At 50.2% G+C, this 115,343-nt stretch carries 96 protein-coding genes, 1 tRNA gene and 4 pseudogenes (2 of these 101 only partly in view); 73 read left to right on the top strand and 28 right to left on the bottom strand.

What is annotated here, in order from left to right; genetic code table 11:
* From nuoL to ACXX82_RS04335, 5 genes are all read left to right on the top strand, one after another.
* Positions 1-1,857 carry the 3' portion of an NADH-quinone oxidoreductase subunit L gene (gene nuoL, locus ACXX82_RS04355; protein ID WP_323518868.1) on the top strand. It extends 207 nt beyond the left edge of the window, so 1,857 of the gene's 2,064 nt are visible here — the last part of the coding sequence; its start codon lies off the left edge, out of view; it ends in the stop codon at positions 1,855-1,857.
* Positions 1,858-1,884: 27 nt separating this feature from the next.
* On the top strand, positions 1,885-3,375 hold the full coding sequence (locus tag ACXX82_RS04350) for an NADH-quinone oxidoreductase subunit M (protein WP_323506761.1): 1,491 nt from the start codon (positions 1,885-1,887) through the stop codon (positions 3,373-3,375).
* A gap of 79 nt (positions 3,376-3,454) precedes the next feature.
* Positions 3,455-4,966 (top strand): NADH-quinone oxidoreductase subunit NuoN, encoded by a 1,512-nt coding sequence (gene nuoN, locus ACXX82_RS04345; protein ID WP_323506760.1) that lies wholly within the window; start codon positions 3,455-3,457, stop codon positions 4,964-4,966.
* Positions 4,967-4,970: 4 nt separating this feature from the next.
* The gene (locus tag ACXX82_RS04340) at positions 4,971-5,279 is read left to right on the top strand and encodes a DUF2818 family protein (protein WP_322232364.1); all 309 of its coding nucleotides are present in this window, start codon (positions 4,971-4,973) and stop codon (positions 5,277-5,279) included.
* A gap of 340 nt (positions 5,280-5,619) precedes the next feature.
* A complete protein-coding gene (locus ACXX82_RS04335) occupies positions 5,620-6,174 on the top strand; it encodes an NUDIX domain-containing protein (protein WP_323506759.1) in 555 nt (184 codons plus the stop codon).
* A gap of 180 nt (positions 6,175-6,354) precedes the next feature.
* Here the strand turns inward: ACXX82_RS04335 and ACXX82_RS04330 are convergent.
* From ACXX82_RS04330 to ACXX82_RS04320, 3 genes and pseudogenes are all read right to left on the bottom strand, one after another.
* A pseudogene (locus ACXX82_RS04330) lies at positions 6,355-6,450 on the bottom strand (FxDxF family PEP-CTERM protein); the annotation flags it as partial.
* Between the two features lie 153 nt (positions 6,451-6,603).
* Positions 6,604-7,191 (bottom strand): annotated as a pseudogene (locus ACXX82_RS04325) (ice-binding family protein); the annotation flags it as partial.
* A 1,471-nt stretch (positions 7,192-8,662) separates the two neighbouring features.
* Complete coding sequence (locus ACXX82_RS04320; RefSeq protein ID WP_322232361.1) at positions 8,663-10,345, bottom strand: electron transfer flavoprotein-ubiquinone oxidoreductase; 1,683 nt, start codon at positions 10,343-10,345, stop codon at positions 8,663-8,665.
* 232 nt (positions 10,346-10,577) lie between these two features.
* Between ACXX82_RS04320 and ACXX82_RS04315 the strand changes: the two genes are divergently transcribed.
* Positions 10,578-10,946, top strand: a complete 369-nt coding sequence (locus tag ACXX82_RS04315) for an acyl-CoA thioesterase (RefSeq protein ID WP_458562498.1) — start codon at positions 10,578-10,580, stop codon at positions 10,944-10,946.
* 242 nt (positions 10,947-11,188) lie between these two features.
* Here ACXX82_RS04315 and ACXX82_RS04310 read toward each other — a convergent pair whose 3' ends face one another.
* Positions 11,189-11,755, bottom strand: coding sequence for a LuxR C-terminal-related transcriptional regulator (locus ACXX82_RS04310; protein WP_322232359.1), 567 nt, complete (start codon positions 11,753-11,755; stop codon positions 11,189-11,191).
* Between the two features lie 246 nt (positions 11,756-12,001).
* On the opposite strand from ACXX82_RS04310, the gene ACXX82_RS04305 reads away from it, so the two are divergent.
* The 6 genes from ACXX82_RS04305 to ACXX82_RS04280 all read left to right on the top strand — a co-directional run bounded on the left by ACXX82_RS04305 (position 12,002) and on the right by ACXX82_RS04280 (position 17,551).
* Positions 12,002-12,697, top strand: a complete 696-nt coding sequence (locus ACXX82_RS04305) for a CoA transferase subunit A (protein ID WP_322232358.1) — start codon at positions 12,002-12,004, stop codon at positions 12,695-12,697.
* An 84-nt stretch (positions 12,698-12,781) separates the two neighbouring features.
* Positions 12,782-13,435 carry a 3-oxoacid CoA-transferase subunit B gene (locus ACXX82_RS04300; RefSeq protein ID WP_322232357.1) on the top strand — a complete coding sequence of 218 codons (654 nt, stop codon included), beginning with the start codon at positions 12,782-12,784 and terminating at the stop codon, positions 13,433-13,435.
* 226 nt (positions 13,436-13,661) lie between these two features.
* Entirely contained in the window at positions 13,662-14,537 is an 876-nt protein-coding gene (locus ACXX82_RS04295; RefSeq protein WP_458562497.1) for an alpha/beta fold hydrolase, read from the top strand.
* A 194-nt stretch (positions 14,538-14,731) separates the two neighbouring features.
* Complete coding sequence (locus tag ACXX82_RS04290) at positions 14,732-15,082, top strand: RidA family protein (protein ID WP_322232355.1); 351 nt, start codon at positions 14,732-14,734, stop codon at positions 15,080-15,082.
* A gap of 7 nt (positions 15,083-15,089) precedes the next feature.
* Complete coding sequence (locus tag ACXX82_RS04285; protein WP_322232354.1) at positions 15,090-17,354, top strand: RelA/SpoT family protein; 2,265 nt, start codon at positions 15,090-15,092, stop codon at positions 17,352-17,354.
* 122 nt (positions 17,355-17,476) lie between these two features.
* Positions 17,477-17,551, top strand: a tRNA-Val gene (locus tag ACXX82_RS04280).
* A 441-nt stretch (positions 17,552-17,992) separates the two neighbouring features.
* Here ACXX82_RS04280 and ACXX82_RS04275 read toward each other — a convergent pair.
* The 3 genes from ACXX82_RS04275 to ACXX82_RS04265 form a co-directional block, all read right to left on the bottom strand.
* Positions 17,993-18,289 carry a transposase gene (locus tag ACXX82_RS04275; protein ID WP_458562496.1) on the bottom strand — a complete coding sequence of 99 codons (297 nt, stop codon included), beginning with the start codon at positions 18,287-18,289 and terminating at the stop codon, positions 17,993-17,995.
* Between the two features lie 277 nt (positions 18,290-18,566).
* Positions 18,567-19,076 carry a VOC family protein gene (locus ACXX82_RS04270; RefSeq protein WP_458562495.1) on the bottom strand — a complete coding sequence of 170 codons (510 nt, stop codon included), beginning with the start codon at positions 19,074-19,076 and terminating at the stop codon, positions 18,567-18,569.
* Between the two features lie 397 nt (positions 19,077-19,473).
* Entirely contained in the window at positions 19,474-20,379 is a 906-nt protein-coding gene (locus ACXX82_RS04265; protein WP_458562494.1) for a LysR family transcriptional regulator, read from the bottom strand.
* Between the two features lie 320 nt (positions 20,380-20,699).
* On the opposite strand from ACXX82_RS04265, the gene ACXX82_RS04260 reads away from it, so the two are divergent.
* The 26 genes from ACXX82_RS04260 (at position 20,700) to ACXX82_RS04135 (ending at position 50,708) form a co-directional block, all read left to right on the top strand.
* Positions 20,700-22,391, top strand: coding sequence for a sigma 54-interacting transcriptional regulator (locus ACXX82_RS04260; RefSeq protein ID WP_458562493.1), 1,692 nt, complete (start codon positions 20,700-20,702; stop codon positions 22,389-22,391).
* 472 nt (positions 22,392-22,863) lie between these two features.
* Entirely contained in the window at positions 22,864-23,244 is a 381-nt protein-coding gene (locus ACXX82_RS04255) for a 2Fe-2S iron-sulfur cluster binding domain-containing protein (protein WP_458562492.1), read from the top strand.
* Entirely contained in the window at positions 23,241-23,552 is a 312-nt protein-coding gene (locus ACXX82_RS04250; protein ID WP_458562491.1) for a phenol hydroxylase subunit, read from the top strand. The genes ACXX82_RS04255 and ACXX82_RS04250 overlap by 4 nt, the downstream gene beginning before the upstream one ends.
* A gap of 43 nt (positions 23,553-23,595) precedes the next feature.
* Positions 23,596-24,591 (top strand): aromatic/alkene monooxygenase hydroxylase subunit beta, encoded by a 996-nt coding sequence (locus tag ACXX82_RS04245; RefSeq protein ID WP_458562490.1) that lies wholly within the window; start codon positions 23,596-23,598, stop codon positions 24,589-24,591.
* Positions 24,592-24,600: 9 nt separating this feature from the next.
* Positions 24,601-24,867, top strand: a complete 267-nt coding sequence (locus ACXX82_RS04240) for an MmoB/DmpM family protein (RefSeq protein ID WP_458562489.1) — start codon at positions 24,601-24,603, stop codon at positions 24,865-24,867.
* 31 nt (positions 24,868-24,898) lie between these two features.
* Complete coding sequence (locus tag ACXX82_RS04235; protein WP_458562488.1) at positions 24,899-26,446, top strand: YHS domain-containing protein; 1,548 nt, start codon at positions 24,899-24,901, stop codon at positions 26,444-26,446.
* Between the two features lie 13 nt (positions 26,447-26,459).
* Positions 26,460-26,819 carry a phenol hydroxylase subunit P4 gene (locus ACXX82_RS04230; protein ID WP_458562487.1) on the top strand — a complete coding sequence of 120 codons (360 nt, stop codon included), beginning with the start codon at positions 26,460-26,462 and terminating at the stop codon, positions 26,817-26,819.
* A 12-nt stretch (positions 26,820-26,831) separates the two neighbouring features.
* Positions 26,832-27,893: an NADH:ubiquinone reductase (Na(+)-transporting) subunit F gene (locus ACXX82_RS04225; RefSeq protein WP_458562486.1), complete on the top strand. Its 1,062-nt coding sequence runs from the start codon at positions 26,832-26,834 to the stop codon at positions 27,891-27,893.
* A gap of 255 nt (positions 27,894-28,148) precedes the next feature.
* Positions 28,149-29,609, top strand: coding sequence for a 2-hydroxymuconic semialdehyde dehydrogenase (locus ACXX82_RS04220; protein ID WP_458562485.1), 1,461 nt, complete (start codon positions 28,149-28,151; stop codon positions 29,607-29,609).
* 16 nt (positions 29,610-29,625) lie between these two features.
* A complete protein-coding gene (dmpE, locus tag ACXX82_RS04215; RefSeq protein ID WP_458562484.1) occupies positions 29,626-30,423 on the top strand; it encodes a 2-oxopent-4-enoate hydratase in 798 nt (265 codons plus the stop codon).
* On the top strand, positions 30,420-31,226 hold the full coding sequence (gene dmpH, locus ACXX82_RS04210) for a 2-oxo-3-hexenedioate decarboxylase (protein ID WP_458562483.1): 807 nt from the start codon (positions 30,420-30,422) through the stop codon (positions 31,224-31,226). Before dmpE ends, dmpH begins: the two co-directional genes overlap by 4 nt.
* Positions 31,227-31,352: 126 nt before the next feature.
* Positions 31,353-31,601, top strand: coding sequence for a tautomerase family protein (locus ACXX82_RS04205; protein ID WP_458562482.1), 249 nt, complete (start codon positions 31,353-31,355; stop codon positions 31,599-31,601).
* The gene (locus ACXX82_RS04200) at positions 31,588-32,508 is read left to right on the top strand and encodes an acetaldehyde dehydrogenase (acetylating) (protein ID WP_458562481.1); all 921 of its coding nucleotides are present in this window, start codon (positions 31,588-31,590) and stop codon (positions 32,506-32,508) included. Before ACXX82_RS04205 ends, ACXX82_RS04200 begins: the two co-directional genes overlap by 14 nt.
* On the top strand, positions 32,505-33,548 hold the full coding sequence (gene dmpG / locus ACXX82_RS04195) for a 4-hydroxy-2-oxovalerate aldolase (RefSeq protein WP_458562480.1): 1,044 nt from the start codon (positions 32,505-32,507) through the stop codon (positions 33,546-33,548). The genes ACXX82_RS04200 and dmpG overlap by 4 nt, the downstream gene beginning before the upstream one ends.
* Positions 33,549-33,645: 97 nt before the next feature.
* Positions 33,646-34,578, top strand: coding sequence for a catechol 2,3-dioxygenase (locus ACXX82_RS04190; RefSeq protein ID WP_458562479.1), 933 nt, complete (start codon positions 33,646-33,648; stop codon positions 34,576-34,578).
* A gap of 518 nt (positions 34,579-35,096) precedes the next feature.
* Positions 35,097-36,062, top strand: a complete 966-nt coding sequence (locus ACXX82_RS04185) for a WD40/YVTN/BNR-like repeat-containing protein (protein ID WP_458562478.1) — start codon at positions 35,097-35,099, stop codon at positions 36,060-36,062.
* Positions 36,063-36,112: 50 nt separating this feature from the next.
* Complete coding sequence (locus ACXX82_RS04180; protein ID WP_458562477.1) at positions 36,113-38,512, top strand: efflux RND transporter permease subunit; 2,400 nt, start codon at positions 36,113-36,115, stop codon at positions 38,510-38,512.
* 100 nt (positions 38,513-38,612) lie between these two features.
* A complete protein-coding gene (locus ACXX82_RS04175) occupies positions 38,613-40,346 on the top strand; it encodes a DUF1302 family protein (protein ID WP_458562476.1) in 1,734 nt (577 codons plus the stop codon).
* Between the two features lie 20 nt (positions 40,347-40,366).
* Complete coding sequence (locus ACXX82_RS04170; RefSeq protein ID WP_458562475.1) at positions 40,367-41,680, top strand: DUF1329 domain-containing protein; 1,314 nt, start codon at positions 40,367-40,369, stop codon at positions 41,678-41,680.
* A 196-nt stretch (positions 41,681-41,876) separates the two neighbouring features.
* The gene (locus ACXX82_RS04165) at positions 41,877-43,499 is read left to right on the top strand and encodes a carboxyl transferase domain-containing protein (protein WP_458562474.1); all 1,623 of its coding nucleotides are present in this window, start codon (positions 41,877-41,879) and stop codon (positions 43,497-43,499) included.
* A gap of 64 nt (positions 43,500-43,563) precedes the next feature.
* Positions 43,564-45,573 carry an acetyl/propionyl/methylcrotonyl-CoA carboxylase subunit alpha gene (locus ACXX82_RS04160; RefSeq protein WP_458562473.1) on the top strand — a complete coding sequence of 670 codons (2,010 nt, stop codon included), beginning with the start codon at positions 43,564-43,566 and terminating at the stop codon, positions 45,571-45,573.
* A gap of 182 nt (positions 45,574-45,755) precedes the next feature.
* The gene (locus ACXX82_RS04155) at positions 45,756-46,064 is read left to right on the top strand and encodes an EthD family reductase (RefSeq protein WP_458562472.1); all 309 of its coding nucleotides are present in this window, start codon (positions 45,756-45,758) and stop codon (positions 46,062-46,064) included.
* 542 nt (positions 46,065-46,606) lie between these two features.
* Positions 46,607-48,271, top strand: coding sequence for an FAD-dependent oxidoreductase (locus ACXX82_RS04150; protein WP_458562471.1), 1,665 nt, complete (start codon positions 46,607-46,609; stop codon positions 48,269-48,271).
* Between the two features lie 514 nt (positions 48,272-48,785).
* Entirely contained in the window at positions 48,786-49,190 is a 405-nt protein-coding gene (locus ACXX82_RS04145) for a hypothetical protein (RefSeq protein ID WP_458562470.1), read from the top strand.
* Positions 49,187-50,461, top strand: a complete 1,275-nt coding sequence (locus tag ACXX82_RS04140) for an aromatic ring-hydroxylating oxygenase subunit alpha (protein ID WP_458562469.1) — start codon at positions 49,187-49,189, stop codon at positions 50,459-50,461. The genes ACXX82_RS04145 and ACXX82_RS04140 overlap by 4 nt, the downstream gene beginning before the upstream one ends.
* A 79-nt stretch (positions 50,462-50,540) precedes the next feature.
* Positions 50,541-50,708, top strand: a complete 168-nt coding sequence (locus ACXX82_RS04135) for a rubredoxin (RefSeq protein WP_458562468.1) — start codon at positions 50,541-50,543, stop codon at positions 50,706-50,708.
* Positions 50,709-51,169: 461 nt separating this feature from the next.
* Here ACXX82_RS04135 and ACXX82_RS04130 read toward each other — a convergent pair whose 3' ends face one another.
* Both ACXX82_RS04130 and ACXX82_RS04125 read right to left on the bottom strand, forming a co-directional pair.
* Positions 51,170-51,451, bottom strand: coding sequence for a hypothetical protein (locus ACXX82_RS04130; RefSeq protein ID WP_458562467.1), 282 nt, complete (start codon positions 51,449-51,451; stop codon positions 51,170-51,172).
* Between the two features lie 25 nt (positions 51,452-51,476).
* Complete coding sequence (locus tag ACXX82_RS04125; protein WP_458562466.1) at positions 51,477-52,733, bottom strand: AAA family ATPase; 1,257 nt, start codon at positions 52,731-52,733, stop codon at positions 51,477-51,479.
* Positions 52,734-52,947: 214 nt separating this feature from the next.
* On the opposite strand from ACXX82_RS04125, the gene ACXX82_RS04120 reads away from it, so the two are divergent.
* Positions 52,948-53,229 (top strand): hypothetical protein, encoded by a 282-nt coding sequence (locus ACXX82_RS04120; protein ID WP_458562465.1) that lies wholly within the window; start codon positions 52,948-52,950, stop codon positions 53,227-53,229.
* 62 nt (positions 53,230-53,291) lie between these two features.
* On the opposite strand, the gene ACXX82_RS04115 is transcribed toward ACXX82_RS04120, so the two are convergent.
* Together ACXX82_RS04115 and ACXX82_RS04110 are read right to left on the bottom strand one after the other, a co-directional pair.
* Complete coding sequence (locus ACXX82_RS04115) at positions 53,292-53,588, bottom strand: hypothetical protein (protein ID WP_458562464.1); 297 nt, start codon at positions 53,586-53,588, stop codon at positions 53,292-53,294.
* 1,416 nt (positions 53,589-55,004) lie between these two features.
* Positions 55,005-55,919, bottom strand: coding sequence for a LysR family transcriptional regulator (locus ACXX82_RS04110; protein WP_322232353.1), 915 nt, complete (start codon positions 55,917-55,919; stop codon positions 55,005-55,007).
* Positions 55,920-56,020: 101 nt separating this feature from the next.
* On the opposite strand from ACXX82_RS04110, the gene ACXX82_RS04105 reads away from it, so the two are divergent.
* The 10 genes from ACXX82_RS04105 to ACXX82_RS04060 all read left to right on the top strand — a co-directional run bounded on the left by ACXX82_RS04105 (position 56,021) and on the right by ACXX82_RS04060 (position 66,040).
* A complete protein-coding gene (locus tag ACXX82_RS04105; RefSeq protein WP_322232352.1) occupies positions 56,021-57,130 on the top strand; it encodes a muconate/chloromuconate family cycloisomerase in 1,110 nt (369 codons plus the stop codon).
* Between the two features lie 48 nt (positions 57,131-57,178).
* Complete coding sequence (gene catC, locus ACXX82_RS04100; protein ID WP_322232351.1) at positions 57,179-57,469, top strand: muconolactone Delta-isomerase; 291 nt, start codon at positions 57,179-57,181, stop codon at positions 57,467-57,469.
* A gap of 81 nt (positions 57,470-57,550) precedes the next feature.
* Positions 57,551-58,471: a catechol 1,2-dioxygenase gene (catA, locus tag ACXX82_RS04095; RefSeq protein ID WP_458562463.1), complete on the top strand. Its 921-nt coding sequence runs from the start codon at positions 57,551-57,553 to the stop codon at positions 58,469-58,471.
* 64 nt (positions 58,472-58,535) lie between these two features.
* Positions 58,536-59,906: a benzoate 1,2-dioxygenase large subunit gene (gene benA / locus ACXX82_RS04090; RefSeq protein ID WP_322232349.1), complete on the top strand. Its 1,371-nt coding sequence runs from the start codon at positions 58,536-58,538 to the stop codon at positions 59,904-59,906.
* Entirely contained in the window at positions 59,903-60,394 is a 492-nt protein-coding gene (gene benB, locus ACXX82_RS04085) for a benzoate 1,2-dioxygenase small subunit (RefSeq protein WP_322232348.1), read from the top strand. Before benA ends, benB begins: the two co-directional genes overlap by 4 nt.
* Before the next feature lie 25 nt (positions 60,395-60,419).
* Positions 60,420-61,439: a benzoate 1,2-dioxygenase electron transfer component BenC gene (gene benC, locus ACXX82_RS04080; protein WP_322232347.1), complete on the top strand. Its 1,020-nt coding sequence runs from the start codon at positions 60,420-60,422 to the stop codon at positions 61,437-61,439.
* A 2-nt stretch (positions 61,440-61,441) separates the two neighbouring features.
* Entirely contained in the window at positions 61,442-62,227 is a 786-nt protein-coding gene (locus tag ACXX82_RS04075) for a 1,6-dihydroxycyclohexa-2,4-diene-1-carboxylate dehydrogenase (RefSeq protein WP_322232346.1), read from the top strand.
* Positions 62,228-62,387: 160 nt separating this feature from the next.
* The gene (pcaD, locus tag ACXX82_RS04070) at positions 62,388-63,167 is read left to right on the top strand and encodes a 3-oxoadipate enol-lactonase (RefSeq protein ID WP_322232345.1); all 780 of its coding nucleotides are present in this window, start codon (positions 62,388-62,390) and stop codon (positions 63,165-63,167) included.
* 262 nt (positions 63,168-63,429) lie between these two features.
* The gene (locus ACXX82_RS04065; protein ID WP_323506757.1) at positions 63,430-64,788 is read left to right on the top strand and encodes an MFS transporter; all 1,359 of its coding nucleotides are present in this window, start codon (positions 63,430-63,432) and stop codon (positions 64,786-64,788) included.
* A 160-nt stretch (positions 64,789-64,948) separates the two neighbouring features.
* Positions 64,949-66,040, top strand: a complete 1,092-nt coding sequence (locus ACXX82_RS04060; RefSeq protein WP_416186769.1) for a porin — start codon at positions 64,949-64,951, stop codon at positions 66,038-66,040.
* 158 nt (positions 66,041-66,198) lie between these two features.
* Here the strand turns inward: ACXX82_RS04060 and ACXX82_RS04055 are convergent, their stop codons facing one another.
* The 3 genes from ACXX82_RS04055 to ACXX82_RS04045 form a co-directional block, all read right to left on the bottom strand.
* Positions 66,199-66,495, bottom strand: coding sequence for a DUF4148 domain-containing protein (locus tag ACXX82_RS04055; RefSeq protein WP_322232343.1), 297 nt, complete (start codon positions 66,493-66,495; stop codon positions 66,199-66,201).
* A gap of 198 nt (positions 66,496-66,693) precedes the next feature.
* Positions 66,694-67,026, bottom strand: a complete 333-nt coding sequence (locus tag ACXX82_RS04050; RefSeq protein ID WP_322240138.1) for a sensor histidine kinase — start codon at positions 67,024-67,026, stop codon at positions 66,694-66,696.
* A 1,080-nt stretch (positions 67,027-68,106) separates the two neighbouring features.
* Positions 68,107-69,084, bottom strand: coding sequence for a LysR family transcriptional regulator (locus ACXX82_RS04045; RefSeq protein ID WP_322240136.1), 978 nt, complete (start codon positions 69,082-69,084; stop codon positions 68,107-68,109).
* Positions 69,085-69,189: 105 nt separating this feature from the next.
* Between ACXX82_RS04045 and ACXX82_RS04040 the strand changes: the two genes are divergently transcribed.
* From ACXX82_RS04040 to ACXX82_RS04025, 4 genes are all read left to right on the top strand, one after another.
* Positions 69,190-70,710: a CoA-acylating methylmalonate-semialdehyde dehydrogenase gene (locus ACXX82_RS04040; protein ID WP_458562462.1), complete on the top strand. Its 1,521-nt coding sequence runs from the start codon at positions 69,190-69,192 to the stop codon at positions 70,708-70,710.
* Positions 70,711-71,251: 541 nt separating this feature from the next.
* Positions 71,252-71,602, top strand: coding sequence for an AraC family ligand binding domain-containing protein (locus ACXX82_RS04035; protein ID WP_323509598.1), 351 nt, complete (start codon positions 71,252-71,254; stop codon positions 71,600-71,602).
* Positions 71,527-72,090 carry a helix-turn-helix transcriptional regulator gene (locus ACXX82_RS04030; RefSeq protein WP_458563956.1) on the top strand — a complete coding sequence of 188 codons (564 nt, stop codon included), beginning with the start codon at positions 71,527-71,529 and terminating at the stop codon, positions 72,088-72,090. The genes ACXX82_RS04035 and ACXX82_RS04030 overlap by 76 nt, the downstream gene beginning before the upstream one ends.
* 765 nt (positions 72,091-72,855) lie before the next feature.
* Complete coding sequence (locus ACXX82_RS04025; protein WP_322232341.1) at positions 72,856-73,020, top strand: hypothetical protein; 165 nt, start codon at positions 72,856-72,858, stop codon at positions 73,018-73,020.
* A gap of 161 nt (positions 73,021-73,181) precedes the next feature.
* On the opposite strand, the gene ACXX82_RS04020 is transcribed toward ACXX82_RS04025, so the two are convergent.
* Both ACXX82_RS04020 and ACXX82_RS04015 read right to left on the bottom strand, forming a co-directional pair.
* Complete coding sequence (locus ACXX82_RS04020) at positions 73,182-73,838, bottom strand: NrsF family protein (protein WP_322232340.1); 657 nt, start codon at positions 73,836-73,838, stop codon at positions 73,182-73,184.
* Complete coding sequence (locus ACXX82_RS04015; protein ID WP_323506754.1) at positions 73,835-74,488, bottom strand: sigma-70 family RNA polymerase sigma factor; 654 nt, start codon at positions 74,486-74,488, stop codon at positions 73,835-73,837. Before ACXX82_RS04015 ends, ACXX82_RS04020 begins: the two co-directional genes overlap by 4 nt.
* Positions 74,489-74,621: 133 nt before the next feature.
* Between ACXX82_RS04015 and bufA1 the strand changes: the two genes are divergently transcribed.
* Genes bufA1 through ACXX82_RS03995 form a run of 4 tightly spaced genes read left to right on the top strand, consistent with a single transcriptional unit; the run spans position 74,622 to position 77,078 of the window.
* Positions 74,622-74,942, top strand: a complete 321-nt coding sequence (bufA1, locus tag ACXX82_RS04010; RefSeq protein ID WP_322232338.1) for a BufA1 family periplasmic bufferin-type metallophore — start codon at positions 74,622-74,624, stop codon at positions 74,940-74,942.
* 14 nt (positions 74,943-74,956) lie between these two features.
* Positions 74,957-75,832, top strand: a complete 876-nt coding sequence (bufB, locus tag ACXX82_RS04005; RefSeq protein WP_323506753.1) for an MNIO family bufferin maturase — start codon at positions 74,957-74,959, stop codon at positions 75,830-75,832.
* On the top strand, positions 75,819-76,607 hold the full coding sequence (locus ACXX82_RS04000) for an HvfC/BufC family peptide modification chaperone (protein WP_322232336.1): 789 nt from the start codon (positions 75,819-75,821) through the stop codon (positions 76,605-76,607). The genes bufB and ACXX82_RS04000 overlap by 14 nt, the downstream gene beginning before the upstream one ends.
* Positions 76,608-76,622: 15 nt before the next feature.
* Positions 76,623-77,078, top strand: coding sequence for a DoxX family protein (locus tag ACXX82_RS03995; protein WP_322232335.1), 456 nt, complete (start codon positions 76,623-76,625; stop codon positions 77,076-77,078).
* 347 nt (positions 77,079-77,425) lie between these two features.
* Here the strand turns inward: ACXX82_RS03995 and ACXX82_RS03990 are convergent.
* Positions 77,426-77,572 (bottom strand): annotated as a pseudogene (locus ACXX82_RS03990) (carboxyvinyl-carboxyphosphonate phosphorylmutase); the annotation flags it as partial.
* On the opposite strand from ACXX82_RS03990, the pseudogene ACXX82_RS03985 reads away from it, so the two are divergent.
* A pseudogene (locus tag ACXX82_RS03985) lies at positions 77,522-78,376 on the top strand (LysR family transcriptional regulator). The pseudogenes ACXX82_RS03990 and ACXX82_RS03985 overlap by 51 nt on opposite strands.
* 51 nt (positions 78,377-78,427) lie before the next feature.
* Here ACXX82_RS03985 and ACXX82_RS03980 read toward each other — a convergent pair.
* The 8 genes from ACXX82_RS03980 to ACXX82_RS03945 form a co-directional block, all read right to left on the bottom strand.
* Positions 78,428-79,804, bottom strand: coding sequence for a TldD/PmbA family protein (locus tag ACXX82_RS03980; RefSeq protein ID WP_458562461.1), 1,377 nt, complete (start codon positions 79,802-79,804; stop codon positions 78,428-78,430).
* The gene (locus ACXX82_RS03975; protein ID WP_322232333.1) at positions 79,801-81,264 is read right to left on the bottom strand and encodes a TldD/PmbA family protein; all 1,464 of its coding nucleotides are present in this window, start codon (positions 81,262-81,264) and stop codon (positions 79,801-79,803) included. Before ACXX82_RS03975 ends, ACXX82_RS03980 begins: the two co-directional genes overlap by 4 nt.
* Positions 81,265-81,366: 102 nt before the next feature.
* A complete protein-coding gene (locus ACXX82_RS03970; protein WP_458563955.1) occupies positions 81,367-83,115 on the bottom strand; it encodes an ABC transporter ATP-binding protein in 1,749 nt (582 codons plus the stop codon).
* Positions 83,116-83,129: 14 nt separating this feature from the next.
* Positions 83,130-84,374, bottom strand: coding sequence for an ABC transporter permease (locus ACXX82_RS03965; protein WP_458562460.1), 1,245 nt, complete (start codon positions 84,372-84,374; stop codon positions 83,130-83,132).
* Between the two features lie 15 nt (positions 84,375-84,389).
* A complete protein-coding gene (locus tag ACXX82_RS03960) occupies positions 84,390-85,328 on the bottom strand; it encodes an ABC transporter permease (protein ID WP_322232331.1) in 939 nt (312 codons plus the stop codon).
* Between the two features lie 8 nt (positions 85,329-85,336).
* The gene (locus tag ACXX82_RS03955) at positions 85,337-87,397 is read right to left on the bottom strand and encodes a M3 family metallopeptidase (RefSeq protein ID WP_458562459.1); all 2,061 of its coding nucleotides are present in this window, start codon (positions 87,395-87,397) and stop codon (positions 85,337-85,339) included.
* A 48-nt stretch (positions 87,398-87,445) separates the two neighbouring features.
* Positions 87,446-89,329 carry an ABC transporter substrate-binding protein gene (locus ACXX82_RS03950; RefSeq protein WP_458562458.1) on the bottom strand — a complete coding sequence of 628 codons (1,884 nt, stop codon included), beginning with the start codon at positions 89,327-89,329 and terminating at the stop codon, positions 87,446-87,448.
* Between the two features lie 256 nt (positions 89,330-89,585).
* The gene (locus ACXX82_RS03945; protein ID WP_323506749.1) at positions 89,586-91,376 is read right to left on the bottom strand and encodes an ABC transporter substrate-binding protein; all 1,791 of its coding nucleotides are present in this window, start codon (positions 91,374-91,376) and stop codon (positions 89,586-89,588) included.
* A 443-nt stretch (positions 91,377-91,819) separates the two neighbouring features.
* On the opposite strand from ACXX82_RS03945, the gene ACXX82_RS03940 reads away from it, so the two are divergent.
* From ACXX82_RS03940 to ACXX82_RS03920, 5 genes are all read left to right on the top strand, one after another.
* Entirely contained in the window at positions 91,820-94,555 is a 2,736-nt protein-coding gene (locus ACXX82_RS03940; RefSeq protein ID WP_458562457.1) for a TonB-dependent receptor, read from the top strand.
* 206 nt (positions 94,556-94,761) lie between these two features.
* Positions 94,762-95,418: an energy transducer TonB gene (locus ACXX82_RS03935; RefSeq protein WP_323506748.1), complete on the top strand. Its 657-nt coding sequence runs from the start codon at positions 94,762-94,764 to the stop codon at positions 95,416-95,418.
* Between the two features lie 68 nt (positions 95,419-95,486).
* A complete protein-coding gene (locus ACXX82_RS03930; RefSeq protein WP_323506747.1) occupies positions 95,487-96,422 on the top strand; it encodes a MotA/TolQ/ExbB proton channel family protein in 936 nt (311 codons plus the stop codon).
* Between the two features lie 2 nt (positions 96,423-96,424).
* Positions 96,425-96,853 (top strand): ExbD/TolR family protein, encoded by a 429-nt coding sequence (locus ACXX82_RS03925; protein WP_458562456.1) that lies wholly within the window; start codon positions 96,425-96,427, stop codon positions 96,851-96,853.
* A gap of 13 nt (positions 96,854-96,866) precedes the next feature.
* Positions 96,867-97,304, top strand: coding sequence for an ExbD/TolR family protein (locus tag ACXX82_RS03920; RefSeq protein WP_323506746.1), 438 nt, complete (start codon positions 96,867-96,869; stop codon positions 97,302-97,304).
* A 370-nt stretch (positions 97,305-97,674) separates the two neighbouring features.
* Here the strand turns inward: ACXX82_RS03920 and ACXX82_RS03915 are convergent, their stop codons facing one another.
* A complete protein-coding gene (locus tag ACXX82_RS03915) occupies positions 97,675-99,351 on the bottom strand; it encodes an MFS transporter (protein ID WP_322232322.1) in 1,677 nt (558 codons plus the stop codon).
* 1,044 nt (positions 99,352-100,395) lie between these two features.
* Between ACXX82_RS03915 and ACXX82_RS03910 the strand changes: the two genes are divergently transcribed.
* Positions 100,396-100,800: a hypothetical protein gene (locus ACXX82_RS03910; protein ID WP_322232321.1), complete on the top strand. Its 405-nt coding sequence runs from the start codon at positions 100,396-100,398 to the stop codon at positions 100,798-100,800.
* Between the two features lie 308 nt (positions 100,801-101,108).
* On the opposite strand, the gene ACXX82_RS03905 is transcribed toward ACXX82_RS03910, so the two are convergent.
* Entirely contained in the window at positions 101,109-101,525 is a 417-nt protein-coding gene (locus tag ACXX82_RS03905) for a helix-turn-helix domain-containing protein (protein ID WP_322232320.1), read from the bottom strand.
* Between the two features lie 287 nt (positions 101,526-101,812).
* The gene (locus ACXX82_RS03900; protein WP_323506745.1) at positions 101,813-102,553 is read right to left on the bottom strand and encodes a hypothetical protein; all 741 of its coding nucleotides are present in this window, start codon (positions 102,551-102,553) and stop codon (positions 101,813-101,815) included.
* 488 nt (positions 102,554-103,041) lie between these two features.
* On the opposite strand from ACXX82_RS03900, the gene prpB reads away from it, so the two are divergent.
* The 9 genes from prpB to ACXX82_RS03855 form a co-directional block, all read left to right on the top strand.
* Positions 103,042-103,926, top strand: a complete 885-nt coding sequence (prpB, locus tag ACXX82_RS03895; protein ID WP_322232318.1) for a methylisocitrate lyase — start codon at positions 103,042-103,044, stop codon at positions 103,924-103,926.
* 172 nt (positions 103,927-104,098) lie between these two features.
* The gene (gene prpC / locus ACXX82_RS03890; RefSeq protein WP_322232317.1) at positions 104,099-105,250 is read left to right on the top strand and encodes a bifunctional 2-methylcitrate synthase/citrate synthase; all 1,152 of its coding nucleotides are present in this window, start codon (positions 104,099-104,101) and stop codon (positions 105,248-105,250) included.
* A gap of 140 nt (positions 105,251-105,390) precedes the next feature.
* Positions 105,391-107,985 (top strand): Fe/S-dependent 2-methylisocitrate dehydratase AcnD, encoded by a 2,595-nt coding sequence (gene acnD / locus ACXX82_RS03885; RefSeq protein ID WP_458562455.1) that lies wholly within the window; start codon positions 105,391-105,393, stop codon positions 107,983-107,985.
* Between the two features lie 149 nt (positions 107,986-108,134).
* Entirely contained in the window at positions 108,135-109,325 is a 1,191-nt protein-coding gene (gene prpF, locus ACXX82_RS03880; RefSeq protein WP_323506778.1) for a 2-methylaconitate cis-trans isomerase PrpF, read from the top strand.
* A 188-nt stretch (positions 109,326-109,513) separates the two neighbouring features.
* Positions 109,514-110,809: an acetyl-CoA hydrolase/transferase family protein gene (locus tag ACXX82_RS03875; protein WP_323506742.1), complete on the top strand. Its 1,296-nt coding sequence runs from the start codon at positions 109,514-109,516 to the stop codon at positions 110,807-110,809.
* A gap of 203 nt (positions 110,810-111,012) precedes the next feature.
* The gene (locus ACXX82_RS03870) at positions 111,013-111,963 is read left to right on the top strand and encodes a LysR family transcriptional regulator (protein WP_322232313.1); all 951 of its coding nucleotides are present in this window, start codon (positions 111,013-111,015) and stop codon (positions 111,961-111,963) included.
* A 240-nt stretch (positions 111,964-112,203) separates the two neighbouring features.
* On the top strand, positions 112,204-113,490 hold the full coding sequence (locus ACXX82_RS03865) for an MFS transporter (RefSeq protein ID WP_322232312.1): 1,287 nt from the start codon (positions 112,204-112,206) through the stop codon (positions 113,488-113,490).
* Positions 113,491-113,550: 60 nt separating this feature from the next.
* The gene (locus ACXX82_RS03860; protein WP_323506741.1) at positions 113,551-114,237 is read left to right on the top strand and encodes a DUF2848 domain-containing protein; all 687 of its coding nucleotides are present in this window, start codon (positions 113,551-113,553) and stop codon (positions 114,235-114,237) included.
* A 38-nt stretch (positions 114,238-114,275) separates the two neighbouring features.
* On the top strand, positions 114,276-115,343 hold the 5' portion of the coding sequence (locus tag ACXX82_RS03855) for an amidase (protein WP_322232310.1). The gene runs 291 nt beyond the window's last position; 1,068 of the gene's 1,359 nt are visible here — the first part of the coding sequence; it begins with the start codon at positions 114,276-114,278; its stop codon lies off the right edge, out of view.

The following is a 115,343-nucleotide window of genomic DNA, read 5'->3' as shown; positions in this document are numbered from 1 at the left end:
AATGGCACACTCTACACATGGATGACCGTTGGCGGCGTCAAGCTGGAAGTCGGATTTTTGATCGATAGTCTGACGGCAATGATGATGTGCGTTGTGACTTTTGTGTCGCTAATGGTGCATATTTATACCGTCGGATACATGAAGGATGATGCGGGCTACAACCGCTTCTTCTCTTATATTTCGCTATTCACTTTCTCGATGCTGATGCTAGTCATGAGCAACAACTTCCTTCAGTTGTTTTTTGGATGGGAAGCTGTGGGACTGGTGTCGTATCTGCTGATTGGTTTCTGGTACACCAAGCCGACCGCTATCGTGGCGAATATGAAGGCATTTTTGGTCAATCGCGTTGGTGACTTTGGTTTTATTCTTGGTATTGGCTTGTTGCTGGCGTATTCGGGTTCGATGAACTACACCGAAGTATTCGCGCAAAAAGGCGCCTTGGCACAACTGACACTGCCGGGCAGCAACTGGATGTTACTGACTGTCGCCTGTATCTGTTTATTTATTGGTGCAATGGGTAAGTCTGCGCAGTTCCCACTACACGTCTGGCTGCCAGATTCGATGGAAGGTCCGACGCCAATCTCTGCATTGATTCATGCGGCGACGATGGTGACAGCGGGTATTTTTATGGTGACACGTATGTCACCGTTGTTTGAGTTGTCAGACACGGCATTGTCGTTCATTCTGATCATCGGCTCGATCACTGCGTTGTTTATGGGTTTCCTTGGGATGATCCAAACCGATATCAAGCGCGTGGTAGCGTATTCAACGCTTTCGCAGCTGGGTTATATGACGGTCGCATTAGGCGCATCGGCTTACTCCGTTGCAGTCTTTCATTTGATGACACACGCATTCTTCAAGGCCCTGTTGTTCCTTGGTGCCGGTTCCGTGATTATCGGTTTGCATCATGATCAGGACATGCGCAACATGGGTGGTTTGCGTAAATACATGCCAATTACCTGGATAACGTCGTTGATCGGCTCGCTGGCTTTAATCGGAACGCCGTTTTTCTCAGGTTTTTACTCGAAAGACAGCATAATTGAAGCTGTGGAAGCGACGCATTTGTATGGCGCCGGTTTCGCAAAATTCGCAGTGCTGGCGAGTGTTTTTGTGACTGCATTCTATTCTTTCCGTATGTATTTCATGGTGTTCCATGGTGAAGAGCGTTTCGGTAAGGCCCACCATCATGACGATCATCACGTTGATCATCACGATGAAAAAAACGCAGAAGTTGCGGACGATCATGCGCATCACGGCCTGGCACCGGGGCAAAAACCACATGAGTCTCCATGGGTAGTGACGGTCCCGCTGATTTTGCTGGCGATTCCTTCGGCGGTTATCGGTTTCTTCACGATCGAACCTATGTTGTACGGCAACTTCTTCAAAGGCGTAATCGTAGTCGATCAGGCGCATCACGCGATGGAAGAGCTACGTAACGATTTCCACGGCCCTGTTAGCATGGTCGTGCATAGCGTGACTTCAGCACCTCTATGGTTGGCGATTGCCGGCGTGTTGGTCGCCTACTATTTTTATATGATCAATCCGCGTGTGCCTGCGATGATCAAGCAGAAGCTGCATCCGATTTTCGTGTTATTGGACAATAAGTACTACCTGGATAAATTCAACGATGTTGTCTTTGCTGGCGGTGCACGTTTAATTGGCCGTGGTTTGTGGAACGTTGGCGACCGCAGCCTGATTGATGGCTTGGTTGTGAATGGTAGCGCCAAGGCCGTCAACTGGTTCTCGAAAATTACCCGCCTTTGGCAGTCCGGTTACATCTATCACTATGCGTTTGTGATGATTATTGGTGTGCTGGGCTTCCTGGTTTGGTTCATGCCTTCTCCGTTTGCCAAATAAGTTGGCGAAGTAAAGTAAATAATAACCATGATTCAGTCAACTTTCCCTCTTCTTAGCCTCGCGATCTGGTGCCCGATCGCGTTTGGTGTGCTCGTCCTGGCAATTGGTCGCGACGATAATCGGCAAATGGTTCGATGGCTATCGCTATTTGGCGCGCTGGTCAGTTTGGCCGTCACGGTGCCATTGATAACACATTTCGATAACAGCTTCCACGGCATGCAGTTTGTCGAGAAAGCTGCCTGGATTACACGGTTCAACATTAACTACTTTGTCGGAATTGATGGCCTGTCGCTGTGGTTTATACCTTTGACTGCCTTCATTAACGTAATGGTGATTATTTCTGCCTGGGAAGTGATTCAAAAGCGGGTCGCACAATATATGGGAGCGTTTCTCATATTGTCGGGTGTCATGATCGGCGTATTTTGTGCGCTTGACGGTATGTTGTTCTACGTATTCTTTGAAGCAACGTTAGTGCCGATGTTCATTATCATCGGTATATGGGGCGGTGCTAATCGCGTTTATGCGGCGATCAAGTTCTTCCTGTACACGTTCTTCGGATCGCTGTTGATGCTGATCGCTTTGCTTTATTTATACTTCGTCTCCGGTGGCAGTTTCGATATTTTGACGTGGCATCAAGTGCCGTTATCGATGTCCGCGCAGATCTATATTTTCCTGGCTTTCCTGATGGCGTTTGCAGTTAAAGTACCGATGTGGCCAGTGCACACGTGGTTGCCAGATGCACACGTCGAAGCGCCTACCGGTGGTTCTGTCGTGTTGGCCGCCATCATGCTGAAGCTGGGCGGTTACGGCTTCCTGCGTTTCTCGCTGCCAATCGCACCGGATGCAAGTCACTATCTTTCTGGCTTTATGATCACGCTGTCGCTAATTGCTGTGATCTACATCGGATTAGTGGCATTGGTTCAAAATGATATGAAGAAGTTAGTGGCATATTCGTCTATCGCTCACATGGGTTTCGTCACTCTTGGTTTCTTCTTGTTTAATGATATGGCAGTGCAGGGCGGTATCGTACAGATGATTTCCCATGGTTTCGTCTCTGGTGCAATGTTCCTTTGTATCGGTGTGATGTATGACCGTTTGCATACGCGTGAGATTTCTCAGTACGGCGGCTTGGTCAACGTGATGCCGCGTTTTGCCGCATTATTTGTCTTGTTCTCACTAGCCAATAGTGGCTTGCCAGGCACTTCCGGTTTTGTTGGTGAATTTATGGTGATCCTGGGTGCTGTAAAGGCCAATTTCTGGATTGGTCTTCTGGCGGCAACTGCATTAATTCTAGGTGCTGCGTATTCGTTGTGGTTGGTCAAGCGTGTGGTATTTGGTGTTATTACCAATCCACACGTCAATGAAATGAGCGACCTTAATAAACGTGAGTTCTTTATGCTTGGGTTATTGGCGATTGCTGTTATTGCGATGGGGTTATATCCAGCGCCGTTTGCTGATGCGATGCAAGTCTCGGTGGCTGACCTGTTAAAGCATGTTGCCATGACCAAACTGAACTGATGACATCATGTCCTTAAGCAGAAATAAAAACGCGATTCGTGCGCGATTAGTAACAGTGAAAAAAATAAGCGGCAAATAAATGAATAATATAAATCTGATCCCTGTTTATCCAGAAATATTTCTGCTGATTGCGACCTCCGCAATCTTGCTGATTGATATGTTTATCTCGGATGCCAAACGTCACATCACTTATTATTTGACCTTGCTGGTGTTAGTGGTCTGCTTTGGACTGACACTGGTTGATTTCAATGCGGGTGCGACGGCTTATACCTTTCACAATATGTTTGTGAGTGATCCTTTAGCGCATCTACTGAAGCTTTGTTCTTATATCGCCGTGTTCGTTACGCTAGTCTATTCGCGCCAATACATCGGCGACCGCGAGATGGTCAATAATCATCTTGGTGGCGAATTTTATCCATTAGCGTTATTCGCTTTATTGGGGCAGATGGTCATGATATCAGGGAATAATTTCCTGATTATTTACCTCGGTTTAGAACTGATGTCGTTGTCTTTGTATGCGTTGGTGGCATTACGCCGTGATAATGCCAGTGCGACTGAGGCAGCGATGAAATACTTTGTACTTGGCGCGATGGCCTCGGGATTTCTTTTGTACGGTATGTCGATGTTGTATGGCGCGACCGGTTCACTGGATCTGATTGAAGTTACTCGTGCCATCGCTGGTGGCGGTACTGAAACCCAACACAACACATTGGTGTTCGGCGTGGTGTTTCTGGTCGCTGGCCTTGCATTTAAGCTGGGTGCTGTGCCATTCCATATGTGGGTTCCGGATGTCTACCAAGGTGCACCGACTGCTGTGACGCTACTGTTAGGTGGCGCACCAAAATTGGCCGCATTTGCCATTTGTTTCCGTTTGCTGGTAGAAGGTTTGTTATTGTTGGCGGTTGACTGGCAACAAATGCTGATGGTCCTTGCGATATTGTCGATGGCGATTGGTAACATTACCGCAATTGCGCAAACCAATATTAAGCGGATGCTGGCGTACTCAACGATTTCGCACATGGGCTTTTTGTTACTCGGCTTATTGTCGGGTGTGGTTGACGGCAATATGTATTCTGCTACCAGTGCTTACAGCGCTGCATTGTTTTACGCAATCACCTACGTACTGACTACGCTCGGCACTTTTGGCGTCATCATGTTGATGGCACGCTCTGGATTTGAAGCTGAAAATATCGATGACTTCAAGGGTCTTAATCAACGGAGTCCGTGGTTTGCTGCGATCATGCTGTTGTTGATGTTGTCCCTCGCAGGCGTTCCACCTTTGTTAGGTTTCTTCGGTAAATTATCGATCTTGCGTGCGGTACTTGGTACTGGCCAAGTCTGGCTGTCAATCGTGGCTGTGTTGTTCTCATTGATCGGTGCTTATTATTATTTGCGTGTGATCAAAGTGATGTATTTCGATGATGCGCAGGATACGTCTAAAATCGAAGCTCACGGAGACGTGCGTGTGTTGTTGAGTCTGAATGGCCTTGCAGTATTAGTACTCGGAATTTGGCCCGGATTTTTGATGGATATCAGTCAAGCTGCAATCGTTCGCTCTCTGGCCAGTTTTGTTGGCCGCCTGACGTCGTAATAGCGTGAACGTATCTTCATCCAGCTGGATAGTCATTTTCTTGGCGTTGTTGGCAGCCAACCTTCCATTCGTCAACGAACGTTTGTTGGCGCTTATTCCGCTCAAGCCAGGTGTTATCAAACCTGCTTGGGCGCGATTGATTGAATTGTTTGTGTGGTACTTCATTGTTGGTGGAATTGCTTATTTGCTTGAGTCGCGCATTGGCAATCGGTTCACACAGGACTGGGAATTCTTTGCAGTCACGGGATGCTTGTTTTTGGTGTTCGCTTTTCCGGGTTATGTACACCGATATCTGCGTAAAAAACGCAGCTGACGAATTGATCACTTTAGGCGGTAACGTCAAGTCGCGGTCATAAGTCGACTTGATTTTGTTCCGCAAGGCATGTCTGGGTCCTGATCTGATTTCAATTTAAAATCAATCAGCAGGACGAAGTGCAATTGACCATGACGGGACGCGCCAGTAACGCATAATCGATCACACTGCAAATTAGATAAGCCTATCGAGGAGTTTCTTCTCAGGGTAAGTGTCAGTATGGCAATCATTCGCGTTGAGTAAATATGCTGTTATTGAATGGCAGCGAATGTCGGGCGCCAACCGTATCCTCCTTATTTCCTATCAGCGTTCTTTTCCCTTTTCCTACCGGAGCCTTTATATGGACCAACACCTGAAAGAAACCAGGATTGATAGCGCATTGGCTTACGATGGCAGTTTTCTTAAAGTACAACGCGATGTCGTTGCATTGCCGGATGGACAGAAAACCATACGTGAGTACATAAAGCATCCCGGTGCGGTTGTCGTGTTGCCTTTGTTTGAGGATGGAACTGTTTTGCTGGAGCGGCAATTTCGGTATCCGTTGGACCGCGTATTTATTGAATTTCCGGCCGGTAAAATTGATGCAAATGAAGACCATCTGGAATGTGCGAAGCGCGAGCTACAAGAGGAAACTGGTTATACAGCAACTGAGTGGCATTACGTTTGCACGATTCATAATGCGATTGCCTACGCTGATGAACATTTGGAAATTTTTCTTGCCCGCGGTCTGACCGCTGGTGAACGTCGTCTGGATGATGGCGAATTTCTGGATGTATTTAAAGCACCGCTAGATGAGGTGTTACTGTGGGTTCGCGAGGGGAAAATTACCGATGTTAAAACGGTTATTGGCGCATTTTGGCTAGAGAAAATCGTGGCGGGACAGTGGACTGTATAACGCCATGGGTCCTGTAGATTTCATCCTGTTCGATTTCTAATATTTGAAGCAGTTTGTCACGATGAAGATGCATCTCTGTACTGTCTGCACAACGAGAATCTGCTTCAACAGGATCAAAAAAATAAGAAAATGCAAATTCGAGCGTGCGCTGACCCAATATCAGACGCACGTGTTAAATACTTAAGCTTGATTCTTACGACGCGCCATAAAGCCTAACAAACCAAGGCCAGCTAAGATCATGCCGTACGTTTCTGGTTCCGGCACCGGTGACGTGACATTAATGTGCACTGCTGTGCCATTTGTCCCAATCCCAAAGCCGTTTCCTGTACCCAGGCAACCAGTACCGCCGATTTTGGCGGTGTCACCAGCCTGGACGTAAGAAGTTGCCGAAAATACGCCACCACAAGAGGAAGCATTTACGCCAGCGACGATCGCGTTGGCACCGACGCTGATGTAAGTCTTCGCCAGAATGGTGCCGATTACATGCGCGGTGTCGCCGAGGGAAGCATACCCGTTTGTGACGTTCCAGATCACGCTATCGCCGACACCAGGATTTGCCAATACAATGTTTGTCGTACCGCCGAAAGCCAGAATGTCAGCGATATTAAAGACCCAAAATTGATTGGCTTTACCTTGGCCATCCAGAGTTAGGGTAGTACCGGCAGTCGTTGACAGGCTAGGCGCGCTATACACGCCAGGGAGAAGTGTTCTACTAGTCACCATGGTGGCCGCCAGAACTGTCCCCGAGCCCATTTTATCCAAAGCGGTTTGTGCTGCCGTTACTTGATTAGCGGTCGATGTGACCGTATTTTGTATCGATTGTGTAAAAGCTGTCGGATTGATGGGAGACGAAGTTAAATTCGGCGTTGTTACATAACCCGCAGCAGTAATTACGCCGGTGGCTCCTATAGTCCCACCGACTGAACCTGATGCACTAACAGTGGCGGTGCCCCCCGACAGCAAGTTTCCGCTAAGAACAGCATTGGCGCCAACTGTGGTGACGCCACCCGATGTCATATTGCCCGCGACTTTTGCGCTGTCGCCCATTGTCCCTGCGCCGCTAGACTTAAGACTGCCGCCAGTAATGGAACTCTGACCAGTGGTTAACACATCACCTGACCAGATATTGCCGGTGACCTTTGAGGCCGCGCCGCCAGCAGTGTTTGCACCAACAGAAACCTCATTGCCGTAGACGGTTGCGGCAGCACCAATGGTCGATACATCACCAGATAGGACGTTGCCGTAGATAATGGAATTCGCGCCGCTAGTTGCGTAGGTATTTGCAAAGACGGTTAATTTATCTGCGTTTAAATCAAACAATGGACTTACACCAGCATGAGCGGGAGCGTAAACAAGTGTGATTAACAGCGGCAGTGCCAATTTCATCATGTTCATTTGGTTCCTTGGGTTATATGTTTTAAAAGATTGCGTAACGTTAGCTAAATCCGTAAACAAAACTAATGTCAGGCACCGTTGAATCACAACCAAAAACCTATTTTATTTGCTTGGGTCGATGCCCTAGCGAGTCGGTAGTAACGCATCCGCCAATGGCAGCGGTATTGGCTTCAAGATGAACAGTTTCTGCGACAATCGGTAAGCGGATATTTTTTACTAACGCCTTTAAATCGGGGGGGCATTTTATACACACCAAATTTACTTGAGCCTCAGAAGTCACTATCGCACTCGCAAGAGCAGATTGATCTTTAAAGCTACATAACAAAAATCAAAGAATGCGCAATCGACGAACAGTTTTCATATAAAAGCTCTTTGTGAATTTCTGGAAAGAGCTGTCAATGTGTACTAAAGGCTCCTCGATGATTTTTGTGGAATTGATTATCCCCACAAATTTTTGATACATTACTTCAATATTTATATTGTTTTATAAACACTATAATTTATTTATTGTCACAATAAAAACCCGTCAGTAAGTCGACGAATATCGATATTTGCTGACATTTTGTGGATAATGCGCATTTTTGCCGACTGCAGTGTCGGGCCTTCATGCAATGCATCGCAGTTTATGCGTGTTTTGGAGGATTAGGTGCGTTTAGCGGGTAATTTGAAGCTTGCTCGGGTGGGACCGGACGTTATTGCTCACCTAAGCTAGTGCCGCGATGGAAGCTGACATACAATTGTGGGCGTTGTCGATACCGCATTGTAAATCGCTGGGTATATTCCTCGCTTGTTGCGGTATGGCGAGGTGTTCTGCCGCGAGGCATATTGCGGATTGAAATGAAGTGTCTTGCGGAGGTGCAGAAGTTGAATTCTTTAAGATGCGCGCGATAAGATCGTATAGGGGGAAAATCAGACATTTTTCCATTAATCAACTTCAAGCTCACTCTTAAAAAGTCGAGTGAATGTGACTGGGACATGCGGTTAAGCGCCGCATACCGTCAAGAAACTGTGAACCGATTTTAATGCCAAGTGCCACGACATCCGCTCCTTTCGATTTTTTCAGGGGGAGCGAATGTCGCCTATAGAATACCACCTACATATTGGCGTAATTCGGCCCACCACCGCCTTCTGGTGTCACCCAAACGATATTTTGCGTAGGATCTTTGATGTCACAGGTTTTACAATGGACACAATTCTGCGCGTTGATTTGTAGCCGTTCAGTCTTATCCGGGTTGGTGACAAACTCGTACACACCAGCCGGGCAATAGCGCGCTTCCGGCCCCGCATATAGTGCTAGATTGACATTTACCGGCACCGATGCGTCTTTCAACGTCAGATGTGCCGGCTGTTCTTCGGCATGGTTTGTATTCGAAATAAATACCGACGACAGACGGTCAAATGTCAGCTTTCCATCCGGTTTGGGATATTTGATCGGCGCATAGTTTGCCGCCGGTTTCAGACATTCATGGTCGGCATGAGTGTGATGTAAAGTCCATGGCGCTTTGCCGCCGAATACGATTTGGTCGATCCCCACCATTACGCTGCCAAAGTACAGACCTTTACTCATCCAAGGCTTGAAATTACGTGCCTTATGCAATTCAGCATGGAGCCACGATTTTTCGAATGCACTGGCGTAATCGACTAGTTCATCATGTTGGCGCTCAGTGACAATCGCTTCGAAGGCTGCATCAGCTGCCAGCATGCCGGTTTTGATCGCTGCGTGGCTGCCTTTAATGCGGCTAGCGTTAAGGAATCCCGCTTCACAGCCAATTAATGCACCGCCGTTAAACGTCAGCTTCGGCAGGGATTGCAAACCACCAGCAGTGATTGCGCGAGCTCCGTACGACAGACGTTTACCACCGACGAAAAATTTGCTAATTTCAGGGTGTGTTTTGTAGCGCTGGAACTCTTCGTACGGCGACATGTACGGGTTTTCATAGGACAGGCCGACGACATAACCGACTGCGACCTGATTGTTTTCCAGGTGATAGAGGAAAGAACCGCCGTAAGTCTTGGTATCGAGCGGCCACCCGGCAGTATGGATCACCAAGCCTGGCTTGTGCAGCTTTGGATCGATTTCCCACAGTTCTTTAATCCCCAAACCATAAGTTTGCGGATCCTTACCTTTGTTTAAATCGTACTTGGCGATGATTTGTTTGCCAAGACTGCCGCGTGCACCTTCGGCGAACAGCGTGTATTTGGCGTGTAGTTCCATGCCCAGCTGAAACGCCTCGGTCGGTTTACCATCGCGGCCAATGCCCATATTGCCCGTCGCTACGCCTTTAACTGAGCCATCATCGTTATAAAGGACTTCAGCGGCTGGGAAACCAGGAAATATGTCTACGCCGAGTGTTTCTGCCTGCTGACCCATCCAACGCACGACGTTGGCGAGTGAAATGACGTAATTTCCGTGATTCTGAAAACAGGACGGTAACATCCAGTTAGGGGTCTTGAAAGCTTTCGTGGCCGTCAAAAAGAGGAATCTGTCTTCGCTGACTTCCGTGTTCAGTGGCGCACCGAGTTCTTTCCAGTTGGGGATTAACTCAGTTAGTGCTTGCGGGTCCATCACTGCACCAGACAAGATATGGGCGCCGATTTCGCTTCCTTTTTCAAGTACGCAGACCGAAACTTCTTTGCCTTTTTCATTCGCTAACTGCTTTAGCCGAATGGCAGCGGCTAACCCAGCAGGACCGCCTCCCACGACGACGACGTCATATTCCATTGCCTCTCTTGGGCCGTATTGTTCAAGTAAGCTCTGCGGTTGGTTCTCGGTCATTGTCTCTTCACCTATATTTAATTTTCTAACGTTTGTGCTAATTGTCACGGATATTGCGGCAGAATACTAGACTTTGCCATGTGCATGCTGCGTGCAGTATGGCTTGCACGTGCTAATGTTGCATTCCCGCATCAGTCGTAATGCCACGGTTCGCATTCGGTAGTGCCATCGTATGGATCTGTTTTTTTGAAAGAACGTAATGGATAGTGATAAATTAGTTCACCGTAGTCGAATGGCAATTCGCTGGGGCGATATGGATGCATTCGGACATGTGAATAATACGGTGTACTTCAGATACTTAGAGCAGGCTCGGATAGAGTGGTTGGAAACCTTGGGAAGGCCTATTGATCACTTTCAGGGACCGGTTCTGGTGAATGCGCAGTGCAGTTTTTTGCGTCAGCTCAGATATCCTGGCGACATTGAGGTCTATTGCCGCATGGGAACAGTTGGTCGTTCAAGCGTTGAGATGACGTACGAAATCCGCCGGGTTGATTCGCCTGACGTTATCGTTGCAGAGGGATCTTCTAAGTTAGTATGGATTGATTTCAAGCTTGAGAAATCTGTGCCGTTGCCTGACGCCGTGCGTGAAATGTTGACCTGAGAAGCTTATCTCGTTGTGGAGATTGTGCCTGTCGAATATTCGGTATATGCGATTTTCATAGCGGCTTAAGTTGTATGTTGTGCACTCTTACGGAAGGCATTTTCTTGTCTAACTCAGGCGATTGCAGATAAAAACCAAGTCACCATTTGGCATTTACAAGACGATATTTCTTTTAGAAGTACTTTACGATAAAGCACTACCTGTGGCACTGTTTAGCGCGCCAATGAAAGAAGCCGGCAGTGTCAGAGTTCCTGAGACATCCCCAGTAGTCGATGCACTAACTCACTTGAAGTCGCTGCGGCAAATTTTTTCATCAGATTTGCGCGATGCATTTCTACGGTACGCGGACTCAAACCGATTTGTTTGCCGATTAATTTACTAGTCTTTCCCTCCACCAACAATGCCGCAATTTCTCGCTCACGCGGTGAAAGCTCTGCTGACGCCTTGCGTTTACTGCTTAAATCTTCAAAAGTCCAGATTCCGGCTGCGTGTGTGTTAGTTGGCACCAAGGTGTGACCAATGACGTGGCACCAAAAAAGTTCGCCGTCTGCTCGACGCATGATGCGCTCATCAGAATATGCCCCTTTTGCATTCATTATTGGTACGATACGTGCTCCAGTGCGTTCAAATTCATCCGGTGAAGGATAAAGAATTTGGAAGGATTGGCCATTCAATTGACCACTTTCGTAGCCGAACATGCTGGTTAACGCGGCATTGCATACTTGCATGACACGATGCCTGGAAACGCACATGCCAATTGGAGCATGGTCAAAAATGACTTGATAATCAATTTCTGGGGAGTCATTCATTGGCAATTATATGAGTACAAGCGGCGCTATATTACACCTGTGTGATCGCGAACGAAGGGAGCGTTTTATGTGATAGTTTGTAGGCGTTGCTGTCATATTTATTCAATGATCCGAAAATTGCAAAGTGTCCGAAGGAAAGGCGCATTGCGTATTTTTACGGTATTGTCGGAACCGACAGATCATCATATGCTATCAGGCGAATTAAAAGCAAAAATAGTCTGAGTTAACTCATAAGGAGATAGCGGTATGAATAAAGTTTATCCTGACGCGATCAGCGCGTTGGCGGGTATTGTGAGTGACGGCCAAACGGTCGCGGTTGGTGGTTTTGGTTTGTGCGGTATTCCTGAGGCCCTCATTGCAGCATTGCGTGATTCTGGCGTTCAAAATCTGACTGCAATTTCGAATAACGCGGGTGTAGACGGTTTTGGCCTCGGTCAACTGTTGACAACCCGTCAAATTAAGAAAATGATTGCATCGTACGTGGGCGAGAATAAAGAGTTCGAGCGGCAGTATTTGGCTGGTGAACTTGAGTTGGAATTCACTCCACAAGGAACGTTAGCGGAGAAGTTGCGTGCCGGCGGCTCGGGTATCCCTGCATTCTTCACCAAAACCGGTGTGGGTACGCTGATCGCCGAAGGCAAGGAAGTACGCGAATTCGACGGTGAAAAATACATCATGGAACGTTCGTTAGTCGCTGACATCTCTCTCGTCAAGGCTTACAAGGCGGATCGTAGCGGTAATCTGGTTTATAACAAAACGGCGCGTAATTTTAATCCAAACGTCGCGATGGCTGGAAAAATCACTGTCGTAGAAGTTGAACATTTGGTCGAAGTTGGTGAAATTGATCCGGATGAAGTGCATACCCCAGGAATTTTTGTCCATCGGATCGTGGTCAATGCGTCCCCGGAAAAGCGGATAGAACAACGCACCGTAAGCAAATAAGTCTCGACGTCTCGTCTTAGGTGCCTGCAAAACGGCAGTCGTACTGAAGGCGAGTAAAAAACAATATAAGATCGGAGAATAAATATGGCATGGACTCGTGATGAAATGGCCGCGCGTGCGGGGCAGGAATTGCAGGATGGCTTTTACGTAAATCTGGGTATCGGCTTGCCGACTTTGGTCGCAAACCACGTACCGCAAAATATGGAAGTCTGGTTACAGTCAGAAAATGGTCTCTTGGGTATTGGCCCTTTTCCTACCGATGACAAGGTCGATGCGGATTTGATCAACGCGGGTAAGCAAACTGTAACTTCTTTACCGGGATCTTCTTTCTTTAGTTCAGCAGACTCGTTTGCCATGATTCGTGGCGGAAAAGTGAACCTTGCTGTTTTAGGGGCTATGCAAGTATCGAAAAGCGGCGATTTGGCGAACTGGATGATTCCAGGAAAAATGGTCAAAGGCATGGGCGGCGCTATGGACCTGGTCGCTGGTGTCAAGCGCGTCGTGGTCCTGATGGAGCACGTGGCTAAGGCTAAAGACGGTTCAACATCCCACAAAATCCTTGATGAATGTAATTTGCCGTTGACTGGTATCGCAGTGGTAAATCGTATCATTACCGATTTGGCCGTACTTGACGTGACGCCGCAGGGCTTAAAAGTGGTTGAATTAGCCACCGGTGTGACAAGAGAAGAGTTGATAGAAAAGACAGGCGCTCTGCTGGATTTCAGCAACTTGCATTAAATCGGTTTCAACGAAAAAAAGCGCCGACACATTGTGTCGGCGCTTTTTTTTGTTCTTTTGCCTGAAATATCATCGGTAGAGCGGCAAATAAACGGGTTTAGGTTGAAGTGCGCCGGGTGAGTTTATCGATAGCATCGGTCATGATTATCCATTAACGCAGCTTTTTTAGTGGAAGCGACGGTAGAATAGAGGGGCTTTCACTTGTCTGCTCAACCGGATGCCGTTTATGACTTCAGCTTTGCACAAGACTGTCCAATGTATTTCCCCTGCAGGTTTGCACGCAATGGCGTATCAGGAATGGGGCGATCCACATAACCCTAACGTATTGCTATGTTTGCATGGTGTGACACGGGTATCTGATGACTTTGATCAGTTGGCACGTAATATGTGCGACACCTATCGCGTCGTATGCCCGGACGTCGTAGGTCGCGGTCGCTCTGGTCGTTTGCGTAATCCCCAATATTATGTCGTGCCACAATATGTCAGCGATATGGTGACTTTATTAGCCAGACTAAATGCTGACACGGTCGATCTGGTCGGCACGTCAATGGGTGGCCTGATTGGTTTGGGTCTGGCATCTTTGCCAGATAATCCTATTCGCAAGCTAGTTCTTAACGATGTTGGTCCCCATCTGAATCCCGACGCGCTTACCCGGATCGCAGCGTATATCGGAGCCGATATGCGGTTTCCCACTTTTGACGCTGGAGCGGCTTATATTAAGTCGATTTCTCTCCCTTTTGGAGAACACACTGACGTCGAGTGGCACAAGTTGGCTGCCGATGTTTTACGTCAAAACGCTGCTGGAGAATGGGTCCGCCATTACGATTTGGGATTAGCCGTCCCGTTTGCGACCTCCACAGCTGATAACTACAAGGCCGCCGAAGTGATGTTGTGGTCTGCGTATGATGCCATTCAATGTCCAACATTATTAATACGTGGCGACCAGTCAGATTTGCTATCGCATGAAGTCGCATTGTCGATGACCCAGCGTGGCCCTAAGGCGAAACTAGTCGAATTTGCTGGTGTAGGACACGCGCCAACGTTGCTGCATGCAGATCAAATTGCGGTTATAAGCGACTTTCTGTTCGGACAAGAGGCATAGTACTCGCCAGCGGCGAGATATTAATGGGCTTGCCAAGATAGTGAGCAGCCAAAAAAATAACATCACGATCGGTTTTCGATTGTCGGTTATCACCGGTGCGTTGCTTCGCATTGCCGGGAAAATTGCTTTTGGATGGCTTTGATGGTCTTGATAAGTAGTTAAAATAGAATTATTTCTAGTATGAAGGAGACACTATGAGTATCACGCGTTTGCATGTAGGAAAAAGATTGTCAGAAGTTGCGATCCACAACGGCACCATTTATCTTGCTGGTCAGTTGGCCGAGGATGTAAGTCAGAATATCGAAGCACAAACACGGGAAACGTTAGGTCACATTGACCGTTTGCTCGCTGAGGCTGGCAGCGATAAAGAGCACATTCTTTCTTGCCAGATTTATCTCGCAGACATTAAAGATTTCGCTGGCATGAATTCGGCATGGGACGCATGGGTCGCAGCGGGAAATTCACCACCCCGTGCTACCGTTGAAGCCAAACTGGCACGACCAGAAATCCTGGTCGAAATCGTTATTGTTGCCGCACAAAAGTAGATAGCCGATGGTCGCCTTAACTTCAACCCAAGATGCCGATCAAGTGCAACTTTGCACTGGTTTAAGTGCGGACGATAGCGTACGCGTACTAGACGCGTTAGCGTTCGTCGAGCCATGGTATAAGGGTAAGACAGTCGCGACCGGGCAAACTGCGCTCGAATTTTCGCTAGGCGTGGCCAATGTATTGGCATTGCTCAACACCGATGTTGAAACGCGTATCGCCGGGCTGCTATTCGAACTGCCCTTAATTGATCCTGCCAATTTGGCGATGATTGAGCCGCAATTCGGTAAAGAAATTAGCGAGTTGGTCGTCGGCGTTCGACAATTAATGCGTCTGCACGGTTTTACTTTTGCATTGCCGCAAGAAGTAATGCGAGGGAAAAACGCTGCGCAGCAAGCTGCTACGCAAGTAGAGACATTGCGCAAAATGTTATTGGCAATGGCGAGTGACATGCGCGTTGTGTTAGTGCGGTTGGCGTCTAGGCTGGTGGGATTACGTTTTTTTGCCGAGCAAAAATTAGAGAATGCGCTCACCAGTCAATATGCGCGTGAAACGCTTGATTTGTACGCCCCGCTGGCGAATCGGCTTGGTATCTGGCAATTAAAATGGGAACTGGAAGACCTCTCATTTCGCTTCATTGATCCGACAACCTATAAACGTATCGCCAAGATGTTGGAAGAGCGGCGGATCGAGCGGGAAGGCTTCGTTGAAGTCGCTATTGCGCGTTTGCGAAGTGAGCTGGCGGACGCTGGCATTAAAGCAGAAGTATCCGGGCGACCTAAACATATTTTTAGTATCTGGCACAAAATGCGCGGCAAGGAGCTCGACTTTTCCGAGCTTTACGACGTCCGTGCGTTTCGGGTGATTGTCGAAGACGTCAAGACCTGTTATACCGTCCTGGGTATCGTTCACAATATATGGGTACCAATTTCTAAAGAGTTCGACGATTATATTTCTCGTCCCAAGCAAAACGGTTATCAATCGCTGCACACCGTCGTGATGGCTGAGGACGAGCGCGCATTGGAAGTGCAGATTCGTACCAACGATATGCATCACTTTGCCGAATATGGCGTTGCGGCGCACTGGCGCTACAAAGAAGCAGGCGGCTCGAATTTTTCAGCACAGAAATACGATGAAAAAATTGCCTGGCTGCGACAATTGCTAGCTTGGAAAAGCGAAGTCGCTGATGCCGTTGTTGAGCACGAAGACAGCCGTCGCGAATGGCTGGAAAAATTAAAATCCGCTACGTTAGATGAGCATATTTATATACTCACACCGCAAGCACGCGTGATTGAATTGCCCAACGGCGCGACGCCGATCGACTTTGCTTATCACCTGCATACCGATGTTGGTCATCATTGTCGTGGTGCACGCGTCGATGGTGTGATGGTGCCATTAAACACGGTGCTCAAAAATGGGCAAACCGTTGAAATCATTACCGCCAAAAGTGGGGCTGGCAACGCCGGCCCATCGCGTGATTGGCTCACCCCAGGTTATGCGACCAGCTCCCGGACCCGTTCCAAGGTGCGTGCGTGGTTCAATGCGATTGAACAACAAGAGACGCTATCTACCGGTCGGGCATTGCTTGATAAAACATTGCAAAGGGAAGGCAAAACAGCTGTCAATCTGGAAGAATTAGCACGTAAGTTAGGCTTTTCCAAACTGGAAGAATTGGTACTGGCGCTCGCTAAGGACGAGTTTAGTTTGCGTCACGTCGAGCAAGGATTGCGCGAAGAGGAAAGCATCAAGCCTGCGACTGCTGATATTCAGCAGGAAGAAGCCGCGATTACACGCAAAAGTCGCGCCTCAAGTGTCGATCATGGCGGCAAGACCGGTGTGTTGGTGGTGGGAACAGACGGCTTAATGACGCAGTTGGCCAAATGTTGCAAACCAGCCCCGCCAGATCCTATCGTCGGCTTTGTCACGCGTGGAAAAGGTGTTTCCATCCATCGGGAAAACTGCAAGAATTTTTCTGAAATGCGTGCAAAAGCACCAGAGCGCGTCATTCAAACTACGTGGGGCGCGCCAGCTGTTGAGACGGTGTATCCGGTCGATATTTTTGTGCTGGCCAGTGATCGCCAAGGTCTGTTGCGTGATATTTCGGAAATTTTCTTGCGCGAGAAAATCAATGTAATCGGCGTCAGTACCCAAAGTGCCAAAGCCCATGCGAGAATGGCATTCACTGCTGAAATTGCCTCAACGGCGCAATTGCAAAAAGCGTTAATGGTGATTCGCGAAGTAAAAGGCGTACTAGAAGCGAAGCGCCAATAACGCTTCGCTTTCCGGTTCGATACGGCACTTTCGTCAGCACATAATGTGTGCGATAATTTATATTATCGGTGGTCAATCAATGCAATGTTGATCCAATGACACCGATCGACAGATCGCCAAATGGAAGGTTAGCTCAGGGGTAGAGCATCGCACTCACACTGCGAGGGTCGCAAGTTCGAAACTTGCACTTTCCACCAGAATTCCACTTTAAAATCATACACTTAGGTTTTTTTCCACGTCTCTTTTGTGAAAAAGGGAACAAAAAGGGAACATTTATCAAAAAGTCGTCGAAAAAAGCGCTTCAAGACGAACTCGCTTATCTCCATCTAATCCTCGCTTAATCCACTTCCCATAATGTTTTGTGATCATGCTCGTATCTGCGTGGCGAAGTTGAGTTGCCACATACCAGGGAAATTGTTACGTCTAGATCAAAATTAATAGGCAATTATTTATTTATTTTCATTATTTTTAATTGTTGATTATTTAGTAATGAATTAAGACATATAATATATTACTAATCTCAGGAATATTAATTGTGATTAGTCATATATTATATTTCTTCGATAGAAACTATCAAGTGACCGTTTTTGTTTTGAATGCTTTTTCTGATGAGCTCGAGATGATCAATTTGAGAATCATCAACATAAATACCGCGTGAGTAAGCGAATCGAGACGAGCACAACGGGAAGTAATGTTGGCATCGTCTGCGGTGCATCGCCAAACAGGCCGGCGCGAAATTCCCGTCGCCATTTGAACGCCATATTGGCATTGACCCCATTTGCCATCGCCATCTTGGAAACCGACACCCCGGCTTCACAGGCCGCTGCGGCAAGCCGCCGCTTGAAATCGACCGGATAGTTCGGTCGTCCCTTCCGGTTGCCCGGCTTCAATTCAGTATTCAAAGTAGTTCCCATCATAAAAGTAGTGGGAACCACTCTGGCGCATAGCGCTACCTAAGTCCGGACGGCCCAGAAGTCACGCTTACAGAAGTTAGCGCTTTGCTGGTGCATGGCTGAGTTTTTCGAACTCTCCGCTGTTGAACGCCTGGAGGCGCTCAACGCTGCTGCCAGCCGTTCCGGCCGTCTGCCTCATCTTCTATAGCAGGTAGACGAGCTAGGGTCGCATTTGGAGGATCCGACGAGTTTATAAGCGCGATATCGAAAAAACAGCTATGAACATGACCGAAAACTCAGATACTGGTGCTTGATATCGTTACCAGCTGTCAGCCATCTTGGTTGCACTTGTAGATTCGTAACCCAAGGGACCGTGCGCCATGCTTAAAAGCTCCAGATATTGACCCCAAGGTGCCTTCAGATAGACCCAGTCCAAACCTTTCAACGGCCCGGCATCTATGTAGGTCGGTCCGTCAAGGACCTCCACTCCCAATGCGCGAAGCCGATCGGCTGCTTCATAGGCGTCTGGCACCTCGAAAGCCAGATGGAACGCGCCAACTTCGGAATTGCGTTTGATCGGCGTAGGAGGTTCGTTCTCGTACTCGAACAACTCAAGATTGGTGCCGTTACCACAACGCAGGAACTTGACATCGCGTATGCGGGAGGTGCTCGCTGCACCGAGCTTTCTGACCATAAATTCGCCATCCATCTCCATCCTGCCGGTGCTTAAAACGGTTACGGCACCAAATACCCCTTCGAAAAATCGCACTGCCTGATCCATATCAGGAACGGTCAATCCGATGTGCTGCAAACCATTAACTTTAATCATCGTTATCTCGCTTCAAAATAATCAAAACCATATGTTGCCGGTTGCTTTGACGAGACGCAGATCCATCAACTCGCCAGCAATATCGTTAAAAAATAGCAGGTAGCCATAGACTGCCATCTGTCAAAACATGAAAGCCATTTCATATCCTGTTAATACGAAAGAGGAAAATCCTCTTTTCAATATACGTTAGGGAGATCAAGCACAAGTAGACTAATTTCATCGTTTCGGAGTCGGCTCGCAGACGGCGCTCTGAGTCGAGGCCGGAATTTTTGCAAATGCCTTAAGCCCGGAAAATATAACATTACGAGTTAGTTAATAATACAAAAAAACTTATCAAGTAAATCAAGAGTAGCGTCAAGGTGTCGACTAATATTTTTAGATTACCCTTGAATATAAGTCAACTAATGGAAGCTCGGATTTCACTTGCAAATTCCCTGACAACTTCAAGGAATGCTTTCAGAATAACGGACTGGTCATCGAGTCGATAGACGCAACTCAAATCGACTACAGCATGCGGTGCATTCTTTAAAGGTCGGTAAACCACACCAGGCAATTGTATAGCGGTCGCTGATTCGGCCACCAGAGAAATCCCGAATCCGCTTGCGACCAATGCCAGCCCGGTGACCGCATCGCCAACGGCTTGCGATACCACCGGAAGAAATCCTTCGCATCTGCAAAGATCTACTACTTTATCGATGAAATTCGGTCGAGTTCCTGTAGGAAACATGACCATAGGTTCGTCTCTGAGCGCCTGCAGCGGAATTGCATGTTCTGCTGCTAACGGATGTTGCGCATTTAGCGCCACGACAATCGCCTCGGTGACGACAAGTTCGGTTCCGAGGTCAGGATAAGGCTCGAGCAGACGATTGAAGCCAACCGTAATTCTGCGCTGACGGATCGCTGTAATTTGCTCACTTTTTGTCATCGTATGCAGCACCACATTGACGTCGGGATAGGTGCTGCGAAAACGTAACAGCAATTTGGGGATGACATCAAGCGTACCGGAGCCGAAAATTCCGATGTCCACCCGGCCGAGTTTTCCCTGACCAGCGCGCCGGGTTCGCTCGGTTGTCTGTTCTATCAAAGAGAGTATGTTCTGGCCTTCCTCAAGCAGCAGTTCTCCGGCCGATGTGAGTTCCACTCCCTTGGGGGTCCGAGTGAATAGCTGTACGCCTATTTCTTCTTCGAGTTGCTGAATTTGACGGGTCAACGGTGGTTGAGAAATATTGAGCGCAACCGCCGCCCGACCAAAATTCTGTTCTTGTGCAACCGCAATAAAATATTTCAGATGGCGAAATTCCATGCAGGTCCTAGACTCCTGTAACGTAAATCACGACGCAACCTTATGAGGTGATATTACTTTTTAAGTTATTATTTGTATGGAAGGAATCTTACCACTAAGCCAAAAGAAGACAAGCAACTACTAAAAATGACAAGTGGGACAATGCGCTATGAGACGGCGTATTTTGAGAAAATAAACTGATGGTCGCGAGCCACTTGAACGTGTGTGGCATTAGCGCTGTCATCGATATGGAAGTCGAAAATAAACGTTTTACTGCCGTAAAGAGGCTGTGTCGTCACGTCCAGTCTTCTTCGGTAAATTATAAAAATAAAGGAGATAGCATGAAACCCATGGACCTGATGGAGCGCTTGAATTTGCGCTCGCGCCTGCGTTTCGACCCCGAGAACGGTGAAATTTGGCTTGATGAGGGCCGCATGGTGCTGCTTCACACCAAAGCGTTCGGTGCATTACGCAAGGAATTGTTTGATTCGCTGGGAATGGAGCGCGCGCGCGGGCTGCTGGTACGTATGGGATTTGAGTCCGGAAAAAAAGATGCGGAACTCGCCAAGAAAATTGTCGGTAACAATTCACTCGAAGATATCTTCCTGGTTGGTGCCGAAATGCATATGCTGGAGGGGATGGTAAAGGCCAGGATGGTCCACTCTGAAATCAACCTGGAGCTAGGCACATTTTATGGCGAATTCCTGTGGGAATATTCATGGGAAGCCGAATCGCAATCCCACTTATTCGGTATCGGCAAGGACCACGCGTGCTGGAGCCAGATTGGTTATGCTTCCGGTTATGCCACCGCCTTTATGAATCGTTTCGTGGTATTTCGTGAAACCGAATGTAAAGCATGCGGGGCCGCCAATTGCCGGATCGTGGGCAAGCTCGCTGAAGAGTGGGAAGACCCGGATTATCTACGTTACTTTCATCCTGATAACATTGTCAGAGAACTGATGGAATTACAGGAGGAAGTCGCGCAGTTGCGGGCGAATTTATCCAATGAACGTAAGCCGGGTAGTCTGATTGGGGTGTCGGCTGGCTTTCGCCAGGCTTTCGATCTTCTTAATAAAGCATCCCCCAGTGCCATCAGTGTGTTGCTATTGGGGGAAACAGGCGTAGGAAAGGAGCGTTTCGCGCGCTGGTTGCATGACAATGGGCCGCGTGCAGACAAACCGTTCGTGGCGATTAATTGCGCTGCCATTCCCCAGGATCTGATCGAGTCCGAGTTGTTCGGTGTAACCAAAGGCGCTTACACGGGAGCTGACCAATCCCGGCCCGGACGTTTTGAGCGCGCGCATGGGGGAACGCTTTTTCTGGACGAAGTGGGAGAAATGAGTCAGGCCGCCCAGGTCAAGCTGTTGCGGGTACTGCAAACGGGTGAGGTAGAACGCCTGGGCGATAACCAGGTGTGTAAAGTGGATGTCCGGCTGGTTGCCGCGACCAATGTGAATTTGCAGCAGGCAATTGCAGACGGACGATTCCGGGCAGATCTGTATTACCGACTTGCTACCTATCCGGTATTGATTCCACCGCTGCGTGAGCGACGCGCGGATCTGCCATTACTGATTGAGTCACTGATTGAAAAACACAGTCTGCGTTATCACAAAAAAGTAAGGGGGGTAACTGACCGCGCTTTGCTGATGTTATCCAGATATCCCTGGCCGGGAAATATTCGGGAACTGGAGAACGTCATCGAACGTGGCGTTCTGCTGGTCGCCAACGGCGGCGTTATCGAAATTGACGATTTGTTCGCTAACATTGAAGAGCCGCTGCGAAAGGGCGAGGCAATCGCCGGAGACGGGCATTTACATGAGACTGCAGATCCCCATCAGGGGATACCTTACGACCAATTGCTCAGCGCAGACTTTAATCTCAATACGCATGAAGACGGGTTGCTGAAATTTGCCGTCGAAAAAGCCAGCGGTAATCTTACCCATGCTGCACGTCTGCTGGGCATCACTCGGCGCCAGCTATCGTACCGGCTATCCAGGCACCCGGACCCTGGCGGGCATGCATGTGCTGACTAAATAGTGAGCTGCAGGCCGCATCACCTCTGACCAGAAAAGCGGCCTGCACACTTTGTTTCTGTTAAGCATCAAAGCTGTTTTCATTCTTTGGTTCGCATTTCCTGCACTGATATTTTGCTGTTCCGTCCGCTCTGAACTTCTGTTGTTCCCCCTAGGTATCCGTTTCAGCTCTCAATTGATTTATCGGTTAATTGACGGCTTTCGTACCGTCGCGTTTTTATCCGTTTGATTTCATCCTGTGCCCTACGGTTTAGTCAGGTGTGCATTATTTATTTGACCAAAGCGTCAGGTGCTTCCTTTGCCTGGCTATTGATTATTTAAATAATTCAAATAAATCAATGACTTAATCGCTGGTACGTTTATTGCTGAATGAAGTAGACAAATAGTCGCGCCGCCGTTTGGGTGAGCGCTTCAGACAAAAATCAGGAGACCGTATGACTCATCTTATTCGCCCTTTTGCGCGCAACAAACAGTGACTGACCTGGCTGCGTCTGCGCATATGTTTTCAGTGATGTTAGTCAACACCGGCCAGACAGTCACCTGCAAAGCGGGTGAGACCTTGCTGGCAGCATTCATGCGTAGCGGTAAAAAGGGTATCCCGGTGGGCTGCCGTGGTGGCGGTTGCGGGGTATGCAAGATCGAAGTCATTTCCGGTCAAATTCACACCAAACCGATGAGCCGCAGCCATGTCAGGGAAGAAGATGAGCGCGCACGCCGTCTGCTTGCCTGCAGCGTCTATCCACTGAGTGACCTGAAGGTAAGTGCCATCGGTCGTCTCGCTGGGCTGATTGCACCGTCTCAAGCGTCTGAGTCCTCTCTACTTCACCCAACCTTCAAGCGAGCGATGTCATGACCCGTGCAGAGACAAACAGCAGTTATCCCTTGCCATTTGATACCTCGCTCAAATATGTGCGGGTGCGCCAGTTGCGCGGAAAACGATTCGTGGAATTTGATTTCGCTGTAGGTGAGCCGGCGCTGTTTGCTGAGCTCATCCTTGAGCGCGATGCGTTCGAGGTATTTTGCAAGGATCACCAGGTGACGTTGCTGCTAGACGATGAACTGGTCGCGCCGGGACAACAGGATTGGTCGTGGCGATTAAGCAATGCCACCACTGAACGATTCAAGTCTGAACCATCTATCAATTCGGAAGACAGAGCGTAGCTGCCTGTCCCATTACGCCTATTACCATCACAGAGGAGGATGCATGAACATCGATTTACGCACCGTCAGCATTACCCCGCAACGTCAGACCTTCGATCATATTGCGCAACGCTTTGGTGCTGACAAGCCAGCGACACGCTATCAGGAAGGGACCTATGACCTGCAGCCGACGAATAACTTTCACTATCGCCCGACCTGGGATCCTGATCACGAACTCTACGATGTCCGTCGCACGAAGATAGTCATGAAGGACTGGTATGCATTGAAGGACCCGCGCCAATTTTATTATGCGACTTACACCATGGCCAGGGCCCGGCAACATGAAGCCGTCGATGCCAGTTTTCATTTTGTCGAGTCGCGTGATCTGACTGATTTGCTCAGCGCCGATACACGGCAGCTGGCGCTCGATTTATTACTGCCACTGCGCCATCTGGCCTGGGGTGGAAACCTTAATAATACTTACATTTGTGCCTATGGATATGGCACGGCGATTACCCAGCCCTGCACCTTCCATGCGATGGACCAACTTGGTATTGCCCAGTATCTGACCCGGATCGGTCTGCTGCTTGCAGATGCTGATGCGCTTGATCTGGCAAAGCACGCCTGGATGGAGAATGCTAACTGGCAAGGGCTGCGCCGCTACACTGAAAATTTGCTGGTCAAAAAGGATTGGTTTGAATTGTTCGTTGCGCAAAATTTCGTGCTTGATGGATTGTTGTATCCACTGGTGTATCAAAACGTGATCGATAAAAAAATCACCGCTGCCGGCGGAGCACCGATTGCCATGCTGACGTCGTTCATGACCGACTGGCATGTGGAGACCAGTAAATGGGTGGATGCCTGTATTAAAACTGCTGCAGCAGAATCAGCAGAGAACCGCGAACTGCTCTCCGCATGGGTAGTGTATTGGCGCGAGCGTGCCGTAGAAGCGCTGGTTCCGCTGGCCCTGATGTCGTTGAAATCAGATGCCAATGTGACCCTCAATATAATTGTAGATGCCTTCAATGCCCGCGCACTTCGGCTGGGTCTGTCGATTTAAGGAACTCCTATGTATAACGTATTTATTGCGCTCCAGACTAGTGACGAGAGCCGTGCGATTGTCGCTGCGATTGTTGATGATAACCCCGCAGCAGTGGTGAACGAACAGCCTGCGATGCTCAAGGTAGACGTGCCCGGAAGAATGGTGATCATGCGCGACACCGTGGAAGAAAAAATGGGTCGCAGTTTTGATCTGCAGGAATTGCAGCTGCACATGATTAGTATTTCAGGTCATGTCGATGAGACAGAGGAACAATTTACCTTGTTCTGGAATTAACCAGAGCACGCCACTTATTGGGAGATGCAGCATGGATATGCAAGTCAAGAAAAAGCTGGGCCTGAAGGAAAAGTACGCGCTGATGACCCGCGGTCTGGGGTGGGAAACCACTTATGAATCGATGGATGATGTGTATCCCTACATGAAGTTCGAGGGTATCAAGATTCACGACTGGGACAAATGGGAAGATCCGTTTCGGCTGACGATGGATTCCTATTGGAAGTATCAGGCAGAAAAAGAAAAAAAGTTGTACGCCATTATCGATGCTTTCTCGCAAAATAACGGCCATCTTGGTGTCACCGATGCGCGCTATCTGAATGCGTTGAAACTGATCATGTCTGCTTTTCCGTCGCTCGAATACAACTCGCATCGTGGTTTCGCTCACATTGGTCGGCAAATGCGCGGCGTCGGACCTGCAGTCGCGTGTCAAATGCAATCTCTGGATGAAATTCGTCATGCCCAGACACAGATCCATGCTCTGTCGAACTACAACAAGTTCTACAACGGCTTGCATGACTGGCGCAATATGAATGACAAGATGTGGTACCTGTCAGTGTCCAAATCATTCTTTGAAGATGCGATGACAGCGGGACCATTTGAGTTCATTACCGCAATCGGATTTTCTTTCGAATATGTACTCACCAATCTGGTGTTTGTACCGTTCATTTCCGGTGCCGCCTATAACGGTGACATGTCCGCGATGGCATTCGGTTTTTCCGCGCAATCCGACGAAGCCCGACACATGACCCTCGGATTGGAATTTATCAAATTCATGCTTGAGCAGGATCCAGACAATTTACCTATTGTGCAGGGCTGGATTGATAAGTGGACATGGCGCGGGGTGAGGGTATTGACGCTGGTGGCGATGATGATGGATTACATGCTTCCCAAGCGCGTCATGAGCTGGAAAGAAGCGTGGGAAATCTATTTTGAAGAAAATGCGATGGGGCTTTTCAATGACCTCGCACGCTATGGTATCAAAGTGCCAGCCTGCGTCGAGCAGATACGCAAAGAAAAAGATCATATTTCGCATCAGGCCTGGATGGCTTTTTACGGTGCGGGTGCGATGACCAATTTTCATACCTGGCTTCCAAGTGAAGAGGAGAAGACCTGGTTGGCGTCGAAATACCCGGATACCTTCGATCAGCATTATCGGCCACGTATCGATTTCTGGCAGCAGCAAGCAGACAAGGGTGAGCGCTATTATAGCCAGACCATGCCGATGCTATGCCAGACCTGCCAGATCCCGATGATGTTTACGGAGCCTGATGATCCGACTCAGATTGCCTACCATGAGTCGACTTACCTGGGTGACAAGTTTCATTTTTGTTCTACTCACTGCAAGTGCATTTTTGAAAATGAGCCGGAAAAATATTCTCAGGCATGGCTCCCGGCACATCAGATTGCCCAAGGCAATTGCTTTGCCGAAGGTGCAGATCCGAGTGCTCCGGATTTTGATCCGATCAAATCGGTGATGGAATACTGGAACGTTAAATTCGGTAAAGATAATCTGGATTTCGAGGGATCGGAAGATCAGAAAAATTTTGCGCAATGGCGTCAGGCATCTACAAAAAATTAAAACAGGAGGACATATGGCTGTTGTATCGATCAAACCTTATCCGGTCAATAACAAGGATAGGAAACAGAATTTTCATGGTGCGCAATTATTGTATGTGGGTTGGGATAAGCATTTGTTGTTTTACGCCCCGACCGTATTTTGCCTGCCACCCGACACCCCGTTTCAGGCGCTCCTTGACCATCACCTGACGCTGGCCTATGGGGTACATCCCGAATTTTCGGCCATCGATTGGGATCAGGTGCGCTGGCTGAAGTCTGGGCAGCCCTGGGTTCCGGATTTCAGAAAAACCCTGGCTGAAAATGGCCTGGAACATAAAGATGTGCTGCGTCTTCAGACTCCCGGCAAAGAGGGTATGGCCGGGGTAGGAATATAGAGGGGTGAACTGATGAGTTATCAACTGACAATAGAACCGTTGGGTCGCAGCATCGAAGTAAAAGAAGGACAGACCATTTTGGACGCGAGTTTGCGTGCAGGCCTGCACCTGCCGCATGCCTGCTGTCATGGGGTATGCGGCACTTGCAAAGTTCAGGTGCTGGATGGCGAGATCGCGCACGGCGAAGCAACTATTTTCGCGCTCATGGATATTGAGCGGGAAGAGCAGAAATGCCTGGCTTGCTGCGCCACGCTGCATAGCGATGTGACGATCGAGGCCGATATCGAGGAAGATCCCGACGCGCTGGTGTTGCCGGTCCAGGATTTTGAAGGCGTGGTGAGCAGAATCACGGATCTGACGCCGACCATAAAAGGGCTATGGGTACGCCTGTGTCATCTTCAGGGAATGGCGTTTCAAGCCGGCCAATATATCAATTTGAACATGCCCGATGGCCTCACCCGGCGTGCCTTTTCGCTGGCGAATGCACCCTCGGAAAACGGTGAAATCGAACTTAACATCCGCAGCGTTCCTGGTGGAAAGGTCACCGGCTGGATTCATCAGGAATTAAAGGTCGGAGATCGGGTAAGCCTTAGCGGTCCTTACGGACGCTTCTTTGTACGTAAGTCGGCACAACTGCCTTCGTTGTTCCTGGCTGGCGGTTCCGGATTGTCGAGTCCTAAATCGATGATCGTCGATTTGATCGAGACAGGCTGCACCCAGCCCTTGACATTGATCTACGGCGCACGCAGCCGTGATGAACTGTACTACCACGAAGAGTTCGAACAGCTGGCTGCATTGCATCCGAATTTTACCTATATTGCTGCGATTTCCGGCGCAGTGGCTGGCGATGGCTGGAGCGGTGCCAGAGGATTTGTCCACGAAGCAGCGAAGGCGCATTTCGACAACGATTTTCGTGGCCAGAAGGCGTACCTGTGCGGACCGCCGGTAATGATTGACGCCTGTATTACTACGCTCATTCAGGGACGTTTATTTGAGCGGGACATTTATACAGAAAGATTTTTTTCTGCTGCAGATGCGCTTCAGGTGCGTAGTCCGTTGTTCAAGACGATCTAAAGACGGGTCAAGTAAGAAGCAAGAGTGAACCGGAGAATATACAAGCCACAACTTAATACCAATTAAGTATCGACTATCTACAACAAAGGTATTTGACGGTATCAAGGCTCAAACATAAAATCATTTCCACTGGCCTTGCTGCTTGCGCCAATAAGGTTGTATGCAATGCGGTAAAAGCGCAATGAAAACATGGCCATTGTTTTTCCGGAACGCGCCAGTTGCACTGCTGAGTGAAAATTAAAAAGGCGACATGATATGCACCAGATAGAGAATTTTATAAACGGCGAATTTACTGCGGCAACCAGCGGGAAACGATTTGAAAAACGTTCGCCGCTCGACGGTCGCATCATTGCCAGCGTCGCTGAAGCTGGCCTGCCTGAGATCGACGCCGCAGTAAAGGCGGCACGCGCTGCCCTTCAAGGTGAGTGGGGACGGTTGAGCCTTGAGCAACGCACCGAATTGCTGTATGAAGTCGCTAACGAGATTACCCGTCGCTTCGATGATTTTGTGCAAGCCGAGATGGCCGATACCGGTCAGCCGCACCATGTCATGACGCATGCCTTCATTCCACGCGGCGCGGCAAACTTCAAGGTCTTTGCCGACGTCGTTAAAAACGTCGCCAGCGAGTCATTTCAGATGGCGACGCCGGATGGACGGGGTGCGTTGAACTATGCGACCCGCTCACCGAAAGGAGTAATCGGCATCATTTGTCCATGGAATGCCCCGTTTTTACTGATGACATGGAAAGTCGGACCGGCACTGGCCTGCGGCAATACTGTCATTGTAAAACCATCAGAGGAAACACCGCTGACTGCGACATTGCTCGGGGAAGTGATGAACAAGGTGGGCTTGCCAAAAGGCGTTTATAACGTCGTTCATGGATTTGGGGCCGGATCGGCAGGAGAGCATCTGTCACTGCATCAGGGCGTCAATGCAATAACCTTTACGGGTGAGACGCGTACAGGAACAGCCATCATGAAGGCGGCCGCAGAAGGAATGCGGGACGTATCGTTTGAACTCGGCGGAAAGAATGCCGGCATTGTCTTCGCCGATTGCGAGTTTGATGCGGCGGTCGATGGCATTTTCCGTTCGTCTTTCCTCAACAGCGGTCAGGTTTGTCTGGGGACAGAGCGCGTGTACGTCGAACGTCCGATCTTTGACAGGTTTGTGCAGGCTCTGAAGGTCAAGGCAGAAGCTGTGAAATATGGCCGCCCGGAAGACCATGGCGTAAATTACGGTCCGCTGATCAGTCTGGAACATCAGCGCAAGGTCCTTTCCTATTATCAACAGGCAGTGGAGCAGGGCGCAACCGTCGTTACTGGCGGTGGAGTACCGGATTTGCCGGACGCGCTGAAGGGAGGCGCATGGATAGAGCCGACCATCTGGACCGGGTTGCCGGATGATGCCAGCGTCGTACGGGAAGAAATATTTGGACCGTGCTGTCATATCCGGCCCTTTGATACCGAAGATGAAGTGGTCAATCTGGCTAACGATACGCAATATGGGCTTTCGACCACGATCTGGACTCAGAATCTTTCTCGTGCGCACCGCGTTGCTGCCCGCGTAGAAGTTGGCATTACCTGGGTCAACAGCTGGTTCCTGCGTGATTTACGCACGCCCTTTGGCGGTTCCGGGCAGTCGGGTATCGGCCGTGAAGGTGGTGTGCATTCGCTGGAGTTCTACACCGAGACACGCAACGTTTGCATCAAACTATAAGAAGGCCAGGCGCAACATGGAACTCCAACAAATCCAGAATTACGGCGATGCACTCTATGAAGCGATGGTAGCGCGCTCGACCTTGCCACCTTTATTGGAGCGGGAGCCGGAAATGAATTTACATGACGCTTACCGGATTCAGCAGCGTATGGTAGAGCGTCGCTTGCAGGCTGGAGAGACCATTGTAGGCAAGAAAATTGGCGTTACCAGTAAAGCTATTCAGGATTTTCTAGGCGTGTTTCAGCCGGATTTCGGTCAATTAACATCGGCCATGCAGTATGCAGACAACAGCACCATCGATCTTTCAACCTTGATCCAGCCCAAGGCCGAGGCCGAACTGGCTTTTGTCCTGAAACATGATCTGATCGGTCCCGGCGTTAGCGTAATGGATGTGATCCGGGCTACCGATTACGTCGTGCCCTGTTTTGAAATTGTGGATTCCCGAATTGCTGAATGGAAAATAAAGATTCAGGATACGGTTGCAGATAATGCGTCGTGCGGCGTATTTGTGCTCGGTGAAACGCGGGGTGATCCGCGTTTGCTGGATATTACGCTGGCAGGAATGATCGTCGAAAAAAATGGTGAACTGGTATCTACCGGGGCGGGCGCTGCAGTTCAGGGATCCCCCGCGAACGCAGTCGCGTGGCTAGCCAATACTCTGGGAGCGCTGGGTATTTCTTTCAAGGCAGGTGAAGTCATCCTGTCGGGATCGCAGTCAGCGCTCATTCCGATTACAGATGGCGACCGCCTGGTGTGCACCATTGGTGGCTTAGGAAGTTGCAGTGTTGCCTTTTCCGGAAGGAGCACCGTATGAATCCTAGTCAGACCCAGTCATTGACCAAAGCTGAGGTTGTGCTGATCGCAGAGCGTGTTGCCGATGCGCATACCAGGCATCAAGTGATGCCTTTGCTTACTGATGAATTTCCGGCGATGACGGTTGCGGATGCGTATAGGGTCCAAAACGAGCTGCGTCGCTGTTGGGTGGCCCGCGGTAACCGCTTGATCGGATGGAAGATCGGGTTAACTTCCAAGGCAAAAATGTTGCAGATGAAGGTTTATGAACCGGCGATTGGCTTCCTGACACACGATATGTCCCGGCCTGAACATTCGACTATTGAGACAGCTGAGCTGATTCATCCACGGGTCGAATGTGAAATAGCCTTTGTGACCAACAAGATTCTGTGCGGTCCTGCCTGTACCAGAGACGATGTACTGGCAGCCACCGATTTTGTACTGCCAGCGGTAGAGATCATTGATTCGCGCTTTGCGGCCTACAAATTTGATCTGCCCAGCGTGATTGCCGACAACAGTTCCAGTGCGCGTTTTGTGACGGGGGGGAGGGCGCGTTATGCGCAGGATCTCGACCTGCGCACCCTTGGTGTAGTGATGGAAATCAACGGAGAAATTGTGGCCACCGGAGCAGCTGCCGCAGTGCTTGATCATCCGGCAGAGGCGATTGCCAAACTGGTCAATATTCTGCATACGCAGGGGGAAGAGCTTGCCGCCGGCAGTTTTGTCATGAGCGGAGGTATTACGGAAGCGATTGCTGTCAAGGCTGGGGATCAAGTTGTCGCCCGGTTTCAGGAACTGGGAAGCGTCTCTATGCGTTTTGTTTAACCAACATGCGGCATTGTTGGATTAATTAGTGTCGGGTAAGTCTGTTGTAGTACAGAGATCGACTCTGAATTTCAGAATCGCATCATAGATTAATAAAAAAGAGCTTAACCGCCAATCGGGAAAAAAATGCCAATTATTGAAATCCATCTGATGGAAGGCCGCACTGTCAGTCAAAAGCGTGCCCTTATTGCAGGAGTCACCAATGCAGTTATAGCGGCCCTTGATGTCGGGCCGGAACAGGTGCGCATATTGATTGACGAATTGTTGCCGGAACACTTTGCTGTATCAGGAAAAACCACAGCAGAAAAACGCAGTATGGCGCAAACCCAACTTGCTAGCGGGACTAACGAGACAAAATACGATGAAGAAAATTAAATGCGCGTTAATCGGATCGGGAAATATAGGTACCGATCTGATTTATAAAATCATGCGTAGCGCAGTGTTAGAGCCAGTCTGGATGGTCGGCATTGATGCCAATTCCGAAGGTCTTGCACTTGCCCGGAAAATGGGTATGAAAACGACCGCTAACGGCATCGATGATTTGCTTCCACATATTGCAGCAGACGGTATCCAGATCGCATTTGATGCTACCTCCGCGTATGTTCATGCAGAAAATTCCCGTAAATTGAATGCATTGGGGGTCATGATGATCGACCTCACGCCAGCGGCGATCGGGCCGTTATGTGTTCCGCCTGTTAACCTGCGTTCACTGGCTGGAAGCGGTGAAATGAATGTCAATATGATTTCGTGCGCGGGGCAGGCCACCATTCCGATTGTATATGCAGTTTCAAGCGTGCAGACTGTGGCATACGGCGAAATCATCGCCAGCATTTCGTCGAAGACGGCAGGACCCGGTACCCGTAAAAATCTGGATGAATTTGCCAGTACCACCTCGCATGCGATTCAAAAGGTTGGGGGCGCCAAGGCTGGAAAGGCAATGGCGATCATCAATCCGGCTGAGCCCGCCATGATGATGCGCAATACGATTTATTGTGAAACCGAAGACGCGCCTGATCAACCGGCGATTATTGCCTCGGTATTGGCGATGATTAAAGAGGTGCAACAATATGTTCCCGGCTATCGGCTCATTAACGGCCCAGTGTTCGAAGGTCGGCAGGTGTCGGTCTTCATGGAAGTCGCCGGGCTAGGCGATTACCTGCCCACTTACGCTGGAAACCTGGACATTATGACTGCGGCTGCCACCCGCACTGCAGAGATGTTCGCGGAAGAAATTCTTAGCGGAAAACTGACACTGCAACCTACAAAAATGGAGCTGGCATGACTTCTCTTAGGGGCCGAAAAGTCTTTTTGCATGACATGTGTTTGCGCGACGGTATGCATCCCAAGCGCCACCAGATGACATTGGCCGAGATGGTCCGTGTCGCGACTGCGCTTGATGACGCTGGTGTACCCCTCATTCAAGTGACCCATGGCGACGGGCTGGGCGGTCATTCCCTTAATCTGGGAAGAGCGCTGCACACCGATGAAGAATATCTGAACGCCGTCATTCCCGTCCTTAAACGGGCCAAGGTCTCGGTCTTACTGGTACCTGGTCTGGGCAGCATGGCACAACTGCGTTCCGCACGGGCTTGCGGCGCACATAGCGTTCATGTGGCCACCCATTGCACTGAAGCGGATGTCTCTGAGCAGCATATCGCCTGCGCCAGAAATCTCGGCATGGACACGACTGGTTTCCTGATGATGGCACATCTGAACTCACCACAAGGCTTGCTTGAGCAAGGGTTGCTGATGGAGTCCTATGGCGCTAATTGTATCTATGTAACTGACTCAGCCGGCTATATGCTGCCGGAGGACGTTAAGGCCCGTATCAGTCTGTTGCGCTCGGCACTCAAGCCTGAGACCGAGCTTGGCTTTCATGGGCACCATAATCTTGGCATGGGCGTGGCAAACTCGATTGCAGCGATTGAAGCCGGAGCTAACCGTATTGACGGCTCGGTTGGTGGTCTGGGCGCAGGGGCGGGCAATACTCCGCTGGAGGTATTTGCGGCAGTATGCGAGCGCATGGGTATCGAAACCGGTGTTGATCTGTTCAAAATGATGGATGTAGCAGAAGAAATTATTGTGCCACTGATGGACACACTGGTGCGCGTAGACAGAGAATCACTGACCATCGGTTATGCCGGCGTGTACTCGACGTTTTTGCATCCGGCTAAAAAAGCCGCAGCAAAATATGGTGTGCCAGCACGCGATATTCTGATTGAAATCGCGCGCAGAAATTTGATCGGCGGTCAGGAAGACATGATAGAAGACACCGCCATGACAATGGCCAAGGAACGCGGCTTGCTCAAGGATGTCGCTTGATAAAAAAACAGTAATGCGCAAGTAAATAGCATCAAGGCGGTGCTTTGGCCACCTGCTCATTACTGTCCCGTTCTACATAATAATAAAGGAGATAAAAATGGCTTTACGAGGCGTTTTACGATTAGGCGAAGTGTGCATCCGGGTTCTGGACATGGCGGCGTCACGTCGGCATTATGGCGATCATATGGGTTTGATTGAGGTGCATACCGACGCCAGCGGTCAGGTGTATTACAAAGCTTGGGATGAACATGATCATCACTGTATTGTCTTGCGCGAGGCCGATTCGGCAGGAATGGATTACTTTGCGTTCAAAGTCTATGACGACCAGACTCTCTCGAATCTTGAAGTGCGGATTAAAGAGTTCGGTTTGCCCGTTGAACGTATCGCAGCAGGCGTGTATGCGAAAAGCGGGAGGAGATTGGTGTTTGTTCTGCCAAGCGGGCACACCATGCATCTGTATGCGGAAAAAGAGCAGATCGGAAATACGCTAGGCACCACCAATCCCGGTGTGATGCCGGAGGAAGGGGTAATCCGTGGGTTCCGTATCAACAGGATAGACCACGTGTTATTAGGTGGCATAAATATTGATGAAAATGCGCGACTTTTCCAGGACGTTTTTGAATTCGATATGACCGAACGCTTGATCGATGCGGAATCGAAAGCATCGCTTGCCTTGTTTGTCAGCTGTTCCACCAAACCACATGACGTCGCTTTTGTGCTGCAGCCGGAATCGAATAAATTTCACCATGTATCATTTTTGCTGGAGTCAGTTGCCGACCTGGTACATGCCGCTGATCTGATAGGAAAATATCGGATACCAGTAGAGGTGAGTACCAATCGTCACGGCATTACGCGCGGAGCGACGATCTATTTCTTCGATCCGTCCGGTAATCGTAATGAAGTGTTCACAGGGGGCTATGTACACTATCCCGATACGCCATTACTGACCTGGGATTCCAGTGAAATCGCCGCGGCCGGATTTTCTCAGGACAATACCATGCGCGAAACTTTTTTCACCGTACTGACCTGAACGCGCAATAACAGACCCGGCGCCCGGAATACTTCCCGGGCGTTTTACTTTGAAAGCGACGGCGTCATCTTGTCTGATGCATCAATGATCAAGGCAGGAATTTTCTATACCACTCCTGGTCCCGGAGGCAGACTGTCTCATGCTTTGGAACCGAGTGTATGTGAAATGCACATGGCGCTTTCAAACGCCGTCTTTAACAGGCTCTGGCGGATATCGCTCCCGACGTTTTGACGAAATAAATCATGTGGACTGCAGCTAACGTCCCCTATTTTTTGTTGCCTTTTCTGTGCCGATTATTCAGCGCTTTCCTTGTGCAGGTGTCGTTACGTCTGAAGAAATTATAAGGATATTCCAGACTTAATCATCGACATACCCAAAAGGTATTGCGCTTCGATAAATAAAGCATTGGACAGTAATGACGCTAAAAAATAGCATGTATTCAAAGTGGCAGCGATAAAGTGCGACCAATTTCAGTATTGATAAATGGTTGCGATGGATGCAAAAGTTGAAAGATAAAGATGAAACCAGTTTTTAAAATATTCATGTCGATGCTTCCGTTGTTAATTGTCGGCGGTTTGCTCTATGCGGCATTCTTTATCAAGCCGCATCCAAAAGGAGAGGCGGTTTCGTTGCCCGTCTTTGCACGCGGAGAAGGATTTTATGGCCTCGCTGTGCTTGATGCATCCAGGTCTTGGGTGGTCGGCAGTAACGGGAAAATAGCCTGGACGGAAAATGCTGGTGGTACCTGGCATTTGCAAAACTCCGGAAGCACCCAGACCTTGCAGGACATTGCCGCATGGGATACCCAAAGGGCGGTTGCGGTAGGAAACGGCGGGGTAGTTCTGGTGACCTCAGATGCAGGAAAATCCTGGCGCACGATTGCGGTCCCGAAATCAGCCATATCAAACAATCTGTTGCGTGTGAAAACGCTCGCAGGCGGCAGTGTCTGGGCCATCGGCGAGGCCGGAAGCGTCCTCCGGTCTACAGATTATGGCAGCACATGGTTGCAAGTTGGTGTGGCTAAAGATGCAGCCTGGAATGATATTGCGTTTGGACCAGGATGGACGTTGCTGGTGGGCGAGTTCGGCGAGATGTCGATGTCTGGCGATGAAGGCATGAGCTGGCATGCGGTGTCCGATCCGGTGAAAAGCAGCCTGATGTCAGTGGCATTTAAGGATGCCAATACGGGGGTAGCTGTTGGTCTCGGTGGCGTCATTCTGGTGACACAGGATGGTGGTCAACATTGGAACGAAGAAAAATCGCCTTCGCCCGAACATCTGTTCAAAGTGTTGTGGGACGGCACCCGCTGGCTGGCGGTTGGCCGCAGCGGCGTCATTTTGATCGGCGCAGCAGATGCACATCAATGGACTTCGACGCGGCTTTCAGCGCTAGACAGAAGCTGGTACACCGCTATTGCTGCACAAGGAAGTCATTATCTTCTATCAGGATCCAGAGTCGCAGTCACAGCTGCAAACGCATTGTAATTTTTCCAGACAGACCGTTCAAGAGTCAGTCCATTCATAAAGAGACGAACATGAAAGATAAAGTATTTAGCAGGCTGGAGTCTTTCGTCGACGCCTGCATCCGGCGACGCGTCGCGGTCACAGTGGCGTTTTCCATAGCGACGCTGACGATGGCATTTTTTGCTGTGCAAATCAAAGTCAAGACGGTATTTGACGACCTACTGCCACAAAATCATCCATACGTTCAGGTGAATAAACAATTTCGTCAGGATTTCGGTGGCTCCAATATGGTGAGCATCAAGCTGGAAACTGATAAGGGCGATATTTTTCAGACACCGGTACTGGAAAAAATAAAAAAACTGACCAATGATTTAGCCCTGGTCGATGGCGTCAATCCCTTTCAAATTCTGTCGCTGGCATCGAGCAAGCTAAAGGAAATAAAAGCGACCACGGATTCCATCGAGACTAAACCGGTGATGTTTCCGGACGTACCCCATACGCCAGCGGAGATGGAAACACTCAAAAGCAAGGTGTTGAACAGCCCGTTGATTTATGGATCGTATGTGTCGGCGGACCTGAAGGCAGCGCTCATCACCGTCGATTTTTATGAAAATGCGATCGATTACAACAAGATCTTTCCGCAAATTATGACGCTTGCCGATTCCTTTTCCGGGAACGGGGTGCGCGTGAGCGTTGTGGGCGAGCCGATATTGTTCGGTTGGGTTAACCATTACGTCCCTGAAACTATCCGCATATTTCTCACCACTCTGGCTTGCTTACTAGCGCTATTATTTCTGACGGCCCGTACCTGGCGCGGTACATTGCTGCCCTTATTGGCCGGCCTTACCAGTGCATTATGGGCGTTGGGTGCAGCACGACTGATCGGCTTTAACCTTGATCCGCTGGTAATCGTGATCGCCTTTCTGATCACCGCACGCTCCATTTCGCATTCGGTACAATTGGTCACGCGATTTGGCGATGAGCTGGCGGCTGGAGTTCCGACTTCCAGGGCCGCGGCCAGTTCTGCCATGCTGCAATTATTTAAGCCAGGCATGCTGGGCGTCATTGCAGATGCCGGTTGCATGATTGTGGTGGTACTCACGCCGATTCCATTGATGCAAAAAATTGCATTGATCGGCACCATTTGGGTATTAACGATTTCAATTTGTGCTTGCGTGATGACCCCCGTGCTGTTGTCATGGGTCAAAATTTCGAACGGTTTCGCGCATCCCGTCAATATTTCGGGCCTGCTCGAACGGGTTTTGAGTGCCTGCATTTTTCTCACTACCTCCGCCTGGCGCTATGCTTTACTGGCAGGCGCAGCGCTGGTTTTCATCGGTTCCGGCCTGTATGCGTTTAACTTGCAGGTCGGGGATGCCGATGCCGGGTCCCCCATTCTTTGGCAGAACTCACGCTATAACCGGGATGCTGCTGATATCAATCGTCAGTTTCAGGGGGCAGACCGGATGTACGCGGTGTTTTCCGGTGAAAAGCCCGGTGATGTCAAAGAACCTGCGGTGCTGGAAAGCATGGCATCCATGCAGCGCTTCATGGGAGCACAGCCACAGATAGGCGGAAGTCTGTCGGTTGCCGACGTCCTCCCTATCGTCAATCAGGTACTGCGTGAAGATAACCCGCGCTATCGTCGATTCGGGAAAACTACCGCAGAAAATGCCGAGTTGTTCTATATGTGGGCGCCAGATTCTGGTGATGCTGCACGCTTCATGACGCCGCAATTGCAATTCGCCCCTGTGACTTTTTTCTTCAAAGATCACCGTGGCGACACCATACGTACTGCAATCTCCCGACTAAAGACTTTTATCGCTGATCATCCCGTCGCTCATGGAAAATATGTATTGGCGGGTGGCTTGATAGGCATCACTGCGGCTGTCAACGAAGTCATTTTTTCAGGGCAGATCGAAAGTATCGCATTTGCGCTGCTGGTGCTGGTCATTTGCTGCACAGTCGCCTATCGATCAACCCGGGCCGGTATTTTCTTCCTGGTTCCGGTACTCCTTTCGAATACGATTACTTTCAGCGTCATGGCCTGGCACGGAATAGGAATGACATTGAGTACGCTGCCGGTCGCTGCCCTGGGCATCGGCTTGGGTGTTGATTATGCTTTCTATGTGGTCGATGCGATTCGCGAAGAATTGCATCAGCACGATGACCTCAAACTGGCCATTTCCAGAGCTTTGCGAACAGCAGGCAAGGGCGTACTGATCACCTCTCTGACGTTGACCACAAGTGTGGTTTTATGGTTCGCCTCGTCGCTCAGATTCCAGGCAGAAATGGGAATCCTGATGGCGATCTGGTTATTCATATCGGCCTTTAGTGCGCTATTGATCGTGCCAGCCATGGTCTATGTTTTCCGTCCTGAATTTGTAGTTGGCAAGCGCAAGCATGATGCCGTGATCAGTGATTCCTGCTGCGCTGTCCATAATTCTGACGCGGCGGCCACCTTTCCCTGACGGCGGGAGTCAATCAATTTTTATGGTGAAGGTAATAACCGGCGCCGGAAGGTGTTGGTGAAGTTTTTCAGATATATAACTATAACGAGGCGGGGGACATATGAAAATAGAAAGACAAAAAACCAGAAATGCACAGCCGTTGAAAATACTTTCAGCGATGGCCATTTTACTGGGGTCTGCTGGAGCGAATGCACTGGCTGCCGACGACAATACAATGGCACCTGAAAACAGTCCATTGGTGGCAGTAGCGAGTGCGCCGATTGACACGTTCAGCCAGAATTATTTCAAGATCGGCGGTTTTGTCCGTACCTGGTTATCCTGGAATCTGCAGAACAATCGTGACCAGACTTCCCCGTTGCCGGGTCAACCTGCATACAGTGCATTAGGCGGAAAAGGCAAGCTGATGATGGCCCGCAGTAGCCTGGAACTTGCAGCAGATTTTCGTACTGGCCCTGTGACCTGGCGTGCTGTTGGCCGGGCTGATCGTGAGCTGATCACCTCCTATGAAAAAAATCTGCAGGATCGCTCCTGCTACAGTGCCACCGTTGCCGGATCGCCTACTGGGCCTGGTTGCAATGTACGCGGTCAGTATGATCAGGAGGAACTGCGTGAATTTTATGCAGACTTCAAGGTTGGCGAGCGCGTGACAGTAAGACTGGGTAAGCAGCAAGTCGTGTTCGGAGAAACGGATTTTTTTCATCCGAACGATTTGTTAAACGGCTTTGATTATCGCTGGCGTCTGTTTGGCGAGCCCGAAAGTGACGAGTTACGCAAACCGTTGATTATGGCCAATGTCAAGATTGCGATACCTGAGGCGCAGGGCACCTTGCAAATTGTGGTTCGTCCCGGCTGGGACCGCAACAAAGATATCGGCAATACCTATGACATTTACGGTGGACGATGGAGCGGATCGCCGAATATGGGGGTGGACTACCTTGCCTATGCAACGCAATTCAATTACGACCATCCGGCTGGGCGTGCCAAAGATGTCACCGGGGCACTGCGCTGGTCGGGAGAGGCGGGAAGTCTGAATTATTCAGTAGGTTATCAACGCGTATTTCAACCTGATTTTGTCCTCAATCCCTGCGGAGTATTTGCCGGATCTGGCCAACGCGATTCAACGGGTTGCGTAAAAGGCTTGTACTACGAACAGGCACCTACCAACAAGGCATATGGCGATTGGATTTATCCGATCATTGATGTAGCAGGCTTTAGCGTAAGTGGTGAAAGCAAGCCACTTGACTCCATCCTCAATTTCGAAATGGCTTACCAGTTTGGTCGCTTATTCAATTCGAATTCGAATGTCAGTGGCGTGCCTAATGGGCAAGGATATTTCCAGATTCCGAATAATGCCGGAGTCATGGGGCCGATCGTTAAAAAAGATGTTATCCAAACGACGTTCCGTGTCGACAAGCAGTTGCGTTTGCAGGATTGGTTGGGAACTAATGGTCCTTCCTTTTCTTCGGCTCAGATATTTGATACCTGGATTCAGAATTTTAACAATAATGATGACGCCGTCGCGGCAGTCAGTTCGGCTGCCAAACTGAAGAAGCACAGCACCATCGGAACCGCCTTCATTCAGTTTCCGTACATGAGCTCGCGGCTGATCTATCAGGTAGCGCTGGGTGCCGAGTTTCAGGCGCACAATGCCTTTTTGATTCCCAGTGTTTCCTACAGCATAGGTAACCATTGGCGTTTTTCAGCGGATGCAGTATTTTTCTATTCGCAATATGCGCGGGAAAATAATATCTCTGATCCGGGCAATCAAAGTTCGGGTTTTGCCGCGCTGAATAATCACAATTACGCCACCCTGCGTGCGACCTATCAGTTCTGAAATCAAAAAGGAAACCTGCAATGCATACCATCGCAACGTTTGATACATGTATTTCAAAAAAGAAAGCCCATATCATGTCACTGTCAAATTTCAGATATTCCCGAGCCTTGGTGGTTGCCAGCTTGCTCGCCGCCAGTTCGTCGCTATTCGCTGCAGAATTGCCCGAAGGTACCGTCATCAGTAAAGCCAATATTGACAGTATTCAGAACGATACTTTTATGGGTCACAAAATCAGTGATCTGTTGACCGAAAAAATGGCCTGGTTCGTACGTAATCATAATAAAAAATATCCACTGGTGAAGAGCCCGACGTTAGTGCTGGACGCAAAGTATTGGGAAGCTACAAAAAAATACTCGGGACAGGTCAAATTTAATACACAGACCAGAGAAGTGACTGGTTATGTGGCAGGCAAGCCGTTTCCGAATATCGACCCGGCAGATCCTTTTGCCGGCGACAAGGTAATCTGGAATTACTATTATGGTGCGTCTACCGGATCGGACATTAAGCAAGATGTGATGTTCTCACTGGCAAATAAAAATGGTTATGAATCGAGTTCACGCTGGACTTACCAGCGGATTTATAACAAGGGTCGTTTGTGGGATGGAGATAGTGCATTTACGGATAAAGATGTACTGAATAAATTGGTTCTGGTTGCTTTAACGCCGCAGGATCTCAAGGGCGTCGGTACCTTCACCACCCAATATGATATTGCCGGAAAACCGGATGATCAGTGGGCCTATATCAAGTCGGCGCGGCGCATTCGTCGGCTCTCTGGTAATGCGTGGATGGATAACGTCGGAGGCTTTGATTTTATTAACGACGATATCAATATCTGGAACTCGCGCCCGACCAAATATAAATCCATTAAATTGCTGGGAAAACGCTGGATTCTTGCAAATATCGATTATTCAAAGATAAACAAGGCCCGCGTAACCGGAAAAGCAGGAACCGCCGGAGAATGGCCGCATATCGACTATAGCGATCCGATTGCCCAGTCAGTGCAGGGCGTTACACCTGTCGAAGTGTGGGTCGTCGAAGGAGTACCACCTCCAGAGCATCCTTACAGCAAGAAAATAGTGTATGAAGACGTCAATACCAACGTTATTTATTACGGTGAAGCTTACGATAAAAAAGGAGAATTCTGGCGCTGGCAGAATTACCACTTCGAACAACGGGTCGGAGTCAAATCGGGGATCAAATACATTTCGGTTGCCGGTGGTGAGTATGCAGATTTGAAGGCCCAGCACGTGACATTTTATATGACGCCCGGAGAGAATGATATCGGGCTCAATGCGACGACCTTTAACGCTGATATTCTCGAAACATTACAGTAGAAAAAAATGGCCTCTGCACCGAGTTTCAACGGTGCAGAGGCCTCAGCATTTTTCCTCGTATCTTCCAGCTAACCGCACTATATTTTTTAACATCGTATGGACGGCGTGGGCGTGGCCTGCTATTGCAAAAAATCAGCATCATTTTTTCGGGTTGATCTGATGTGACATCAAACACTTAAAATAATAAAAAACACTCATGACCATTTTGACCTCAACTGTTTCTCCCCGTGCTGATGATTTCAAGGCGAACACTGCAGCAATGCAATTGATCGTCGACGATTTGCACGCCAAAGTGGCCACCATCGCCGAAGGCGGTGGTGCGGCGTCCAGCGCCAAGCACCTGGCACTTGGCAAATTGCTGCCACGCGAGCGCGTGCAGATGCTGCTCGATCCGGGCACCCCTTTTCTGGAGTTCTCGCAACTGGCCGCCTATGACATGTACAAGGACCAGCATGGTGTCGCGGCTGCACCGTCTGCCGGAATCATTACCGGCATCGGACGCGTTAGCGGGCAGGAATGCGTGATCGTCTGCAATGACGCTACCGTCAAGGGCGGCACCTATTATCCGATGACGGTAAAGAAGCATTTGCGTGCGCAGGAAATTGCCAATCAAAACAATTTGCCATGCATTTATCTTGTCGATTCGGGTGGCGCGAATTTGCCGAATCAGGATGACTTGTTCCCGGACCGTGACCATTTCGGCCGGATTTTTTTCAATCAGGCCAATCTGTCGGCCAAGGGCATTCCGCAAATCGCGGTGGTGATGGGGTCGTGCACCGCAGGTGGCGCGTATGTCCCGGCAATGAGCGATGAGTCGATCATCGTCAAGAATCAGGGCACGATCTTTCTGGCCGGACCACCGCTGGTCAAGGCCGCGACCGGCGAAGTGGTCAGCGCGGAAGACCTGGGCGGAAGTGACGTTCACACGCGCCTGTCGGGCGTAGCCGATCATCTCGCACAAAACGATACCCATGCGCTGTCGCTGGCGCGCACCATCGTCTCGCACCTGAACCGCAGCAAACCATCGCAAGGTGCGTTACGCACACCGGCAGAGCCGATGTTTGCCGCACAGGAACTGTACGGCATCATTCCGACCGATGCGCGCAAACCGTTCGACGTGCGCGAAGTCATAGCCCGCATCGTCGATGGCAGTGACTTCGATGAATTCAAGGCACGTTATGGCACCACGCTGGTGTGCGGCTTTGCCCATATCCATGTTATGCCGGTTGGCATTATTGCCAACAATGGCATCCTGTTTTCGGAGTCAGCGTTAAAAGGCGCGCACTTTATCGAACTGTGTTGCCAGCGCAAAATTCCGTTAGTGTTTTTGCAGAATATCAATGGTTTCATGGTCGGACGCAAATACGAGAATGAAGGAATTGCGCGTAATGGTGCCAAAATGGTCACTGCTGTCTCGACTGCTGCGGTACCCAAATTCACTGTCATCATCGGCGGCAGCTTTGGGGCAGGTAACTATGGCATGTGCGGACGGGCTTTTTCGCCGCGTTTCCTGTGGATGTGGCCGAATGCACGCATTTCAGTGATGGGCGGGGAACAGGCTGCGGGCGTATTGGCAACGGTCAAGCGCGATGGCATCGAAGCCAGAGGCGGGGTCTGGAGTGCCGATGAAGAAGCGGCATTCAAGCAGCCGATCAAGGAACAATACGAGCTGCAAGGCCATCCGTATTATGCCAGTGCACGGTTGTGGGACGACGGCGTGATCGATCCGGCCGATACCCGCACCGTACTGGGACTGGGACTGAGTGCGGCATTGAATGCGCCGATTGCAGACACCAAATTTGGTGTCTTCCGAATGTAATGCGCGAATCTCATGGCGCCATTGCCATCCTGCATTCTTCATTCCATCCTTCTCGAAAGTACGCATGTTTACCAAAATTCTGATTGCCAATCGTGGCGAAATCGCCTGCCGTGTAGCGGCCACTGCCCGCCGCCTTGGCATCAAAACGGTCGCCGTCTATTCCGAAGCTGACGCCAGCGCCAAACACGTTGCGATGTGCGATGAGGCTGTCTTGATCGGCCCGTCTGCCGCGCGCGACAGCTATCTGAAAGCCGACGTTATTCTTGCTGTAGCCCAAGCGACCGGCGCCCAGGCGATCCATCCAGGTTATGGTTTCCTGTCGGAAAACGCAGCTTTTGCGCGCGCCTGCGAAGCTGCCGGGGTGGTGTTTATCGGTCCCCCGGCATCAGCGATTGATGCGATGGGCTCCAAGTCCGCAGCCAAAACCTTGATGGAACAAGCCGATGTGCCGCTGGTACCTGGTTATCACGGTGATAATCAGGATGCCGACTTCCTGCACGCACAGGCTAATGTGATGGGTTATCCGGTCTTGCTCAAAGCCAGCGCTGGCGGCGGCGGCAAGGGCATGCGCATCGTTGAGAATAGTAGTGATTTCAAGCAAGCGCTGGCCTCCTGCAAGCGCGAAGCGATCAGCAGCTTCGGCGACGACAAGGTGCTGGTCGAAAAATACCTGAGTCGTCCGCGCCATATCGAAATCCAGGTATTTGCCGACAGCCATGGCGACTGTGTTTTTCTGTTTGAACGCGATTGCTCAGTGCAGCGCCGCCATCAAAAGGTACTCGAAGAAGCACCGGCACCAGGCATGAGCGAGCAACGCCGTAACGCCATGGGGCACGCCGCAGTGACTGCCGCCAAAGCGGTCGGCTATGTCGGTGCCGGTACCGTTGAATTCATTGTCAATCAGGACGGCTCGTTCTATTTCATGGAAATGAATACCCGCCTGCAGGTCGAGCATCCGGTGACCGAAATGATCACCGGCACCGATCTGGTCGAATGGCAATTACGGGTGGCCGCCGGACAGGCGCTGCCGTTGACGCAAGCGCAATTGCAAATCAATGGCCATTCCATCGAAGCGCGGATTTATGCAGAAAATCCGGAGAAAGGTTTTTTACCATCGATCGGGACCTTGCAGCATGTGCGTACACCACAGGCGCTGGCGTTTGCGTGCAACGAACAAAGTGCCAGCCACCAGCCAGCAGCGGTGCGGATAGATTCGGGGGTACGTGAAGGCGATACCATTTCTCCTTTCTATGATCCGATGATTGCCAAGCTGATCGTCTGGGGTGCTAACCGCTCCGAGGCGCTCGCGCGTATGGAGCAGGCGCTCTGCGACTATCAAATCGTTGGCGTCAGTACCAATATCGCCTTCCTGAAACGCCTGATCACGAGCCGGGCATTCTCTTCGGCAGAGCTCGATACCGGGTTGATCGAGCGCAATCAGGAGGTATTGTTTCCAGTGCCGCAGCCTGCATCAGTTGCGTCCCTTGCACTGGCCAGTGCGGCATTGCTGGGTGCGGAAAAGATTGCCACCGCGGCAAATGAGCCATGGTCCGCCACATCCGGTTGGCGCATGAACAGTCATTTGCAGCGCAAGCTCGATTTTTCCACTGAACAGTCTGAGCATGCGCTGCGCATCGCGTATGGTAAGGATCAATGGCTCCTCTCTGACGATCAGACCAGCGCCCCGCTAGTGCTGCTAACGCATGCCGACAGCGATCTCGTTATCAGGCTGGCCGACCAAACGGTGCGTGGCACGGTCGTGCGCGAAAATCAGCTGTTTCATGTATTCAATGCCGGTACACATACCGCGCTGACGTATGTGGACCCGATGTCCCATGAAGGTTTCGCTGAAGCTGATGCAGGACGACTGACCGCGCCGATGCCGGGCAAGATCGTCGCGATCCATGTCAAAAAGGGCGATATCGTTGCCAAGGGCGCAGCGTTGCTGGTGATGGAAGCCATGAAGATGGAACACACGATTTCGGCACCGGCTGGCGGCGTGATTGAAGAAATTCTGTTTGAGGTGGGCGATCAGGTCGCTGATGATACGCAGCTCTTGACATTGCTTGTATGAAATTTAAGCTTCAGTACGATTAGTTTGTCATACAAGTCCCTTTTATAAGGTGAGCATTATGTTTGGGTTTAAGTAAGTTCGGTCATATTGACGCAAATAGATAAAATTATTTTTTCGACAATCTCAGAATGCTTCGGGTGAAGTGATCTGATTTTCACAGTTTTCAACTAACAGGAAAAGTCATGGCAAAAATTTTAGTTCTCTATAAACATCCGGTAAATGTCGAAGCTTTCAACAGCCACTACCTCGGCATCCACGCGCCGATCGCCAAAACGCTGCCCGGCCTGCGTTCCTTCGAGTTAAGTACTGGCGATATCATGGGGCCAGAGGGACGCGCGGATATATACATGGTTGCCATGCTAACGTTCGATTCGGTCAGTGCAATTGAATCGGCGTTGGCGTCACCCGCCGGGGAGGCTGCGGTAGGGGACCTGCCAAACTTCGCTATGGCAGGGGTTGAGATTTTGATTTGCGAGACAAGATCCATGTAGCCCACAGATAAGCCGGGAAGACGTCAGCGACGATCTGTCTGCGTGACTTACCTCGGATGGCACCTGATCTGCTACGCCCCCAAAAGGAGCGCATAAAGATCAGGATGCGTACTTTAGAATCTCCCCTTCCATCGCGCTTTATGTAGTGCCGGCGATCAGTAAATTATTTTATGCTGTGTGCGTTGAGCGGCATACCTGGCGCAGCCTGGTCACGCCTGTCGCGGGCAGCCTTTCCCCAAAATATCAGTCATGCGGTATCGCTTGATGTTTCCTAGGTGCGCAATTTTCAAGTCAGTTTGTATCGTCTGACTCGTCGATAACAATCGGCATCGCCCAAGTGTGGACCATATACCTAAAAAGTATTGCACTTCGTTAAAGAAAGCATTGGACATTGATGACTTCAAAAAATACGATGTATTCGAACTGGTGGCACTGCGAGGTTATCCCTGTTTCATCGTCGAGCCCGGGTCCTCTGATGTTGTGTATGCTCTGTATACCGTTTGCTGATGATCTGTAAAAAATCTTAAAGTGGAGAAAATCGAATGAGTACAAGAGATGAAAAAGTGATATTGCCAGCTGACTTAGCAGGTGGTGTCGACCTTACCGCTGATTATGACGTTGTGGTCTGCGGTAGTGGGGCAGCAGGCCTGAGTACTGCTTTGTTTGCGCGCTGGCAGGGTAACCGGGTATTGGTCCTGGAGAAAGCCGACAGTATCGGTGGGACGACTGGGAAATCCGGTTTCTGGTATTGGATACCAAATAACGCGCAATTGAAAAAAGCCGGCATTGCCGATCCGAAACCCGATTTCATGAAACTTGTCGCCCGTTTGAGTGCCCCTCTTACCTATAGCCCGACCCACCCCACCTTGGGTCTGAGTGCCTGGCAATACGCGATGTGTGAAGCTTTTTATGACAGCGCCTCGATCGCAGCCGAACTCCTCAATGAAAAAGACGCATTGCCCTATCAACATCCCGAGGGAGTCGTTGACTACTGGGCTGAGTTACCGGAAAACAAGGTGCCGGTAGGACGGGTGCTTCAGCCTAAAGGTGCTACGGCAGTCGATGGCGGAAAAATAGGAATAAAGACTCTTTCAGCTGCGGCAAAACGCGATGGAATAGATATCAAAGTATCGCATCGGGTAAAGGACGTCATCCGCAATGGACGCGGAGAAGTGATCGGTGTGGAAGTCATCATGCCCGACGGAACAGTAGGTCGGATTGGGGCTAAAAAAGCGGTGGTATTTGCATCCGGTGGCTTTACGCACGATGCGGAACTGCGGCGTGAATTTTTGGGCGGTGCGGTCATCGGCGGTTGCGCGGCGATTGCCAATGAGGGTGATTTTATCCGGATCTCCAGTCCGCTGGGCGTGCAGTTGGCCAACATGAACCATAGCTGGAACGCTCCTATTGTTTATGAAAAAGCCGTTGCCAAAGAAAGCGCCGTATGGTCGACTTTTGTCGCTTCCGGTGACTCCATGATCTACGTCAACAAGCATGGACGGAGAGTCGTCAACGAGAAGCTGCAATACAACGAGGTAACGCGGGCGTTTTGGGTGTGGGATGGCCCGCGTCAGGAATTTCCGAATCAGTTACTCATCGCCATATGGGACCAGCAGGCACAGGATCACTGCGCAGAGCCACATTACGGATCCTTTATTGTGCCATCTGACCAAAATAACGATCATGTCATTCAAGGGGCAACACGCGCAGAACTCGCACAAAACATTGCTGCCCGTCTGGCCCTGTATCGGGATCGGGTCAACGTCGTCGTTTCGTCAGATTTTGTGGAGAATCTGGATGCGACGATTGAACGTTTTAATGGCTTTGCCCGCTCCGGTAAAGATCTGGATTTTCAGCGTGGCGAGCGTCCGGTTGAGCTGATGTTTAATGGTCCGGTTAACGTAAAGAATGCGAATAAGCACAATCCCACAATGTCACCGATCAGTGACACCGGTCCGTTCTATGCAGCGCTGATGGGGCCGAGCGCACTCGATACCAAAGGCGGACCTAAAACTGATACCTATGGTCGTGTTCTTGATGTGGCTGGCATACCGATTTCCGGCCTGTATGGGGTCGGCAATTGTATCGCATCTGCATCCGGGGCGGCGTACTGGGCTGGTGGAGCGACGCTCGGCCCTATCGTAGCCTTTGCATATCGTGCTGCGAATGCACTCCACAACGAGCCGGTAAAAGACGTCTCGCTATAAGCCGCTAACCATGTCTCAAAGGTCGTTATGGCCTTTTTGACGTTCGCCATTCGACGCGTTCGCGTTCATCGGAGAACCCTATTGCTGACGGTAGCGATAAGGTTGAGCAGCACAGAAAATAATTGGGTTAAGCATCATTGCCAGGGCGACGAATTGGTCACCGAGAGAGGCATTACCTGACGTAAGCGTCATGATTCCTTTTGATGAAAATATTTATTTTAAAAATATACATATAAATCAATGGCTTACTGATTGGTATGGTTAATGCTTGGTATCTCGCTTAGTACGTGACGGTTCGAAAAATAAGGTTGGTCTTCAGACGAGTGCAAGCAAAGTTAAAATAGTGCTCTGCAGGAAATAGAAGATATCTTCAAGTTCCTGAAAACAATAAAAATCTTTTGAAGATCATCCACTAGGAGACAAAAACAATGATGGATAAACATGCATTGCACGCAGATGCGGTCGTAACAAAGCCAGAAAGCTTGAACCCGTGTGTCAACAAGGAGGCAGCGCCATGACTTCATCGCGGCTATTGCCAGCAGATTTCGAAGACCTGGAGGTATTTGTTCCGTATTGGGTACGCGATACCAACGACCAACGCTGGCAGCAGCGCTCGAAGGCTTCCATGGAGGAAATTCAACTTTTTTACGACCGGATGCTCGCCAGAGCGGAAGATGCGATCACTTACCTTGACCAGTTTGCATTTGACGACATGCCGCAAGAAGCCGCGTGTCTGTTCAAGCTTTTGCTGGCTATCGCGCATGCCGCGATGGCTGTAGAAATGCACGGCCAACCGCGTGCGCATCATGCCCAGTTACGTACCGACCTTCACGTGTCCAAAGGACCATGGCCGTTTGGTGGTGGGGAACGCGCGCAGGACCGTCAAAAAATTATCAAGATAACGGAGATACAGTCATGAACGACATGGTGATAGGAGCACATCTAGGCGAAGCCGGCTCAAAGGAAAGCTTCACGTTAACTTCGGGCTTGGGTACCGGACCGGTGCCTGTCGATTCCTACATCTCTCCGGAATTTTTCGAACAGGAGCGGACCCGTGTTTTTGGCAGATCCTGGCTGCATGTAGGCCGCATCGACCAGCTCCCTGAGACAGATAGCTATTTCGTCAAGGAAATTGAGATATGCAAGGCCTCCGTTCTGGTAACGCGCAATGCGCAAGGCAAAGTGCAGGCTTTTCACAATGTCTGTTCGCATCGCGGCAATCTTGTCGTCACCGATGAGTGCGGGACGAGTAGCCGGTTTCGCTGCGCATATCACGGCTGGACCTATCAAAGTGACGGAACGTTGGCGGGTGTGCCTGACCAGAAAAATTTCTTTAATCTCGATAAAAAGACATGTGGTCTCACACCTATCGCGACGGAAGTATGGGAGGGCTGGATCTTCGTCAACATGCAGCGCGAGCCCGAAATTAGCCTGCAAGACTTTTTGGGGCCTTACGGCGTATCGTTTGCAGGGGTACCGTATGGTAAAGATCATCAAACGCTAGTGATCGAGGCGCGTTTTGATGCCAACTGGAAGTTGATTATGGACGCTTTTTCCGAGTCATACCATGTGCCGGCGATTCACCCGGCCACATTGGCACCAGGCTTCTCGCATGCGGTCCACAATAAATATGCCAGACCGTTAAGTGGACAAACTTTTGGTTTGCACTGCGCCTGGTCGGCTTATGGCAATCCCGAATATGCCGCACCACCCAACTCGGAAGTGGAAAGACTCGCTTGCAAGGTCGATACCGGTGGTTTGCTTGGTAGCGATTTTAGCGATGAAGTCTTGCAGTTGAGAGCGCATCCTGCCGTCAATCCAACCAAGGAGGCATGCTGGTCGGCTGATGTTACCGCTATTTTTCCAAACTTTAATATTGACTACTCGACAGGCGGCTACTGGACCCATGAGTTTTGGCCCGTCGCTCATAACAAGACACATTGGATCCTGACTATCCGCATACCTGCAGCAACCTCGGTGCGACATCGCTTGCAACTGGAGCATTATGCTGCACGTTGGGGTGAAATTGTATTGGAAGATGTGACCAATTGCGAGCGTATCCAGAAAGGACTTGAATCTGGAGCAAAGAAAGTCATGTATTTGCAGGATGGAGAATTCATGATCCGACATATGCAGGAAACCTTGCGTAAATGGGTCAATGCAGAAACGGTGGCTGATGCGATGAAGTGATCGGTGATGCATTGATCATGGCCCTGATGGCATGCCTGCGATCAGGGTTTTTGGATGTTTTATAAAATCGAAAATTGAAATGAATAAATGGCAATGTGCAGTGTGTGGTTTTGAATACGACGAGAAGGAGGGGATGCCAGATCACGGAATCGCTGCTGGCACCCGGTGGAATGACGTTCCGGATAGTTGGGAGTGCCCGGATTGCGGTGTGGGGAAAGCCGACTTTGAGATGAGGATGGTTGCATGATGGCCATACACATGGTGCGTAGTAAACTTTAAAGAGAAGACAGAAATATTTATGTCGCCTATCATAATCGTCGGCAGCGGCCTGGCCGGATATACACTCGCAAAGGAATTTCGTAAGCTTGATACGACCACCAGATTGATGATAGTGAGTCGTGATTGCGGCAGTTTTTACTCCAAACCATTGCTATCGACTGCTTTACAACAAAAAAAATCCTCTTGCAATAGCCAGTTTTTCTGCTGCACAAATGGCCGAGCGATTAGACGCAGTGGTCGCTCCTTTTAGCGATGTGACTGCCTTCGATCCGGTAAGTCGTAGCATCGAGATTAAGCAGGAAAAAATAAGTTACCAGGCATTGGTACTGGCAGCGTATTCTTGTTGTGACAAAGTTGGGCCCCAAGCTGAGCCTCTGATGTAAGTCACCTATGAGCAAAACGTAAGCGATCATACGTATATGCTTTCTCTCATCTTAATCGAGTTAGCGATGATTTTTGACCGATACCATCCACGCTGTGAGCCGCCTGACTCCATTTTTTTTCGATGTATTCGAGACGTGCAACACCAATCCCTGGACTCGCACATACCAATATTTCAAGCTCCTTCGCGCCGCAAGTTGCGTGAAAATTATCGATGCTTCCGAATGCATCAAGTACGTTTACACCCATTCTAAAAAGCAGGTCGATACGTCGCATATTTCTATTTCGCGCTGCTGCCAGAAGTCTTTCTTCATTTGTTTGTTGCCACATTTTTAGCTCCAATTCTTAGATGAAATTAAAATCCGATCGATGGTTTTACTTTTTCTACCTTCAAATCTTTTACCTTGATTGTCATGCGAGAGTTGTATATCGCAGAACCAAGCGCATCTTCTATCAACTGTCGAATTCTTCGCGGAGACTGCTGACATAAAAGCTCAATAGCGGCATATTCAAGCTGAAAATCGGAAAAATTGGGGCCTTTTCTTGTCTTCAGTTCGCTGAATAAATTCATGATAATTATCGACGGATCAGAAGGCATACCGATTTGGAATCGACGCATGCGGCTGCGCAACGCAACATCTATGTTTTCGTAGCGATTAGAAGTTGCAACAAAAAAGAAGTGACTGCAGTCTAAATTTCGATAATTTTCACATTTATCTACGAAATTAACAGCCGTGCTTTTTTCAAGAATTTGGAACAAAACGGAAGCTGGGCTGTGACGATCATCACCAGAAATCTTGCACACTTCGTCTAATAAAAAAAACTGATTTGCATGATCGCAAGTCATTAAACTCTGATAAAAAAGCCCGGGTTTTGAGTTTTTATAACCTTCTGCAAGTCCGTCGAGCTCAAAGCTTGACTGCGTTGACTCTAATGAAACGTGAGTTTTTTTAACACCCATGAGAGCAGCCAATTTACCAGCGAAGTATGTTTTTCCGCAGCCTGCAGGTCCGTCTAGCAAAATTGCCCCAGGTGTTGCAACTAGTCCGGACAGCTCGGCAACAGAATAAGACGACCGCATATAGTCAATTACCTCAGAAAAATTTGGATGATTTCTTTCGAGTTCATCAAATTCCTGACGCCATCCGCTTTTAATAGTTATCAGACTGCGTGTATTTCCCATCCTTCGAGTTATGTCTAATCTGCCTTTTATATGCTGTTTTTCTTCGCGATCTGACGCGATTGCTTCGACATTTTGATAGCGCAAAAGCACCTCTCGCTTATCGTAAATTTTTACGTGAGGATCGGCTCGATGTGGTAGTGGCGGAAATCGATACATTCTTACTGTATCCGTCCGAATTAAATTATGATCTTCAATATTTGTATTTTTTTTAAGGCGCAGCTTGAGATTTACGCGAGCTTCGTGTGCAGCCTGCATGGCCTTTTCTGTCCGCTCAAGAGATTTTTCGTTAGCTGCGGATTTAGATGTTTGCTCTTTATTTATAGTTTCTATCAGCGAATCGCCCAGTAGCAGTCCGTTAAACAAAAAGAAACCATCTTTTTTTGCGTCATGTCTGTAGTCGTAGCTAAAATCGAAATCAGTTTTTTCCACAGTATTACCCCTCGAAATTGTAAAATCTCTAGGCGAGTTTGTGAGCGTAAAAAGAGCTTGAAATCAAGCTACGCATAGACACAAATTTTTACTCGGGTACTAGATGAAAGTTTACAAAATCGCCGGTGAATTCACCGAAAACTACAACAGGGCAATAGGGGAATCAATAGGAAAATGATACGATAAACAGCCACTGTTTACAATGGTTTAAAGTATGTTTTTAGAACAGTGTTGTTTACTGAGCCTTTTTGACGATGCCGATTTTGCCGGCGCCGACAGCATTCAAGAACCGAAAAAATACCAGGGGAAAATAACAATGGATTCGAAGAAAAATATATGGGGAAAATCACCGGCAGTCGTTCACGACTACTCAAACGAACCCCCCGTTTTCATTGATAACGACGAAATATTTTCGATTCCGGAAAAAATCACACAAAGAATTCTTATCGACACTATCGAGCTCGACGCAAACGAAAATCCCGCCACCGAAAAATGACGGAATCGAATGCAACGATGCCGCCGGCTGTGGGTTTTCCGGTTGCGTTGGGGGCGGTTGCGTTAGGGGGTGTTTTCAAGTTGTGGCTTTACTTCAATGATTTTTGGTTTGACGCGAATATAATCACGGTCAAACTCTTTTGTGATATTCGTACTGTAAAAATTCTTTTTCGTTCCGGTCGGATTCCCGGGGTCAAGTAGGCGCTCAAGACAAAATTTCTTATTAGCTTCCAAAATCTTTCGCAAATCGTGATATTTTTTATTGATCTTGAAATCTATATATCTTTTCGAGAGTTGTGATGTGAGGATTTCGTAACTCAGTGGATATGTGTCGCGGATGTCAGCTTCTACAACTCGCATAGGATCCGGAAATCCAGCACAAAAAAGGGGAGCTGGTAAAAGGTCGATATCGCATCGACCGTCATCAGTCGCCGTTCTGCATTAAGACGCAAGTTCGCGGCGCGTTTACAGAAATGTTCGATGGCGTCAAAAAATCGGAAAGCGATTTGTTGCTTTCGTACTCAAACACCGGCATGATCGATATCGATGTTTTGATCAATCTTGCTAAAAATTCGTTTGGCGAAAATTATGACGTGTGGTGTGAGAACATCGATCATAAGCATATGACCATGGGTTGATCAGCAGATCGATCACGCGAAGTGAAAGAATCTTTGATCATCGCAAAAAGAAAAACGTAGCATTTTTGTTCCCTTTTAAAAAGGGAACAAAAAAGGGAACATTGCGGGATTCTTGCAGCACATCTCAGAACACTTCAGAACACCTTCAAAAAAAACTTTATAGGTAAGCAGTGCTCTCAGATGCGCTCAGATGTTCCTTAAAAACATTCCGGCAAGTTCGAAACTTGCACTTTTCACCAAAATTTCCATTTAAAATCAAGTGCTTAGAGTTTAATATAGGTGCTAAAATCTGAAATGGGAACAATGTGAATCTAATGCGAGAGATTTGTTGATGCAGTGAGGAGGCCCAAGATATATAGCATCGGCGCTACTGCAAGACGAACTTACAAAATTTCTAATAAACATAAGTTCAAAAGAACTAAAACTGCTTAGTCGCGGCTGAAATGTAGCATCAACTGTCGGTCACCATTTTAGGACGCGCCCCATCCCCGTTGGCACCACGATCTAGGAACCGCAAACGCCCATTGATCGTAAACGTTCTTCTAGCACCCCTATGTCAGCATGATTGAATGAGAAGGCGTAAATTAATTGTGCCCACAAAAATATTATAGACACAAATATAGGACGTTTCGCTATTAGCGCGTCCCGGTTTTGCTCACCGATTTACTGCCGGTCGTCATCCATCCTATCCCTCCCATGGGTTGTTGTTCTGGCTCCCCGACCTGAAATCGAAACAGGGACCTGCGGATTTTTACTCCGCAATTCGCCATAAATAACATCGCTAAGAGCTATATATACCGTAATGGCGATTGAATTTGCGGAGCATTTTTACGTGTTGGATTCGATTTACCCTAGTGGTTTCAAACATTCGCCTTGGTCATTTGCTACGGTTAATTGATCTCATTGCTGTTGGGCCTTGCGAATATCTGGATACGACACTCAGACCGGCGTTTGTGTGTGAGCCTGAACGCCGATAAGGGCCATCAACTCTTCGAGTGCATGAAAAATACGCGTGTGTCGCTCAATATAAATAGGAGTGAATCGCATGCGAGAGATGTGTTGAAGCAGTTAGGACGACCAAGACCCCTAGCGTCGGCGTTAATGCAAGATGAACGCACAACATGCAAGCGCCTGAGATTTACAGCGTTTCCTTCACGTGTGGAATATTTTCTGCCTCATAGATATCGTAGATGAGGCGCAACAATTGACCCAGTTCTTCTGACTGATCCGCCCTCCGTACACTGAAGATAATGGGAGACGTGGTGTTCTTTTCCTCCAGTTCCCTGTAACTGATATCTTCTCGCTTCATTCCTTGCAAGCTGGCTGGGACGATAGCGATGCCTTGCCCGGCTGCGACCAGACCGATTGCAATCTGCAGCTCCCTGACCTCGATGATCTTTTCGAGCTTGATCGCGCGGTCGCTGAAAGCTGATAGTACCTGGTCAGCAAAACTGGGACGGGGTGCTTTCGGAAATATAATCAAAGTTTCAGCGATTAACTCTTTGAGCCTTAGCGCTGTCCCCGGCGCGGCAAGGGAGTGGCCTGTAGGTAATGCTACGATTAATCGCTCCTCTCGTAACACGATGCGGCGCACATCCGGATCTTCCGAGCGGATACGCCCGAACCCGACGTCAATACTGCCATCCTTGAGGGCCTTGATTTGTTGCATGGTGGTCATTTCATGCAGGTTAATCTCGACCGCACTGTACTCCGAACGGAAGCGACGGATGATTTTTGGCAACAATCCGTACAGTGTGGAGGCAACAAATCCGATCGACAGCGTCCTTTCAATTTTCCCCACACGCTGGGTCATAGATTTCAAATCTGCTGCCTTGCCCAGCAATTGCTGCGCATGCGCGTAAAAAAATCGGCCAGCCTCAGTCAGTTGGAGCGGTCGCGACCCTCTTTCAAACAAACAAACCTCTAACTCTTCTTCCAGTTGCTGTATCTGGCGACTCAACGGCGGTTGGGCAATAAATAGCCGCTTGGCTGCTCGTGTGAAGTTTTTCTCCTCCGCAACGGCCACGAAGTAGCGTAAGTGACGCAATTCCATCTTTATACCCAAAAAGTATTGAAATGATAGCTAATCGGTGTTGGACGCCCCCGTTTTGCTCGTCTAACCTCCTGTTATTCGTTTAATTATACAAATAAAATATGATCAAAACTATAGAAACTATTCTGGTCGATGTTCCGACCATACGTCCTCATCAATTATCGGTAGCGACCATGCACGCGCAAACGCTGGTGCTGGTGCGGGTGGTATGTGCGGATGGATTCGAAGGTTGGGGTGAGGCCACCACTATCGGCGGCTTGAGTTACGGCGAAGAAAGTCCTGAGAGTATCAAGACGAATATCGATACCCATATCGCGCCGTTGCTGATCGGCATGGATGCCAGCCAGGTGGGCAAGGCGATGGCAAAAATACGTAAAATTATTCAAGGCAACCGGTTTGCCAAATGTGCCATCGAAACGGCGTTGCTCGATGCGCAGGCGCGCCGTCTGGGTATTCCGTTGAGTGAATTATTGGGCGGCCGGGTACGCGATGCGTTACCTGTGGCATGGACGCTGGCCAGCGGCGATACCACCAAAGACATTGCCGAAGCAGAAAAAATGCTGGCGCTGCGCCGACATCGAATTTTTAAACTGAAAATTGGTTCGCGCTCAGTGGCAGACGATGTGGCGCATGTGCTGACCATCAAAAAGGCCCTGGGTGCTGATGTCAGCGTGCGGGTCGATGTGAATCAGGCCTGGAGCGAACTGGAGGCCGTCAATGGTATCGCTGCGCTTGAGGCCGGTGGTATCGATTTAATCGAACAGCCGATCCGTGCAGAAAATAAAGCAGGTCTGGCGCGTCTGGCCAACCGCTTTTCCGTAGCAGTGATGGCCGATGAGGCATTGCATGGTCCGTTAGACGCTTTTGATCTGGCTACGAACGCCGGGGCCGATGTGTTCGCTGTCAAGATCACGCAATCCGGTGGATTGATCCCGGCGATTCAGGTCGCTACCGTCGCGCAACTGGCCGGAATCGGTTTGTACGGTGGCACCATGCTCGAAGGGGGTATCGGCACCGCAGCCTCAGCGCATGTGTTTTCGACGTTTAGCAATCTGTCTTACGGTACCGAGCTGTTCGGGCCACTGCTCTTGACCGAAGAAGTGTTGTGCGAACCACTGATCTACAAGGACTTCATGCTGCAGGTCCCTGACAAGCTAGGTCTGGGCGTTGAAATCGACCGTGAAAAATTACAGTTCATGCGTCGTAAATAATAGCGCTCATAGCGCTGCTGACTTCATTATAAAAACCAGGAGAACACTATGTTGTTTCACGTACGTATGGACGTTAACTTGCCTCAGGCTATGCCCGAGAACCAGGCAACCGCATTAAAAAAAACCGAAAAAGAAATGTCAGAGGTATTGCAGGAAAGTGGCAAGTGGCGGCATCTGTGGAGGATAGCGGGTCAATACGCCAACATCAGCGTATTCGATGTCAGCAGCGTTGATGAACTGCATACTCTGATTTCTACTTTGCCATTATTTCCTTACATGCAGATCCAGATCATGCCGATGTGCCGTCATCCTTCCTCTATCCGGGACAACGACGCATGAATAAGGCATGCCCGGTTCGCGCACCTGCACTACCCATTTTGTTTCACCCCTTCCCGTAAAAATACATTTTAGGAGACAAACATGACACATACCGAAATCGACACACTGGTAAAAAGCTGGATCATCGATTCTGCTATCCGTCCAGCCAATCCGCGTGTGCAGCAAATCGTATTGCGCGTAGTCGGTGATTTGTGCAAGACGATTGAAGATATGGATATACAAGCGAGTGAATTCTGGAAAGGCCTTGAGTATCTGACTGTCGCAGGCGCCAATAATGAACTCGGTTTGATTGCACCGGGCCTGGGCCTGGAACGATTTTTTGATATCCGTGCTGATGCAGTCGAAGCCAAAGCCGGGCTCACTGGCGGCACACCACGCACGATCGAAGGTCCTTTGTACGTCGCAGGTGCGCCGGAATATAGCGGATTTGCCCGTCTTGATGAAGATGTGGCAAGCGACGAAGCAGAAGTCCTGTTTATGCAGGGCACGGTATTTGATGCGCATGGCAAACCGATGCCAGGTGCCAAGGTTGAGGTCTGGCATGCCAATCTGATGGGGAATTATTCGTTCTTTGATCCTAGCCAGTCGGCCTTCAATCTGCGTCGCACCATCATTGCCGACGCCAACGGGCGTTATCAGTTCCGCAGCATCATCCCGGTCGGTTATGGCTGTCCACCAAGTGGTTCGACCCAGCAATTACTTGATCTGCTCGGTCGTCACGGTCGTCGTCCTGCGCATATTCATTTCTTCATCACGGGCGCAGGGCATCGCAAGCTGACCACGCAAATCAATATCGATGGTGATGAATACCTGTGGGATGACTTTGCCTTCGCCAGTCGCGAAGGGCTGGTACCTGCCATCCACAAAATTACTGACGAAAAAGAACTGGCTGCCAAAGAATTAAGCCATCCGTTCTCGTCGATTGATTTCGATTTTCATCTGTACTCAGAAACGCCTGCTGCGCCGACTACTGAAGTTGATCGCATCCGGGCTGCTGCGTAATAAAAAAACGGGCAGTGTGGATATCCTTTTCCACTGCCCCTTTCTTAAACAGAAGGAACCCATCATGATCCCCATTTATCCTGACAACACGCCCAAGCTCAAAAACCTCGACCACTATCTGATTGAAGATCAGGAGAAGGGCGACTATCGCTTGCACCGTAGCGCCTTTACCGACGATGCTTTATTTGAACTTGAAATGAAGCATATTTTTGAAGGTAACTGGATTTACCTGGCCCACGAGAGCCAGGTTCAAAACAATAATGACTACTACACCACCCATATTGGTCGGCAACCGATCTTTATTGCGCGGAATCGTCAGGGCGAATTGAATGCGTTCATTAATGCTTGCAGCCACCGGGGGGCGCAATTGTGCCGCCACAAGCGCGGTAACAAAGCGACCTATACCTGCCCGTTTCATGGCTGGACCTTCAATAACAGCGGCAAGTTGCTCAAAGTAAAAGACCCTGAAGAAGCCGGTTATCCGGAATGCTTCAACAAGGAAGGCTCGCACGACTTGAAGAAAGTCGCACGCTTTGAAAACTATAAAGGCTTTCTGTTTGGCAGCGTCAATGAAAACATACTGCCGCTGACTGAGTTTCTGGGTGAAGCTGGCAAGATCATCGACATGATCGTCAATCAGTCTACAGATGGCCTCGAAGTATTGCGCGGTGCTTCCACCTATACCTTCGACGGCAACTGGAAGCTGCAGGCAGAAAATGGTGCCGATGGTTATCACGTTTCGGCCGTGCACTGGAACTATGCTGCGACGACAAATCGCCGCAAGGAAGCAGATGCCACGCGTACCGATAATGTGCGCGCCATGGATGCTGGCAAATGGGGCAAGCAGGGCGGTGGGTTTTATGCGTTTGAACATGGGCATCTGGTTCTGTGGTCGAAATGGGCTAATCCGCAAGACCGTCCCAACTACCCGCGCCGCGACGAATTTGCCAAAAACTTCGGGCCTGCCACAGCAGACTGGATGATAGAACGCTCGCGCAACCTGTGCCTGTATCCGAACGTCTACCTGATGGATCAGTTCGGCTCGCAAATTCGGGTGTTACGTCCGATTTCAGTGAATAAAACCGAAGTCACGATTTATTGCATCGCTCCCAAAGGAGAATCCGACGAGGCCCGCGCCCATCGGATTCGTCAATACGAAGATTTCTTTAATGTCAGCGGCATGGCCACACCAGACGACCTGGAAGAATTCCGCGCTTGCCAGCAAGGCTACGCAGGGATTGCCGCGCCATGGAACGATATGTGTCGTGGCTCGCAACACTGGGTGGAAGGCGCCGATGAAGCCGCTAAAGAACTCGGTTTGAAGCCATTGATGAGCGGTGTCAAAACCGAAGATGAAGGCTTGTACACGATACAGCATCGCTATTGGCTAGACGTCATGAAGAAAGCCTTGCTGGAAGAAGGAGCTCATGCATGAAAACCATTGGCATGACTGACATCAGCAGCTTTTTATACTATGAAAGCCGGTTGCTCGATGATGAACAATGGGACGAGTGGCTCGATTGCTACCACCTCGATGCGCAATTCTGGATGCCGTCATGGGATGACGACGATAAGCTGGTGACCGATCCGCAGCGCGAAATTTCCCTAATCTTTTATCCCAACCGGCAAGGTCTGGAAGATCGGGTATTTCGGATCAAGACCGAGCGCTCCAGCGCCACCATGCCAGATACGCGCACCTGCCATAACATCGCTAACGTTGAGCTCGAAAGCCGCGACGGTGATGTGTGTACCGTGCGCTTCAACTGGCAAACGCTGAGCCACCGTTACAAAACCAATTACAGCTATTTCGGCATGTCGCGCTATATGATTGATTTCTCAGGCGAGCATCCGATCATAGTCAACAAATACGTGGTATTGAAAAACGATTACATCAATCAGGTGATTGACGTTTACCACATTTAAAACAGCATACTTAGGAGACAAGGCGATGAGCTACAACATTGCGCTGCAATTCGAAGACGGCATCACCCGCTTTATTGCTTGTAACGAAAGCGAAAAGCTGTCGGATGCCGCTTATCGTCAGAAAATCAATATCCCACTCGACTGCCGCGATGGCGCTTGCGGTACCTGCCGCGGCTTTTGTGAGTCAGGAAAATATGCGATGCCGGAGTCGAGTTATATCGAAGATGCACTTGATGCCAAGGATGCGGCAGCAGGCTTTATCCTGGCGTGCCAGATGCGCCCGACCTCCGATTGCGTGATCCAGATCCCAGCCACCTCCGTGGCCTGCAAGACTGCCGTTTCGCGCCACGCTGGTAGCGTCGGTTCAGTACAGCATTTTTCTGATTCGACGATACAATTTTCGATCAATCTGGAAAATCAGACTGGCCTCGATTTTCTGCCGGGTCAATATGTGAATCTGGAGATTCCAGGCACCAGCCTGACACGCTCGTATTCGTTCAGTTCGCCGCCTGGCGCAGCACAAGCCGAATTCGTCGTACGCAACGTGCCGAATGGAAAAATGAGCGAATTTCTGGCGAAAGAAGCACAACCGGGTCAGCCGATCGCTTTTTCTGGTCCCTACGGCAGTTTTTATTTGCGTGCAGTAGCCCGGCCAGTATTGTTTCTTGCTGGCGGCACCGGCATCGCTCCATTTCTGTCGATGTTGGAGGTACTCGCCGCTGACGGCTTTAAGCAACCGGTACGGATGGTGTTTGGTGTTACCAACGATACCGATCTGGTTGCACTCGAACAACTTGATCGGATCGCTGCCAAGCACCCGCAATTTGAATACCGCACTTGCGTCGCCGTAGCAGAAAGCCAGCATGCGCGCAAAGGCTACGTCACCGGGCATGTCGCGGCTGAATGGCTCAATGATGGCGACGTCGATATCTACCTGTGCGGACCGGTCGCGATGGTGGATGCCGTCAGAACCTGGTTAGACCAGATCGGTATAAAGCCAGCCAGTTTTCATTTTGAAAAATTCTCAGCCAGCAGCGGAGTGTGAGCATGACGCAGATTCAGCGTTTCAAGAATAAAGTCGTGATTGTGACCGGCGCTGCGCAAGGCATAGGGCGCGGTGTTGCATTAGCAATTGCACGTGAAGGTGGGCAACTGGTGCTGGCTGATCGCTCAGCGTTGATCAATGATATGGCAGCAGAAATCAGCGAATTAAAAGCCCACGCCATCGTTGTGAATGTCGATCTGGAAACCTATGCAGGTGCGCGCCAGATGGTCGACGCTGGCATGGAAGCATTCGGACGCGTCGATATTCTGATCAACAACGTCGGTGGCACGATCTGGGCCAAACCCTACCAGGAATATGAAGAAGCGCAAATCGAAGCAGAAATTCGCCGCTCATTATTTCCGACCCTTTGGTCCTGCCGCGCCACCTTGCCAGTGATGATCGCGCAGAAACAGGGCGTGATCGTCAACGTATCGTCGATTGCCACCCGCAGTATTAACCGGGTTCCTTATGCTGCTGCAAAAGGCGGCGTCAATGCCTTGACGGCCAGTCTGGCATTTGAACATGCCGGGGATGGCATCCGGGTTAATGCCATAGCTACCGGGGGTACTGAAGCCCCGCCGCGCAACATTCCGCGCAATGCCAATCCGCTGAGCAAAGATGAAGAGGCCTGGTATCAGGACATTATCGATCAGACCGTCGCCAGCAGTCTGATGCATCGCTACGGCACCATCACCGAACAAGTCAACGCGATCTTGTTCCTGGCGTCGGATGAATCGTCGTATATCACGGGCACCGTGCTGCCTGTTGGTGGCGGCGATTTGGGTTAAGTTTTATTCGCTTGTTTCAAGCTGATTGTTTCAGCTTGATCGCCTCATTCTGATATTGCCGGTACCTGGTTAAACTATATTCAGACACGATTGCCTTTCATCAGCAGGGCAGGGCTAATCTGAATCTCCATGCATTCAAATCGATCATTCAGGGAGCATCATGCCTGTCGCCCACATTCATCACACTGATATTTTTTATGTTGCCGAAGGCAACCCTGCGCATCCCGCATTGCTGTTTTCGAATTCGCTGGGAACCGATCACCGCATGTGGCAGACGCAGGCCGATGCACTGAGCCATGATTTTTATGTGATTCGCTATGACACACGTGGTCATGGCCAGTCTGCCCGTCCCAAAGGACCGTATCAATTGCAGCAACTGGGACAGGATGTGACCGGACTGCTCGATCATCTTGGTATCGCTAAAACCCATTTTTGTGGCTTGTCGATGGGGGGCGTGATCGGACAATGGCTGGGCATCCATGCCTCTGAGCGCTTGATAAAGTTGGTCGTTGCCAATACTGCGGCCAAAGTCGGTACCACCGACGGCTGGCTCACGCGCGCTGCCGCAGTCAGAGCTGACGGCCTCGGTGCCATCGCCGATAGCGCAGCCTCACGCTGGTTCAGTCCTGCTTTTATAGAGAGTCAGAACCCGATCATCGCCGAACTGATCGCTCATCTGCGCGCTGAAAATACCGAAGGTTATGCAAGTTGCTGTGAAGCACTGGCAACAGCGGATTTACGTGAAGACATTCACGCCATTCCCCATCCCGCCTTAATCATCGTCGGCGACTACGATCCCGTCACCACGGCAGCGGATGCCGCGCTGATGCAGCAAAAAATAAAGAACGGGAGAGTCGTCACATTGCCCGCATCACATATCTCGAATATTGAAGCGGAACCATTATTTACGCGTGCCATATCCGATTTTTTAACACCCTGATTGTTTGATTAAACCTCGTGGCACAACTAACCATCGTGTAAATGGAGAGTAAGCAGCCGGAAGATTAAAGTCCCGTCAGAAATACTATACCTGTGAAGTATTAAACAGATACTTAATCGGTGTTGGACGGGGTTATCACAGCTATATATTCTCAACACACCTTCGAAGAGGTGCGCCAAGCCCTCTCGAAATGATTTAAAAAAAACATAAATAATACATCGCCGAACTATACGGACGATGTTCATAAAATGGAGACAGAGACATGCGCACTATTGACGTTCATAAACTTGCCGACCAGGCACGCTTGAATGGTTTTCACATTCGGGTACTGTTATGGTGTGCCCTAATCATCATTTTCGATGGATATGATCTTGCAGTCGCCGGAATCGCCGTTCCTTCGATCATGAAAGACATGGGGGTAACGGCTCAAAATGCCGGTTTCATGGTGAGTGCCGCCTTGTTTGGCATGATGTTCGGCGCCATATTTCTGGGCACCATTGCCGACAAAATCGGACGCCGCAAAGCCATCGCCATTTGCATTGGCCTCTTCAGCATCTTCACCGCCGCCGCCGGCCTTACGCACGATCCCTATACCTTCAGTGCCATGCGCTTTCTGGCAGGGCTGGGGATTGGTGGTGTCATGCCTAACGTAGTCGCACAGATGACTGAGTATGCACCAAAGCGCATCCGCTCAACGATGGTGACACTGATGTTCAGTGGCTACGCCGTCGGCGGGATGCTGGCAGCGCTGCTGGGGAAAGGTTTGATCGTCAGTTATGGCTGGTCGTCGGTATTTCTGGCAGCAGGGTTCCCGATTATTCTGGTGCCGATGATTCTGAAGTGGTTACCCGAATCAATGCCCTACCTGATCAGAAATAACCGATTAGAAGAACTCGCAGCGACGGTCAGCCGCATCGATCCAAGCTACCGGCCTATTGCAGATGACAGTTTCGTGTTGCCGACAGAAGACAAAGCCGAAGGTGCACAGATTGCCAAACTGTTTCAGGATGGTCGTGGATGGAGTACGTTGATGTTCTGGGTCGCTTTTTTTATGTGCCTGTTCATGGTGTATGCACTCAGTTCATGGCTGACCAAGCTGATGGCAACTGCTGGTTATAGCCTTGGGTCTGCGCTTACCTTTGTGCTGGTACTCAACTTTGGCGCGGTCATTGGTGCGGTCGGTGGTGGCTGGCTGGCAGACCGCTTTCACATTAAATATGTGCTGGTCGGCATGTATGCGCTCGCTGCCATCTCCATCTCCCTGCTGGGATTAAAAGTTCCGACCGAAGTGCTGTTCATACTAGTCGGTCTGGCCGGTGCATCCACCATCGGTACCCAAATCGTTACGTATGCGTATGCTGGCCAGTTCTATCCGATGGCAATACGCTCCACTGGCATCGGCTGGGCCTCGGGCGTAGGGCGCAGTGGTGCAATCCTGGCACCCATCGTCATTGGCACGCTGGTGGGCATGGCATTGCCGTTGAAGATGAACTTCATCGCGATCGCTATTCCGGCAGTGATTGCGATGATCGCCGTATTACTCATCAAACACCATCGCTCAGCATCGGCGCAACACGCAGTTACGCCATCCTCCACCGCTTCAACGCACGCTTACAGCTAACTATCGGATTCATCGTCACGAACCTCATCTCGCATTGATGAATGCGACTGAGCAGTGCTGCGTCTGTCCGGCTACGCTGCTGTAGACAAGCAGGTCGCCATACTCCTTGCGAGACGGCAAAAATAATATAAGTTTTTTTAAAAAAATCAGGAGACAGCACGTGAATAAATTAGTAGCGAATGCAATCGTGACACTATCGATGGCGGTTTCCGCATCGGCAGTGCTGGCCCAATCCCAGGTGACAATGTATGGCATCATCGATACCGGCGTGGAGTATGTCACACATGCCAATGCGGCCGGTAATTCGGTCGTCAAAATTCCTTCGCTGACTGGCACCTTGCCATCCCGTATCGGTTTCAAAGGCACGGAAGATCTGGGTGACGGACTGCAGGCATTGTTCGTACTGGAGAGCGGCTTCACACCGGATACCGGTACCATGGGGCAGGGTGGCCGCTTGTTCGGACGTCAGGCGTATGTCGGTTTAAAGAATACGTATGGCACGATCATGATTGGACGTCAAGTCAACATGACGTATATCGCGTCGCTCAAGGCCGACGTCATGGGACCGAATATTTTTTCGATCAGTAGTCTAGACTCGTATCTACCTAATGCGCGTAGCGATAACGCAATAGGTTACCTCGGCACTTTTGCAGGTGTGACGCTGGGTGCCACCTATAGCTTAGGACGGGATACCTCCGCTGCGGGCGGCCCTGCCGGTACCAATTGTGCAGGAGAAATCGCCGGTAACGCCAAAGCCTGTCGTCAGATGACCGCCTTACTGGCCTATGACGCTGCATCGTTCGGTGTCGCCAGCGCCTACGATATTTTATACGGTGGCCCTGGTGCCGCTGGTGGATTGACCAGCAGCAATTACCACGATCAACGTGTTTCCCTGAACGGTTACTTCATGCTGGGCCTGACCAAAATTGGCGCAGGTCTGGTGGACCGCAAGATTAAAGATGCCACAGACACCCATTCCGATTTGTATTACGTCGGTGCCAGCTTCCCGTTTGCCAGCTACTGGGTGCTTGACGCACAGGTATCGCGTTTGAAAATCATGGGCACCCCCAAGGTCTCTACGTTAGCGGTTGCACGCGTAACGTACAACCTGTCCAAACGCACAGCGTTATATACGTCGCTTGGGCATATCGAAAATGCCGGTTCCGCTGCGGTTGCACTGGATGCCGGTGGTACCGTCGGTACAGGGTTGAATCAGGTCGGTGTCATGACTGGTATTCGCCATACGTTTTAAGCAGCCTTGGGCGTATGCCCAAGCTGGCCTGCTTTAAACGTGTTCATCGTTGTTGTGGTTTATTCTGCCTCAGGACAAACTGCCTGAATCGAACCCACGAACACGTCTCTTTACCGAACCGTCAGTCACTGACGGTTCATCCCAGCTCACAAACGCAATTATCGTAAAAAGACCAGTTCGGCATAGCTGACGCTTTTTAGCGACTGTCCGTCTGATAATTTCAATTCGGCCTGGACTTGCTGGCGCGTTAACGTCGATTTGGATACCACGTCAACCGGGTATTCATCGCTTGCCTGGGTGTAGCCCTCTTCATGGCCAGACTGCGCCGCAGAAATTGCGCAGCCACCATTAGTTGCCGGCGCGAATGTGCTTTCGACGGGATACGGCGTGCCTGCCAATGCGGCACCGGCGAATGCAGACAATACCAGCCCTGCTAAAATATTTTTAATGTTCATGATGTGTCTCTTTAAGAGGAAATAAAAGTGCAGTACCCAAAGTGGTACCTGCTTCAACTACTTTTAATTCAACATAAGCTATAGTTTATTTGTTTCTCCTCGCAATAAAAATAGCGGAAAGAGCAAAGGTTTATTTCATTTTTTGAAATGATCTACGCGGCTGGCTTTGGATTTTTGCAATTTCACCTTAGTGCTTATCTATGTGGGCCGGAATGCGAAGGTATTTCCAGCAGGTGAGGTGGTTGCTGGCGAAAACCGGACCATTAACCGTAAACCTGGCGCACTGTCGGCATTACAACGGTCTCCAAGCGTAATAATCGCCTCAATGCTGTCGGCAATGGCCCGGACGATCGACAATCCAAACCCGGAGCCTTCGGCATCGCTACCGAGGATACGATAAAAAGGATCGAAAACTCTGGGCCCTTCACTGACGGCAATACCGGGACCGGTGTCTTCGACCATCAGCACAGCAAAAGCGCCTTCCTTCCTGACCGACAAGTTGACCACGCCGCCTTCCGGCGTATAGCGAATGGAATTTCAATCAGATTTTTCAGCATTATTTTCAAGTCGATTTCACGTGCGGCAACTGCTGCATCGGCGCTGTCGGTAACGCCGACACGGGCAGTTCTTTCGGAACGACTTGATCCTGAGGATGAAGACTTCTTTGAAAAAGCCAATGCTCAAATTGATGCCTAGAAAGCGCACAATCAAAATTCGACGGTCATACGGTCTGAAGATATTGATTTTGATCAGCTAATGGATATGGAGTCGAGGGGAGGTGAGTCCCTACTGAATCTGCGTGTAAGTCTTAATGCAGAAAATGGCCATGAAATTTTTGCCTTACTAAAAAATGCTCGTGTGTCGTTTAATATCAAGTTGAGTGAATCGAATGCCAGAGATTTGTTGACGCAATTAGGAGGACCAAGACACATCGCGTCGGCGCTACTCCATGACGAACTCACTCAGCATTTAACTTTCATCTCGTCCAAATAATTTAGTCTCCAAAAAAAGCTCGAGAGTCGCAGCCTGAGTTATCCCCGTCGATCTTCTTTGATAGACGAAGGTAGGTTACCGTACGCCGCCCAAAACTGCGCAGGTTCGCTCGATTTTGTGGGGTCTTTCCGTTTGAGGTTCTGTGCAACCGCGCACCGGTTTTTGAGTCGCTTATCACGTTTTTCTTAAAAAATTCCACCGGCATAAGCTGGGCGCAGTCCGTTGCTCTGTTCTCACGAACTTGTGGAGGGCTCTGACAATATCAGGAAAACCTGGACAGCGATCTTCAATTCTTTTTTGCATCCAGCAATGGAACGCTTTCCTTACAGTGCGGAAAATTTACTTCGTGACCAGCGATTTAAGACGCCGCTTCTTATTTTCCGTAACGACGGTGGATCATCGCGTGTGGCAAAGACAGTCGCACTAAAAACATATGGCTTCGGCCCATAAGGGCCGCGATTCTTCCGGCTGCTTTCAACGGCACGATGATGCGGGCATCGGCATCGTAACTGCAGATAAAAACAGCTATTTCCCGAGCACGAATAATTTTTTACCCGGCAAACCTGTTACCGCGGTTTAAACAATGCGTCGGCATTCGTGTAGCTTCAACTGGTGAAATTACTTGACCATCGCATCCCGAGAGTGACGTTTTACAGGATGCTCTTCTGAAGAAAATCCTTCCTTTAAACTATCTCGCAGGTAGTCTACGAAAACACGCACCGCCCGCGGCAGGTAAGGGCTATACGGCCGGATGGCATATAGTTTTTCGCCAAATGCGCCAACCGATTCCCAATTTTCCAACACCCGTTTCAGCTTTCCGCCAGCGATGTCCGCTTGCGCAGAAAAATCTGGCAGTAAAGCGATGCCTAAACCAGTTAATGCCGCTTCACGTAACGCTTCACTGTTGTTTGCAGCAAATGGACCGTTTAGTAATACGTTTTGACGCAAACTTTTCTTTGCGCGGGAAACAAAACTCCAGGTCGGCAATTCTCCACGTCGGAAATAGTGCAAGCAGTCATGATTCAGTAGATCATTTGGCACTTTGGGAGTGCCGCGTTTACGTAGATAAGCGTTGCTGGCAACCAGAATCGTGCGCGTTTCGCACAGTGTCCAAGCGATATGTGTATCGGGAGCAGAGCTTGCATGTCTGATCGCAAGATCGAAACCTTCTTGCGCTAACGAAGTGAATTGATCCGATAACTCAAGCTCAATGCGTATTCCTGGATACGATTTCAAGAACGCAGCAAGTATGGGGGCAATCTGCTGGCGACCAAGTGCCACCGCTGCGGTAACGCGTATGAGGCCGCGCGGTTCGCTTACGGAATCTCTGATTTCCAGAAAATTTTGCTGAATTACCTCAAATGCATTTCGACTTAAGTCCACGAGGCGCTGTCCGGCCTCGGTCAGCCGGACACTTCTTGTCGTCCGCTGAACCAGTGCGACACCGGCATTCCTTTCGAGCTCGGCAATGCGTTGACTCATAGCGCCCTTGCTTACGCCAAGTCGGGTTGCCGCCGCCGTATAGCTGCCTGCATTTTCGAGAACAATCAAAGAATATATGTGGCCCCATAAAGGGACATTTTTTAAAGTATCCATACTGTCATTGTTCACTTTATTGAACAATGAATCAAGTAGAACGGCATTGAACTGCTTAAACAGGAGAACTACACTGATTTCACTTCCACCGACTAAGGACATGAAATGACTTCTTATTCTCCATATACAGACACAAATGCAATAGGCCACTATATCAACGGAACCCTGGTATCAGGAAAAAGTGATCGTACGCAGCCAGTCTTTAATCCCGCTACCGGCGCCGTGGCGCGTGATGTTGCATTGGCTTCCGAAGAGGAAGTAAATGCCTCGGTCGCATCCGCGGCGGCGGCATTTCCAGCCTGGGCTGACACACCGCCAATTCGTAGAGCCAGAATCGTCAATAAATTTCTGCAGTTGATGAATGAACATCAGGAGGAACTTGCTGCAATGATTACTGCAGAACATGGCAAGGTGTTCTCGGATGCGTTAGGTGAAGTCGCACGCGGCATCGACATTATCGAATTCGCTTGCGGTATTCCGCAATTGCTTAAGGGAGATTACTCGGATCAAGTCAGTACAGGAATGGACAATTGGACGCTACGCCAACCTCTAGGCGTAGTGGCCGGTATTACGCCATTCAATTTTCCTTGCATGGTCCCATGCTGGATGTTTCCAATTGCCATTGCAGCAGGGAATACCTTCATTCTCAAGCCAAGCGAGCGAGACCCTAGCGCAAGCATTCTAATGGCAAAGTTGTTCACCGAGGCAGGTCTGCCACCCGGTGTATTTAACGTATTGCAAGGAGACAAATTGGCGGTAGACACTTTGCTTCAACACCCAGATGTTAAAGCGATAAGTTTTGTCGGATCGACACCGATTGCGCGCTATATAGGCGAGCGTGCCGCTCACTTTGGAAAGCGCTTTCAGGCGCTGGGAGGTGCCAAGAATCATCTTGTTGTCATGCCGGACGCCGATGTGGAGCAGGCAGTCGACGCACTGATTGGTGCCGCATATGGCTCCGCTGGCGAGCGTTGCATGGCAACCTCCATCGCTGTTCTGGTTGGCGATGTCGCAGACCGCATCGTCCCGATGCTCGCGGAAAGAGCACGTGCCTTGAAAATATCAGATGGGATGAATCCCAAGGCTGAAATGGGGCCAGTGATCACGCGTCAGGCGCTTGACCGGATTGAAGGTTACATTGCGTCCGGCGTCGAAGAAGGAGCCACGCTAGTTACCGACGGGCGCGGCTACTCTGTCCCGGGATTTGAAAAAGGCTTTTTTACCGGAGGGACTTTGTTTGACCATGTGACGCCTGAAATGCGCATTTATCAGGATGAGATTTTTGGCCCTGTCCTCGGTTGCGTTCGAGTTGACAGTTTTGAGGATGCGATCAATTTGGTAAACGGTCACAAATTTGGTAACGGCGTCGCTTTTTTCACAAGGGATGGTGGAGTTGCGCGAGAATTTGGCCGCCGAATCCAAGTTGGTATGGTTGGCATTAATGTCCCAATTCCTGTGCCTATGGCATGGCATGGATTTGGTGGGTGGAAGCAAAGCATGTTCGGCGATACCCATGCCTACGGTGAGGAGGGTGTTCGATTCTACACAAAACAAAAATCTATTATGCAACGCTGGCCGCAGCACATAAGCAAGGGTGCGGATTTCTCGATGCCGACAGCTAAATAAGGCGAGGGTGATGGTATGGCCTTTAACTTCATGTCATCACCAATAATCTGCAGCAACAATTATGAATATTTAAGCTTCGGCTGTATCAGTGATAACGCACAGGCTTCTTGGCCTACGAGGTTAAGGAGCAGCAACCAAGGAGGCGGCCGGGTTGATCCCTCAAAATGGCATCGCACCCACCGAGCGTCACTACAAACGTTCATTTAACCAGGGGTCACCCCAGTTTGTCATATCGCGATCCAAAAAATTACTGAAAATGCATCAATCAAGTGTGTGATTCGATACCGTCTGGAATTGATATTTTCATAGGGTACGTAAACGCTTGTATCTGCTACTCTTATTGAAGATGAGTGCTTGGCGCATCAATTTTTATGACGAAGCGATATCTCTTCTTGGAAAGTTTTGGAATTTGTTTGCGCTGGTCCTGAGACAGAAATTTCCTGCTCTGGAAATCGTATTGCGGAGAGTCTGATGATCCAAATCGCCTCCAGCGAAGAACAACGTTGTTTTCTGGCGAGAGCCGCTACTCGCCAATGCAGAAATGCTGCAGTCGAGCTATCCAACGCACAGATTTCCCGCGCATGCGCACAAGGAATACGCGATCGGGGTGATCGAACGCGGTGCGCGAGCGTTTTCACAAGGCAATGGGCGGCGTTCCGTCATGCCTCAGGGCACGGTCTGCATAGTTAATACCGGCGAGGTTCATGAGGGATGGCAAGCGACGGATGGGGGGTGGGATTATCGTATGCTCTACATTTCTCCTGAGGCGCTTGAAAAAGCGGCCAGTTTGAGTTCGATCCTGGCGCGTCAAACGCGCTGCTGGACGCTCTGCCCGAGGTCATCATGGTACGCACGGCTGGGCGGTCCGACTTTGCCGGGCTGCAAGCATTGATGACAATGTTGCGGGTCGAAACGGAAGCAATGCGGCCGGGCGCGAACGCGGTGATAGCGCAGTTGTCATCTGCACTGTTTGCCTTGGTGATCCGGGCTTGGCTGGAACAGGCCGGCACTATGCCGGGCCTGTTCGCGGTACTGGCCGAGAGGCGCTTGCAGGCGGCACTGCAAGCCATGTTGGCCGCGCCAGAGAAACCCTGGTCGCTGCAGGACATGGCGGCGGCCTGTCACATGTCGCGCGCCACCTTCGCCCGCCTATTCCGTAGCGTTGCAGGCACCACACCTGCAACGATGCTGATGCAGACGCGCATGGCACAGGCTGCGTTATGGCTGGCGCAAGGCAAGCGCTCGGTCGGCGACATTGGAGAAGCGGTCGGGTATCAGTCGGAAGCGGCGTTCAATCGTGTATTTAAGCGTTGTTTTGGTGTCGGGCCCGGCCAATACCGGCGCAGTGCTCGGATAAATCACGATGCCATATGCTCCTGAGACATATAGTGGGCGTCGAAACCTAGCTTGGAAACGAAGAAATTGACAGAGCGCTGAATGTCTAGAGAAGCCAGCACAGGACTGCGGCAACGAAATCGATAACGCTGTTCATTTAGCCCTTCCTCAATGGATGAAGTGTTCACATATTTTTGCATGCAAGTACGCGCCACACAATAGGAAACCGAGCTGTGCAAATAACCACCTCTGCCGCCGAAACGGGTCAGTTAAATCGAAAGTAGTGACCTGCCGCTTTCCGCCTTAACTGAACGCTCGCATAGCTAAATGTCAACACGCCCTCATAAAGCGGGGGGCGATTAAAAATAATTTCCCGTATTCATTAATTAGCCACATCTGGTTGGCGTTCGTGTACGTATATTTAAGTGTAGCAAAGGACTAGTGAGAAAAATGCGTATCTTTTGAGTGGGCGATATCGTCCGGTTCAACGGCGGTGGGCTAACGATGACGGTCAATGAATCGAAGAGGGATGATCGGGTTGTTTGCGTCTCGTTGACACAAGACAAATTAAAAATAACGTCGCTGCATCCAGCGAAGTAAACAATCTCCGTATGAGATGTAAGACTCAGGTAGAACTCAGGGACAAGTAAATAAATAAATTTTCAGTTTATTTTTGTAATGAAGTAGGCGGCATCAAGACTAATCATCATCAGGTACATGCACCATCTCGATAGTGCATGGAATTGGTAAATATTGGTAAATACCTGACGTTCATATTGAACGTCATTCATAAACACAAAGGAGTTTCAAATGAATAAGCTTATTATCTGCACTTTCGCGGCTATCCTCAGCGTTGCATCATTCGGCGTATTTGCTGCTGATGGCATGACCCATGACGCCATGGCAAAAAGACAGACAGGAATGAACCATATGCAATCGTCCACTAATTTTAGCGACCTGTATCACGGGCATTAAATTTTTGCAGTGCAAGTCGACGTAGCTTCTCTCGTGGAAGCTCTGCGTCGAACAGTGTTTCGTTAGATGAAGCTGATCGTTGAACCGGGATAGAGCGGCGCAATTTGATGCCGAGCCATACGAGGTAAGCTACCATTTAGTAACCGTTTTTGTGGATCCGCCTATTCCATCGGTGTGACCCATTCAAACAATCGTTGGCCGTATAGGCGACTCAAACCCAAGAATAATGCTGCAACGCCGAAGTTCAGCATCAGAATCATCAACGTTGCATCGATCTGGTGGAACAGCGACAGAGCGACGGCGGTCGTCGCAGCGACCGCAAGACTAGCCGTCATTGCAATCGGGACTGGATACAACCGCGCGACGTATCGCAACATAATGAGCAGCGACAGCGATAGCGGGATGCTGGTTATTGCCAGTGTCGCAAAACAGCGCGCGGTTTCACCCGGAGACATGCCGTCGGGACCGAAACTGACCCAGGCCGTCAGGCATCCGTAGCCTATCGTAGAAATCCATATCGCAAACGCCGGCATGGGCAAAAGGAGCCAGCGTTTCGAGCGCCCGGGAATACTCCCAATAAACACCGCTGTCGTAGCGAGAACACTTGTCATCAAGGCAGCCGCAACCCCAATGGCGTAAACTGGCTGATGCAGTTTCTGCATCAGATCAGGTCGAACACCATGTCCGACGGCGACCAATGCCAGCATCAACGCCGCAAATAATAGCCAGCACAAAGTCCTCACGGCAGGTGAACGCAAACGCCGCACCGGTTTTACGTTGACGACCAACGATGCTATCAGACTGGAGGTTGATTTCATCTTGAACCCCCTCGTTTGTCGATCAGCTTGCGCAAGTTTTTTAAGGCTCGGTGCGTCGCGACTTTGAGTGCGCTAACCGATATGCCACTCGCGCTCGCCGCTTCCGTTAATGACATTTCTTCTAATTTCAGCATTTGGATTGCATCCCGTTGTCGAGCTGGTAGACGCCCTACAGCGTCGCGGAGCATACTGGCATCGACCGCCTCCTCATGGAGGTTCCTGGTCGAAAAGGTTTCATGTTCCGGGGCAAGCGGTTCCTCGTGCACACTACAACGGCCCTGTCGTCGAAGCTTATCGATGATGCGACGGTTGGCGATAGTCACCAGCCAAGGACCGAACGGTCGAGCCGGATCGTACGTATGACGCACAGTGTGGACGGTCAGCAAAATATCTTGCACCACATCTTCGACATCGCTCCCATTTTCGATCTGACGAGATGCGAGTACCCGTAAATAAGGAGTGACCTGCTCTAGCAGAAGACAATAAGCATCACCATCTCCTCCTTGTGTTCTGGCCATATAAACGGACCAGTCGAGCGTGCCATCCGGCCGGCTATCTGGTGAGCGCTCCGGGTGATCGGGCGTGGCCCGGCCCTGAGGCTTCTGTACAAGACTCAAAGCGGGTTTGGCACGCTGGATTTTGGATGACATTCGCGAATTTTGCACCTTGAAGAAGATTCTGTCGCGAAAAATAAATTTTGTTTGCCACGTAACCTTTCGTCGTCTGTCAGCGAATTTACTCATAAGATCACGCTTTTGTGACCCAACTTCAGGAGAATACAAAATGAGCAAACAACTATCAACCGTTTCGTCTCTGACGGCCGCAGTTACGTTGGCACTGACCATGCAAGCATTACCGGCGCAAGCGCAAGGAATGAAAGATATGGGGACCATGCCACAGGTTGTCAAAGACAATATGATGAAGATGACAAAAAACAAACTTGAGAAGTGTTATGGCGTCAATGCAGTCGCAAAGAACGATTGTGCCCAGGGCGCCCATTCTTGTGCCGGTCAGGCTACTCAGGCGCGTGATGTGAAATCGTTCGTGTTGCTCCCGGCTGGGGATTGCTCCAAAATCCAGGGCGGTCAACTGCAGGCTAGCTAAGGTCTCGCCAGCGTATGCACGTTTCCTCCGTCAGCGCACAGAGTGCGCTCAACCCGATCCCGGCCAAAGCAGGTATAGGGTTGCGTTTCCGCCATCACCAGGCGGTCATCGACGAACGTCCGGAGGTCGCTTGGTTCGAAGTACACACCGAGAACTATATGGGTGGAGGCGTTGCGCCACGCGACTTGGATACCATTCGTCGTGACTATCCGATCTCTTTGCATGGAGTCGGTCTTTCGATCGGCAGTGCCGAGGGGCTGGACCGTGACCATCTGGCAAGGGTGCGCAGTGTTGTCGATCGGGTTGAGCCGGGACTGATCTCTGAACATTTATCTTGGAGTGTCAGTGGTGGTACTTATTTGCCTGACCTGTTACCGCTGCCGATGACTGAAGAAGCGCTCGATATCGTTTGCCGCCATGTAGAGCAGGTACAGGCTTACCTGAACCGGCGCATCCTGCTCGAAAATCCATCGACTTATCTGCGTTTCCGGCATTCGACGATTCCAGAGTGGGAATTCCTCGCGCATGTGGCGCAACGAACTGGGTGCGGCATTCTCTGTGACGTAAATAACATCTTTGTCAGCGCCAGCAATCACAATTGGGACCCGATGACCTATCTTTCTGCTTTACCGCCAGCAGCGATCGGCGAAATCCATTTGGCTGGACATAGCGTGCGTCAACTCGACCACGGCCGTATTTTGCGCGTCGACGACCACGGTTCGCCCGTCGCGCCGGCGGTCTGGGCACTGTATCGGGAAGCACTCCGGCGTTTCGGCCCAGTTCCCACGTTGATCGAATGGGATACTGACGTACCACCAATGCACATATTGATGGAAGAAGCCGCTACCGCTGAGATGGCACTGGAGAAGCAACGACATGAATGCGCATAATCCAACGCTGCGCGAACTGCAACATGCGATGCACAACAGTCTGCGTAAGCCAGCAGATAACGGTCTGTCGGCCTATATACGCGCCGATGGATGGTCAGTTGAGGAGCGACTCAACATTCACCGCAACACGACTGTGAGCGCACTCGCAACGGCACTACGTTTATCCTATCCGATTATCGCGCATCTGGTTGGAGCCGAATTCTTTGAGGGGGCCACGCGCCTGTTCTCCGATCAGGCTGCGCCAGACAGCGCGCTGCTGGACGAATATGGCGCAAATTTCCCTGAATTCCTCGCAAAACTTCCGCAGGCCGCATCGTTACCCTACCTGCCGGATGTCGCCCGCCTTGAATGGCAGGTTAGTAATGTGCTACATGCACAGGATGCAATCCCGCTAGAAATCGCGCGCCTCGCCCAGTTGAATGAAGCCGAGCTGTTGCAGATGTGTTTTGTAAGGCACCCGGCAGTCACATTGCTGCACTGCACATTTCCGGCAGACACAATCTGGTACGCCGTTCTGGAGCGCGATGACAACGCCATGACAGCGATCAATCTCGCAGATGGTCCGGTCTGGCTACTGGTGCACCGCACAGAGAGCAGCATCCATGTGGTGCGCTTGAGCGAGGATGAATGGCGTTGCACGACCGCACTGTTTTCCGGGCAGCCATTGCACGCAGTTCTGACGATCGCACCTTGTGCCGATACGCATGCGCTGCTAGCCGCCCACCTGATACGTGGATGCTTTACCGACGTCCGTCTATCAGCGTTCGCACCTTAATTCAAGAAGAAACCGATGACATCCTTACCACAATCTACCCCCCCTTCCACGCTCCATGAGAGCGGTCCGCGCCAATGGTTAGACCGTGTTCCCCACACTCTCCTGGCCATTCCACTGCGCATCGCCATTGCCACGGTGTTCTGGAACTCTGCGATGACCAAGCTCGCCAATTGGAATACTGCGATCGAACTGTTCCGGGAAGAATACCGGCTGCCTTTCTTGCCACCGGAACTCGCAGCCTATATGGCGGCGTCCATCGAATTGACTGCGCCCGTATTGCTGCTGCTGGGACTGGCGACGCGGCCCGTGGCTTTCGTATTACTGGGGATGACCGCCGTCATTGAAGTATTTGTCTATCCTCAGGCGTGGCCCACGCACATTCAGTGGGCTGCCATGCTGCTGGTGTTGATATGCCGCGGCGGCGGGAGTTGGTCTCTAGACCATTGGTTGTGGAAGCGATGGATCAGGTAGCCTACCGTAGGGGACATACTGATCCGGCTTTGTCGACGCTCGAACAGTCGCTGACGGTCATACCTAGTACACCAATCAATACGATATTAAATAATCGTCTTGAAATCATCGTATCTGCTCCTTAAAAAAACTAATCCAGATTCAGCATATTTATACCGAGGCCTTTTTATGGTTTCACCATCGTAGACAGGTCTATTTAGTGTGGATGCTCAGAGTGCAGATTTATAACGGGGGACCGCGATTATTAAAATGCCCTGTCAAATTCAAAAACGCTATGAATGCTCTGTCTCACACTACGCTTTCCAATGGGATGGGTTTTCGGCATCAATAAATACACGACCAACCAAAGTTGGTGTCTTACCGCCGATGACAATGTTAATTAAATCCGGCGTCTCGAATAGCGCTCGTAACCTCTGGTTATCAGTGTCAGCTTCGACGAATCGATGCGCACGTTCAATTGCCGCTTCGATGCCATACATGGCGTAGGCATCGGTATTAAGCTGGACGTGGCACAGCCCGCGCAAAGCCAGGCGTTAGGTCGAATGAAAAAAATTGGGAGTAAAGTTGTTTGAGTGGTCGCGGCGCTGTGCTGACCGACGCGGGAGCGTCAATGATCGATGATATCTGCCTGAGTATGGCGAGAATCGACTCAGCCGCCATCAGGGCGCGGGACATTGGGACCCATCGCGCTGGTCGTTATCGATTGACTTTGTATCAGCGGTCCTGTTCGATACTTTGCCGCGTGCTCTCGCTGCGCTACGTGTTGCGTTGCCTGGCGTGGATCTCGTACTGCGTGAGATGAGTATCGAGGAGTAGGCAAGGGCGCTCGAAACCGGAGAAATTGATCTTGGACTACTGCATACACCAGTGACTTTAGTCGGAAAAATGAATGAGAAGCTGATCCGTCGCGACCCTTTGGTTGCTGTCCTGCCGACAGTAATTTCCGTCGGCATCAATCATAAAATATCACTTTAAGAGTTGGCCAAAGAAGGACTTGTCTGGTTTTCCGAGAAACAATTGCCGCAACTACGTGCTGGTATTCTCAGCACCTTTCGGCAAGCTGGTATCGAACTTCAGATTGTGCAGGACGTAAATCGGACCTTAACGGTGATTCCTGCGTAGTAGCAGGCTGCGGATTCTCCTTGCTTCCTGGGACGGTACGTTCCATGCGATTTCACGGCGTACAATTTTGTGAAGTTGAGCACGGTCAATTATTGCCACAATTTGAACTCAGTGCCATCTGGCCAGCAAGATCACGTCTCACGTTAGCAGACCGTTTTGCAGCGCTGATTCCATAAGTGACTTGAACGGATCGGGTCTACATAGCTCAATTTTGAAATACAACTTCTCTACAAAACAAAATTCACATCACTAATCAACGCCCCAGGTAACCGCGTACTTCCAACTCGTCGCTCACCATAAGACTCGCCATCGATCAACAATTCCCGCTCTTGCGTCAAGCCAAGCAATTTATTTCCCAACAGCCGAAATAACGAATCATCGAATCTCATCACATTTAACGGTGCTTTAATTTTCCCATTCTCTACCCAGAATGTGGCAAAGCGCGTCATACCCGTGATACGGCAATTGGCGCGGTCTGAAAAATTCAGGTACCACAAATTACTGATAAAAATGCCAGTACCGAGCTCCGCCAACACATTCGCTAACGCTAAATTACCCGCAGCAAGATCAAGTGACGAAGTCATTTCTTCAGCATTGGCGCCGTTATTGGCGATGTCATATTCTAGTGCGGTGCGTGGTGAGATCATGCTGCCGGTCAGCTTGCCGTGTTCAAGTAACTTCAGTTGATCAGGCTTGATAAAGCCATCTTGCTGAAAGCCGGGAGCAACACCGTTGAGGGTATCTTCGATCAGCATCACTGCCGGATTCAATTCCAGACCCTCATCACGCATGCGTTGTAATGCACTTTGCTTGGTCCGGAGAGATTTCTCTGATAGGCCCGACCAGTTCAGCATGCTGAACAATTCGTTGAGCGCAGTCGGCGTCAGATAAACGCGATAGGCGCCGGGTTTAACAGTCATCGCCGGGCGCTGCAGCAGCGCGAGTTGCGCTTTGGCGCTGGCTAATTTGGCCTGAAATGTCTGAGCGTCCCATTGCAAACCGGCATAGGAGGTTTTCACGGCCTTATCGCGGTTTTGGTACAGACTCCAGTCGAGATTAAAGGTGGCGGTTTGATGCCAGTTACGCTGACCGAAGGAATTGGCAAAACCGCGATACACGGGACCGGCAGCGAGAATTCCGACCAGATCGGTACCGACTGCGGCGTTCAATACCTGATCGACAATGGCGGCGCTGCTCGGCAATGATGAGGGAACAATGTGTTCGGTGTTGCGAATCTCTTGCGAAAATAACAGATATGGATCATCCGGCAGATCATCCAGTTGCGCCCGCAATTGACCAAGCATACGGATGCATTGCGCATTGTCAGTCGCCAGATCGCCGCCGAGCGTGGCACTGCTTTCGGCATGGCGTTTACCGTTGATCAGACGCAATGATAAACGCATCTGATGGACGTGACCCGGTTGACGGATCAAACTCTGATTAAAGCGCACGAAGTCGGTCGCTTCCGCAGAAAACCAGCAAGTGAATTGTTCTGAACCATGCATACGGCTTTGGACGAGTGCTGCCAAATCATAAAAATATTGCTGCATGTGGTTGGTGAGCGGGTCTGCCGGAGATTGAATCGGTTCTATGATGTTGGTCATGCTGCATCCCCTCCAAACACGGCAATATTGCTGAACAGACAGGCGGGCGATGCGTGGCCGACCCGAATCACTTGTGATGGTTCGCCTTTACCGCAGAACGGCGTGCCCATTACATTGAATGTAGATTGGTCGCCAACTCCTTTTAACGAGCGCCAGAAACTTTCCGAAATGCCGCGATAATTAGGGTTTTTGACCACGCCTTTGAGTTCGCCATTTTCTATCAGGCGACCAGTTTCGCAGCCAAATTGAAACTTGTTGCGTGAATCATCAATCGACCAGGAGACGTTGGTATCCATCAATACACCGCGCTCGACCGATCCGATCAGATCTTGCAATGAACTGCTACCGGGTTCTATATTTAGATTCGCCATACGATCTATTGGTGGCCGGTTCCAGCTACAAGCGCGGGAGTTGGCGACGCCGTCAATACCGGCGCGGGCTTGAGAAATCGATCCACCGAGTGGCTTTTTAAGAATGCCGTTTTGGATCACGAAGCTCCGTTCCGCCGGACTGCCGTCATCGTCCCATTGATAGCTGGCGAATTGGTCGACACGGTTTGGATCGTAGGTCACATTAAGTAATTCTGAACCGTACTGAAAAGCGCCGAACATATCTAACGTCACAAAGCTGGTTCCCGCGAAGTTGCGCTCATCACCCAGAATACGATCCAGTTCAAGCGGATGGCCAATCGATTCGTGAATTTGCAACATCATTTGTTCCGGCATCAAGAGTAAGTCCATGATCCCGGTCGGGCAGTTTGGCGCAGCCAATAACGCCAACGCCTGTTCAGCGATACGTTGGCCCGAGCCATCAAAACCAGCCGCGCTCAGCACTTCCATATCGCCTTGCCGACAGTAACCATTATATTGGCCGCCCAAACTGCGGGTTTGTGTGTCGCCACCTTGATTGGCGGTTGCTGCCAGATTGGGCATAACGTAATGAAATTGCTGGAGAACGTCGGCACCGTCGGCGCTGATATAAAGCTGGTCGGTTGTTATTGTGCCAAACGCCGCATACCAGTCGACAATACGGCTATCGATTCGGCAAGCCGTGGACTCGCGTAACAGCAACGCAATGACGTCCTTGCGTGACCATGTGCTGGCGAGGGTGGCGCGATTTTGTTCGCCGGCTCCCGGTCCAGCATAGTGGCCAACCGGACGTGGCATGAGGATGTGCGAATAGTCGACTACTGAACGTCCCGCGCTGGCCTCAGCCCAATCTTTGGCGCGTCGCAAAGCCTCTTTCAGCCCGTTCTCACTAAGGTCGCTGGTGGCAGCGTAACCATAACCGCCGCGATGTATGACCGTAAGCATCGCGCCACGATCCGAGCGGTGACTGATGGGTTGCAAAATGTCCTGGCGGACCATGATGTGTTCGCTGGTTTCATCCACCAGACGCAACGAACAAAAATCTACAGCGGGCGCAAGCCGCTTGAAAAGGGCGCGAATATTATCGTACAAGAATCACCTCATGAGTGTGTACAAAAAGAGTAACCGATTGTGTCGGTTGCCGTCGATTGCAATACAAAAAAATTCCTGCAATCAATCTTCAGTGATGTAAATCTAGTGCTGTAACCCACGCGGAATGGCACTCAGTAAAGAGCGCGTATAAGCATTGGTCGGATTGCGATATAGCTCATCCGAGTTTGCCAGTTCGACTACCACGCCCTGATGCATCACCATGACCTGATCGGCGATGTATTTCACGACTGCCAGATCATGAGAAATAAAGATGTAACTCATGCCGAACTCTTCTTGTAGATCCTGTAATAAGTTCAAAACCTGCGCTTGGACCGAGACATCCAGCGCCGACACCGACTCATCACACACTAACACTTCGGGTTTGAGTGTGAGACAACGGGCGATGGCAATACGTTGTCGCTGACCACCAGAGAATTCATGCGGATAGCGGTGGAATGCAGCGGCTGGCATGCCGACTTTTTTCAATAGTTGCAGCGCCATGTCGACGCGCTCTTTATCGTCGCGACCAATCTGATGAATCCGCATCGGTTCCAGCAAAATTTGTCCGACGGTAAAGCGCGGATTGAGTGACGCATACGGGTTTTGAAAAATAATCTGAATCCGTCGTTTATAGGACATGAATTCTTTATTCGACATCGCCAATATATCTTTTCCCTGGAACAAGGCTTGTCCGCTAGTGGCTTGATGCAGGCGTAATAAGGTCAGGCCGACGGTGGTTTTCCCCGAGCCGGATTCGCCCACGACACCGAGGGTTTTTCCGCGTGCCAGTGTGAAAGAAACATCCTGAACAGCTTTAAATTCTTTGCGTCCGAATAGTCCCTGGCGGGAGTAAAAACTTTTGCCAAGATTGCGCACGTCCAGCAGAATTTCTTCTTTGCCGGTCAGGCCACGACTTCGTTGCTTGGCAGTCAGCTCCGGATGATCAATTTCTGGATTGCCATTCATATAGTCGCTGATCACGGGCAAGCGCCACGGGCGGCTATCCAGCGACGGTCGGCATAATAGAAGCGCCTTGGTATAGGCATCTTGCGGTGCTTCAAAAATTTGCCGGGTAGTCCCTTTTTCGCGGACTTCGCCGTTGCGCATGACGATCACTTCATCTGCAATTTCGCCCACCAACGCCAGGTCATGGGTGATGAACAGGACTGACATCTTGTGGCGTTTACGCAGCGCTTCGATCAAATCGATAATCTGCTTTTGGATCGTGACATCGAGCGCAGTGGTCGGCTCGTCGGCGATCAGCAATTTTGGTTCGCACGCAATGGCGATGGCGATCATGACGCGTTGCTGCTGACCGCCGGACAATTGATTGGGAAAAGCATCTATTCGGGTTTCTGGCTCAGGAATCCCGACCTCTTTTAACAACGCGATCGCGCGGATACGTGCCGCTTTGGCGTTCATACCCATATGTTGCTGCAATACCTCGCCAATCTGAAAGCCGACGGTGAACACCGGATTGAGCGAGGTCATTGGCTCTTGAAATATCATCGAGATATCTTTGCCGCATAATTGACGTCGTTCAGTCGGGGACAGCGTTAATAAGTCGCGGCCTTCAAACAAGACGCTGCTGGACGGGCCAATGCTGGCGCTATCCGGTGACAACAATCCCATCACCGCCAGCGAACTGACCGACTTACCACTGCCGGATTCACCGACTAAGGCGACCGTCGTGTTGCGCGCAATATTGAAAGAAATTCCTTTGACTGCTTCGACCGTGTTCTTTTTGTCGGTACGAAAGCTCACGCGCAAATCGCGTATTTGCAGCAATGGCGCTTCCAGCACTGTTGTTGGCAGTTCTGGTGCAACGTTCAAACTATTCGGATGCAGCATATTCATGGCGATTCCTATTTTAATTTCGGATCTAGTGCATCACGCAACGCATCGGTGAACAGCGAAAATGCTGTAACCAGAATTGCCATCGCGATACTTGCGGCGGCGAGTTGCCACCACTTGCCAAGAATTAATTCGTTTTGTGCTTCGTTTAACATGCTGCCCCAAGACACCACGCCGACCGGTACACCAAAACCGAGGAAGCTCAGAATCACCTCCGACTTGATGAAGCCGACTACAAGGATCGACAGTTGCACCAACGCCACGTGACTGATATTGGGGAAAATATGTGAAAACATTTTTCGCCAGTGCGAAGCACCGATGGCATCTGCCGCCATCACGTATTCGCGCGTTTTATGTTTCATGTATTCGGCCCGGATCAGGCGGAACGTGCCGGTCCAGCCGGTCAGGCCCAAAATCAGCACAATCGTCAGCACACCTTTTTGTTGTAGCACCGCCGCCACCGCCAAAATCAGCAGCAAATAAGGTACAGAGGTGAAGATGCTATAGAACCAGTTGAAGACATCATCCACCCAGCCGCCGAAGTAACCCGATATCGCCGCAAAAACGGTCCCAAGCACAGTCGCCAGCAGCGCGGCAACCAACCCGACTACGATAGAAGTTTCAGCGCCCTTAATCGTTTTCTTGATAATATCGCGGCCCCATTTATCAGCACCAAACAGCAAAGTAGTTCTGCGGGCGACCGTCGCTTTGGTGCCATCCTGTGCCAGTTTGCTGCGAATGGTGGTCAGCTCGGATTGCAGCGGATCGGTGATGCCATAATCATTGGCAACCACCGGGGTAGTAGGCGCGACGGTTTTGCTAGCGCGTAATGTGCGAAGAACGTCGGCCAACGGATCGAGTGGGTTATCGGGTAGCGGCTCTGCGACGATGGCGTTGGGATTGCCGCCATTGTCCGCTATCGCTTGCGCACCCATGAAGGATGGCGGCGCATAATTAACGGCCACCTCATCACTCCAGTCGCTGGCTATCAAACCGGTGCTGGAGAGTATGAGTACCAAAAAATATAATCCGACGACACTCAGCGAGACCATGGCGACCCAGTCGGCACGCAAGCGACGCCACGCCAACGCCCATAAACCCGGCGATGGCTCCGATGTCAGCAGAGTCGGTGTTGCAGCGGTGGCGTTGGCAGAAGCGTTAGCAGCGGCAATAGTGGTAACAGCGTCAGGCGGAATCGTTGCCGCCGCCTTTGCTGCCTCACTTTTTCTCTTTTTAAAATCCACGATAATAGACATAGCGATAGTGCTTTCTTACTTCAGCTGAACGCGTGGATCAACCGCCTGATACATCAGATCGGTCAACAGATTGAACAGCATGGTGGCAGCGGCTACGTACACTGTGATTGCCTTAATCACAGGAAAATCGCTGCGCTCGACCGCCAAAATCACCTCTCGCCCAATGCCTGGAATCGAAAAGAAGCGTTCGATCAAGAACGCGCCAATCAGCAATGCTGGCAAATTGGACATCACATTGGTAATGATAGGAATCGCCGCATTGCGCAAAACGTGGACCCACATAATGCGTTTTTCGGTCAAGCCTTTGGCCCGCGCTGTTCGTACGTAATCCTGATTGATTTCGTCCAGCACGAATGTCCGATATAAACGTAAACTAGGCGCGATACTGACCGCCAGCCCAATGAGAATTGGCAGTGCGGAATAGTGGAACAGATTCTCGGTGAAGCTACTACCCCATCCTTGTACCGGAAACATGCCAAGTTTGTAGGCAAACCAGTACTGGAACAGAATGATGTACACGAGAATACTGATCGACATCCCTATGGTGCAAGCAATCATCACCATCCGATCCGTGATCGAACCGCGTACAAATGCGACCGCCAGCGCTAACGCGACTGCGATAAACGTTTCCAGAATAGTCAGTGGAATCAGGACGGTCAATGATGGACCAAGGCGCGTCAGGATCACGTGAGAGACAGATTCGCCCGTGCTCCAGCTAGCGCCAAAATCAAAGGTGACGATCTGTTTGATGAAAATCCACAACTGGACGATATAAGGCTGATCGATCCCAAGTTGAGCACGGATGTTGGCGATCTGTGCAGGATTTGACATCTTGCCAGCCAAAATATACGCAGGATCTCCTCCAACCCAGTTGAACAAGAAGAATACCAATACGATGACGCCCAGCATCGTCGGTACCATTTGCCATAAGCGGCGCAGAATATAAGCGGTCATGGACGTCCTTATTGCAGGCGCTGGCCGGAAATTTCAGCAAAGAATGCTTTGCTGTTGGGCGCGCGCCCAAGGAAAGTGCGGACCATTTCATTGCCTGATGTTTCGCCGCCGCGTGACAAGATGGTGTGGCGATAAAACTGGCCAACCTCTGGATTCATAAGCTTACCGTTATAGCGCGACAGCATGTCCAGTGCCAATACTTCTGACCACATATAACCGTAGTATCCGGCGGCGTAGCCACCCATCAGATGTCCGAACTGTCCTGGAAACTCAGTTCCCGGAACATAGCCGAGCGGCGTCGAACCTTCCATTTGTTGCCAAATCGCTAAGGGCTTTTCAGTTGCCGCTTGATCGTTGTGAATGCGCATGTCGTAACTGGCGTAAAGAAGTTGGCGGGCATAACGTATGCCGCGCCCATAATTATGGGCCGCAGTCATTCTCTGCACTAGGGCATCGTCGACTGTCGGGCATGGGGTTTTGCAATAACTTGACAATAATACCAAGGACTCCTTACGGCGTGCCCATTCTTCGTACATTTGTGACGGCGCTTCAACAAAATCCAGCTCTACGTTAGTTCCTGCCTGACTAACGTATTTGGCACGCGACAGCACGCCATGCAACACGTGACCGAATTCATGGACCAAGGTTTCCAATTCGTCGCTGTTCAAGCCATGACGATCAAAGTTGGTGACCAACACTGAAATCGGTGTGCGATGAACGAGGGTGCTGACACCGCGCGTGCCCCACGCGGCGGCATGACCGTATTTGCCCGCACGTGGATACAAGTCCAGATAAATGCCGGCAATACGCATTTTTGTTTTGATATCGACAACATCGTAATAGTGTACTTCCGGGTCCCAGACCGGTACTTCGGTCCGTATAAACTCCACCCCGTACAACGTGCTCGATACACCCAGAATCCAGGGCACAGCCGCATCAGTCGGAAAATATTGGCGAAGCGCTTCCTGATCGAGGTTATAGCGCGCCTGTTTGAGTTTTTGTTGCCAGTAGTCGAGGTCCCAACGCGATAACGTCGTCTCTGCGAGCGGGGTTTTTAGGGTCTCCGCTTTGTACGCACGCAGTTCTGCGATTTCCTTGCGTTCCAACTGGGTGACCGCGCCCTTTACTTCATCCAGAAATGCATAGACTGCCTGTGGCGACTTAGCCATACGGCGGCGTAACACCAAATCAGCATAGCTAGGAAGATCGAACAGGCCGGCCATCTCATGGCGCAGATCCATTGCTTGCTTTAGCACGTCGAGATTTGCTGGCGTACCATGATTCTCAAATGCCATTTGATAGCGTCGTCGCGCGTCACTATTATCTGCCGATTCCATGAATGGCTTGTAATCCGGATAGTCGAAGCCTAACTGATAGTTGCCCTGATCATCTGGTTTGACGCGTGCCATATAAGCAACCGGCAGGCCTTGCATCTCGGCTTGCGTGAATGTCACCTTTTGGGTATTGTCGCGAATGTTGCGGGCAAATTCCTGACTTAATGTTTCCAGTTTTTCGAGGATAGCCTTTAGCCGCGCACGCTTGACTGAAGGCAATGAGACGCCGGCATCCTCAAAACTATACAGAATATCCTGACGTAATTTTTGCGCGACTGGATCGTCCGGTCGTATGGCTTTGAAGCGGGCGTATTGGTTCTCGTTTTGCAGCAGTTCAGTTGAGAATTTATTCAGTTCGATCAAACAGGCTTCAGTTGCGCTACGCACCTTTGGGTCGGGCGATACATTATTGAGAATATCAACCGGACCTTGCAAATCTTCGATAGTGATTTGCAGGGCGTTCCAGTCGGCCAGGACGCTTTTGGTATCGTTGGCATGGGCTGCGGGTTGCTGCTCGATGGTTGACACGCGCTGCCGCAGTGCAGTTAATGTTCTTGTGCACACCGGTGTGATTTCTTCTGCCTCCAGTAACGGAATCAAAGGTCGCAGGGTTGGCGATTGCATGCTCTTCGGCGCCGCAGTTGGATGTGCGACCGCTGGATTTAGTGCCATTCCAGCCAATGCCAACGTGGATAACGTTTTAGAAGCTGTCCAGAAAAATGATGATGATTTCATGCACTTCTTTCAAAAAATTTGAGAGAACTTCAGCAAAACTAAAGCACACTATTTGCGCTTTTCAATATCAAAATACATCCACTCGATCGGCAATATCGGATGCTTTTTAAAGCCGATAACGCGTGGTTGCGCCAGCATGTTGCGATAGCGGGCATAGCCAGGACGAATCGGTGCATAGACCTCTAAAATGCGCGCCATTTTGTGATACAGCACGTCACGCTCAGGACTGGCTGGCATTTTTTGCGATTCGGCATATAACGTGTCGTACTCAGGAATCTTCGAGCAGCCGTTATTGTTCTGATAGATATTCGGGCCATAGAACAATTGCATGAAGTTGTCGCCATCGGGATAGTCAGCTATCCATGGTGCGGTACGAGTTTGCAACTGACATTGTTTTTCCGCCTTCAAAATATCCGGAAACGGCTTCAAATCGCCAAGCATATGAATATGAATCAGATCGTAGGTCTTCTTCCACATCTCGGACTGTTGTTGTCCCAGCGAGTCGGCGCGGGCGGTGTAGCGTATCTGTAAGGGCTTGCCATCTGGCAGAGTGCGCCAGCCATCTTTACCAACTTTGTAGCCGAACTTATCGAGTAGGGCGTTAGCCGCATCGGGTTCGAATTGGATGCTGCTTTTGTAGTTCGGGTCGTAGCCAATGACACCGGGCGGGATCGGGTATTCGAGTGGAATTGCTTCGTCATTCCAGACGATCTTGATTTCTTCACGGACATTGTGGGCCATCGCAATCGCACGGCGCAGAGCGATTTTCTCTTTGCTCATTCCACCCAAAACAGGATCACGCATATTCCAATAGGTATAGCTGATCTCTGGATCGACGATGCGCGATAGCTGGATACCTTTTTTGATCAACTCCGGTTTCAGCTTGCCATCCAATAGCGCTTGTGGGGCGAGCGGTCCCTCTAGCTGAAAGAGGTCAATTTCATCTTTCTGAAAAGCCAGCCAACGCGATTGGTCTTCTACCATCACGCTGATTTCGATCCGACCGATTTGCGGCATGTGCTTGCCTTGCATTTGCGCGACGATACGTTGATCGTCGGGATCACTACCTGCCTTGAAATCCCAGATATAACCGCGATAGTCAGGATTGGCCGACAGCACGATACGTGATCCACGCACCCATTGCGTCAACAAATAAGCCCCGGTTCCTACCGGATTTGCCATCACCTGACCTTGCGCGTCACGATATTTCTCCACCACTTCGCGTGCCATAGCACCGGTCGGTTGGTGAGCTAGTATCATGCCGAGGTTAAAATCAGGCTGTTTCAGATTGATGCGCAGGGTGTAACGATCAAGCAATTCAAGACCGTGAATGTTGGAGTCATAATTGAAGCGATTGGTTTTTCTGGCATCGGTCGCCAGTTCATCCAGTCCGATGACTTTTCCTTCAAGCAGCCAGGCTTGCGGAGAGCTGAGTATGGGATCAAGCAGACGCTTGTAGGAATACACATAGTCAGCCATCGTCAGCTCGCGCCTCTTGCCGTTGAAGGCGGGATCGGCAGAAAAATAGATCCCCTTTTTTAAGCGAATGGTATAAGTCTTACCATCCGCGGATACCTCGGGCAGCGCCTCCGCTGTGAGTGGCACCAGCTTGGCAGGCCTTGCCAGATAATCGTAAGTAAAGAGCGGTTCGAATACCGATTGATTCACCACCTGCGAATACAGATCACGCGTCATCGCCGGATCAAAACCGGTTTCCGCCGCTGGAATGACATAGCGCAACACCTTGCCCGGATCGGCTGGTGACGTAGGTGCCGCACTAGCCGTGTGCAGCGGTAAGGCGAAGATCACCGCGATACACAAGCTGACGACGCTCAAGCCACCGCCCAGATTGGCGCAAAGGCGACCAAAGCGACCACCTGATTCGGCAGATCGGTGAAGTGAAAGCGGTCTACGGTACGATGATGAATGCATTATTTTTAAAATCTCCATATTGCAACGATGTTGTCTTTTGCTAATAAAACTGTATCGGCCATTTAAGTACGCGACTTTTTCGGGCAACCTACCTTTGGGACTTACGGAAAACCGTCCCAGCAAGGCGTCCCGACGAAGACAGCACGCGAGTGCGGCAAGGAAAGCACAACGCCGCTGGGGCGATTTTCCGTAAGTCCCAATAGTGCGGCGAGGAAAGCACAACGCCGCTGGGGCGATTTGGGGTAAGCCCTCAAAGTTAGTGTTTTTGGATGTCTAGATATTCCCAGTCCGCATGCAAAATAGGATGCTTTTTAAAGCCCTTCACCCATGGACGGATTACCCAGTTGCGAAAGCGTGAGAGATGCAATACTTGTGCGGTATCCGCTTCGATTTGGCGCTCCATCAAATTGTAAAATACTTGCCGCTCGGGGCCATCGGGTAATACCCTCGCTTTACGATAAGCATCGTCAAATGCGGGGGACGCATAGCAGCCGAGATTGCCTTGCCCAGCATTCGGCCCATAAAAACTTTCTAGAAAATCGGAGCCATCCGGGATGCTGGCGGTTCCACCGAGACCCCACATCATCAACTTGCATTCAGATGCGGCTTTGAGATTGTCGGCGAAATTACTGACTGGAAAATCAGTACGTAGGCCGATTTCATCCAGAGAGCGTTTCCAAATTTCCATCCGAGCTTGATCTGCGGATGAGGCGGTCGAAAAAATTTTGATTGTGAAGGGTTTGCCATCCGGCATATTGCGATAGCCATCCGAACCTTTGCCGTACTTGAAATAGTCCAGCAGCTTATTTGCCAGATTAGGATCGTAAGCAATACTGCTACGATATTTCGGATCATAGCCAGCGACACCGGGCGGCACTTCCGATTGCGCTTTGGTGGCCTGACCAAATCGCACCAGTCTAATTTCATCATCAAGGTTATAGGCCATGGCAATGGCGCGACGCAGTGCGATTTTCTCTTTTGTATAACCGCCAACGATAGGGTCTTTAAAGTTGAAGATAGTATGCGTAATTTCTGCCCCGACAAAGCGATATAGAGAGACGCCTTGGGATGTGTACTGCGGTTTAAGCACGTCTTTATTTAATGCTTTTTCAACTGAGCTACCGGCTAGTTCACCGATATCCAGTTGCCCGCTATCAAAGGCCAGCCAGCGTGGCTGTTCTTCTTCAATGATGCTGATTTCAACTCTGCCGACTTGTGGCATATGTTTGCCCTGCATATCCTTGATGACTTGTTTATCCCACGCATCCCCGGAAGATTTGAAATTCCAGATATAACCCCGATAGTCAGGGTTTGCTTCCAGCACAATCTTGCTACGCGGGACGTATTCTTTTAGAAAATAGGCTCCGGTCCCGACCGGATGCCGGCCCGAGTCCGCACCATATTTTTCAATCACTTCACGTGCTACCGCACCAGTTGTCGAGTGTGCCAACAGATAGAGGAATGTCTGATCGAGCGCATTGAGCTGGATCCGCAACGTATAACGATCCAGTGTTTCAAGCCCCGCAACCGGCGCATCGTAATTGAACTGTCCTAATTTTTTTGCTTCCTCGACGATTGCATCGAGGCCGACAATTTTTCCTTCAAATGAACTAGCCTGCGGCGAGCGATTTTTTGGATCAAGGACGCGCTTGATGGAGTACGCATAATCTTGTGCCGTCAATTCTCGTCGTGCCCCGTTAAAAGCTGGGTCCGGGGTGAAAAATATGCCCTTCTTTATATGGAAGACATAAGTTCGCCCATCCTTGCTGATTTCCGGCATGGCCTCAACCGTCTTTGGAACCAATTTAGCCGGTCTCGCCAAATAGTCGTAGGTCAGCAAACTCTCATAGATCGCTTCACCAACCCATGTTGAATAAAGACTGTTGTTTGTGCGGACCATATCGAATCCATCGTCGGCTGCTTCAAACGCAACATGTACGACTTTAGACAGGTCTGCTGGATTTGATGCAGTACCTGCTGCATTTGCAACTATCAATATGCAAAGAGGTGCGAGCAGTAAATGGCCTAGTCGTTTAGAAATCCGCATCTTTATTTCCCTTTTTTGGCCTTTTATAAAGCTTGTTTTATGGTGCCGTGGCGTTAAAAAACGCTATGTAAACAATATCTTAAAGAGCGTTTGTAAGGTGCTTAAAAGCGCACTCAAAAGTACATTTGTATTGTTGCCATTGTGAAAGCATACACCAGATTTGTGGGGTAATTTTGCATGGCACAAAATTTGCTTAATGTTGCATTGTGGAATGTTATTGATCGTTTAAATAAATGCCATTTTCCAATAAATCGTCGTGTATTTTGTTTTTTGTCGTGTTTTGTTATTTTTTGTTAATTCTGAATATTGCGGAAATTATTTTTATTTATTCTATAAAAGAGAATAATTTTTCTTCAAATCGCTCACAAGGCGATTAATAAATATATCGAAATTTACAAAGATTTAATTTCAACTCTAACTATTATCCCCAGGGGAGTTTGTTTATGATGACGGAAAAGGGTTTGTCGAGATCACTACGTAGGGTCTTTTCGGGGGGCATGGCTGTCGGCTTCGGCCTGATAGCACATTCTGCGTTTGCGCAGGAGGATCCTTCTAGTGAACCGCAATTGCAACGGGTCGAAATTACAGGTTCATCCATTAAGCGCGTGGCGGCGCAAGGTGCATCGCCGATCACAATTATCAAGGCGGATGATTTTACCAAAGTGGGTGCAACCACCGCTGCCGAAGTATTGGCAACCGTCTCCGGCAATCAAACACAATTTAATTCATCGTCGAATGTCGGCACTAGCAAAACAGTTGGCGCAGCCGCAGATTTACGCGGTCTTGGCTCAAACAAAACGCTGGTATTGCTCAATGGTCGTCGTTTGGCCAACAGCGCATTTGACGGCGCGGCAGTCGATTTGAATGTGATTCCACTTGCAGCACTTGATCGCGTAGAAATTCTGCGGGATGGCGCTTCAGCCATTTATGGTACAGACGCCATTGGCGGTGTGATTAACTTCATTACCAAGCGCTCTTACACCGGCGTTAATCTGAGTGTCGAAGGCATCGTGCCCGAGCAGGCTGGCGGCGCCGAAAAACGTTTCAATTTGTCCGGTGGTATGGGCGATCTGGATAAGGATGGCTTCAATTTCTTTGGCGTCATTGACTATCACTCGCAGAACGGCGTCAAAGCAAGCGACCGCAGTTTTTCACAATTGGGTGGTCGCAATCCTGGTATTGGATTGAATGCCAGTAGTGGTAATTCCAGTCCAGCCAACTTTTACGACCCCGGTGCCGGTCCGATTGATCCAACCTCGGGCAAACCTTCTGGTTTGAGTGGCAATCCGTATTACGGTTCTGGTTGCCGTCCACCTTTCGCCAATCCTTCCGCCGCCGGTACTTGTCGCTATAACAGTCAAGCCAATATCGGTATTATTCCGCAAACAGAAGAGGTCTCTTTCCTTGGTAAAGGCACCTTCAAGCTCGATGCAGATAATACCGCTTCGATTGAATACCTGCATGCCGAAAGCAAGGTAAGAACACGCGTCGCAGGTGATGTTTTTGCCGGTGACGGTAGCGGTACCAGCAGCGACTATCTGATTCCAAGCTCCAGCCCGTATTACCCTGGGAACGGCGTAACTCCCGGAGTCGCAGGCTTAAGCGGCGGTCCGCTCTCGCTCAATTGGCGTTCTGCGGATGCTGGACAGCGTATCAATGATTCCATTAACAGCACTGACCGTTTGTTGTTGAGTATGGAAGGCACAAAATTTGGATGGGATTACAAGACCGGTTTGTCTTATTCGATGAGTAAAGCACGCGACGAGCTGAACGGCGGTTATTTAAACAATGATTTGGTGAAGTCCGGACTGTTAAGCGGAATTATCAATCCGTTTGGCGCGCAAAGTGCAGCGGGAACCGCTTATCTGAACAGCGCGCAAGTGCTCGGCGCTTATGAAAGTGCGAAAACGCAAACTGCGTCGATCGACTTTACGGCCAGCCGTGAACTGTTCCAGTTGCCTGCAGGACCGTTAGGTTTTGCGATTGGTGGTGAGTTCCGCCATGAAAGCGCACAGTTCAACGTAAATCATGCGCTAGCAGATTTATCCGAAAGCACTGGTTCGCAAGATGCCCAGTCTTCTTCAGGTAGTCGTAATGTCAGCGCGGTGTTTACCGAATTCAATGTCCCTATCGTAAAGTCGCTGGAAGCACAGCTGGCCTTGCGTTACGACAAATACAGCGACGTCGGCAATACGTTGAATCCTAAGGTAGCGCTACGCTGGCAACCGGCTAAGCGCTTGATGTTCCGTACTTCGTATAGCACAGGTTTTCGTGCGCCTAGTCTGTATGAACTGAATGATCCAAACTCCAAAACTTATACCAGCAGGGTCTATGATGATCCGTCGTTATGCCCTAACGGAACAGCAGTGTCGGGCGGTATCAGCGCGCGTGATTGCGGTCAGCAGTTCTTCAGACAAGGTGGCGGTAACAAACAATTGCAACCAGAAAAATCCAACTCATTTACGTTGGGTACTGTGATGGAACCGTTGAAAGATGTGACGCTCTCGATTGATTATTGGAATATCAAAATCAAGAACCAGATATCGGTAGTGCCAGAGGGTGATATTTTTGGCGATCCAGTCAAATATGCCGCAGATTATGTGCGTAATCCTGATGGTTCACTCAATTACATCATCGATACCAACGTCAATCTTGGCAACGTCAAAACGCAAGGTATTGATCTGGGTCTTTCATGGCGTCTGCCGAAATCTGATTGGGGCAATTTTGGAATGGCGCTGGACGGTACTTACGTCAACCAATACGACTATCAGTCCGAAAAAGGTGGCGCGTATAAAAGCAATCTGGGCGTCTATGGCGGCGGTGTTGGTACGGCCGGTGGCGTGATATTCCGCTGGCGCCATACTGCGACACTCACCTGGAGCAAAGGTCCTTGGGGCGCAGTGGTGCAGCAATCTTTTGCGACCGGCTATCGGGATCAAAACGGCAGCTCCGTCGCGGAAGGTTTCAATCATCACGTTGGTTCGTACACCCGCTACAACCTGTCTGGAACCTACGCCGGGTTTAAAAACCTGACATTGACTGCCGGTATCAAAAATCTGTTCAATACCGATCCACCCGCCTCCAACGTGACCGATAACTTCCAGTACGGTTACGACGCACGTTATGGCGACGCAATCGGTCGGGCTTTCTTTGTGCGCGCGAACTATGCATTTAAGTAGCCGATTGTTTGGAATCCTCAATCGTTTTTTCGAGGATTTCTTAATGAGTCATTAGTGATTGGCTTGCGCCCGTTCCATAACGAGATGACCCCATTTGGTCTTGTCGTTGTGGAGCGGGCAATTGATCACTTGCTGGCGTACTAATGTGCAGAATTGGTTGCAGAATTTTTCAGCAATTGAACAACGATGTAACGGAGGAAAGAGGTATGGATTTCACGCAGGATGGAAAAAAACCTTCCAGGAATGTAGTCGGCATCAGTGTGGTGGTTATTTTGCATGTGGCCCTTGTGTATGCACTTCTTACGGGCCTTGCACGTAAGGTTGTTGAAGTGATTCAACAACCGGTCGAAACCAAGATCGTGGAAGAGATCAAGCCACCAGCACCGCCACCACCAGCTAAACCAGTACCGCCACCACCAAAAACAGTCGCGCCACCACCACCGTTTGTACCGCCGCCTGAGGTGAAAGTGCAGCCCCAACCACAGGTGAACGTGATTGCAGCGGTCACCAATGTCAAACCATCCACGCCGGACTTGCCGACGTCAACCGCGCAACCATCTGCCGCAGCGACAGGTCCTGCAACGCCATCCCATACCAGCGCAAAAGTAGCGGGAAATTGCGAAAAACCAGCTTACCCAAGAGCGTCATTGCAAAATGAAGAAGAGGGCGTGGTTAACGTCAAACTGTCTATCGGTGCTGATGGCAATGTTCTTGATGCTGTAGTAGAAAAAAGCAGCGGCTTCAGAGATCTGGACCGGGCGACCATGAAAGCGTGGAGCCTTTGTCACTTTGTCCCCGCGATGGCCGATGGACAGGCAATCGCGTCTACGACAAGAATGCAGTATGTCTGGAAGCTGGAATAAGCAGTCTGAAGTAGTACACCTTTGTTCGTCTTTTCAGCAATCTCATTTATACAATTTGGAGTACTCGTATGTCTACACCTCGTAATCGCCTATCCGCATTTGTTGTCGTTGTCATGATCACTGCTGCGACACTCTCCGCTCCGCTGGCTGTGGCGCAGACATCGGCATCGGCTGGAACTTCAGCCATTACATCGGCAGCAGATTCCACTTCCACAGTAACTACTAATACCGCGGAGGTAGCGGCATCGGGCATCAGCGCCAACCCAATGCCACCGCCGCTTCCGGCCACGACGGAAACGGTCAGTAATCCATACGGACTTGATGCCTTATGGAAGGGCGGCGATTTTGTGGCACGCGGTACGCTGATTATTCTGGTCCTGATGTCGATGGGCAGTTGGTATATCATCATCACCAAGTTGATCGAGCAAGTGAAATTGATGGGTCAGGCTAAAGATGCGAAGAACAATTTCTGGAAAGCACCTAGCGTCGAAGTGGCGATTGCAGGTCTCAAGCCAGCCAGCGCCTATCATTTTATTGCCCAGACCGGCAGTACCTCGACCGAACACCACGATGGTGCATTGCTAGAGCAAATTGATCTCAATACCTGGATCACAATGTCGATCCAGCGTTCAGTCGAAAAGGTGCAAAGCCGTTTGCAAGATGGTCTGGCTTTTCTGGCGACAGTTGGTTCAACAGCACCGTTCGTTGGTCTGTTTGGTACGGTATGGGGGATTTACCATGCGTTGACCGCCATCGGTATCGCTGGTCAGGCATCGATTGATAAAGTTGCTGGACCGGTCGGTGAAGCGCTGATCATGACCGCCATCGGTCTGGCAGTCGCCGTTCCTGCTGTGCTGGGTTACAACTGGTTGGTACGTCGTAACAAAAGCGCGATGGAAGAGATTCGTTCGTTTAGCGCCGATCTGCACTCGGTCTTGTTGAGCGGTGTGATGTCGACGAGTTCTGCGGGTCAAATTGCCAGCATCAAGAAAAAGGTTGGCTAATCATGGGTATGTCACTCGGCTCTTCCGATGGGGACGAAGACGAAGTGATCGGCACGATTAACACGACGCCGCTGGTAGACGTTATGTTGGTGTTGCTGATCATTTTTCTGATAACGATTCCGGTCGTCACGCACACGATTCCGGTCAAGCTTCCGAGCGAAACTGATCAACCTTATGTCACCAAACCGGAGAATATCAATCTGGCGGTGAACAAGTATGGCGACATGTTCTGGAACGAGCAACTAGTGCCGAACACCGCGCAACTGTTGGCGAAGCTGAAGTTGGTGGCGGTCATCGTGCCACAGCCAGAGTTGCACATTCGCGGCGATCAGCAAACCAAATATGAATATATCGGCAAAGTGATCTTGACCGCGCAGCGGGCCGGGATCGCCAAGATTGGTTTCATCACCGAACCGCCACCGCGCCAATAACAGGGAGCAAAGTATGGGTATGAATATTGGTTCATCTGGTGGAAACGGTAACGATCCGGAACCGATGATGGAAATGAATATGACGCCATTGATTGACGTCATGCTGGTCCTCATCATCATGTTGATTATCACGATTCCAATCCAGAATCATGCAATAAAGTTGAACATGCCGACTGGTAATCCACCAGTACAATCAGCACCGCCGATTGTTGATACCGTGGATATTGATTCAACGGGAAATGTGCTGTGGAACGGAGCCCTAATGGCAAGCAAGGCCGAGCTGGAAAGTAAATTGCAGGCGGTAGCAGCGATGGGAAATGTGGATGAAGTGCATTTGCGGCCGAACAAACTGGTGGAGTACAAATCGGTTGCCGCCGTGATGGCATCGGCGCAACGGCTTGGTGTCACCAAAATTGGCATTGTCGGTAATGAGCAGTTTATAGATAAGTAATGCGGGACAAGTAAAGCGGGATAAATAATCAGCGGAGTTGAAGGTGTTTCTTTAAGCGCATTAAGCAGGTTAGTTCTTGCTTGATGCGTTTTTTTTGGAAGTTATATTGCAGTGCTTGCACCCACTCCGGATATAAAGAAGAGCACGCCATTCATCGATCGCACGCCAGAAGTGAGCAAGTAATCGTGGACGCTCAGCTATTGCCTATGTATTCTCACTGATGCAACCCACTCTTGATCATTGTGTCGCAGAGGCGTTTAAAAATAACTGAATTGAAGATGACTTGCTCCACATGATCGTGTTGCTATTTGATGATGTGGAGCAGGACATCGATTACTTTTTTTGATTAACTTTGCGGTCTCTTATCGGACTAGCGCTCTTCCGCGTAGATATCGTTATTCACAGTTTCTTTTACGAACAGCATGCCGATCAGGAAAGTACCGATAGCGATCACAATCGGATACCACAGTCCATAATAAATATCGCCTTTGAAAGCAACCAGAGCAAATGCGGTAGTTGGCAATAGACCGCCGAACCAGCCGTTACCGATGTGATATGGCAATGACATTGAAGTGTAGCGGATGCGAGTAGGGAACATCTCGACCAGCATCGCCGCAATTGGACCATACACCATCGTGCAGTAGACCACCAGGATGAACAGTAATAACAAGACCATCGGTTTGTTGATTTCTGCTGGATCTGCTTTGATCGGATAACCTGCCTCTTTGACGTTGCTGGACAACGCAGCGGAGAACGTTTTGTCCTGAGCCGTAGCATCTGCTTTCGATAAACCATTTGCGTCGTACGAAGTGAGCGTTTTATCGCCGATCTTGACGGTTGCTACTGAACCCGGCGCGCCTGCGACGTTTTCATAATTAACCGACATGGCAGACAGCTTGGCTTTGGCGATGTCGCAGGAAGAAGTGAACTTCTTGGTACCAGTTGGATTGAACTGGAACTGACAAGTCGCTGGATCTGCTGTGACGGTGACCGGTGCGCTTTTCAGAGCTGCTTCGAGTGCTGGATTGGCATAGTGCGTCAAGCCCGAAAAGATTGGGAAGTACGTCAGTGCCGCTATCAGGCAACCCGCCATAATAATTGGCTTGCGACCAATCTTGTCCGACAACGAGCCAAAAATCAAGAAAAAGGGCGTGCCAAGTAATAAAGACATTGCAATCAGAATGTTGGCAGTTGGACCGTCAACTTTAAGCGTTTGCGTCAGGAAGAATAGCGAGTAAAACTGACCTGTGTACCAGACCACGGCTTGACCTGCGGTCAAACCAAACAAAGCTAAAATGACCAGCTTCATATTTTTCCATTGGCCGAATGCTTCGGTCAACGGTGCTTTGGAGACTTTACCTTCCGCTTTCATTTTCACAAAGGCAGGGGACTCGCTCATGGATAAGCGAATCCAGACCGAAACGCCGAGTAAAACGATCGACAAAAGGAACGGAATGCGCCAGCCCCAGTCAGCGAATGCTTCTTCACCCATCGCCGTACGTGTACCAAGGATGACTAATAGAGACAAAAATAATCCCAGTGTCGCTGTTGTTTGGATCCATGCAGTAAACGAACCACGCTTGTCATCGGGCGCATGCTCGGCGACATACGTGGCGGCTCCGCCATATTCTCCACCGACCGCAAGACCTTGCAAGATACGCAAAGCGACCAAAATGATTGGTGCGGCAATGCCAATAGAGTTGTAGTTAGGCAAAATGCCGACCACAAAGGTCGACAGTCCCATGATCAGGATCGTTACCAGAAATGTATATTTCCGACCGATCATGTCGCCCAGACGGCCGAATACCAAAGCGCCAAATGGGCGCACGATAAATCCCGCAGCAAATGCCAGCAACGCAAAAATAAATGCTGTGTTGGAGTCCGTGCCAGCAAAAAACTGTTTAGCGATAATCGCCGCCAGCGCGCCGTATAAATAAAAATCATACCATTCGAATACTGTGCCAAGTGATGACGCAAAAATGACTTTTCTCTCGTCCGCAGTGATGCTGCGTGAGGCCACTTTTCCTGCTGCAATGCTGATCGCCATGCCTGTCTCCTTCATTATTAAAATTGTTAAATCTAACTCTGCAATCTGCTGTGCTGTTATTTAGCGACCTTGATGCCAGTCGGGTTTTTCCCAGATTGCAATTTTTAGACGGGCTAAATACCAAATAGTCTTCATGCGTGCTTGTTATGCGTGCTTGTAATGCGCGCTTGTTGTGCGAGCCTGCGCGTGTGGAGTGTGGGGCCGTAACCTTACACAAATCTTGTTATAAACTTACGTAAACTTACAAGCATCGAAAATGTTGATGCCGCAACGATGGAGAGTGGTCAGAGGTATTTCTATACATTGCTTAGTAGCAATCCGTAACGTTGCTGTATGGAAATGTAGAAGGGGAGTGTTGGATAGAGTTGCTATTTCGACGCGACCCGTCAGGTCGTCGATGTCAATCTCAAATGCTGAATGATTAAATATCCGGCTTGACTTGCCCACATCCACAGAGTCGACGCGCCCTTTGTACAACCAACGCGGGTCCTTACAAATGTCGTGATCTTATCCATCGGTGTGGATCGTGGCGCTGTTGCAGAGGTGGTTATCCCAAACATCCATTCAAGAACGTTTTTTGTAGGCAGTGATCGTGGCCACATTTGTGTTGAGATATTTTAAATATCGTTGTGCTTAAATAGGGCCAGTTATCGCGGAAGGAGGCTATAGGAAATTACTTAAATTTGTTAAACGCGTGTGATGCACGTTTCAAAGCACTCATACAATGGCTTCATTAAAAACGTGTCAGCGATCTTTGCCCACGTGTTGAATGTACTACCAGAACATAAATAAGCATGCCACTGAAAGACCTGGCCGCATAACGCACTATCTAGAACTTGTGCCGCTTATTATTGATACTAAAAGCACGTCAAATCGATACTAGGTATTACGCAGCTGTTACCGACAAACTTCTTCATCGCTAATCATTTTATTTAAATGCGTCACAGTTTTTAAGACTCTTTAAAAAGTGGCCCTAGTGTGTTGCGATTGACAAAAAATGGCATCCGCGGGTACGTGATGAACGTTTTTTTTTGGAGCTACGAAATGAAAATTAATAGTACTTTTTTACCTCCTGCAGATGGGGAGGAATTAGGAGGGTTAGCATCGTTGACCGCATTTGAAGCACGCATAGACAATAAAAGTTTGGTAGTTGGCATTGCCATTGGCACACTGACGGGACCGTCCAAGGACGAGGCGCAAGTTAATTCACTTGCCATGGAAGTTGTTAATCGCGTTATTGACTATCATCAACGCAATCATGCACAGGATGCGCCGTTCGTCGTTGTAGAGCTAACCGGCACTCTTGTAGCGGTAAAGCGTGTGCGGGAAGTATTCCGCCATGCGCCTCATCGCTCTTCATTGATGTTGATGTGTGCGAACGAAAGAGTATACGAGGCAGCCATTTCTGTATTGGGCGTAGATTCTGTCTTCGGTTACAAAAATACCTAGCAGCAAATCATTAACTTAAATGTATTCAAAAAAGCTCAAGCCGTACTGTCGTTACTTTTCGTTTCGTTTCACATCTCCAGTATCAAATTACTATTCGTCATATCGCTGCGATCCCCTGATTAAGGCAACAAAGTATTGAGTGTGGTGGATAAAGTTTCATCAAACTGTTGATTGCCTCAAAATCTGCTAAGCTTTATATTACACCTAATGTGGATTAAGTAAATAGAAATATCCACACCTACTATATTTTTGTTAAAAAAAACCCACCTTGTCGGTGGGTTCGTCTCGTTAATTTTTATGCTGGTTTATCAACTGTCAGGATTTTGAGGTTGTTCTGGAGGTTTGTTCTCGTCTGCAGGTGGGGGCAGTTGAAGGATCACCGTATATTTCGATTCCATTTCAGCAACGCGCAAAATTGCTTCTTGCCCGCGAATATCAGTTGCCCTGTATAGCGTGATCAATAAGGTTGATCTTGGATCTGGTGGCTCATCCTCCAGCGTCATCAGGTAACTAGCGCCGGTCAGATATATTTTTGCTAGTTTTTTGACAATTTGGAGGTCAGCTGTTCGCGTCCCATTTTCCCAGTTTGACAGTCTCGTAGGTGAAAGTCCCGGGACTTCTGCGCAGGTTTCGACCAGCGTTTTTCCGGTAGCTTCTCTTGCTTGCTTTAGTCGTCGACCAACTTCTATTTTGAGTGAGTACATATAGACGAGGGTAATTTCCATGGCGTGGATAAACAATCAACGATTTGTGGTATTTACTTAGCATTAGGTTCCACTTTACGTGTAATTTATGATTTGCGAAACTGCGCGTTTCTGAATATTTGCGGATGCGCAGTTTCTGCCACATTCTGTGGGGTAAAAAGGCATATTGTGACGCCATTGCAATGGCGTGAGTGGTCGCCGGAAGTCGAACAGTTGTTCATGAAAATTTCAAAATTCACATTGCGAGACTTCTTCGGATGAAAGGATGGTGTTTCAGGCGTTTTGTCGCCACCATCACGGTTGGCGTTTTATTTGCCCAATAGCACGAGAGCCTGGTTCCATTCGTTAGACCATTCGGCTAAAAAATCATGTGTATTAAATGCACGTTTTAGATGTGGCATTGGCACTCGATACACGTCGTTCAATCCCAGCGCCAACGTAATCGGATTCCACACAGCTTTGTTTTTTGCTTTTTTAGTACTCGCTTTAACTCTTGCTCCATCATCGCCAAATATGCCACCGCCAGCGTCAAGCGCCTTCTGTAGATCAATTTTTACCAGGCTGGCAAATGCGATCAATGCTTGATCTTTGTTGATGCCACTTTGTGATTCCTTTGCGCCGTCGGCGCTGATTGGTTCGGACTTGGCTTTTGCGTCGGCCTTGGTCTTGGCGTCTTCCTCACGTTTGAGTTTGCTTGTCAGGCGCTCCAGATCTTTTTTTAGAAAACGTAACTCGTGCAAAGCCCTCCTAAAACCTGGAGGTTTGAGTTGCGCCACTATCCGATAGACATCTTTAGTAATCGTGATGAGTACATCTTCGCTACCGGCGGCAAGTCGCTGCGTATCACCTTCGAAAAAAATCGGTGCCGGATAACCGCCGTTGGCATCACCAAACAGCGCTGGATACTCGGTGTCATATTCCAGCCAGACGTAAGGCGTCAAGCCGCTCTCTATCATGCGTGCCAATGTCCACGGTGATCCGGTTTGCTGCGCAAGCCAGTGGCATGCCTGCGCTGTTGTCGCTCGAAAAGGTAGTTCAATCGTTGTCATTGCTCTTTCTTCTTTCTTCATTTTTATGCCAACTTATGCCAATCAGTATTGTTGATGTTACCTTGGCGTAATAAATAATGTCCGGTAAGGCGGTTGATCCAGCTCAGTGATGTTCAATGGCAATCATCGGCAGTCATTGCTATTGATAGCGCTGAATGGCGCTGAGTGGCGCTGAGCGGCACGAATGTTGTTCAATGGCATTTTCATGTGTGAGCGCGATGTTCCATTTTGTTTCAAATAATGTTTCATCATTTTAATGAAACATTATTTGAAACAAAAATTGAAACATTTATTGTTAAATAAATCATTAAATTACAACGAATCGCCCTTGGTACTTCATTCCAAGATGTTGATTTTAATGACTTATTCAACATTCATCCGGGTTTTCTAAAACGAGCTATTTAGTTGGCATGGTTGTTGCAGAGTTTAGCGGTATTAGAATTGCAGATATCTGCATGAAACAAGTTTGCGATCCATAAGGAGAAAACATGAGTTATTCCGCAGGTGCAGCCTTCCGCAAGGCGATGCAAGAAGAGTCCCCGTTACAAGTTGTGGGCGCGATCAACGCTAATCACGCATTGCTGGCCAAGCGCGCCGGTTTCAAGGCGATTTATCTTTCCGGTGGCGGTGTCGCAGCCGGTTCGCTCGGCTTGCCAGACCTCGGTATCTCCAATTTGGATGATGTACTGACCGACGTGCGCCGTATCACTGACGTGTGCGATCTCCCATTGTTGGTGGATGTCGATACTGGTTTTGGTTCAAGTGCTTTCAACGTCGCACGTACCGTCAAATCGATGATCAAATTTGGAGCAGCAGCGATCCATATTGAAGACCAGGTCGGTGCCAAGCGCTGCGGTCACCGTCCGAATAAAGAAATCGTCAGCAAGCAGGAAATGGTTGACCGTATCAAAGCTGCAGTTGATGCACGTACCGACGACAATTTCGTCATCATGGCGCGTACCGATGCGCTCGCGGTTGAGGGACTGGAATCCGCGCTGGATCGGGCGATGGCCTGTGTCGAAGCGGGTGCCGACATGATCTTTCCTGAAGCGATCACTGAGCTGGCAATGTATAAGCAATTTGCCGCCGCTGTCAAAGTGCCGGTGTTGGCAAACATTACTGAATTCGGTTCCACGCCTTTGTTCACGGTCGATGAGCTGAAATCAGCTGATGTTGGTTTGGTGCTGTATCCGCTGTCTGCCTTCCGTGCCATGAACAAGGCCGCCGAAAACGTCTACACCGCCATCCGCCGCGATGGCACGCAAAAGAACGTAATCGATACCATGCAAACGCGCATGGAATTGTATGACCGGATCAACTATCACGATTTCGAGCAGCATCTGGATGCCTTATTTGCCGCCCAGAAAAAATAAAAGGATAGGCGCAAAGCCGACCCGGCAGCGTTATCTCTCATTCCCATCCAGGTGACCCGAACCTTCGTGATGTTTGCGGCGGACGGTTGAGAAATTTGTTGCTGGGAAATAAAGCGTAGCACTGACTACAATTTACCGATTACACCAATTCTTTTCTATCAGGAATCAAAAAATGAGTGAAGCTCAAGTAACCCCTTTCAAGCCAAAAAAATCTGTCGCGCTGTCCGGCGTCACTGCAGGCAACACTGCGCTGTGTTCCGTCGGCAAAACCGGCAACGATCTGCACTATCGTGGTTATGACATTCTGGATATCGCCAATACCTGCGAATTCGAGGAAATCGCGTATCTGTTAGTGCACGGCAAGTTGCCGACTGCCGCAGAACTGAAAGGCTACAAGGCGAAACTGAAATCTCTACGCGGCTTGCCAGCTAGCGTCAAGGCCGCGCTGGAAGCGCTGCCCGCCGCCTCGCACCCGATGGACGTGATGCGCACCGGTGTCTCGGTGCTTGGCTGCACATTGCCAGAAAAAGATGACCACAATGCGCCGGGCGCACGCGACATCGCGGACCGCTTGATGGCATCATTCGGCTCGATGCTGCTGTATTGGTATCACTTCAGCACCAACGGCAAGCGCATCGAAGTTGAAACCGATGATGAGTCTATCGGCGGCCATTTCCTGCATCTGTTGCATGGTGTAAAGCCATCCGCCGAATGGGAAAAAGCGATGCACGTTTCGCTGATCCTATACGCAGAGCATGAATTCAATGCCTCCACCTTCACTAGCCGTGTTATCGCCGGTACAGGCTCAGATTTTTACTCCGCGATCGCTGGTGGAATCGGCGCTTTGCGCGGTCCAAAGCACGGTGGTGCGAATGAAGCAGCTTTTGAAATTCAGAAACGTTACGATAATCCGGACGAAGCAGAAACGGATATCAGAAGCCGGGTAGAGAACAAGGAAGTCGTGATTGGGTTTGGTCATCCGGTCTATACCGTATCCGATCCACGCAACAAAGTAATTAAAGAAGTTGCACGCAATTTATCAGCGGAAGCTGGTTCGACAGCTATGTTTGACATTGCTGAACGTCTGGAAACCGTGATGTGGGAAGTCAAGAAAATGTTCCCGAATCTGGACTGGTTTTCAGCCGTTTCTTACCATATGATGGGTGTGCCGACAGCGATGTTCACGCCGCTGTTTGTGATTTCCCGTACCTCCGGTTGGGCCGCACACGTGATCGAGCAGCGTATCGATAACAAGATTATTCGTCCATCTGCCAATTATGTCGGACCAGACGATTTGGCATTCGTACCGATCGACAAACGCTAATCGTTTTTTTAGCAATTTTTCAGCAATACGCGTACTAATAAAAAGCAGGAACATCGACCCGGACGCTTTGCCGCTCGGGTCGACCAAGGACAGTAAGTAACGCCTAAAACCTGAGCATTCTCCTCTTTCCCGACTGAGCCATGAATACAGAAAATCGCAAACCCCTTCCCGGTACCAAGCTAGATTTCTTCGATACGCGGGCCGCGGTCGATGCCATCTCGCCCGGTGCTTACGATAAACTGCCGTACACGTCACGCGTGCTGGCCGAGAACCTCGTGCGTCGTTGCGACCCTGCGACGCTGACTGCATCCCTGCAGCAATTCATCGAGCGTAAGCGCGACCTGGATTTTCCATGGTTTCCAGCGCGTGTCGTGTGTCATGACATCCTCGGTCAGACCGCACTGGTCGACCTTGCAGGACTGCGCGACGCGATTGCCGCCCAAGGCGGTGACCCATCGCTGGTCAACCCCGTCGTCCCAACCCAATTGGTGGTGGATCACTCGTTAGCCGTTGAGCGCGGTGGCTTCGATAAGGACGCGTTCGATAAAAACCGCGCCATCGAAGACCGTCGTAACGAAGACCGGTTTGATTTCATCAACTGGACCAAAAAGGCGTTCAAAAACGTCGACGTGATTCCTCCGGGCAATGGTATTCTGCACCAGATCAATCTTGAGCGCATGTCGCCGGTGGTGCAGGTAAAAGATGGCGTCGCTTTCCCTGACACGCTGATCGGTACCGATAGTCACACGCCGATGGTCGATGCGTTGGGCGTGCTCGCCATCGGTGTTGGTGGTCTGGAAGCTGAAAGCGTCATGCTGGGTCGCGCATCCTGGATGCGTCTGCCCGACATCATTGGTGTCCAACTGAGCGGCAAACCGCAGCCGGGTATTACTGCCACAGACATCGTGCTGGCGCTGACCGAGTTTTTGCGTGCGCAAAAGGTTGTATCGTCTTACCTCGAATTTTATGGTGAAGGCGCATCCCATCTGACGCTGGGCGACCGTGCCACCATCGCCAACATGGCACCCGAGTTTGGTTCGACCGCTGCGATGTTTTACATCGACGAGCAAACCATTAAATACCTCAAACTGACCGGTCGTGATGATGAGTTGGTCAAACTGGTCGAACTCTACGCCAAAGCCACTGGCCTGTGGGCTGACAGCCTGAAGCATGCCGAGTACGAACGCGTCATCCATTTCGATCTATCTTCGGTAGTACGTAATATCGCGGGGCCATCCAATCCACACAGCCGCGTGCCAACCTCCGAACTGGCTGCGCGTGGTATCAGCGGCAAGGTAGAAAACGAGCCCGGTCTGATGCCAGACGGTGCCGTAATCATCGCTGCCATCACCAGTTGCACCAACACTAACAACCCGCGCAACATGATTGCCGCAGGCTTGTTAGCGCGCAATGCCAATGCCCGCGGTCTGACGCGCAAGCCATGGGTAAAAAGCTCGCTGGCTCCGGGATCCAAAACGGTCAAACTGTATCTGGAAGAAGCCGCGCTATTGTCGGAGTTGGAAACACTCGGCTTCGGCGTTGTCGCCTTTGCCTGTACCACTTGCAACGGTATGAGTGGCGCGCTTGATCCAGTCATCCAGAAGGAAGTATTGGATCGCGATCTTTACGCTACCGCTGTTCTTTCGGGCAACCGCAACTTCGATGGTCGTATTCATCCGTATGCCAAGCAAGCGTTTCTGGCGTCCCCACCATTGGTGGTGGCTTACGCGATTGCTGGCACGATCCGTTTCGATATTGAAAAAGATGTCCTGGGTATCGACGCCGCTGGCAACGCTGTGACGCTGGAAGATATCTGGCCGTCTGACGAAGAAATCGATGCCATCGTCGCTTCCAGCGTGAAGCCGGAACAGTTCCGCAAAGTCTACGAGCCCATGTTCGCCGTGGTTGCCGATAACGGTGAGAAAGTCAGTCCGTTGTATGACTGGCGTCCAGAGACGACCTACATTCGTCGTCCGCCGTATTGGGAAGGCGCACTGGCTGGCGAGCGTACGATGAAAGGTATGCGTCCGTTGGCGGTCTTGGGTGACAACATCACTACTGATCATTTATCGCCGTCGAACGCCATTATGCTCAATAGCGCAGCCGGTGAATATTTGGCTAAGATGGGTTTACCTGAAGAGGACTTTAACTCATACGCTACCCATCGCGGTGATCATCTCACGGCGCAGCGTGCGACGTTCGCTAATCCAACACTGAAAAACGAAATGGTGCTGGAAAACGGCAAAGTCAAAGCAGGCTCGCTGACCCGCGTTGAGCCGGAAGGCAAGATTACGCGCATGTGGGAGGCCATTGAAGTTTACATGGAGCGTAAACAACCATTGATCATTATCGCCGGTGCCGACTACGGTCAAGGCTCCTCACGTGACTGGGCCGCTAAAGGCGTGCGTCTGGCGGGTGTAGAAGCGATTGCTGCTGAAGGTTTTGAGCGTATTCACCGCACCAATCTGGTCGGTATGGGCGTGATGCCGCTGGAGTTCAAGCCGGGCGTCAACCGCCTTACCTTGAGCATCGACGGTACCGAAACCTTCGACGTGATTGGCGAGCGTACACCACGTACGACGCTGACGCTGGTTATCAACCGACAGAACGGCGAACGTGTGGAAGTGCCGGTCACTTGCCGCCTCGATACCGCGGAAGAAGTGTCGATCTACGAAGCGGGCGGCGTGCTACAACGTTTCGCTCAGGACTTTCTGGAGTCGTCGGCAACTGCATAATAAGTTGCAAACAGTCTGGCCAACAATCTGCCTAATAAGTTAGCTAAAAAGCTAGCCAGGCAGCACTATCCCGATAGACGGTTTGACATCTTGCGCGGCGCAAAAATGTGCCGCGCATGACCACTCAAGACAACTCAGGAAACATCACCATGACCCACGTGCCCCAAATCAAAATTGCCGCCACCTACATGCGCGGCGGTACCAGCAAAGGCGTGTTCTTCCGCCTGCAAGACCTACCAGAAGCAGCGCAAGTGCCGGGCGCTGCACGCGACGCGTTATTGCTGCGCGTCATTGGCAGCCCGGATCCTTACGGCAAACAGATTGACGGCATGGGTGCAGCGACCTCAAGTACCAGCAAGACGGTTATTCTGTCCAAAAGCAGCAAGCCCGATCACGATGTCGATTACTTGTTCGGTCAGGTAGCCATCGATAAAGCATTCGTTGACTGGAGCGGAAACTGTGGCAATCTGTCTGCCGCAGTTGGTTCGTTTGCGATCAGTAACGGCTTGGTGGACGCCAGTCGCATTCCACAAAACGGCATGGCAACGGTACGTATTTGGCAGGCGAACATCGCCAAGACCATCATCGCGCATGTACCGATCACCAACGGCAGCGTGCAAGAAACTGGTGACTTTGAGCTTGACGGTGTGACCTTTCCCGCCGCCGAAGTCCAGCTGGAATTCATCTCACCAGCAGCCGACGAAGAGGGCGCGGGTGGATCAATGTTCCCGACCGGCAACCTCACCGACGACCTCGAAGTGCCGGGCGTCGGCACGCTCAAAGTGACGATGATCAATGCGGGTATACCGACCATTTTCGTCAACGCAGAAGCGATCGGCTACACCGGCATTGAACTACAAGATGCGATCAATAGCGATGACAAGGCATTGGCCCTGTTTGAAACCATTCGTGCGCATGGCGCGGTACGCATGGGACTCATCAAGCACATTGACGAAGCGGCTAATCGTCAACATACACCAAAGGTTGCCTTCATCGCCAAACCCGCTGCCTACGTTTCCTCCAGTGGTAAACCGGTTGAGACTGGCGACATCGATTTGCTGGTTCGGGCGATGTCGATGGGCAAACTCCATCACGCCATGATGGGTACGGCAGCGGTTGCCATCGGGACCGCCGCAGCGATACCCGGCACGCTGGTGAACCTCGCCGCTGGCGGTGGCGCGTTAAGTGCAGTGCGTTTCGGACATCCTTCAGGTACCTTGCGGGTGGGTGCAGAAGCTGTCCAGAACAACGATGAATGGACGGTGACCAAAGCGATCATGAGCCGCAGCGCACGGGTGTTGATGGAGGGATGGGTACGCGTGCCTGGCGATACGTTCTGATGCATGTTTTGACTGAAGTCAGGGCGTATAAGCAAGCGACCTGACGGAACTAAAATCGCGGCGTGAAAGCAGGGCGCTTGCCGACCACCACGCCTCAAAATAGTCTCTGGCTATTGCCGCACCAGTAATACCGAAAAATAAGACATCATAAGACAATATAAATATAACAAAATAATGAGGAGATCCACATGTCGTTCGATCAAAAATATCAGGAAAAACGTCTAAGTGCCGACGACGCCGTTCGTCTTGTTCATAATGGCGACACCATTGTCGTACCGACCGGTTCTGCTGAGCCACCAAAGCTGCTGACGGCACTCTCCGAGCAGCGTCGGGATTTTCTGGACGTGCGCATATCTCAGATTCTTCCATTGCGAAAGTACGGCTATTACGACCATGAGACGACGGATCATGTGCGCCACGTTGCGTATTTCTTTGGCCCGGCGTCACGCGCCGGAGGTCAGGCTGGCTGGACCGACTATATACCCGCCTATTTTGCCGAGTTACCCAGTTTGCTTCGGCAAGGACTCTCGCCCGCCGATGTTGTTTTTAGCATGGCCTCGCCGATGGATGAGGAAGGTTATTTCTCACTCGGTCTAGCCGCGGACTACACCATGGCTGCGATTGAAAAGGCCCGTGCGATCGTTCTTGAAGTCAATCCGAATGTGCCGTATTCCTACGGTAATTGTCGCGTCCATATTTCGCAGGTCGCGGCCATTGTTGAAAGTGAGGAGCTGCTGCCAGAAGTCGGTTTACCTAAAATTGGCCCGGTACAGGAAGCAATCGGCAAATACGTCGCGGATATGATCAATGATGGTGACACGCTGCAAATTGGTTACGGTGGCATCCCCGATGCAGTGGTGATGCAATTAACCCACAAGCGTGACCTTGGCATTCATACCGAAATGCTCGGTGATGGTCTGATGACGCTAGTTGAATCAGGCGCTGTCACCAATAAGCGGAAAAATATGCATCCGGGCAAGATGCTCGCCACGTTTGCGCTCGGCTCCAAAAAACTCTATCAGTTCATGCATCGCAATCCGGTGCTGGAGATGCATCCTGCCGATTTCACGAACGATCCATATCTCGCTGGCCAGAACGACAATCTTGTCACCATCAATGCGACGATGCAAGTAGACCTGATCGGCCAGTGTGGTTCGGAAACATTGGGGTTCTGTCCAGTATCCGGTACCGGTGGTCAAACAGATTTCGTACGTGCGGCAAATCGGTCAAACGGCGGAAAGTCTTTTATCGTCCTGCCTGCCACCGCGAAGGATCAAACCATCTCCCGGATTGTCCCCACACTGACCGCAGGCACGCATGTCAGTACCAGCAAGAATGATGTGAATTATGTGGTGAGCGAATACGGCGTAGCGCAATTACGCGGAAAATCGGCCCGACAGCGCGCCGAGGAACTGATCGGCATTGCCCATCCCGATTTTCGGGGTGAGTTGCGTGAGGCGGCGAGAAAGATGAATTTGCTTTAAGACTTGTAGCAAGGAAGCTGGCAGCTACAGGCTGCCAGTACCTACAATTTTACAGAATCACATGGACATGATCGATAAATTCCTTCAGCGCTTAAGCAGCATTAAATCAGAATCGAGCGCAGCTAGGTCGTCATTCTTCACCCCTCATGCTTTCCTGTTAAGCTAAACTAATGCCTTACCTATAACAGATTACCGATAGACAGATGAACACCCGTTTCCTCGAAACCTTCGTCTGGCTGGCGAAATTGAAAAATTTTCGGCTGACAGCGGAAAAATTGCACACCACGCAAGCTGCGGTATCAAGCCGCATTGCCACGCTGGAGCAGGATTTCGGTCTGCGCCTGTTTGATCGTGGCGCACGTGAGGTTGCCCTGACTACTGACGGTAGCAAGGCGTTGGTGTATGCAGAACGTATCGTCAAGCTGATGCGCGAAATGAAGGACGACATGTCGGCCCGTGATAACTATTCTGGCGTAATCAGGATTGGCGTGATCGAATCCATCGTACATAGCTGGTTTCCGGACCTGATTGGACGTATTCACAAACTGTTTCCTCAACTGGAAATTGAAATCGCCAGCGATACCACTATTCATCTTAGCGAGCAGTTCAGCAAGGGTGACCTGGATTTGGTTCTGCTGGCAGAGCCAGTGATCGCGCTCAATGTACGCAATTTCAAGCTGTGCGAATTGCCGATGCGCTGGGTTGGCAGCAGCAAGTTGGAGATCGGCAACGAAACCCTGACCTTGTCCGATCTGGCTGCCTTTCCGCTGGTCAGTTTTGCCCGCAATTCGGGACCGCACAGTATCATCAAACAACTGTTTTCCAACAGCGAACGTGGCTCGCTGCATATCAATTGCATTACCTCCGTGGCCACCATGATACGACTGGTCAGCGATGGGTTCGGCGTTGCCGTAGTGCCGCCTGCCATCATCCAGCGTGAGCTCAATGATGGCAGTTTGCAACTGCTGCGGGTGGATGCTGAGTTCCCCGCTTTGCTGCTGATGGCCTCGTTTCGCAACGATCCAGAAAATGCGCTGACCGAGACCATTGCCAGCATCGCGCAGGAAACCGCGTCCGAATTCGCACTGAATTGGGGACCGGAAATCGCCAGATTACCGTCCGAACCGCTGGAACTGCCTTTCCCGCTTGCCTGATCAGGCCCCGCACCATAAGAGGAACAGATCCTCTTAAACTTCCATAAACCTCCCCACTTTTGCTCATAAGCTTTTTCAATCGCCTGCGCTGACAATTTCTTGTTGGACAGGCGTCTGGTCGTTACGCATACTCAATTCATCCGATAGACAGATCTGTACTACCGGTGACGGTGATCATAGAAACACCGCGCAATCCTTCGCTAACGGCTGCGAAGCAACTTCCTTTTCAGGTGACATCACATGAGCAACAACATCAAACTAGCGAACAATGCGTTGGAAGATACCTACAAGAAAATTGCCTGGCGGCTGATTCCGTTTCTGGTATTTCTGTTCGTACTGGCATGGATAGATCGGGTCAATGTCGGCTTTGCCAAATTACAAATGTTGCAGGATTTGCAATTTAGTGAGGCCGTTTATGGACTTGGCGCTGGTATCTTTTTTATCGGCTACTTCCTGTTTGAAGTCCCTAGTAATTTGTTGCTGGAAAAAATCGGCGCCAGAAAAACGCTCGCCCGGATCACGATCCTGTGGGGTTTGACCTCAATGGCCATGGTGTATGTCAAGACACCCGCCAGCTTTTATGTCATTCGATTCTTTCTGGGCGTGTTCGAAGCCGGTTTTTTCCCGGGTGTAGTGCTGTACCTCACTTACTGGTTTCCGGCAGCTCTGCGGGCGCGTGTTAATGGCCTGTTCATGACCTCCTTCGCGATTGCTGGCGTCGTGGGTGGCCCGATTGCCGGTCTTATCATGAGTCGCATGGATGGCGTTGGTCATTTCGCTAACTGGCAATGGCTGTTTTTGCTGGAAGGGATTCCCTCCGTAATCGCCGGTATTTTGGTATTGCTTTATCTGCCGGAGAAGCCAGTCAATGCAAAATGGCTGAGTACGACAGAGCAACAGGCTGTAAGCAAAGCGTTGGCATCGGAAAACCATGACAGCAAACATTCCTCACTACGTGACGCATGCCGTAATTATCGGGTTTGGCTATGCGCTGCTGTGTATTTTTGCGTCGTTAGCGGCAACGCCACGATTGCCTTTTGGTCACCGTCCATCATCAAGGAAATCGGCATCGTCGGTAATTTGCAGATCGGCTTGATTTCGGCAGTTCCTTTCCTCGCTGGTACCGTCGCCATGATATGGAATGGCATCCATTCTGATCGCAGCGGCGAACGGCGTCTGCACTGTGCATTGGCAACTTTGGTAGCGAGCATTGGCTTGATATTGACCGGATTCTTTATTGGCAATGCGGTGCTGGCGCTGTGTGCCCTGACGCTGGCTGCCGCAGGTATTCTCGCTGCTTTCCCGGTGTTCTGGTCGATTCCCGCGGCATTCCTTACCGGTACCGCCGCCGCCGGTGGCATCGCACTCATCAACTCGATTGGCAATTTGGCTGGTTTCGTCGCACCGTATCTTATCGGCTCGCTCAAAACCTCCACCGGTAGCGTGGCTTCTGGACTTTACTTCGTGGCGGGGCTGGAATTAGCCGCAACGTTTCTGGTCCTGGTGTTCATTAAAAAAGTCCGCTAATTTCACCACCATCACGGCTTTGCACGTTGCAGTGCCGTCTTCTTTAACGTTGGAATCATCATGCATATCTCCTTTCAAATCGACACCGAACAAGGTTCACGCCAACTCGACACCGATATCGACACGCTAATCGTGGCCGGTTGGGCCGGGCGCGACCACGCCGCCATTGAACATCACATAGAGGAACTGGCGGCACTCGGCATCTCACGCCCCAGCGCCGTTCCTTTGTATTACCGGATTGCCAGCAACCAGCTAACGCAGTCGCGCCAAGTCCAGGTAGTTGGCCCAGATTCGTCGGGAGAGGTCGAAACCTTTGTCTTCGCCGCCGAAGGCGAACTCTATGTCAGCATTGCCTCCGACCATACTGACCGCAAACTGGAGGCGCATAGCGTAGCGCTGTCGAAACAGCTATGCGTAAAACCGGTTGCTAACACAGCGTGGCGTCTGGCCGAAGTTGCAGACTATTGGGACGAACTGGTGATCCGCTCCTACATCGAAGAAAACGGCGAACAAGTTCTGTATCAGGAAGGTCCGTTAGCGTCACTGCGCACGCCGCAGGATCTGATCGCTGGCTATACTAACGGCGCCACAATGTTGCCCGCAGGCAGCGGAATGACTTGCGGAACTGTTGGTGCAATTGGTGGCATTCGTCCGGCACAGTCATTTACAATGGAGTTGTTCGATCCGCGCCGTCAACGCAGTTTGCGACACCATTACGAAGTCGATATATTGCCAGAGGTGGCATAAAAAGCAAATATTAGCTATCACACCCTTTTCGAGACCTTATGACTAACACGCTACCAACCCTGCAGGTTTTGTCCGCAGCACTGCAACAGAATGCCACCAGCTCCGCAGCGCTGACCGAGACCGCGCTGCAACGCGCATTGGCGCAGTCCGGCGAAGGCAGCCGGGTATTCACCGAAATCTACCAAGTCACAGCAAGGGCGGCTGCGCAAGCGTCGGATATCTTGCGCGTCAGCGGCCAGACTCGCTCACCGATAGAAGGCTTACCGATCTCAGTCAAGGATCTGTTTGATGTCGCCGGTAGCATTACGCGGGCTGGGTCGGTGGCGCTCAACGATGCGCCGCCAGCGCAGGTAAGTGCGGTAGTGGTGCAGCGACTGGCCGCCGCCGGTGCAGTCATCATTGGGCGTACCAATATGACCGAATTTGCTTATTCCGGTCTTGGTATCAATCCACATTACGGCACGCCGCGCAATCCATGGGATCGGGCCAATGGGCGCATTCCCGGCGGTTCGTCGTCCGGCGCGGCTGTGTCGGTCAGCGATGGCATGGCGGTTGCCGGAATTGGTTCTGATACTGGCGGTTCAATTCGGATTCCCGCTGCACTGTGTGGACTGACTGGCTTCAAGCCGACCGCTAGCCGAGTATCGCTGCAAGGTGTTTTGCCGCTATCGGCGCAACTGGATTCGATAGGGTCGATCACCAATAGCGTCACCTGCTGCGCAACGATTGATGCCATTATCGCCGGTGAACCGATCCTTCCGCTAATGCCTTATTCGCTACGTGGCTTGCGTCTGGCGCTACCAACCACTCTGGTGCTGGATGGTATGGATAGCCAGGTTGCAACAGCGTTTGCCAAGGCACGCCAGCGTCTGGAAAAGGCGGGTGTATTAATTGAAGAAATCGACATCCCCGAGTTTGCCGAACTGGCTGCCATCAATGCAAAAAGCGGTTTCACCGGAGCCGAAGCCTACGCCTGGCATCGGACGCTGATCGCCGACCGCGCCGCGTCGTACGATCCACGCGTGATCTCGCGCATACTGCGTGGCAAGGAGATGAGCGCAGCTGACTTGATTGACTTGTTTGCGGCACGCAAGCAATGGATCGTA

It is taken from the genome of Glaciimonas sp. GNP009, assembly GCF_054343755.1.
Note: the sequence above shows the minus strand (reverse complement) of the source record. Positions and strands in the feature narration are given on the sequence as shown.

Coding starts and splice junctions, on each gene's coding strand:
- ACXX82_RS04350 (WP_323506761.1), top strand. CDS start 1,885: ATGATTCAGTCAACTTTCCCTCTTCTTAGCCTCGCGATCTGGTGCCCG.
- nuoN (WP_323506760.1), top strand. CDS start 3,455: ATGAATAATATAAATCTGATCCCTGTTTATCCAGAAATATTTCTGCTG.
- ACXX82_RS04335 (WP_323506759.1), top strand. CDS start 5,620: ATGGACCAACACCTGAAAGAAACCAGGATTGATAGCGCATTGGCTTAC.
- ACXX82_RS04320 (WP_322232361.1), bottom strand. CDS start 10,345: ATGACCGAGAACCAACCGCAGAGCTTACTTGAACAATACGGCCCAAGA.
- ACXX82_RS04315 (WP_458562498.1), top strand. CDS start 10,578: ATGGCAATTCGCTGGGGCGATATGGATGCATTCGGACATGTGAATAAT.
- ACXX82_RS04310 (WP_322232359.1), bottom strand. CDS start 11,755: ATGAATGACTCCCCAGAAATTGATTATCAAGTCATTTTTGACCATGCT.
- ACXX82_RS04305 (WP_322232358.1), top strand. CDS start 12,002: ATGAATAAAGTTTATCCTGACGCGATCAGCGCGTTGGCGGGTATTGTG.
- ACXX82_RS04300 (WP_322232357.1), top strand. CDS start 12,782: ATGGCATGGACTCGTGATGAAATGGCCGCGCGTGCGGGGCAGGAATTG.
- ACXX82_RS04295 (WP_458562497.1), top strand. CDS start 13,662: ATGACTTCAGCTTTGCACAAGACTGTCCAATGTATTTCCCCTGCAGGT.
- ACXX82_RS04290 (WP_322232355.1), top strand. CDS start 14,732: ATGAGTATCACGCGTTTGCATGTAGGAAAAAGATTGTCAGAAGTTGCG.
- ACXX82_RS04285 (WP_322232354.1), top strand. CDS start 15,090: ATGGTCGCCTTAACTTCAACCCAAGATGCCGATCAAGTGCAACTTTGC.
- ACXX82_RS04270 (WP_458562495.1), bottom strand. CDS start 19,076: ATGATTAAAGTTAATGGTTTGCAGCACATCGGATTGACCGTTCCTGAT.
- ACXX82_RS04265 (WP_458562494.1), bottom strand. CDS start 20,379: ATGGAATTTCGCCATCTGAAATATTTTATTGCGGTTGCACAAGAACAG.
- ACXX82_RS04260 (WP_458562493.1), top strand. CDS start 20,700: ATGAAACCCATGGACCTGATGGAGCGCTTGAATTTGCGCTCGCGCCTG.
- ACXX82_RS04250 (WP_458562491.1), top strand. CDS start 23,241: ATGACCCGTGCAGAGACAAACAGCAGTTATCCCTTGCCATTTGATACC.
- ACXX82_RS04245 (WP_458562490.1), top strand. CDS start 23,596: ATGAACATCGATTTACGCACCGTCAGCATTACCCCGCAACGTCAGACC.
- ACXX82_RS04240 (WP_458562489.1), top strand. CDS start 24,601: ATGTATAACGTATTTATTGCGCTCCAGACTAGTGACGAGAGCCGTGCG.
- ACXX82_RS04235 (WP_458562488.1), top strand. CDS start 24,899: ATGGATATGCAAGTCAAGAAAAAGCTGGGCCTGAAGGAAAAGTACGCG.
- ACXX82_RS04230 (WP_458562487.1), top strand. CDS start 26,460: ATGGCTGTTGTATCGATCAAACCTTATCCGGTCAATAACAAGGATAGG.
- ACXX82_RS04225 (WP_458562486.1), top strand. CDS start 26,832: ATGAGTTATCAACTGACAATAGAACCGTTGGGTCGCAGCATCGAAGTA.
- ACXX82_RS04220 (WP_458562485.1), top strand. CDS start 28,149: ATGCACCAGATAGAGAATTTTATAAACGGCGAATTTACTGCGGCAACC.
- dmpE (WP_458562484.1), top strand. CDS start 29,626: ATGGAACTCCAACAAATCCAGAATTACGGCGATGCACTCTATGAAGCG.
- dmpH (WP_458562483.1), top strand. CDS start 30,420: ATGAATCCTAGTCAGACCCAGTCATTGACCAAAGCTGAGGTTGTGCTG.
- ACXX82_RS04205 (WP_458562482.1), top strand. CDS start 31,353: ATGCCAATTATTGAAATCCATCTGATGGAAGGCCGCACTGTCAGTCAA.
- ACXX82_RS04200 (WP_458562481.1), top strand. CDS start 31,588: ATGAAGAAAATTAAATGCGCGTTAATCGGATCGGGAAATATAGGTACC.
- dmpG (WP_458562480.1), top strand. CDS start 32,505: ATGACTTCTCTTAGGGGCCGAAAAGTCTTTTTGCATGACATGTGTTTG.
- ACXX82_RS04190 (WP_458562479.1), top strand. CDS start 33,646: ATGGCTTTACGAGGCGTTTTACGATTAGGCGAAGTGTGCATCCGGGTT.
- ACXX82_RS04185 (WP_458562478.1), top strand. CDS start 35,097: ATGAAACCAGTTTTTAAAATATTCATGTCGATGCTTCCGTTGTTAATT.
- ACXX82_RS04180 (WP_458562477.1), top strand. CDS start 36,113: ATGAAAGATAAAGTATTTAGCAGGCTGGAGTCTTTCGTCGACGCCTGC.
- ACXX82_RS04175 (WP_458562476.1), top strand. CDS start 38,613: ATGAAAATAGAAAGACAAAAAACCAGAAATGCACAGCCGTTGAAAATA.
- ACXX82_RS04170 (WP_458562475.1), top strand. CDS start 40,367: ATGCATACCATCGCAACGTTTGATACATGTATTTCAAAAAAGAAAGCC.
- ACXX82_RS04165 (WP_458562474.1), top strand. CDS start 41,877: ATGACCATTTTGACCTCAACTGTTTCTCCCCGTGCTGATGATTTCAAG.
- ACXX82_RS04160 (WP_458562473.1), top strand. CDS start 43,564: ATGTTTACCAAAATTCTGATTGCCAATCGTGGCGAAATCGCCTGCCGT.
- ACXX82_RS04155 (WP_458562472.1), top strand. CDS start 45,756: ATGGCAAAAATTTTAGTTCTCTATAAACATCCGGTAAATGTCGAAGCT.
- ACXX82_RS04150 (WP_458562471.1), top strand. CDS start 46,607: ATGAGTACAAGAGATGAAAAAGTGATATTGCCAGCTGACTTAGCAGGT.
- ACXX82_RS04145 (WP_458562470.1), top strand. CDS start 48,786: ATGACTTCATCGCGGCTATTGCCAGCAGATTTCGAAGACCTGGAGGTA.
- ACXX82_RS04140 (WP_458562469.1), top strand. CDS start 49,187: ATGAACGACATGGTGATAGGAGCACATCTAGGCGAAGCCGGCTCAAAG.
- ACXX82_RS04135 (WP_458562468.1), top strand. CDS start 50,541: ATGAATAAATGGCAATGTGCAGTGTGTGGTTTTGAATACGACGAGAAG.
- ACXX82_RS04130 (WP_458562467.1), bottom strand. CDS start 51,451: ATGTGGCAACAAACAAATGAAGAAAGACTTCTGGCAGCAGCGCGAAAT.
- ACXX82_RS04120 (WP_458562465.1), top strand. CDS start 52,948: ATGTTTTTAGAACAGTGTTGTTTACTGAGCCTTTTTGACGATGCCGAT.
- ACXX82_RS04115 (WP_458562464.1), bottom strand. CDS start 53,588: ATGCGAGTTGTAGAAGCTGACATCCGCGACACATATCCACTGAGTTAC.
- ACXX82_RS04110 (WP_322232353.1), bottom strand. CDS start 55,919: ATGGAATTGCGTCACTTACGCTACTTCGTGGCCGTTGCGGAGGAGAAA.
- ACXX82_RS04105 (WP_322232352.1), top strand. CDS start 56,021: ATGATCAAAACTATAGAAACTATTCTGGTCGATGTTCCGACCATACGT.
- catC (WP_322232351.1), top strand. CDS start 57,179: ATGTTGTTTCACGTACGTATGGACGTTAACTTGCCTCAGGCTATGCCC.
- catA (WP_458562463.1), top strand. CDS start 57,551: ATGACACATACCGAAATCGACACACTGGTAAAAAGCTGGATCATCGAT.
- benA (WP_322232349.1), top strand. CDS start 58,536: ATGATCCCCATTTATCCTGACAACACGCCCAAGCTCAAAAACCTCGAC.
- benB (WP_322232348.1), top strand. CDS start 59,903: ATGAAAACCATTGGCATGACTGACATCAGCAGCTTTTTATACTATGAA.
- benC (WP_322232347.1), top strand. CDS start 60,420: ATGAGCTACAACATTGCGCTGCAATTCGAAGACGGCATCACCCGCTTT.
- ACXX82_RS04075 (WP_322232346.1), top strand. CDS start 61,442: ATGACGCAGATTCAGCGTTTCAAGAATAAAGTCGTGATTGTGACCGGC.
- pcaD (WP_322232345.1), top strand. CDS start 62,388: ATGCCTGTCGCCCACATTCATCACACTGATATTTTTTATGTTGCCGAA.
- ACXX82_RS04065 (WP_323506757.1), top strand. CDS start 63,430: ATGCGCACTATTGACGTTCATAAACTTGCCGACCAGGCACGCTTGAAT.
- ACXX82_RS04055 (WP_322232343.1), bottom strand. CDS start 66,495: ATGAACATTAAAAATATTTTAGCAGGGCTGGTATTGTCTGCATTCGCC.
- ACXX82_RS04045 (WP_322240136.1), bottom strand. CDS start 69,084: ATGGATACTTTAAAAAATGTCCCTTTATGGGGCCACATATATTCTTTG.
- ACXX82_RS04040 (WP_458562462.1), top strand. CDS start 69,190: ATGACTTCTTATTCTCCATATACAGACACAAATGCAATAGGCCACTAT.
- ACXX82_RS04035 (WP_323509598.1), top strand. CDS start 71,252: ATGCTGCAGTCGAGCTATCCAACGCACAGATTTCCCGCGCATGCGCAC.
- ACXX82_RS04025 (WP_322232341.1), top strand. CDS start 72,856: ATGAATAAGCTTATTATCTGCACTTTCGCGGCTATCCTCAGCGTTGCA.
- ACXX82_RS04020 (WP_322232340.1), bottom strand. CDS start 73,838: ATGAAATCAACCTCCAGTCTGATAGCATCGTTGGTCGTCAACGTAAAA.
- ACXX82_RS04015 (WP_323506754.1), bottom strand. CDS start 74,488: ATGTCATCCAAAATCCAGCGTGCCAAACCCGCTTTGAGTCTTGTACAG.
- bufA1 (WP_322232338.1), top strand. CDS start 74,622: ATGAGCAAACAACTATCAACCGTTTCGTCTCTGACGGCCGCAGTTACG.
- bufB (WP_323506753.1), top strand. CDS start 74,957: ATGCACGTTTCCTCCGTCAGCGCACAGAGTGCGCTCAACCCGATCCCG.
- ACXX82_RS04000 (WP_322232336.1), top strand. CDS start 75,819: ATGAATGCGCATAATCCAACGCTGCGCGAACTGCAACATGCGATGCAC.
- ACXX82_RS03995 (WP_322232335.1), top strand. CDS start 76,623: ATGACATCCTTACCACAATCTACCCCCCCTTCCACGCTCCATGAGAGC.
- ACXX82_RS03980 (WP_458562461.1), bottom strand. CDS start 79,804: ATGACCAACATCATAGAACCGATTCAATCTCCGGCAGACCCGCTCACC.
- ACXX82_RS03970 (WP_458563955.1), bottom strand. CDS start 83,115: ATGCTGCATCCGAATAGTTTGAACGTTGCACCAGAACTGCCAACAACA.
- ACXX82_RS03965 (WP_458562460.1), bottom strand. CDS start 84,374: ATGTCTATTATCGTGGATTTTAAAAAGAGAAAAAGTGAGGCAGCAAAG.
- ACXX82_RS03960 (WP_322232331.1), bottom strand. CDS start 85,328: ATGACCGCTTATATTCTGCGCCGCTTATGGCAAATGGTACCGACGATG.
- ACXX82_RS03955 (WP_458562459.1), bottom strand. CDS start 87,397: ATGAAATCATCATCATTTTTCTGGACAGCTTCTAAAACGTTATCCACG.
- ACXX82_RS03950 (WP_458562458.1), bottom strand. CDS start 89,329: ATGCATTCATCATCGTACCGTAGACCGCTTTCACTTCACCGATCTGCC.
- ACXX82_RS03945 (WP_323506749.1), bottom strand. CDS start 91,376: ATGCGGATTTCTAAACGACTAGGCCATTTACTGCTCGCACCTCTTTGC.
- ACXX82_RS03940 (WP_458562457.1), top strand. CDS start 91,820: ATGATGACGGAAAAGGGTTTGTCGAGATCACTACGTAGGGTCTTTTCG.
- ACXX82_RS03935 (WP_323506748.1), top strand. CDS start 94,762: ATGGATTTCACGCAGGATGGAAAAAAACCTTCCAGGAATGTAGTCGGC.
- ACXX82_RS03930 (WP_323506747.1), top strand. CDS start 95,487: ATGTCTACACCTCGTAATCGCCTATCCGCATTTGTTGTCGTTGTCATG.
- ACXX82_RS03925 (WP_458562456.1), top strand. CDS start 96,425: ATGGGTATGTCACTCGGCTCTTCCGATGGGGACGAAGACGAAGTGATC.
- ACXX82_RS03920 (WP_323506746.1), top strand. CDS start 96,867: ATGGGTATGAATATTGGTTCATCTGGTGGAAACGGTAACGATCCGGAA.
- ACXX82_RS03915 (WP_322232322.1), bottom strand. CDS start 99,351: ATGGCGATCAGCATTGCAGCAGGAAAAGTGGCCTCACGCAGCATCACT.
- ACXX82_RS03910 (WP_322232321.1), top strand. CDS start 100,396: ATGAAAATTAATAGTACTTTTTTACCTCCTGCAGATGGGGAGGAATTA.
- ACXX82_RS03905 (WP_322232320.1), bottom strand. CDS start 101,525: ATGGAAATTACCCTCGTCTATATGTACTCACTCAAAATAGAAGTTGGT.
- ACXX82_RS03900 (WP_323506745.1), bottom strand. CDS start 102,553: ATGACAACGATTGAACTACCTTTTCGAGCGACAACAGCGCAGGCATGC.
- prpB (WP_322232318.1), top strand. CDS start 103,042: ATGAGTTATTCCGCAGGTGCAGCCTTCCGCAAGGCGATGCAAGAAGAG.
- prpC (WP_322232317.1), top strand. CDS start 104,099: ATGAGTGAAGCTCAAGTAACCCCTTTCAAGCCAAAAAAATCTGTCGCG.
- acnD (WP_458562455.1), top strand. CDS start 105,391: ATGAATACAGAAAATCGCAAACCCCTTCCCGGTACCAAGCTAGATTTC.
- prpF (WP_323506778.1), top strand. CDS start 108,135: ATGACCCACGTGCCCCAAATCAAAATTGCCGCCACCTACATGCGCGGC.
- ACXX82_RS03875 (WP_323506742.1), top strand. CDS start 109,514: ATGTCGTTCGATCAAAAATATCAGGAAAAACGTCTAAGTGCCGACGAC.
- ACXX82_RS03870 (WP_322232313.1), top strand. CDS start 111,013: ATGAACACCCGTTTCCTCGAAACCTTCGTCTGGCTGGCGAAATTGAAA.
- ACXX82_RS03865 (WP_322232312.1), top strand. CDS start 112,204: ATGAGCAACAACATCAAACTAGCGAACAATGCGTTGGAAGATACCTAC.
- ACXX82_RS03860 (WP_323506741.1), top strand. CDS start 113,551: ATGCATATCTCCTTTCAAATCGACACCGAACAAGGTTCACGCCAACTC.